This window comes from Streptomyces sp. NPDC008079, assembly GCF_042957385.1.
Taxonomy (GTDB): Bacteria; Actinomycetota; Actinomycetes; order Streptomycetales; family Streptomycetaceae; genus Actinacidiphila.
Window position 1 is genome coordinate 57672 of record NZ_JBIBIC010000017.1, and the last position, 113210, is coordinate 170881.

Genomic DNA, 113210 nt, shown 5'->3' on the forward strand with positions numbered 1-113210 from the left:
TCGTCACCCTCGGCGAGCTGACCCGCGCCGAGATCATGGACCACCTCACCGCGAACATCGAGCCGGACCTGCTGGCGCTGGACCGCTCCACCCCGAGCAGGCTCTACGAGCTGGCCCAGCGCATGCCGACCAACCCCGGCGCGCTCCAGGCGATCGACGTACGGGCCGAGTTCGGCCGCCTGTTCGGCAGCCCCGACGAACCGGTCCTGCCGCTGTACGAGTGGGCCACCGCCAAGGGCGACCGGGGCCTTGCCGGTTACGTCTGGGGCGGCAGCGTGTGGCTGATGGCGGCCGGTTACGGCCAGGGCGCGCACCTGTGGGACGCGGCCGGGAGCGCGGGCCCGGGCGTACCGCTGGAGGGCGGTCCCGACGCCGTGCAGACGCTCACCGTCTTCCCCGACGCCAACGGCCGTCCGCAGGCCGCCGTCGCGGGGATCGGCGGCGCCGTCTCCCTCTGGGACCTCCTTGCGGGCACACGGACGCGCACCCTCGTCGCCGGCCCGTCGTCCGGGGCGCACCTCCTGACGACCTTCACCGACGCGGACGGACGGCTCGTCCTGGTCACGGCGGGCCCTGACGTCGCCCTGCGCTGCTGGGACCCCGGAACCGGCACCGAATTCGCCTCGGCCCTCACCCCCCTGGTGGGCCGCGTCCGCGCCCTCACCTTCTTCACCGGCCCCGGCGCACGGCCGCTCTGCCTCCACGTGACCGGGGACCACCCGCCGGAGAACCGCACCGTCCACGTCAGGGACGCCGCCAGCGGCGAGGAGGTCGACAGCGACCTGCCCGCACGGCTCGGACAGGTGGACGCGCTCACCACCGTCCACGTCCACGGCCGGCCCGACCTGGTCGCGGCGATCGACGCCGAGGGCACGGTCACGCTCTGGGACACCGCGTCCGCTCAGCCGGTCGGCACCGTCGCCACCGGGGACACCAGCCGTGTGGTGGCCGTCGCCGCCTTCAACGGCACCTACGGCAGGCCCCTGTTGGCCACGGCCTCGTCCTTCGGCCGCGCGCGGATCTGGGACGTGGCGTCGGTGACGGCGGGTTTCACGGCGCGGGAGGCGGCCGACGCCGGTCCGTTCTCTCCGGTGCTTCCCCTCAGCCCCGACCTGCTGCTCACTCTGTGGCTGCTGGACTTCCTCGACACCGGCGACGGCGTCACAGGAGCCACGGTGTCCGCGCTGTGGGCGTCGTGGCCGGAGGGACGCGGTCCGTCCTCCGAACTCCCCGTCGACACCGCACGGTTGGTGGAAGGCAATCTGGCCGAGGCCGACGGGACGGCGCTGCGACTGACCGAGTCGGCCCGTACCGCCGTGCGGGCCCGGGTGACCCGCCAGGACGCCGCGCGCTTCCGGCGCGCGCTGGTCGGGACCCTGTCCCGCTTCTACCCGGAGCCGACCCCCGATCCCGCGACCTGGACCGCGTACGAAAGTGGGCCGCCGTTCGGCGAGTTGGTCGGGCGGGTCATGGATACCCGCGAGGACCAGGTGCTCCCCACCACCGACCCCATCCTCACGCTGCTCGTGAACTGGAGCCGGTATCAGCTGCTGCACGGCTCCGCGGCGGAGGCCGAACGGCTGGCCCTGATCGCGCTGGGCGACGACAGGCCCCTGTCGAGGTCGCTGTTCATCCCCAACGAGCGCCAGAGTTGGCGGATCATCTCCCTGCGGGCACGGATGGCGCGCGGCCTGGTGCGGCAGGCGCTGGAGCGCTGCACCGAGATCGAGGCGGCTCCCGGCGCCGGGCGCGGTTCGCCTTCCGCGAAGGAGGAGGCTGCGCTGGCAAGAGCCGAACTCGCGCTGTGGTGTGGCTCGTTGGATTCGGCGAAGGAGGAATACCTGAGGCTGGAGCCGACGGTGTCTCAGCGTGGTCGGCGCCTTGTCGGCCAGGGTCTCCTGAGGCACGGGTTCGTGACCGGCGACCTCAGCCGGGCGTCCCGGTCGTACGGCCGGTCGGCGGAGCCGTCGTCCTGGGGAGGTCGCAGGGACGACATGACGGCGGAACTCCTCGACAGCTGCCGGGACTCGTTCCTCGACGCCTCGATCGCGGCCGCCAGGGACGACGTGTCATCGTCCGCCATCGGTGCCGCTGTGCCGCTGGCCGAGGAGGCACTCCTGCGGTTGCGCCTCGGCGCCGCCGACAGCGGCACCGAGGCCGACCTCGCGTCTCTGGCCACGGCCGCGACACGCGAGCACTTCGATCTGTACCTGGCCCTCACCGAATTGCTCGCGACAAGCCTCGCGCAGTACGCGTCCGGCTCGCAGTGGGCCGAGCGGGAACCGTACAGCGACGACCGGTGGTATCCGGCCATCACCCGGGCCCAACGGCACATCGATGCGATGCGGCCCTTCGTGGAGCGCGCGAACGTCGAACGGCCGCATCTCTACGCGCGGTTCAGGACGGCGGAGGGCCATGTGCTGCTGGCGGCCGGGGACGTCCAGGCGGCGGCGGTCCAACTGCTGCGCGCGCGCGACGCCACCGTGGACGTCTACGGCTCCCGGTGCCCGCTGCTGCCGCGCCTGGAACTGCTGCTGGCCCGCGCCCGTGAACTGGCGGGTGACCGGTCGCGGGCCGAGGGGCACCTGTCCGCCGCCGAGTCGCTGCTGGACAGCCTCTTCGCCGACCGCCCGCACCAGGACCGGGTGACCGCGCTGCGGGCCAAGTCCCTGCTGGCGAGGCGGCGTTCGGACGCGCGGGACGCCGAGCGGCAGGCGCAGAGCATGGCCGCGCGGCTGCTGGCCGACAACCGGCGGGGCTGACCGCGGGTCAGCGCCTCACGGCCCGGTCTTCAGCGCCAGCCACAGCTCCATCCGCACGTCCGGGTCGTCCAGCGAGCGGCCCAGGATTTCCTCGACGCGCCGCATGCGGTAGCGGAGCGTGTGGCGGTGGACGCCCAGGTCGGCGGCGGCGGCGTCCCATTGGCCGTGGTGGGAGAGCCAGGCGTGCAGGGAGGCGACGAGGTCGCCGCGGGAGGTGGCGTCGTGGTCGCGCAGTGGCCGCAGCAGACCTTCGGAGAAGGCGCGGACGGCGTCGTCGGCGAGGAGGGGCAGGACGGAGCCCGCGCCGACCTCGCCGTGCTCGACGAGGTTGCGGCCGCGGCGCAGGGCGACGGCGAGGGCGCGTTCGGCCTGGCGGTGGGCCTCGGGGACCTCGGCGGGGAGTACGGGCGCGGACAGTCCCGCGGCCAGCGCGTCCTCGGCCTCGGCGAGGTCGGCGGCGGTGGACAGGGCCATGGACTCCTCGGCGGCGAGCACGATCAGCCGGGGGCCCTCGCGGACGGCGAGGAGGGCGTCGCCGGAGCGGGAGGCGACGGCCTCGGCGCGTTCGCCGAGGAGGGTGACGGCGTCGGCGCCCGCGGTGGCGTGGGCCTCGGCCGGTTCGGCGATGAGCACGCGGACCGGGTGGTCGAGGAGGGTGCCGTAGAGCTTGCCCGCGACGCTGCGGGCGTGGCCGGGCTCCCCGGCGAGCAGCATCCGCAACAGGGCCGCGGCCAGGCGCTGTTCGGCGTCCTGGAGGGTGCGGGACTGTTCGAGGGAGAGGGTGAGCAGGGCGACGGCGGCGTGGACGACGTAGCGCGCGGCGGTGTCGAGGCGTTCCTCGGTGCCGACGGCGAGGAAGCCGCGGGGGCGGCGGCCGGTGCCCAGCGACTGGAGTTCGACGCGGTCCTCGCTGCCCGCGGGTCCCGCGACGGCGGCGCTGGCCGGGGCGGGGGTGTCGCGCAGCCGGTCGATCTCGCCCGCGAGCCGGGCCGCCCTGCGGCCCGCCCAGTCGGGGGCCGCGGCCAGGACGGCGCCTGAGGCGTCGTAGAGCGCGGCCCAGCCGTCGAGGTGCTGGGCGAGGCGGCTGAGGAGCGCGGCGGTGCCGTCGGGGGCGAGGGCGGCGCGGGTCAGTTCGCGCTGGGCCTCGAAGCCCGCCGTGACGGCCTTGTACTGGTCGGCGGCGACGGCCGCGGAGACGGCTTTGCTGATGGCGATGAACGGGGTCTTGCGCGGTACCTCGAACAGCGGCAGCCGGGCGGTCTCCGCCGCGGCCACCAGGGCGGGGGGCACGGCGTCGTGGCCGACCCCGACGCCGAAGCCGAGGCCGACGACTCCGGCCGCCGCCAGCCGCGTCACGTACGCGCGTATGTGCTCCGCGTCGTCCACGGGCAGTTTCAGGCCGGTGGTGAGCAGCAGTTCGCCGCCCTCCAGGTACGGTCCCGGGTCGTCCAGCTCGCTGGTGTGGACCCAGCGCACTTCGGTGTCCCCCAGCCGGTCGCCTCCGGCGAGGACGGTGAGCTTGAGGACCGAGTGGTGGGCGAGGGACGCGAGCGTGAGGGGCATAGGTGCCTGGTACGGGAGAAGGCCGATTTTTGGCCGACCGGGAGCGGTCGCCACCCCCAATTGTGCCGCACCGTCCAGCACTGCCCTGACGCCAGCCGCCAATACCGGACACGCACGCCCCTCCGCCGCCCGACCCGACCGGACACGCACGCCCCGCCGCCGCCCGACCCGACCAGGCCCGCACGCCCTGCCAGCGCCACCGGCGCCCGGCCCGCACGCCCTGCCAGCGCCACCGGCGCCCGGCCCGCACGCCCTCGGCGCTACCCCCGCAGGTCCACCAGGACCGGCGGGGCGCTCTCCCCCGCGGTGGTCGTGAGCGAGACGACGGCCTGCCCGGCGGGCACGGTGTGGGCGAGGTCGGAGGCCGACCAGCGTTCGCGCTCGACCTCGCGGACGGTGACGGCGTCGGCGGTGACGACCCGGCCGGTGATCATCCGGCGTGCCACGCGGTTGACGCGCTGCGCCATGCCGCCCGATTGGTCGGCGCGGGTGACCTCGCGGGTCTCCACCCGCGTGGTGCCCCAGGACTCGGCGAAGAACTTGCCGTCCCACGGCGTGACCCCGGCCAGGGACATCCGGCAGCCCGCGGCGGCGACGAGCGGGCCGCGCAGGTGCTCGGGCACGTCGGCCAGGGTGCGCAGGCCGAGGACCATGCCCGCCGTGGTGGACGGCAGGGCCGCCAGCGCGCGGACGGTCTCCGCGGTGACGGCCTGGCCGATGTCGTCGACGATCAGGCAGACGAAGCGGGTCCAGGTGCGCTGGGCGCGGACGGCGGCGGTGAACTGGGCGAGCAGCAGCCGGACGAGGATCCGGGAGGCTTCGGCGTGGCCGCGTTCGGGCAGTTCGATCCGCACCCGGATGGGGTGGACGAGCGCTTCCATCGAGAACGGCCGGGCCCGGTCGGGGGCGCCGAAGGACCCGGCGAAGGCGGGCCGGTCGAGCAGCGCGATCCGGTTGGCGAGGTCGCCGCCGATGTCCCCGGTGCGGGCGGACTGCCGCTGCCTGGCGTCGAGTTCGCGCAGCAGCGCGGGCGCGCCCGCCGCGTCCACGGCGCGGCGCAGGTCCTCGTACGCCTCGGGGGCGCCGTCCAGCAGTTCGCGGAGCACCGGCACCGGGGGGAAACGGCCGTGCGCGGCGGCGTAGGGGCCGAGGAGCTGGCCGAGGGCGGCGACGGCGCGGCGCTGTTCGGCCTCGGGGCCGTCGACGAGGGCTTCGGCGAGCAGCCAGGCGGCCATGTCGGGGTCGGTGGTGCCGCCGTACAGGTCGAGGCTGTAGCGGGAGGCCGGGTCGCCGGGCGCGATGACGACGTCGTACGCCTCGTGCGGTCCGAGGTCGGTGTCCGCGCCGGCCACGACGACCACGGCGGCGGTGCCGGTGAGCGCCTGGAGGCAGAGCGACTCGGCCGCCGGGCGCATGACGCGGCGGGTCCTGTCGGCGCCGGGCGGGCCGACGACGAGCAGTCCCGTACCGAGCAGTGCGGGGTCGAGGGCCATGCCGGAGCCGCGGTACTGGAAGCCGTTGCGGTCGTCCTCGACGCCGCGGCCGATCCTGACCTGGCCGCCGAGCAGGTCGTGCGGGGCGGTGCGGGCGGGCAGGTCGCGCTCGCCCGACGGGTGGAGGCAGGCGCCGCCGCCGAGGCGCCGGACCTCGTCGGTGAACGCCAGGACCTCGCGGGGGCGCTGCCGGGTCTCGTCCCACGCGTGCCGGACGCGGACGCAGTCCACGTCGTTCATCCGGCCCAGGCCCACGTCCCGCGCCAGCCGGTCGGCCGCGTCGGAGCGCCCGGCCGCGCGCAGTTCCGGCCAGTCCGCGGGGGTCTCCCCGAAGGGGTCGGTGCCGGTGCGGGTGTACGAGGGGGCGGCGGGGCGCGTTCCCGCGGTGTCGTCGGGCTGCCAGCCGGGGATGCCGAACCAGCCGCCGAATGTGGCGCAGGGCCAGGCGATCAGCGCGGCGACGAGGGCGTAGATGGCGTAGGTGACCGCGGCGGCCCGGTTGGGGTTGCCGCCACCGCTTATCCACGAGTACGGGAAGAGGTCGAGCACCGTGTCGAGGAGGGGCACGTAGCCCGTCCAGCTCAGTTGCCACACCAGGGCGCCCGCGGCGAGCGCGAACCAGCCGCGGCGCGCGGGGGTGTTCAGGAAGCGGCGGGCCGCCTCGCCCCAGTTGCCGAGCCTGCCGGTGATCCAGACGATCACGGCGGCCGACAGCACGCTGTAGAGGTTCTGGGTGAAGACCTCGGGGCGGGACTGGTGGCCGCTGAAGGACCAGCTGTGCGGGGTCAGGATCTTGAGCGGGAACTGCCACCAGGGCAGGAAGCCGTTGTTGCGCAGGGACCAGATGAGGATTCCGGCGAGGAGGGCGAGTGCGGCGCGGCCGAGGACGCGGCCGTCGGGGACCCGGTCGGCTTCGTTGGGCACGTGTCCGTAGGCGTACACGCCGGGCGCGTCGGAGATCCGCGGGGTGCGCAGCCAGCGCTCGGTCTCGGACATCGGCGGTGCCTGTTTGGGCACGGGGGGCGCGGCGGCCGGGCGCGCCGGTGTCCCGGCGGGCCGGGGCGGCACCTCGGGCCGGTGGCCGTACCCGTGCGCGCCCTCGTGATCCATGGCATCCATGGTGCGTGCCCCTCGCCCCTCGTCGCCGACGATGCGCTCAATGTAGTCGAGCGGCTACCGCCGTAAAAGGATCTTGCCGGTGGCGGGCGGTGGCACGCCGCGGCGCGCGCACTGGCCGTTACGGCGAATCGTCGGTGGGCAGTGTTACCTATCGGCGTATGCGGGCGGGCCGGGACGCGGCCTAGCCTGCGGGAAGAGCTGAAAAGTCCGAAGAGATCCGAAGAGACACCGCACAGACACCGCCGCCCGGCTTGAGGAGAGCACCCGCCATGACCGCACTTCCGCAGGAACGCAAGCTGGTCACCAGCATTCCCGGCCCCAAGTCGCAGGAGCTGTCGGCGCGCAAGAGCGCCGCGGTCGCGAACGGGGTGGGGGTGACGCTGCCGGTGTACGTGACGCGCGCCGGGGGCGGCGTGGTGGAGGACGTGGACGGGAACCGGCTGATCGACTTCGGCTCCGGGATCGCGGTCACGTCGGTGGGCAACAGCGCGGAGGCCGTGGTGCGGCGGGCCACGGCGCAGCTCGCCGACTTCACGCACACCTGCTTCATGGTGACGCCGTACGAGGGGTACGTGGAGGTCGCCGAGGCGCTGAACGAGCTGACGCCCGGCAGCCACGCGAAGAAGACGGCGCTGTTCAACTCGGGCGCGGAGGCGGTGGAGAACGCGGTGAAGATCGCGCGTTCGTACACCAAGCGCCCGGCGGTCGTGGTGTTCGACCACGGCTATCACGGCCGGACGAATCTGACGATGGCGCTGACCGCGAAGAACATGCCGTACAAGGAGGGCTTCGGGCCGTTCGCGCCCGAGGTGTACCGGGTGCCGCTGGCGTACGGCTTCCGGTGGCTGACCGGGCCGGAGCACGCGGCGGAGGAGGCGGCGGCGCAGGCGATCGACATGATCACCAAGCAGATCGGCGCGGAGCACGTGGCGGCGATCGTGATCGAGCCGATCGCGGGCGAGGGCGGCTTCATCGAGCCCGCCAAGGGCTTCCTGCCGCGGATCGCGCAGTTCGCGAAGGACAACGGGATCGTGTTCGTCGCGGACGAGATCCAGACCGGCTTCTGCCGTACCGGTCAGTGGTTCGCGTGCGAGGACGAGGGCGTGGTGCCGGATCTGATCACGACGGCGAAGGGCATCGCGGGCGGTCTGCCGCTGGCGGCGGTGACCGGGCGCGCGGGGATCATGGACGCGGCGCACGCGGGCGGCCTCGGCGGCACCTACGGCGGCAACCCGGTGGCGTGCGCGGCGGCCCTGGGCGCGATCGAGACGATGAAGGAGCTGGACCTCGCGGCGAAGGCGCGGCGGATCGGCGAGGTGATGAAGGCGCGGCTGACCGCGCTCCAGGAGAAGTTCCCGGCGATCGGCGAGGTCCGCGGGCGCGGCGCGATGATCGCGGTGGAACTGGTCGAGCCGGGCACCACGACCCCGGACGCGGCGCTGACCGGCGCGATCGCCCGCGCGTGTCACAGTGCGGGCCTGGTTGTCCTCACTTGTGGCACCTACGGCAACGTGTTGCGTTTCCTCCCGCCGCTGGTTATCGGGGAGGATCTGCTCAACGAGGGCCTCGACATCATCGAGGGGGCCTTCGCCGGGGTGTGACCGGCGGTAAGGAATGGGGGGACGTGAAGAACGTGTGCGGGCCTGATGGCGGAGGGGTGATCCCTGGCCTTGTGGCCCTCCCGGTGACGTACGGTCTGAGCAGAACACCCCGCTCGGGGCGGTCTCCGAAGGAGATCACCACGGGCGACACCGCGCCGGTGTATCCCCAACACCGGCTCAGCAGTGCCCTCGCGCACGACACCGCCGGGACCGTAGGCCCCGGCACTCCTCGCCGATCGGTCGGCCGTTCGTCCCACACCCCCCGGGACGAGCGGCACGGCGGTCGCCCTGGCCGCCCCGGAACTCTCCCCCCTGTTCCGGGGCGGCTGACTTTTCTCCTGCTGCTGAGCGCCGTCGGCGCCGCCCTGTTCTCCCTGCTCACCTGGCAGGTCGAGACCGGCGGGCGGCTGGTCGGCCGCGACTGGACCGTACTCGGCTGGTTCCGGCGGGCGTCCGCCGCGCATCCGGGCGTGCACGGCACCGCGCAGGTCGTGAGCGACTTCGGCAACATCGAGGTGGCGGTACCGGTCCTGCTCGTCGCGGTCGTGGCCGCCGCGGTGCTCGGGCGGCGGGCGGCCGTCGTCCGCTGGTGGCTGCCGCCGCTGGCCGCCTGCGTGGCCATGGCGCTGCTGCCGGTCGTCGTCGACACGGTCAAGTCCGCGGTGCACCGGCCAGCGCCCGGCCGCCTCCTGCCCCGGCTCGACGGCTACGGCTACTTCCCCTCCGGTCACGCCGCGACCTCCGCCGTCGCGTACGGCCTGGCCCTGCTGCTCCTGCTGCCGTACGTGCGCCGCCCCGCGGCCAGGACCGCGCTGACCGCTTTCACCCTCGCCCTCCAGGCGGCCGTGGGCGTCGCCCTGGTGTGGTGCGACTACCACTGGCCGCTGGACGTGCTGGCGAGCTGGTTCCTGACGGTCACGCTGGTGGCGTGGGTGGCGGCGGCCGGGCTGTTCAGCCACGCGCCGGAAGCCGGCGAACCGGACGCCGACGGTTCGAGCGCCGACCGTCCGGGCGTCGGCGGACCGGACGCCGACGGTCCGGACGCCGACGGACAGACGGTCAGCTATTCGTCGGGAAGCCCAGATTGATGCCCCCGTGCGAAGGGTCGAGCCAGCGCTGCGTGACGGCCTTGCCGCGGGTGAAGAAGCGGACCCCGTCCTCGCCGTAGGCGTGGGTGTCGCCGAAGAGCGAGGACTTCCAGCCGCCGAAGGAGTAGTACGCGACCGGCACCGGGATCGGCACGTTGATGCCGACCATGCCGACCTCGACCTCGTGCTGGAAGCGCCGCGCGGCGCCGCCGTCGTTGGTGAACAACGCGGTCCCGTTGCCGTACGGGTTGGCGTTGATCAGCGCCAGGCCCTCCTCGTACGAGGAGACGCGGACGACGGAGAGCACCGGGCCGAAGATCTCGTCGTCGTAGACGGACATGCCGGGCGTGACGCGGTCGAAGAGGGTGGGGCCGAGCCAGAAGCCGTCGGCGGTCTCCGCGCCCGAGATGGGGTGCTTGCGGCCGTCGACGGCCAGTTCCGCGCCGTCCGCGACGCCGGAGTCCAGATACGCGGTCACCTTGTCGCGGTGCACGCCGGTGACCAGCGGGCCCATCTCGGAACTGGCGGCGCAGCCGGGTCCCACGGTCAGACCCGCGACGCGCTGCTTGATCCGCTCGACCAGGCCGTCGCCGACCGGGTCGACGGCGACCAGCACGGAGACCGCCATGCAGCGTTCGCCCGCGGCGCCGAAGCCCGCGTTGACGGCGGCGTCGGCGGCCAGGTCCAGGTCCGCGTCGGGCAGCACCAGCATGTGGTTCTTGGCGCCGCCGAGGGCCTGGACGCGCTTGCCGTGCCGAGTGCCGGTCTCGTACACGTAGCGGGCGATGGGGGTGGAGCCGACGAAGGAGACGGCCTTGATGTCGGGGTGTTCCAGCAGGCGGTCGACGGCGGGCTTGTCGCCGTGCACGACGTTGAAGACGCCGTCGGGCAGGCCCGCCTCCTGCCAGAGCCCGGCCATGAAGTTGGCGGCGGAGGGGTCCTTCTCCGACGGCTTGACGACGACGGTGTTGCCCGCGGCGATGGCCAGCGGGAAGAACCACATCGGCACCATGGCGGGGAAGTTGAACGGCGAGATGATCGCGACCGGGCCGAGCGGCTGGCGGATCGAGTAGACGTCGATGCCGGTGGACGCCTGCTCGGTGAAGCCGCCCTTGATCAGTTGCGGGATGCCGCACGCGTACTCCACGACCTCGATGCCGCGGGCGACCTCGCCGAGGGCGTCGGAGTGCACCTTGCCGTGCTCGGCGACGATGATCGAGGCCAGTTCGTCGCGGCGGGCGTTGAGCAGTTCACGGAAGGCGAAGAGGACGCCGGTGCGCTTGGCGATCGAAGTGTGCCGCCACTGCTGGAACGCGTCGAGGGCGGCGTCGACCGCCGCGTCCACGACGTCGGCGGACGCGAGGTCCACCTGCCCGGTGATCGCGCCGGTCGCCGGGTCGTACACGTCTGCGTGCCGTTCCGCGCCGCCGGTCCAGCCCTTGCCTGCGATCCAGTGGGTGATGTGCTTGGTCGTCACGGGCTGACCCTTCCGTCGTTGTCTCATGTCAGTCTCCCCAGGCCGGGGAGGTGGTCACAAGCACCGCGCGGTGGGCTCGCTCCGCGGTGCGTCCTTCAGCCGCCGCCCGCGATCTGGGCGGCGGCCTCGTGCATGGCCAGTTCGAGCAGCACCGGGTCGGTGAGGTGCCCGCTGCCGTCCGGCGGCACCAGCCACCGCACCCCGCCGGTCGCCCGGCCCGGATACGGCACGACGATCCAGGTGCCGCGGCCCGCCGTCCGTACGCCGGTGGCCAGCCAGCGCGCCGCCGTGCCCGGCGGTACGAAGAACCCCATCCGGGAGTCGCCGAAGTCGGCGAGCACCGGGCCCGGCCGCTCCACGAGCCGGGTCAGGACGTCCAGGGTGGGGTAGCCGAGATCCCCGGTGAGGATCAGGACGTCCCACAGTTTCCCGGCGGGCAGCAGCGTGACCCCGAGGGGGTTGCGCTCCCACTCCCACCGGCAGCTCACCGGATCCACCGCCACCGACACCAGCCACTCGACCGCGCTTTTCGCACCGGTGCTGACCATGACCGGCTCCTCCGTCTCTTCCGCCCGACGACCGCTGTGGACGGTCGCTGTCATGGAAGAGAGCGGGTTGGGGGCCGATCATTACGCGGGTTTCGCTACTCATTGGTAGTGAAGTGGCTCACGCCGTATGCCGGTTGTGCGCCGGGGGATCACCGCGGGTCCCCGCCGGGCGGCCCCAGGGCCTGTCCGGCGGATCAGGCCCTAGCTGTCGAAGCCGAGCCCGGCGCGGTCCATCGCCTTCAGCCACAGATTGCGCCGCCCTCCCGACCGGTCGGCGCGGGCCAGCGACCACTGGGTGATGCCGATCCCGACGGTGGCCAGCGGCTCCGGCGGGAACGGCAGCGGCTTTTTGCGGACCATCTCCAGGCGGGTCCGCTCGGTCTCCTCCCCCGCCAGCAGGTCCAGCATCACGTCGGCGCCGAAGCGGGTGGCGCCCACGCCCAGCCCGGTGTACCCGGCCGCGTAGGCGACCCGGCCGCCGTACGCGGTGCCGAAGAAGGCGGAGAAGCGCGAGCAGGTGTCGATCGCGCCGCCCCAGGCGTGGGTGAAGCGGACGTCCTCCAACTGCGGGAAGCAGGTGCGGAAGTGCTCCGCCAGCTTCAGGAAGGTCTCGGGCCGCTGGTCGTACTCCGCGCGCATCCGGCCGCCGCGCGGATAGACCGCGTCGTAGCCGCCCCACAGGATGCGGTTGTCCGCGCTGAGCCGGAAGTAGTGGAAGTGGTTCGCGCTGTCGCTCAGTCCCTGGCGGCCCTGCCAGCCGATCGCCACGAGCCGCTGTTCGGTCAGCGGCTCCGTCATCAGCGCGTAGTCGTAGACCGGCACGGTGTACGGGCGGGCCCGGCGGACCAGTGACGGGAAGACGTTGGTGCCGAGCGCCACCTGGCGGGCGGTCACCCTGCCGTACGGGGTGCGCACCCCCAGCGCCGTGCCATAGCCGGCCAGGTCGCGGGCCGGGGTGCGCTCGTAGATCCGTACGCCCGCGTCGGCGGCGGCGCGGGCCAGGCCCCAGGCGAGCTTGGCGGGGTGCAGCATGGCGACGCCGCGCCGGTTGTACAGGCCGCCGAGGAAGGTGGGCGAGTCGACTTCGGCGCGGACCTGGTCGCGGTCCAGCAGTTCCGCGTCCAGGCCGTGCTCGGCGCCTTCCTGGGCGGCCTCGCGCAGTTCGTCGTACTGGTGCGGCTCGGTGGCCACGTCGATCTCGCCGGTCCGCTCGAAGTCGCAGTCCAGGCCGTAGCGGGCGACGGCCTCCTCGATGGCGTCGAGATTGCGGTCGCCCAGCCGCTGGAGCGCGTCGAATTCGTCGGGCCAGCGGGCGAGTCCGTTGGCGGCGCCGTGGGTGAGGCTCGCGGCGCAGAAGCCGCCGTTGCGCCCGGAGGCGGCCCACCCGATCCTGTCCCCCTCGACCAGCACCACGTCCCGCTGCGGATCGCGCTCCTTGGCCAGCAGCGCGGTCCACAGCCCGCTGTAGCCGCCCCCGACCACCAGCAGGTCGCAGCTGTCGTGGCCGGTGAGCGCGGGGTGCGCCTGCGGCCTGCCGGGGTCGTCCAGCCAGTACGGTCGGGGCTCGGCCTCGGCGAGCGAGCGGGCTGCGTCCATGGTTCTCACACCTTCGTGATGCGCGGGTCTGCGTCGGGAACACGGGGGCGGTACGGGTCAGGTGCGCGCCCTCCTGCGGCTGCTGCCGAGAAGCTGCCCGGCCAGTACGAGCAGCACCGCGATGACGAACATCGCCGTACCGATCACATTGACCTGGACGGGTGTGCCGCGCTGCGCGGAGCCCCACACGAACATCGGGAAGGTGACGGTGTTGCCCGCGTTGAAGCTGGTGATGATGTAGTCGTCGAAGGAGAGCGCGAAGGACAGCAGGGCGCCCGCCGCGATACCGGGCGCGGCCAGCGGCAGCGTGATCCGCAGGAACGTCTGCGTCGGGGTGGCGTAGAGATCCTGCGCGGCCTGCTCCAGACGGGGGTCCATGCTCATCACGCGGGCCTTGACGGCGACGACGACGAAGCTCAGGCAGAACATGATGTGCGCGATGAGGATGGTCCAGAAGCCGAACTGGATGCGCATGTTGAGGAAGAGGGTGCCCAGCGAGGCGCCCATCACGACCTCGGGCATTGCCATCGGCAGGAAGATCAGCATGTTGGTGGTGGCGCGACCCCTGAAGCGGTAGCGGGCCAGCGCGAAGGCGGTCATCGTGCCGAGCACGGTGGCGCCGATGGTCGAGTAGACGGCCAGCTTCAGGCTGAGCGTGAGGGAGTCGCACATGCCCGCGACGTCGCAGGGGTGCTGCCAGGCGTCGGTGGAGAACCGCGTCCAGGTGTAGTTGTAGCGGCCGTTGGGCTTGTTGAAGGAGAAGAGCAGCACCACGAGGTTGGGCACGATCAGGTACGTCAGGGTGAGCACCCCGGCGATCACCACGAGGTTCTTGCGCAGCCAGCGGATCGGACGCATCAGACCAGTTCCTCCGTTCCCGCGCGGCGGACGTAGACCATGACGATCGCCAGGATGACCGCCATGAGGATGAACGACAGGGCGGCGGCCGTCGGGTAGTCCAGCACCCGCAGGAACTGCGACTGGATGACGCTGCCGATCATCTTCTGGTTGGTGGAGCCCAGCAACTCGGCGTTGATGTAGTCGCCGGAGGCCGGGATGAAGGTGAGCAGGGTGCCGGCCACCACGCCCGGCATGGACAGCGGGAAGGTCACCTTGCGGAAGGTGGTGAACGGGGTCGCGTACAGGTCGCCCGCCGCCTCGTGCAGCTTGCCGTCGACCCGCTCCAGGGACGTGTAGAGCGGCAGGATCATGAACGGCAGGAAGTTGTACGTGAGGCCGCAGACCACCGCCAGCGGGGTGGCCATCACCCGGTTGCCCTCGGTGATGCCGAGCGCGGACGTGACGTCCAGCAGGTGGATGTGGTTCAGGAACGACACCAGCGGGCTCTGGTCGGCGAGGATCGTCTCCCACGCCAGGGTGCGGATCAGGAAGCTGGTGAAGAAGGGCGCGATCACCAGGATCAGCACCAGATTGCGCCAGCGTCCGGCCCGGAAGGCGATGGTGTACGCCAGCGGGTAGCCGATGCCCAGGCACAGCACGGTGGCGATGCCGGAGTAGACCAGCGACTTCACGAACTGCGGCCAGTACTCGTGGAAGGCGTCCCAGTACGTGGCGAAGTGCCAGGTCACCTTGAAGCCGTCGTCGAGCGAGCCGGTCTGCACCGAGGTCGACGCCTGGTAGACCATCGGGGCCACGAAGAAGACCAGCAGCCAGGCGACGCCCGCGAGCAGCAGCAGATACGGGATGCGCCGCCGTCTGCGGGCGGCCCTCTTCAGGGCGGCGGGCAGCGGGGCCGCCTCGGCCGGCGCCGGCGGCCCGGTGACGGGCGCGGTCGCTGCGCTCATGCGGCGGCCTCCCCCTCGTCGGTGTCGGTACCGGCGTCGATGTCCTGGTCGGCGTCGAGGCCGAAGGTGTGCTCGGGGTTCCAGTGCAGGACGACGGGCGCGCCGGGCACCAGGCGGCCGTCGCGTTCCACGTTGGGCACGAAGACCTCCAGCTCCGGGCAGACCGGGCTGTCGATGACGTACTGCGTGGAGACGCCGATGAAGCTGGAGTCGACGATCCGGCCGCGCACCCGGTTGCGACTCTCGGCTATCTCGTGCTCGTCGTCGCTGTGCGCCAGGGTGATCTTCTCGGGGCGGACCCCGGCCAGCACCCGGCCGCCGGTCGTCACGTCGACGCGACATCGGGCGGCGGGCAGGGTGAGCTTCTGTCCGGCGGCGGTGAGCTGGAGTTCGCCGCCGCTGACGCCGGTCACCTCGGTCTCGATGAGGTTGGAGGTGCCGAGGAAGTTGGCGACGAAGGTGGAGGCGGGGTTCTCGTAGAGGTCGGCGGGCGCGCCCATCTGCTCGACGCGTCCGGCGTTCATCACCGCGACGGTGTCGGCCATCGTCATCGCCTCCTCCTGGTCGTGGGTGACGTGGATGAAGGTGATGCCCACCTCGGTCTGGATGCGCTTGAGTTCGAGCTGCATCTGGCGGCGCAGCTTGAGGTCGAGCGCGCCGAGCGGTTCGTCGAGCAGCAGCACCTGCGGCTGGTTGATCAGCGCGCGGGCCACGGCGACGCGCTGCTGCTGGCCGCCGGAGAGCTGGTGCGGCTTGCGGCGGGCGAGCGCGCCGAGCTGGACGAGGTCCAGCATGTCGCCGACCTGCTTCTTGACGGATTTGATGCCGCGGCGGCGCAGTCCGAAGGCGACGTTCTCGTAGACGTCGAGGTGCGGGAAGAGCGCGTAGTTCTGGAAGACGGTGTTGACCGGGCGCTTGTACGGCGGCAGGGCGGTGACGTCCTGGCCGCCGAGGCGTACGGAGCCGGAGGAGGGGTCCTCCAGGCCCGCGATCATGCGCAAGGTGGTGGTCTTGCCGCATCCGGAGGCGCCGAGCAGAGCGAAGAAGGAACCGGCGGGCACGGCGAGGTCCAGCGGGTGGACGGCGGTGAAGGAGCCGTAGGTCTTGCTGATCCCGGTGAGGCTGACGGCGTCGTCGGCCGGGGTCTTGGGGGTCGTCATGAGGTGTCCCGGAAGTCGTCGGGGAGTGCGGGCTGCTGGAGCGCCGGTCAGGCGCCGGTGAGCTTGGAGAACTTCGCCTCGTACCGGGTGTCCTCGTCCTCGCTGAGCGAGCGGAAGGCGTGCGACGTGGCGTTCATCTGGGCGTTCGGGATGATCAGCGGGTTGGTGGCGAGCGACGGATCGATCTTGGCCAGTTCCTCGCGGACGCCCATCACCGGTGACACATAGGTGGTGTAGGCGGCCAGTTCGGCTGCGATCCGCGGCTGGTAGTACCAGTCGATCAGCCGCTCGGCGTTGGTCTTGTGCCGCGCCTTGGCGGGGATCAGCAGATTGTCCGTGGAGGTCATGTAACCGGCGGCCGGGAAGGAGTACTCGATGTTCGGGTCGTCGAGCCTGAGCTGCACCAGGTCACCGGCCCAGGCGATACAGGCGGCGATGTCGCCCTTGCTGAGGCCGTCGGTGTACTCGCCGCCGGTGAACTTGCGGATCTGCCCCTTGTCCACCGCGCCCTGGATGCGGTTGAGCGCGGCGTCGTACTCGTCGTCGGTGACGGTCTCCGGCTTCTTGCCCATGTCGAGCAGCGTCATCCCGACGGTGTCGCGCATCTCGGAGAGCATGGCGGCCTTGCCCTTGAGCGCGGGGTCGTCCAGCAGTTGCGACACCGAGGTGACCTTGCGGCCCTTGGTGACCTTCTTGTTGTAGGCGATGCAGGTGGGGATGCCGGCCCAGGGGTAGGAGTAGGCGCGGCCGGGGTCCCAGTCGGGGCTGCGGAAGCGCTGTTCCAGGTTGGCGAAGGCGTGCGGCAGGTTCGAGGGGTCGAGCTTCTGGACCCAGCCGAGCCGGATCATCCGGCCCGCGAGCCAGTCGGTGAGCACCATCAGGTCGCGGCCGGTGTCCTGGCCCGCGGACAGTTGCGGCTTGATCTTGCCGAAGAACTCGACGTTGTCGTTGATGTCCTCGGTGTAGTCGACCTTGATGCCGGTGGCCTTGGTGAACTGGTCGAGGCTCGGGCGGTGCTTGCCGTCGTCGGTGACGTCGATGTACTGGTCCCAGTTGGAGAAGTTCACGACCTTCTCCTGCGCCGAGTGGTCGGTCGACGCCGTGGTGTCGCCCTTGCGGCCCGCGGCCGGGATGCCGCATGCCGTCAGTCCCGCCGTGGCGACGGTGCCCAGCCCCGCGGCGCGCAGCAGCGTCCGGCGGCCGAGGGCGCCGCGCCCGCCGGTCATGCTGCGGAGTATCGCCGCGCGCACCGGCGGGGACAGGGTCTCGTACTGCTCCATGGGTGGTGCCCTTCCGCTATCGGTCTCCGAAGACGGTGCGGTGCCAGTCCTTGCGCGCCACCGCGGTGTTGTCGAACATCACGTGCTTGACCTGCGTGTACTCCTCGAAGGAGTACGTGGACATGTCCTTGCCGAAGCCCGAGGACTTCGCTCCGCCGTGCGGCATCTCGCTGACGATCGGGATGTGGTCGTTGATCCAGACGCAGCCCGCGGTGATCTCCCGCGCGGCCCGCCCGGCCCGGTAGACATCGCGGGTCCAGGCGGAGGCGGCCAGGCCGTACGGGGTGTCGTTGGCGTACGCCAGGCCCTGATCGTCGCTGTCGAACGGCAGCACCGCCAGTACCGGGCCGAAGATCTCCTGCTGGACGGCCTCGCTGTGCTGCGGCGCGCCGGTGAGCAGCGTGGGCCGGTAGTACGCGCCCGCCGCGAGCCCGCCGCCGGGCGCCGCGCCGCCGGTGACGACGGTGGCGTACGTACGGGCCCGCTCGACGACGGCCGCGACGCGGTCGCGGTGCGCGAAGGAGATGAGGGGGCCGAGGTCGGTGGCCGGGTCGGCGGGGTCGCCGAGCCGTACGGTGGCCATCAGGTCGGCGACGGCGGTCACGAAGGCGTCGTACAGCGGGCGCTGGACGTAGGCGCGGGTGGCGGCGGTGCAGTCCTGGCCGCTGTTGATCAGGGCGGCGGCGACCGCGCCGTGCACGGCCGCGTCGAGGTCGGCGTCGTCGAAGACCACGAAGGGGGCCTTGCCGCCGAGTTCGAGGTGCAGGCGCTTGACGGTGCCCGCGGTGAGCCGGGCGATCCGGGTGCCGACGGCGGTGGAGCCGGTGAAGGACGTCATGGCGACGTCGGGGTGGGTGACCAGGTGTTCGCCCGCGCCCTGCCCCGTGCCGGTGACGATGTTGAGCACGCCGTCCGGGATTCCGGCCTCGGTGGCGGCCTCGGCGAACATCAGGGCGGTCAGCGGGGTCAGCTCCGACGGCTTGAGCACGATGGTGTTGCCCGCCGCGACCGCCGGGAGGATCTTCCACCCGGCCATCTGGAGCGGGTAGTTCCAGGGGGCGACGGAACCGATGACGCCGACCGGCTCGCGGCGCACGTACGAGGTGTGGTCCGGGCTGTACTCGCCTGCCGCCTTGCCCTCCAGGTGGCGGGCGGCCCCGGCGAAGAACGCGGCGTTGTCCACGGTGCCCGGCACGTCGAATTCGGTGCTGAGCTTGATCGGCTTGCCGCACTGGAGGGTTTCGGCGCGGGCCAGTTCGTCGGCGCGCGCGTCGAGGGCGGCGGACAGCCGGTGCAGCGCGGCGGAGCGCTCGCCGGGCGCGGTGGCCGCCCAGCCGGGCAGCGCGGCCTTCGCGGCGGCGACGGCGGCGTCCACGTCGGCGGGTCCCGCGGTGGCGTACGTCCACACCGTGCGGCCCGTCGCCGGGTCCACGACGGAGTGCGTGTCGCCGCTGCCGCCGGTTCGCGGGCGGCCGTCGATGTACTGGGCTCCGCCCGCGAACCGTTTCGCCACGTCCGTCACGTGGTCCATCACGTTCTCCTCGCCTCCGCGCCCACTCCTGGCGGCGTGGCCAAACTCTGGATTGATCGCCGATCCTGGCAGAGGAGCTGTCCTTCAACAAGTGATTCCGTTGTTGCCTTTTGGTTACGCGACGAATTCTGTGTGAATCCGGCCGTCGCGGCGATCCCCGGCGGCGTGACCGGGGGACGTCAGGGGGCCATGGTGCGACGTCGGCCGTCCCCGCCCGCCGTCACGGCGTCCCCGCCCGCCGTCACGGCGTCGCCGCCCGCCGTCCCAGCGCCGTTTCCCGGTGCCGTTTACGATGAACCGCACCGATCGGACCCCTGGGAGGACCCCGCATGCCCGACACCGCGCCCGGCTTCGGCTCCGGCCTCGACACCTTCATCGCCGGACTTCCGAAAGCCGAGTTGCATGTCCACCACGTCGGGTCCGCGTCACCGCGGATCGTCGCGGAACTGGCCGCCCGGCACCCGGACTCCGCGGTCCCCGCCGACCCCGCGGCCCTCGCCGACTTCTTCACCTTCAAGGACTTCGCGCACTTCATCCAGGTCTACCTGTCGGTGGTCGACCTGATCAGGGACGCCGAGGACGTACGGCTGCTCACCTTCGAGGTGGCCAGGGACATGGCGCGGCAGAACATCCGCTACGCGGAGCTGACCGTCACCCCGTTCAGCTCGACCCGGCGGGGCATCCACGAGCAGGCGTTCATGGAGGCCATCGAGGACGCGCGCAAGGCCGCGGAGTCCGAGCTGGGCGTGACCCTGCGCTGGTGCTTCGACATCCCCGGCGAGGCGGGCCTTGAGTCCGCCGAGCAGACCACGCACCTGGCGCTCGACCTGCGCCCCGAGGGCCTGGTCTCCTTCGGTCTGGGCGGCCCGGAACTGGGCGTGCCGAGGCCGCAGTTCAAGCCGTACTTCGACCGGGCGCGCGCCGCCGGTCTGCACAGCGTGCCGCACGCGGGCGAGACGACGGGCCCCGAGACGATCTGGGACGCGATCAACGAACTGGGTGCGGAGCGCATCGGCCACGGCACCAGCGCGGTACGCGACCGGCGGCTGCTCGATCACCTCGCGGAGCAGCGCATCCCGCTGGAGGTCTGCCCCACCTCCAACATCGCCACCCGCGCGGTCACCGAGATCGACCAGCACCCGATCAGGGAGATGATCGACGCGGGCGTGCTGGTGACGGTCAACAGCGACGACCCGCCGATGTTCGGCACCGACCTCAACACCGAGTACGCGGTCGCCGCCCGGCTGCTGGAGCTGGACCACACCGGGGTCGCGGCGCTCGCCAAGAACGCCGTCGAGGTCTCCTTCCTCGACCCGGCGGGCAAGCGGGCGCTGGCCGCCGAGATCGACGCGTACACGGCGGCGTGGCGGTGACCGTCGCGGTCTCCCACCGGGGCGACCCGTACCACGAGCGCGAGAACACCCTGCCCTCCGTGCGGTCGGCGCTGCTCAAGGGCGCGGGCGCGGTGGAGGTCGACGTGAAGCTGACCGCCGACGGCGTGCCCGTGCTGCTGCACGACGAGACGCTGGAGCGGCTGTGGAAGGTGCCGGAGGCGGTCGGCGACCTGTCGCTGAACGACGTCGTGGACCTCACCGACGGCCGTGTGCCCACCCTGGCGGACACCTTCGCCGAGTTGCTGCGGCACCCCGGCGGCGGCCGGATGATGCTGGACCTGACCTCGGTCGGCCAGGTGAAGGCGACCATGGCCGCGGTGGCGGAGGCGGGCGTCGGCGACCGCGTCTACTACTGCGGCGGGCTCGGCGCGATGCTGACGGTGCGCGACCTGGACGCGTCGGCGGAGATCGCCATGACGTGGACGACGGTGGCCCCGCCGCCGCGCTCGCTGCTGGACGAGCTGAAGCCGCGGTGGATCAATCTGCGCTTCGGGCTGATCGACGCCACGACCGTGCGGTGGGCCGCGGACAACGGGCTGCTGGTCGGCGCGTGGACGGCGGACTGGCAGCGCAACATGACCCGGCTGCTCGACTTGGGCGTGGACGCGATCACCACGAACCGGCTGGACGCCTTGCAGCGGCTGCTGCGGCGCCGCGCCTGACCGCCCCTCCCCCGCGGGCCCGCCCGCGGGGGAGGCCGGACGGCCGGCTCAGCCGTCCAGCGAGGTCATCACGTGCTTGATCCGCGTGTAGTCCTCGAAGCCGTAGCCCGACAGGTCCTTGCCGTAGCCGGACCGCTTGAAGCCGCCGTGCGGCATCTCGGCGACCAGCGGGATGTGGGTGTTGATCCACACGCAGCCGAAGTCCAGCCGCTTGGACATCCGCATGGCGCGCCCGTGGTCCTTGGTCCACACCGAGGAGGCCAGCGCGTAGTCCACGCCGTTGGCCCAGGCGACGGCCTGCTCCTCGTCGGTGAAGGACTGGACGGTGATGACGGGGCCGAAGACCTCGCGCTGGATGATCTCGTCGTCCTGCCGCAGCCCGGACACGACGGTCGGCGCGTAGAAGTAGCCGCGCTCGCCGACCCGGTGGCCGCCGGTCTCGACCTTGGCGTGCGCGGGCAGCCGCTCGATGAAGCCGCTGACCTGGGCGAGCTGGTTGGCGTTGTTCAGCGGCCCGTACAGCACGTCCTCGTCGTCCGGCAGGCCGGTCCTGGTCTCGGCGGCGGCCTTGGCGAGGGCCGCGGTGAACTCCGCGTGGATCGACTCCTGGACCAGGACGCGGGTGGCCGCGGTGCAGTCCTGCCCGGCGTTGAAGAATCCGGCGACGGCGATGTCCTCGACGGCCTTGGCGATGTCGGTGTCCTCGAAGACCACGACGGGGGCCTTGCCGCCCAGTTCGAGGTGGACCCGCTTGACGTCCTTGGCGGCCGATCCGGCGACCTCGATGCCCGCGCGTACCGAACCGGTGATGGAGGCCATCGCGGGCACCGGGTGCTCGACCATCGCCCGGCCGGTGTCCCGGTCGCCGCAGACGACGTTGAAGACGCCCTTGGGGAGGATGCCGCCGAGGATCTCGGCGAGCAGCACGGTGGAGGCGGGCGTGGTGTCGGACGGCTTGAGGACGACGGTGTTGCCCGCCGCGATGGCCGGGGCGAACTTCCACACGGCCATCATCATCGGGTAGTTCCAGGGCGCGACCTGCGCGCAGACGCCGACCGGCTCGCGCCGCACGATGGACGTCATGCCCTCCATGTACTCACCGGCCGAGCGGCCTTCGAGCATGCGCGCGGCGCCCGCGAAGAAGCGGATCTGGTCCACCATCGGCGGGATTTCCTCGCTGGCGGTCAGTCCGATCGGCTTGCCGGTGTTCTCGCTCTCCACCGCGATAAGCTCATCGGCGCGCGCCTCGATCGCGTCGGCGATCTTCAGCAGCGCCTTCTGCCGCTCCGACGGGGTGGCGTCGCGCCACGCGGGGAAGGCGGCCGCCGCGGCGGCCATCGCCGCGTCCACGTCGGCCGCGCCGGACAGCGGCGCGGTGGCGTACGCGTCGCCGGTCACCGGGCTGACCACCTCGGTGGTCCGGCCGTCCGCGGCGTCGCGGAACTCTCCGTCGATGTAATTGCGCAGAGTACGGAGATCGGTCACGGCGCTTGCTCCCTGGTCGTACGAGTCCGGTGTCCACGGGCTGAGACGTTCCCCAGCTTAGCCGCAGGACTGCCGTATTCGACACACCCATCCCCCCTCAACAACCGATTCGGTACCACAGAGGGCCGTCGGCGACGATTTTCATCGTGAAGGGCTTGCGCGACCGTCGACCTCTCCTGCACAGTGGGGCGCGTGGCCACTCGGGACAAGAACGGCGGAGCGCCGTCGATAGACGCGGTGTCGAACGCGATCATCGAACAGCTCCAGCAGGACGGACGCCGTCCGTACGCGACGATCGGCAAGGCCGTGGGCCTGTCCGAGGCGGCGGTGCGGCAGCGCGTACAGAAGCTGCTCGACCAGGGCGTCATGCAGATCGTCGCCGTCACCGACCCGCTCACCGTGGGCTTCCGGCGGCAGGCGATGGTCGGCATCAACGTGGACGGCGACATCGACCCGGTCGCCGAGACCCTGACCGCGCTGGACGAGGTCGACTACGTCGTCATCACCGCCGGTTCCTTCGACCTGATGGTGGAGATCGTCTGCGAGGACGACGACCACCTGCTGGACCTGGTGAACAAGCGGATCCGGGCACTGCCCGGCGTCCGCTCCACCGAGACCTTCGTCTACCTCAAGCTGCGGAAGCAGACCTACACCTGGGGAACCAGATAGCCATGACCTCCACGAACCCCGCACCGTCCGCGACTGCCTCGGACTCCTCCAGGACCGCCCACGACCACCTGTGGATGCACTTCACCCGCATGTCGTCGTACGAGAACGCCCCCGTGCCGACCATCGTGCGCGGCGAGGGCACGTACATCTACGACGCCCACGGCAAGCGGTACATCGACGGTCTGTCGGGGCTCTTCGTGGTCAACGCCGGGCACGGCAGGCACGAGCTGGCCGAGACCGCGTACAAGCAGGCCCAGGAGCTGGCCTTCTTCCCGATCTGGAGCTACGCGCACCCCAAGGCGATCGAACTGGCCGAGCGGCTCGCGCACTACGCGCCCGGCGACCTCAACAAGGTCTTCTTCACCACCGGCGGCGGCGAGGCCGTCGAGACGGCCTGGAAGCTCGCGAAGCAGTATCACAAGCTGACCGGCAACCACACCAAGTACAAGGTGATCTCACGGGCGGTCGCCTACCACGGCACCCCGCAGGGCGCCCTGTCGATCACCGGGCTGCCCGCCCTGAAGGCCCCTTTCGAGCCGCTGGTCCCCGGCGCGCGCAAGGTGCCCAACACGAACATCTACCGCGCCCCGATCCACGGTGACGACCCCGAGGCGTTCGGCCGCTGGGCCGCCGACCAGATCGAGCAGCAGATCCTCTTCGAGGGCCCCGACACCGTCGCCGCCGTCTTCCTGGAGCCGGTGCAGAACGCGGGCGGCTGCTTCCCGCCGCCCCCCGGATACTTCCGGCGCGTCCGCGAGATCTGCGACCAGTACGACGTCCTGCTCGTCTCCGACGAGGTCATCTGCGCCTTCGGGCGGCTCGGCACGATGTTCGCCTGCGACAAGTTCGACTTCGTGCCCGACATGATCACCTGCGCCAAGGGCATGACCTCCGGGTACTCCCCCATCGGCGCCTGCATCATCTCCGACCGGCTCGCCGAGCCCTTCTACAAGGGCAACAACACCTTCCTCCACGGGTACACCTTCGGCGGCCACCCCGTCTCGGCCGCCGTCGGCATCGCCAACCTCGACATCTTCGAGCGCGAGGGCCTCAACCAGCACGTCCTGGACAACGAGGGCGCGTTCTTCGACACCCTCAAGAAGCTCAACGACCTGCCCATAGTGGGCGACGTCCGCGGCAACGGCTTCTTCTACGGCATCGAACTCGTCAAGGACAAGGCCACCAAGGAGACCTTCACCGACGAGGAGACCGAGCGCGTCCTGTACGGCTTCCTCTCCAAGGAGCTGTACGCCGCCGGCCTCTACTGCCGCGCCGACGACCGCGGCGACCCCGTCGTCCAGCTCGCCCCGCCGCTCACCTCCGACCAGTCCCTCTTCAACGACATCGAGGCCATCCTGCGCGGCGTCCTGACCGAGGCGTGGACCAAGCTCTGACGCTTCCAGCGCGCTCCCGCGGCGTGAGACGCCATCGCCGTGCTTCTTTTGGGGGCGCGGGGAACTGGGGCACCCGCCTGCGTCAGGCAGGCGTCGGGGGCTTGTCACCCGGACGGGCGGCTCGCGGGGGACGTACGCCGTGCCTGCGGGCCGCGGGGGCTGACGGCGCCTAACCTCCCCGGAGGGGATTGGTTCGCGAACCGCGGAGGTAACGGCATGGTGGCCCCGCCGGACAATGACGTGTTGTGGGCCCGTTCGCTGCGCCACGCGCACGACGGGTCCCCCGCGCTGCTGGGTGTGTCGCTGGGCGTACGGCAGGGCGAGATCCTGGCCGTCGTGGGTCCGCGGGGCGCGGGCAAGTCGACGCTGCTGCGCTGCCTGTCGGGGCAGTTGGTGCCGGACGAGGGCGAGGTGTGGTTCAACAGCGCCCCGGTCCACACCCTCCCCGAGACGGCCAGGGACGAGCTGCGCAGGGACCGCTTCGGCTGGGTCGGCAGCACCTCGCAACTGCTGCCCGAGCTGACGGCCTGGGAGAACGCGGCGCTGCCGCTGCTGCTGCGCGGCACCAAGTACCGCGCGGCCAGGGCCGCGGCGCAGGAGTGGCTTGACCGGCTCGACATCGGGGCCGCCGCCCGCAAGCGCCCGGCCGAACTCCTCCAGGCCGAGCGGCAGCGGATCGCGGTGGCCCGCGCCCTGGTCACCACCCCGGAGATCGTCTTCGCCGACGACCCGGGCGCGCCGCTGCACCGTCCCGACCGCGCCCTGGTGATGCGGACCCTCACCAGCGCGGCCCGCTCGCACGGCATCACCGTCGTGCTCAGCGCCTGCGACCACGACATCGCGCCCTTCGCGGACCGCGTGATCCCGCTGCTCGACGGCCGGGTCAACGCCGCGATGCCCGCGCAGGAGCGGGATTCCGAGCCGACCGCGACGACGACGCGGGCCGCGTCCGTATGACCTCGACTGTCCACACCGCCCGGGCCCTTACGGGTGCCCGCTTCGGCGGGGCCGGTGCCGTGGCCATGGCCCGTGCGGGGCGGCGGCCCGTGTCGGAAGGGAGCCGGGCGTGCTGAGTTTTCGTGTCGTACGCGGGGCGCGGTACACCGCGCTGGTGCGGTGGGTGCTGGTCGCCGCCGCGTCGGCGGCCACCGGGCTGCTGCTGCTGGCCGCGCTGGGATACGCCCTCGGGCACCCGCACCGGCCGGCCGACGCCGCCGCGCGGCTGGCGTGGTGCGCGCTGCCGGTCGTGGTGACCGTGCAGTTCGCGGTCGCCGCGGGGCGGGCGGTGCCCGCGCGGTGGCCGCGTCCCGGACTGGCCGCGGTGGGCCTCGGCCGGGTCGGCGTGGCCCTGCTCGCCGCGTCGGCGACCGCCCTGACCTGCGCGGTCGGCAGCGCGGTGGCCCTGCTGGCGTTTCTGCACCTGCGCGGTGACCTGACGGGCGCGCTGCCCTTCCACGGCGCCGCCTCCGACCTCCTCGGCGGCGGTGAACAGGTGCCGCTCGCAGGCACGTTGACGCTGCTCGCGCTGGTCCCGGTGAGCGCCGCCGTCATCGGCGCGGCCCAGTTGTGGCCACCGCGCACCGTCTCCACCGCGCCCGCCCCCGCGACCCGCAAGGTCTCCGCGGCCGATCCGCCCGGCGGCCTGCCCTGGGGCGTCGCCCTGATCGCCGTCGGGCTCGCCGCCGAGGTGGCCGCGCCGCACGGCCACGAGGTGCCGCTGCCCGGCGGTCTCGGCTCCATCGCGCCGCTCGCGCTCGGCGGCTGGGTCGTCGCCACCGCGGGCATGGTCCTCGCGGGTCCCGGCCTCGTGCACGCCTGCGGACGGCTGCTCGCCGCCTTCCGCCCCGGCGCGCTCCGGCTGCTGGCCGGACGCGCCCTCCAGGAGGAGGCCGGTGCGATCGGCCGCCCGCTCGGCGCCCTGTGCGCCACCGCCGCCGCGGCCCTGGCCGCGTACGACCTGCACCGCGGCGGCGCCCGCCCCTTCGGCCCCCTCACCGCCCTGGCCGGTGTCCTGATCGTGGTGTGCGTGCTGGCCACCGCGGGCACCGCGCTGCTGGAGGCCCGGCGCGGCCGGGAGCCCGCGATGGCCGCCCTGCGCCAGGTCGGCGCCTCCCCCGCGCTCCTGCGCGGCGCGGTCGCGCTGCGGGCGGGCGTCCTGCTGGCCGCCGCCGTCCCCCTCACGGCCCTGGTCGCCGTACTCACCACCGTCCCGCCGGGCCGGTGAGCCGCACCGAGGACTATCGTTCAGACGTGCCCGCCGACATCCCGCCCGCTGCGCCCGACATTCCCCCAACTCCCGGACGGGACAGGGAAGTTGAGTCGCTGGCCGAATTCGACCAGGTCGCCCTGAGCGGTTCCTTCGCCGGATACCGCGTACAGGCCGTCGACCTGACCGACCGTACGTTCGCGCTCCTCGTCACCGACACCTCGCAGGCCGTCTTCCTCGGCTGCCCGATGGAACCGCAGGCCCTCGCCCATGTGCGCGCGGGCGGCGCGCTGGTCTTCCCGCCCGTCCCCGACCTGCCCTTCGACCCGTACCGGGGCGCGCTCTACAGCCCCGACGAGCTGTACGCGGGCCTCGACGAGGACGGTTACGAGCGGACGCCGGACGCCCGTACGCACGCCTGGGCGCGCTCCGCCGCGGCGGAGGGCGACATACTCGCCTCGATGCTGCGCTCGATCCACGACGACGCCGTGTCCGACGCCCTCGACGAGCGCCTGCGCGGCCTCAGCGTGGTCGGCGTCATGGGCGGCCACGCCATGGAGCGCGGCTCCGACGCCTACGCGGGCGCCGCACGGCTCGGCCGCGACCTCGCCAGGGCCGGGCACACCGTCGCCACCGGCGGCGGCCCCGGCGCGATGGAGGCCGCCAACTTCGGCGCCTACGCCGCGCCCTACGACGACCTGATGCTCCGCAAGGCCCTCGCCGTCCTGGCCGGCGTCCCGTCCTTCGCGCCCTCCGTCGGCGACTGGGCCCGTACCGCCTTCGAGGTACGCGACCGCTGGCCGGACGGCGGCCCCTCCTACGGGCTGCCCACCTGGTTCTACGGCCACGAGCCGCCGAACGCCTTCGCCTCCGGCATCGCCAAGTTCTTCGCCAACGCGACCCGCGAGGACGGGTTGCTCTCGCGCTGCACCGGCGGGGTCGTCTTCCTCCCCGGCGCCGCCGGGACCGTCCAGGAGATCTTCGACGCCGCCACCCCCGACTACTACTCCTCCCGAGGGGTTCCCGTTCCCCTCGTCCTCGTCGACCGCGTCCACTGGACCACCACTCTCCCCGCCTGGCCCCTCCTGACCGCCCTCGCCTCCGGCCGCCCCATGTCCCCCCTCCTCGCCCTCGTCGACTCCGTCGCGGAAGTCCCCGCCGCCCTGTCCAAGCTGGCCACCCCCTAGAACGGCTCTCTGACCGAGACGGTCAGCCGATCTTCTTCCCCAACGGGGCGGATCGGTTGTCGTCGGACCACCGGCCGGTGGCGGGTTGCTCGCGCGGTTCCCCGCGCCCCTGAAGGACCGGCCCTAGGGGCGGTGGGGGGCCTCCGCGAGGAGGACGACCTCTTCGGGGGCGAAGGTCACGGCGACCTCGGCACCGACCTCGGGTGCCGCCCGCCAAGGGCACCCGGCTTCGAGGCGCGGCCCCGCCTCCGGCGCCAGGACGAGCGTGATGTGGTCACCACGAAACGTGCGGGCGACGACAGTGCAGCGAAGCCCGGACCCGGGTCCGGTGAGGCGCACCCCGGCGGGCCGGATGAGCAGGTGGCAGGGCCCCTGCGGGGTGCCGGAGGGTACCGGCACCTTCCCCCAGGGCGTATCGGCGACGCCACCCCCGACGCTGGCGTCCACGATGTTGTCGAAGCCGAGGAAGCGGGCCACGAAGGGCGACACCGGCCGCTGCCAGACCTCCAACGGCGTACCGGACTGCGCGATGCGCCCGTCGCGCATCACCACGACCCGGTCCGCGAGGGCGAACGCCTCGCTCTGGTCGTGCGTGACGGCCAGGACCGTCGTCCCCAGGCGACGGAAGAGTTCGCGCAGTTCCACGACGAGCCGTTCGCGCAGCGCCCGGTCGAGCTGTCCCAGCGGCTCGTCGAGCATGAGCAGCCGCGGCTCGGGGGCGAGGGCGCGGGCCAGGGCGACCCGCTGCTGCTCCCCGCCGGAGAGCGTGGCGACGCCGCGCCCGCCCGCGCCGGGCAGCCCGACGAGGTCGAGCAGTTCGCGCACCCGCTCCTCGCGCCGCTCGCGCGGCACCTTGTGCATGCGCGGCCCGAAGGCGACGTTGCCGCCGACGTCGCGCTGCGGAAAGAGCTGGTGGTCCTGGAACATCAGGCCGACGCCGCGCCGGTGCGCGGGAACGCCCGCCTGGTCGGCGCCGTCGAGCAGCACCCGTCCGCCGTCCAGCGGCTGGAGTCCGGCGACGGCCCGCAGCAGCGTGGACTTGCCGCTGCCGCTGGGCCCGAGCACGCACACCGTCTCGTGCGCGGCCACCTCCAGCGTGACGGCGTCCAGCGCGGCCCGCGCGCCGAACCGTACGGTCGCGTCCTCGACTCGCAGCAGCGTCATCAGAACTCCCCGGGTGAGGGGTCGGCGCCCCGGCCGCGCGGGCGCAGATTCTCCAGCACCAACAGCGACGCGGCGCAGACCAGCATGAGGATGGTGCTCAGTGCCATGGCCTGGCCGTACGTGGACGGGCCCGCGCGGCCGAGCAGGCGGGCGACGGCGACCGGGAGGGTGGGGCTGTCGGGGCGGGCGATGAAGACGGTGGCGCCGAATTCGCCGAGCGACACGGCGAAGGCGAAGCCCGCGGCGACGGCCAGTGCCCGTCCGACGAGCGGGAGTTCGACCTCGCGCCAGACCCGTAGCGGTGACGCGCCGAGCACCGCTGCGGCCTCCCGCAGCCGGTCGTCCACGGCGCGCAGCACCGGCAGCATGACGCGTACGACGAACGGCACACCGACCAGCGCCTGGGCGAGCGGCACCAGGATCCAGGAGGACCGCAGGTCGAGCGGCGGCTTGTCGAGGGTGATCAGGAAGCCGAAGCCGACGGTGACGGCGGAGGTGCCGAGCGGCAGCATCAGCAGCGCGTCGAAGCCGCGGACCAGCCGTCCCGCCCTGCGGACCAGGGCCGCGGCGGCAAGCCCGCCGACCGTCAAGGCGATGACGGTGGCGACGGCGGCGTACCGCAGCGAATTCCAGACCGTCTCCAGCGGGGCGACGGTGAAGGTGCCGCCGCTCCGACCCGAGCCGACGGAGCCGAGCGAGCGGTAGAAGGCGAAGCCGTAGCCGTCCGGGCCGTCCAGCGAGCGGGCGACGAGCACGCCCAGCGGCAGCAGGATCAGCAGCGCGATGACGGCGAGCACTCCGGCGAGCAGCGTCCGCTCCCCCCTGCCGCGCGGCCGGTGCGCGGTGGTGGCCGCGTCGACCAGCCGCAGCGTGGACTCCCGGCGGCGTACGGTCCAGGCGTGCACGGCGAGGATCGCGGCGACGGCGGCGAATTGCAGCAGGGTCAGCACGGCGGCGGTCGGCAGGTCGAGGAGTTCCGCGGTCTGCCGGTAGATCTCCACTTCGAGGGTGGAGTACAGCGGGCCGCCGAGGATCTGGATCACGCCGAAGGAGGTGAAGGTGAACAGGAACACCATGAGCCCGGCGGCGGCCACCGAGGGGCCGAGCGCGGGCAGCGTGACCCGCCGCCAGGCGGCGAGCCGGCTCGCGCCGAGCATCCGCGCGGCCTCTTCCTGGCGCGGGTCGAGCTGCGCCCACAGGCCGCCGACGGTGCGGACGACCACCGCGTAGTTGAAGAAGACGTGCGCGATGAGGATCGCCCACACGGTGGTGTCCAGGCGGACGCCCCACAGCGAGTCGGTGAAGCCGCCGCGGCCGAGCAGCGCGAGGAAGGCCGAACCGGCGACCACGGTCGGCAGCACGAAGGGCACGGTGACGACGGCCCGCAGCAGCCGCTTGCCGGGGAAGTCGAGCCGCGCGAAGACGTACGCGCCGGGCAGGGCGACGGCCAGGGTCAGCGCGGTGGACGCGGCGGCCTGCCAGCAGGTGAACCACAGCACGTGCCGGATGGAGCCGTCGCCGAGGACGTCGCCGATCCGGCCGAGCTGCCACCGGCCGCCCTGGTGCAGGCCGCGGCCGACGATGGAGACCACGGGGTAGGCGAAGAACACCCCGAAGAAGGCGGCGGGCACGGCCATCAGGGCGAGCCGGATCGCGGTGCCGCGACCGGGTACGAGCGACCGGACCCTGCCGCGTACCGCCGATGCCGTGCCGGTCGTGTCCGACGTATCGGCGTGGCCCGACGTATCGGCCGCGTCCGTCTTTTCGGCCCGGGGCGTCACTTGAGGACGATCGACGACCATGCCTTGACCCACTCGTCGCGCTTGGCGGCGATCTTGTCGGGCGCCAGCGTCTTCGGGTCGGTGATCTTCGCGCCGTATTTGGTGAACACCTCGGGCTCGGTGGCGTCCTTGCGCACCGGGTCGACGTACATCTGGAGGGGCATGTCCTCCTGGAACGTCCTGCTCAGCAGGAAGTCGATCAGCGCCTGGCCGCCCGCGGTGTTCTTCGCGCCGTGCAGCAGCCCGGCGAATTCGATCTGGCGGAAGCAGGTGCCGGTGGAGACCCCGGTCGGGGACTGGGCGGGCGCGGGGGTGACGCCCACGACCTCGGCGGGCGGGCTGGACGCGTACGACACGACCAGCGGCTTGTCGCCCTTGGCCTTCTTGCCTGCCGAGGAACCGGAGAAGCGGTCGTTGTACGCCTGCTCCCAACCGTCCACGACCTCGACGCCGTTGGCCTTGAGCTGCTTCCAGTACGACTGCCAGTCGGAGTCCCCGTAGGCGGCGGCGCTGCCGAGCAGGAAGGCCAGACCGGGCGAGGACGTCGCGGCGTTCTCGGTGACCAGCAGGTTCTTGTACTCCGGCTTGACCAGGTCCGCGAAGGTGACGGGCGGGGCCAGCTTGTGCGCGGTGAAGTACGCCCGGTCGTAGTTGACGCAGACGTCACCGGAGTCGATGGGCGTCACCCGGTGCTTGGCCGCGTCGAGTTGGAGGTCGGCGGGCACCTGGTCGAGGCCCTTGGCCGCGTACGGGGTGAACAGGCCGTTGTCGAGCGCGCGGGACAGCAGCGTGTTGTCGACGCCGAAGAAGACATCGCCCTGCGGGTGGTCCTTGGTGAGGATCGCCTGGTTGACGGCCGCGCCCGCGTCTCCGCCGCGCAGCACCTTGACCGTGTAGCCGGTCTCCTTGGTGAAGTCCTTGAGCACGGCGTCGGACGCCGCGAAGGAGTCGTGGCTGACCAGCGTCACGGTCTTGGACGTGCTGCCGCCGCTGGTCTTGGTGCCGCCCGAGTCGCTGCCGCACGCGGCGAGCGCGGTGGCGCCGACCGTGGCCAGGACGAGCGCGCCGATGGCACGCCGACGGATGGTGTTCATCTGTGCAGACTCCCTACGCCGGTATGACCCGGATCAGGTCCGAGGGTCTGCGGTCTCGTGGGCCGCACTCTCAGCGCCGTCTCAGGCGCTCCCCTGTCGGAATGTTCACTTGTACGTACTTGTGTGATTGCACGTGCACGATAGCAGCAGGTGCGAAAGGGCTGGTCAGCGCCGGGCCCCTAACGCGCCCGGCGCCTCAGCGCTCCGAGGCCGCGAGCTGGCCGCACGCGCCGTCGATCTCCTGGCCGCGGGTGTCCCGTACGGTCACGGGCACGCCGTGGGACTCGAGCGCGGCGACGAACGCCCGCTCGTCCTCCGGCCGGGAGGCCGTCCACTTGGAGCCGGGCGTGGGGTTGAGCGGGATCAGATTGACGTGCACCCGGTGGTTCTTCAGCATCCGGCCGAGCCGGTCCGCGCGCCACGCCTGGTCGTTGATGTCCCGGATCAGCGCGTACTCGATGGAGATCCGGCGGCCGGAGACCTCGGCGTAGTGCCACGCCGCGTCCAGCACCTCGCGGACCTTCCAGCGGGTGTTGACCGGCACCAGAGTGTCGCGCAGCTCGTCGTCCGGCGCGTGCAGCGAGACCGCGAGGCGGCACTTCAGCCCCTCGTCGGCGAACCGGTAGATCGCCGGGACCAGGCCGACCGTGGAGACGGTGATGCCGCGCTGCGACAGGCCGAGGCCGTCCGGCTCGGGGTCGGTGAGGCGGCGGATCGCGCCGATCACGCGCTTGTAGTTGGCCAGCGGCTCGCCCATCCCCATGAAGACGATGTTCGACAGCCGCGCGGGCCCCCCGGGCACCTCGCCGTCGCGCAGGCTCTTCATGCCCGCGACGATCTGGTGCACGATCTCGGCGGTGGACAGATTCCGGTCGAGACCGGCCTGCCCGGTCGCGCAGAACGGGCAGTTCATGCCGCAGCCTGCCTGCGAGGAGATGCACATCGTGACCCGGTCCGGGTACCGCATCAGCACCGACTCGACGAGCGTCCCGTCGAACAGCTTCCACAGCGTCTTACGGGTGTCCCCCTCGTCGCACGACGCGTGCCGCACCACCGTCATCAGCTCCGGCAGCAGGTCCTCCGCCAGCTTCCCCCGCGCCGCGGCCGGAATGTCCGTCCACGCCGCCGGATCGTCGGCGTACCGCGCGAAGTAGTGCTGCGACAGTTGCTTCGCCCGGAACGGCTTCTCCCCGAGCGCGGCCACCGCCTCCCGCCGCTCGACGGGAGTGAGGTCGGCAAGGTGCCGCGGCGGCTTCTTGGCCCCACGCGGCGCGGCAAAAGTGAGTTCTCCGGGTACAGGCATGATCTGACAAGTGTCGCAGATCGAAATGGGTCGGCCGGTCGCCCGCTGGTCCGGGGCTGTCGCTCGGGCGGCGGGCCGTCGGGGGGTCAGCCGGTGCCGACGAAGACGGCCAGGAGGAGCCAGACGACGGGGGCGGTGGGGAGCAGGGAGTCGAGGCGGTCCATGATGCCGCCGTGGCCCGGCAGGAGGGTGCCCATGTCCTTGATGCCGAGGTCGCGCTTGATCATGGATTCGCCGAGGTCGCCGAGGGTGGCGCTGACGGCGGCGGCGAGGCCGAGGAGGAGGCCCTGCCACCAGCGGCCGTCGTCGATGACGTACTGCATGAGCAGGGCGCCCGCGACCATGGCGAAGGAGATCGCGCCGAGCAGGCCCTCGCGGGTCTTGCCGGGGCTGATGCGGGGCGCGAGCTTGTGCTTGCCGAAGCGCCAGCCGACGGCGTAGGCGCCGGTGTCGCTGATCACGGTGAGCAGCAGGAAGACCAGGACGCGGCGCGGGCCGTCGTCGGCGGCGAGCATCATGACCACGAAGGTGGCCAGGAAGGGCACGTAGAAGGCGGCGAAGACGCCGGCGGTGACGTCGCGCAGGTAGTTCTCGGGCGGCTCCGTCATGCGCCACACGAGGATGGCGAGCGCGGTGAGGGCCATCGCCACCCAGGCGCCGTCCGCGCCGCGCAGATACCCGGCGATGATCATCGCCGTACCGCCGGCCGCGATCGGGATCAGCGGGGCGCGGATGCCCTTGCGCTCCGCCAGCCGCGAGGTCAGCTCCCAGACGCCGACGGCGGCGGCGACGACCACGACGCCGACGAACACCGCCTTCACGATGAAGAGCGAGGCGACGATGACCGCGCCGAGGCCGAGGCCGACCCCTATCGCCGCGCGCAGATTCCGCCCTGCGGACTTCTTCGCGGGGGGCTGCGGCGGCGGTGTCGGCTCCGGGGCGGTTGGCATAGGAGGAGTCTTCCTGCCGCGCCCGGAATCGGGTGCGGAACCCGCCGGATAGATGATCGTGTCATCCGCAATCGAGCCGTCGGCCGCGCCGTTGGTGACCGTGTCCTCGGGCGCTCCCCAGTGACCGGCGCGTGGCGAAGCGCCCCAGGAAGAGTCGTTCACTGAGCTTCGCCTCGCGTCGTCGTGTGTCGGCCGGGAAGGGCTGAGGGCGGGATCGTGCATACGGTCGTACTGCCGGTGTCCGGACGGGCGTCAGGAACGGTGCCAGGACGGGCGTGTCCGGACGGGCGTGTCCGGACGGGCGTGTCCGGACGGACTGAGATGTCCGGGGCGGTGTTTCCGGGGCGGGCCCGGGGGCCCGGCCCGGTCAGACCTCCAGCAGCTCGGCTTCCTTGTGCTTGAGCAGCTCGTCGACCTGGGCGACGTACTTCGACGTCGTGTCGTCCAGCTCCTTCTCCGCGCGGCGCACCTCGTCCTCGCCCGACTCGCCGTCCTTGACGAGCTTGTCGAGGGTCTCCTTGGCCTTGCGGCGGACGCTGCGGATCGAGATCTTGGCGTCCTCGCCCTTGGTCTTGGCGACCTTGATGTACTCCCGGCGCCGCTCCTCGGTGAGCTGCGGGAACGCCACCCGGATGATCCGGCCGTCGTTGCTCGGGTTGACGCCGAGGTCGGAGTTGCGGATCGCCTCCTCGATGTTGCGCAGACTGCTGCTGTCGAAGGGGGTAATCACCGCCATCCGCGGCTCGGGCACCGCGAACGAGGCGAGCTGGTTGATCGGGGTGGGCGCGCCGTAGTACTCGGCCACGATCTTGTTGAACATCGCGGGGTGCGCCCGGCCGGTACGGATCGCCGCGAAGTCCTCCTTGGCGACGACGACGGCCTTCTCCATCTTCTCCTCGGCCTCGAGGAGGGTCTCTTCAATCACCATGTGCTCCTGGTATTCAGAAGGCGGAGCCTGACGGTCGGGCCCCTGCGCGCGTCTTTCCTGCACGGTGTCCGACCGGCAGCCTGTTGTCCATCCCCGGACCGGGCGAACCGGGACGTGTCACCACCCGGCGCTCGGGCGGTCATTAAGCCCTGGAGCCCCGGTCGTTGACCAGCGTGCCGATCTTCTCACCCTTCACGGCCCGCGCGATGTTCCCTTCGGCGAGCAGCTCGAAGACGAGGATCGGCAGCTTGTTGTCCTGGCAGAGGGTGATCGCGGTGAGGTCGGCGACCCGCAGGTCGCGGGTGATGACCTCGCCGTACTCCAGGGCGTCGAACTTCACCGCGTCCGGGTTCAGCTTGGGGTCGGAGTCGTAGACCCCGTCGACCCCGTTCTTGCCCATCAGCATGGCCGCCGCGTCAATCTCCAGGGCCCGCTGGGCGGCGGTGGTGTCGGTGGAGAAGTACGGCATGCCCATACCGGCGCCGAAGATGACGACGCGGCCCTTCTCCAGGTGCCGTACGGCCCGCAGCGGGATGTACGGCTCGGCGACCTGGCCCATGGTGATCGCGGTCTGCACGCGGGTCTCGACGCCCTCCTTCTCCAGGAAGTCCTGGAGGGCCAGGCAGTTCATGACCGTGCCGAGCATGCCCATGTAGTCCGAGCGGGCCCGGTCCATGCCGCGCTGCTGGAGTTCGGCGCCGCGGAAGAAGTTGCCGCCGCCGACGACGAGGGCGATCTCGTAGCCGTCCGCGACGACCGCGGCGATCTCGCGGGCGATGGCGTGCACGACGTCGGGATCGACTCCGAGACCGCCTCCCCCGGCGAACGCCTCGCCGGACAGCTTCAGCAGATAGCGGCGGTGGGCGGTGGTGTGGTGGGCCGTATCGGCGCCTTTGTCCATGGAGATCTCCTCGTGCACGTACGAAGGAGGCCATTGCCGCGGGTCCTCGTGGGTTCCCTGTACGGCAATGGCCTCCTCGTCACATCTGCGGCCGGTCGGCGGGCGGCCGACCGCGTACGACCCTAGCCGGGCCGTCGGTCATTCGCTGCTTTCGTGTCCAGCGCGATCAGACGCCGACGCGGAAACGCGCGAAACGCTTCAGCGTGACGCCGGCCTCGTCCAGCACCTTCTGGACGGTCTTCTTGGAGTCCTTCGCGAAGGCCTGCTCCAGGACGACGTTCTCCTTGAAGAAGCCGTTCACCCGGCCCTCGACGATGCGCGCCAGGGCGGCCTCGGGCTTGCCCTCCTCGCGGGCGGTGGCCTCGGCGACGCGACGCTCGTTCTCGACCGTCTCGGCCGGGATCTCGTCGCGGGACAGGGCGGTCGGCGCGAAGGCGGCGATGTGCTGGGCGACGTCCTTGGCGACCTGCGCGTCGGCCTTGTCCAGCTCGACCAGGACGCCGACCTGCGGGGGCAGGTCGGGGCTGGTGCGGTGCAGGTAGGAGGTCACGTAGGTGCCGGAGAACTGGGCGAAGCGGTCGAGCACGATCTTCTCGCCGAGGGTGGCGTTCGCCTCGTCCACGTACGCCTGGACGGTCTGGCCGTCCTTGATCTCGGAGCCGAGCAGCGCCGTGATGTCGGCCGGCTTGCTGGCGGCGACGTGGGCGGCGATGGCGTCGGCCACGGCGACGAACTTGTCGCCCTTGGCGACGAAGTCCGTCTCGCACTTCAGCTCGACGAGGACGCCCTCGGAGTTGTCGGCGGCGATCAGGGAGACGACCGCACCGTTGGAGGCCGAGCGGCCCTCGCGCTTGGTGACGCCCTTCTGGCCCTTGACCCGAAGGATCTCGACGGCCTTGTCCAGGTCGCCTTCGGCCTCCACAAGGGCGTTCTTGCAGTCCATCATGCCCGCGGCGGTCAGCTCGCGGAGCTTCTTGACGTCAGCGGCGGTGAAGTTCGCCATGGGTTTAAGTCTCTTCCCGAATGGTCGGTGGATCTACGGGTGGACGGCGGGGGCATGGGCCCCCGCCGTCGTCACGCGTGGTTCACGTCGTACGCGTCGTACGCGATACGCGTCCTGCTGCTGTGCGGTTGACCGGTGGTGCCGGTGTGCCGTCGGTACGGGTCGGAACAGGCTCAGGCCTGCTCGGACTCGCCCTCCGTGGCGGCCGGGGCGGCGTCGGCCGGAGCCTCGGCGGTCTCGGCGTCGGCCGGGGCGGCGTCGGCCGGAGCCTCGGCCTCGGCGGCGGGCGCCTCGGCAGCGGCGGCGGTCGCGTCGGCGGCGGGCGCCTCGTCGGCCTTCTTCTCGCCCTCGAGCAGGTCACGCTCCCACTCGGCGAGCGGCTCGGCGACGCCTTCGGCCTTCTTGTCACCGGTGGCGGCACCGGAGCGGGCGATGAGGCCCTCGGCGACGGCGTCGGCGATCACACGGGTGAGCAGCGTGACGGAACGGATCGCGTCGTCGTTGCCCGGGATCTTGTAGTCGACCTCGTCGGGGTCGCAGTTGGTGTCGAGGATCGCGACGACCGGGATGCGGAGCTTGCGCGCCTCACCGACGGCGATGTGCTCCTTCTTGGTGTCGACGATCCAGACGGCGCTCGGCACCTTCTGCATCTCGCGGATGCCGCCGAGGGTCTTCTCCAGCTTGTCCTTCTCGCGGGAGAGGACCAGCAGCTCCTTCTTCGTGAGGCCGGACGCGGCCACGTCGTCGAAGTCGATCTCCTCGAGCTCCTTCAGGCGCTGGAGGCGCTTGTAGACGGTCGAGAAGTTGGTGAGCATGCCGCCCAGCCAGCGCTGGTTGACGTAGGGCATGCCGACGCGGGAGGCCTGCTCCGCGATGGCTTCCTGCGCCTGCTTCTTGGTGCCGACGAACATGATGGAGCCGCCGTGCGCGACGGTCTCCTTGACGAACTCGTAGGCGCGGTCGATGTACGACAGCGACTGGAGCAGGTCGATGATGTAGATGCCATTGCGCTCGGTGAAGATGAAGCGCTTCATCTTCGGGTTCCAGCGACGGGTCTGGTGCCCGAAGTGGACGCCGCTCTCCAGCAGCTCCCGCATCGTGACGACGGCCATGGCCGTACTCCTTGAGGTACTCGGTTATCGCGACCGCCGGACGGCGGTCGCGCCTGACGTCCCGACGCGCCGTGCCACGAGGGACCGAGGGGCGCGGCCACCGTCCCGATGAGAGGAGTGGGTGGCGGGGCGTGCGAAGTCGACCCGGTGACCCGGATCGCCAGAGAAAGTGTACGGGACCGGTGGAGTGCCGGGCGACACCCGAGTTATCCACAGGCCAGGACCATGATCATCTTTCGCCGCCCGGATCCGGGATGCTCGTGCCATGGCACTTCACATGTGGTTGACGGTGGTGATGACGGCTCTGCTGACGGCCCTCCCCGGCGGCACGGGGACGGCGGGCGGCGCCGGTACGGCGAGCGGCACGGGGACGGCTGGCGGCGCGGGGTGCGCGGGCGCCGGCTCGGACGCGCGCTGCTGGCCCGTGACAGGGCCGGAAGTACGGGGGCGGCCGGCGGTGCTGCGCGCCTTCGAGCCGCCCGCGACGCCCTATGCCGCGGGACACCGCGGGGTCGACTTACGCGCGGGGCCGGGGAGCGTGGTGCGGGCGGCGGCTCCCGGCGAGGTGACCTTCGCGGGGAAGGTGGCGGGCACCGATGTCGTCGTGCTGCGGCTCGACCGGCCGGACGCGAGCCTGCGCGTCACCTATGAGCCGGTACGGGGGACGGTCGCGGTCGGCACCCGGCTCGCCGCGGGCGGGCCGCTGGGAGTGGTGACCGACTCCGCCGTCCACCGCTCACCCGGTTGCCTCCACTGGGGCCTCCTGCGGGGTGACGTCTACCTCGACCCGTTGACCCTGCTGCCGCCGTGGCTGCTGCGCGCGGGGCCCTCCCGGCTGCTGCCGGTGTTCGGCGCGGCGGCGGACGGGACGGAACGGAAAGCGGAGGCGGCAGCCCGGGTCAGGGGCGGCCGGTCACCCCGTGCAGCGCCATCGTGACGGCCGACTCGGTGATGTGGACGGGGTCTTCTGCGGCGCCGAGTTCGATCCGGCGGACCGCGGCGTCGACCACGCCTTGCAGGAGCATAGCGGTCAGGCGGGGCTCGGCGTGGCCGAGGGCCGCGAGGGCGGCGCCGACCATCGTGACCAGGCCGCCGTGGGCGGCGCGGATCTTCTCGCGGGCGCCCGCGTCCAGTTCACCGGCGGAGATCGCGACGACGGCGCGGTGGCGGCGGTCGCCGACCAGCGCGAGCTGGCTGCGTACGTAGGCCTCGATCTGACCCTCGGCGGTGTCGGCGGCCTGCATGGCGGCCTCGACCTCGGCGGCCCAGACGGGGAAGTCCACGGCGCACAGCTCTTCGACCACCGCGGCGCGGGAGCGGAAGTACTCGTAGACCGAGGAGCGCGCCAGTCCGGTGCGCTCGGCCAGGGCGGGGAAGGTCAGCGCCTCCGTGCCGCCCTCGGACAGCAGCGAACGCGCGGCGTCCAGCAGGGCCTGGCGCTGCATCGTCCGGTGTTCGGCCACCGAGGCCGCTCGAATCCTGGGCATCCCACCACTGTAGACACTGTGCCGCGCCTGTCACCGCCCGACGTCGGCCAGCTTTGCCCGTAGTTGGAGGACGGACTTGGTGTGGATCTGGCTGACCCTGCTTTCGGTGACGCCGAGTACCTGGCCGATCTCGGCGAGTGTCAGGCCCTCGTAGTAGTAGAGGGTGACGACGGTCTTCTCGCGTTCGGGAAGGGTGTTGACCGCGCGGGCGAGCAGTCGGCGCAGCTCACGGTCCTCGGCGACCTCGACGGGGTTGTCGGCGCCGGTGTCCTCCAGGGTGTCGACGAGGCTGAGCCGGTCGCCGCCCTCGCCGCCCGCGTGCAGGAGGTCCTCCAGCGCGACGACGTTGGCCAGGGACAGCGCGCTGAACACCGCGTGCAGGTCTTCGATCCCGACGCCCATCTCCGCCGCCACCTCGGGCTCGCTCGGAGTGCGGCGCAGCTTGGCCTCAAGGGTGGCGTAGGCGCGTTCGACGGCGCGCGCCTTCTGCCGGACGGAGCGCGGGATCCAGTCGAGCGCGCGCAGTTCGTCGATCATGGCGCCGCGGATACGGGTGATCGCGTAGGTCTCGAATTTGATCGCGCGTTCCGGGTCGAACTTCTCGATCGCGTCGATGAGTCCGAACACCCCGGAGGAGACGAAGTCGGCCTGCTCGACGTTGGCCGGGAGCCCGACGCTGACCCGGCCCGCCACGTACTTCACCAGCGGCGAGTAGTGCAGGATCAACTGCTCCCGCAGCCGGGCGTCCCCCGTGGACTTATAGGTCCGCCACAGTTCGTCGAGCGACGTGGGGGCGGCTGGCCGAGGGGAGGTGCGGGGGGCGGTCGCCGCCGTCGCCCGCTCGGACCCGGGGGTGTACTGGGGCATGTGCCGTTTTGAGCCGTTCTGCCGAGACGTGGGCGGGAAATCGAGCCTCCGCGAGCGTAGCGTGACCATAGTGTCGCTTATTGCTACATCATCCGTATGGGACATGCGCAGATACGTTCCTCTACCGGTGCGCGCTCACCGGACCGGCTATACCGCCCGGTACGGGCCCCGCGCGGGAGCCCCTCGGGTCATCATGGTGGGCCGCCGGGCCGCCCACGGCCGGTCCTACGATCGTCCCAGGTCACGGCGGTTTCCTGTCACCTGATGGTGTGTCGATGGCGTCAACCCTCCCGACGCGGCGCGCCGTCGTGCGCGGTACGGACCAACTTCCACCGCCCGTCGTCGCGTTCGACGAAGCCGAGGGCCTGCAATTCGTAGAGCCGTCTCAGCGTGTCGTCGCTGGTGGACCCCACGGCGAGGGCGATCTCCTCTTCGCGGGCGTCCCCTTGACCGGGGAGCGCTTCCAGTACGCGGGCCGCCGCCGGGTCGAGCAGATCGCGCGGCAGTACGGGTCCGCGGCGGGCCGGTGCGAGGTCGGCGCCGATCTCCCCCACCATCTCGATGACTTCGGCCGCGTCGGTCACCACCACGGCGTCCCCGCGCAGCAGTTCGTGCACCCCTTCCGACAGACCGCTCGTGCAGGGCCCCGGCACCCCCATCGTCACCCGCCCCAACTGGGCGGCCCGCCGCGCGGTGACCAGGGAACCGCTGCGGTAGCGCGCCTCGACCACCACCGTGCCGCGGGTCAGGGCGGCGATCACCCGGTTCCGCAGCACGAATCTGCTGCGGGTGGGGTGGTCGCCCGGCGGCAGTTCGCCGACGAGCAGGCCGCGTTCGGCGATCTCGCCGATCAACTGGGCGTTGCCCGGCGGGTACGGCACATCGACGCCGCTGGCCACCACGCCGATGGTGGCGCCGCCCGCCCGCAGCGCACCCCGGTGCACCACACCATCCACCCCGTAGGCGGCTCCCGAGACCACCACCCAGCCCGCCCGTGCCAGTCCCCCGCCGAGCCGCGCCGCCATGTGGGCGCCGTAGTCGGTGCAGGCCCGTGCGCCGACCACGGCCACCGAGCGCAGTGCCCACAGCCGTAGCGACGGCTGCCCGCGTACCCACAGGCCATACGGGCGCTGCGGCCCGAGGTCGTCCAACTGCCCCGGCCAGTCGGCGTCCTCGGGGCAGACGAACCGTCCTCCGGCCCGGCGTGCGGCCTCCAGATCCCCCTCGGGGTCGGCCCGAACCGACCGCGTCCGGTATCCGTCGGTCCGGCGCGGACCGGCTCCGGGCAGTGCCTCCCCCTCCCGTAGCGCGCGCAGCACCTCTTCGGCTCCCCTCTCCCGCAGCGCCCGCCCCACCACCTCGTCCCCGGGGTCGGCGATCCGCGTGATCGCCACCCGCGCCAACCGCTCCGCCTCCGGCACGGCAGCCGCCAAGGCAGGTACCGCCAAAGCGGGCACCGCCAGCGTCGGTGGACCGGCCCCACCGGCCGCGGCGCCGACCTGAGAGCCATCGGCGGCCTGCGAACCCCGGACCCTCCCTGCGCCAACCTCGGCGGCCGATCCGGTGGCCGTCTCCTCCCCCGGCGGCCCGGCCCCATCGGGGCCCGGCGACCCCCTCCGCCGCCGCATCACACACCCCCCGCTACGGGCACCCCGCGGCTGACACCGGTCCTGAGGTGGAGCGCCTGGAAGACGTCGTCGACATCGGGGCGGTCGTGGCCCGCGAGGTCGGCGAGGGACCAGGCGACGCGCAGGACGCGGTCGAGGCCGCGGGCGGTGAGCAGGCCGCGTTCCATGTCGCGCTCGGCGGGGTGCAGGGCGCCGGGGGCGACGTGCCAGCGGGTGCGCATCTCGTGGCCGGGGATCTCGCTGTTCAGCTTCCAGGGGGTGTCCCGGTAGCGGGTCGCGGCACGCTCGCGGGCGGCGACGACCCGGGCGGCGACGGTGGCGGTGGATTCGCCGGGGCCCTGGCCGAGGAGGTCGGATCTGCTGACGGATTCCACTTCGACGCGCAGGTCGACGCGGTCCAGCAGCGGCCCCGAAAGCCTGCCCTGGTAGCGGCGGACGGCGGTGGGCGAGCAGTCGCAGCCCTCGCCCAGCATCGAGTAGCGCCCGCAGGGGCAGGGGTTGGCGGCGAGCACCAGCATGAAGCGGGCAGGGAGCCGCATCACGCCCGCCGCGCGGGCGACCACGACATGGCCCGATTCGAGCGGTTGCCGCAGCGCCTCCAGCGCCCGCACACTGAATTCCGGAGCCTCGTCCAAAAAGAGAACCCCGCGATGGGCGAGCGAGACCGCGCCCGGTCGGGGCAGTCCGCTGCCGCCGCCGACCAGCGAGGGCATGGTGGCCGAGTGGTGCGGCGCGCAGTACGGCGGGGCGTCGACCATGGGCCGTCCTGGCGGGAGGATGCCCGCCACCGAGTGGACGGCGGTGACCTCCAGGGACTCCTGGCGGGTGAGCGGCGGCAGGATGCCGGGCAGCCGCTCGGCGAGCATCGTCTTGCCCGCGCCCGGCGGGCCCTTCAGATACAGATGGTGTCCGCCGGCGGCGGCGACCTCCAGCGCGGTGCGGGCGGTCCGCTGTCCGGCGACGTCGGCCAGGTCGGGGCCGTGCCCGGTGAGCGAGTCGTCACCGAGGCTGCCGGCCAGACCGGTCCCGACGCCGCCGCCCGGCACGGTCAGCCCGGCCAGTATCGGGTCGGGGCGGCCGTCCGCCCGCGCCGGGTCCTGGTCCTCCTCGGGGGCCAGCTCGTCGTTGAGGAGGGCGACGAGCTGCCGCAGGGTGCGGATACCGAAGACGGAGACGCCGGGGACCAGGGATGCCTCGGCCGTGGTGCGCTCCGGCACCACGACATGCCGGTATCCGGCGTCGGCCGCCGCCAGGACGGCGGGCAGCACCCCGCGGACCGGGCGGACCCGTCCGTCGAGTCCCAGTTCGCCGATCATCATGAGGTCGGCGATGGATCCGGGGGCGATGCGGTCGTTGGCGGCGAGGATCGCACACGCCACGGCGAGATCGAACCCCGAACCGCCCTTGGGCACCGAGGCCGGGCTGAGGCCGACGGTGAGCTTCTTCTGCGGCCAGACCTCGCCGCTGTTCACGATCGCGGCGCGCACCCGGTCGCGGCTCTCGGTGAGGCTCTTGTCGGGCAGTCCGACCAGGGCGAAGGCCGCCACGCCGGGTTCGAGGTCGGCCTGGACCTCGACCACGACGCCTTCGACGCCGATCAGCGCGACCGAGCACGTACGGGCGAAGCCCATCACGCCACCCCCCGCACATGCTCGACGCGGGCCGCGCCGCGGGCGGGCAGCAGGATGCCGACCAGGTCGATTCTCACGCCGCCCGGTGGCGCGCCGCCGTGTTCCGCCGCCCAGCGGTCGGCGAGCGACCGCAGCCGGTGGATCTGCCGCGGCCCGAGCGCCGCCATGGGGTGCTGGAAGCCGCCGTCACGGCGGGTCTTCACCTCGCACACCACCAGGGCGTCCCCCTCGGACGCCAGAATGTCGATCTCCCCGTCGCGCCCGCACCGCCAATTCCGGTCGAGCACGGTCAGTCCCGCGTCCTCCAGCCTGCGGGCCGCCAGCCCCTCGCCGTACCGCCCCAGCGCACCTCGTGCGTTCATGCGTACCACCTCCGTCACTCACTGTGACAGAGTTCGACCGCCGAAGATGATCTTGGTCCCAGCCTGTGGATAACTCCCCGCGACCCCGCACCGTGGCCCGCGCCGCGCCCATGCACCGGGGCCCGCGCCGCGACCCCGCACCGCGCCCCGCGCCTGGGCCCGCGCCAGCACCCGGCCCGCGCCCCACCAAGAGCGCACCGGCACCCCCGAAGGCCCCCTCAAAAGGGCCTCAGCTTCAACTATTGAAGCCCGACTCGTCCGACGGCAGATCCAGATCCGCCTTGTTCAGCTCCTCGATGTTCACGTCCTTGAACGTGAGGACACGGACCTGCTTGACGAAGCGGGCGGGCCTGTACATGTCCCAGACCCAGGCGTCGGCCATCGAGACCTCGAAGAAGACCTCACCCTGGACCGAGTGCACCTGCATCTCGTAGTCGTTGGTGAGGTAGAAGCGCCGCTCGGTCTCGATCACGTACTTGAACAGGCCAACGACATCGCGGTACTCCCGGTAGAGCTTCAGCTCCATCTCGGTCTCGTACTTTTCGAGGTCCTCGGCGCTCATGGCATGTTCCCCTTCAGCCGTACGTGCCCCCCATTGTGCGTCAGTCGCGCTCCGTCCCCAGGGGGATCGGGGATTGCGGGGGGCCTTCGCCGAGCAGCGTACGCAGCAGCTCAGCGAGTCTGATGGGGTACACCGTCTCACGAGTGCGCAAAAGTTCCTCGCAGGTCCACCAGCGCAACGACGAGACACTTCTGCGTTCCAGGTCCGTCTGGCCGCTGGTGTCGACGTCGACGGTGTCGGTACGGCCCAGGTGGTACCACTCGTCCTGCTCCCAGCGCCGCCCGTCGAAGCTGAAGGAGCTGGTCCGCTCCCACAGCACCGGGCCGAGCCGTACATCGGTGATGCCGGTCTCCTCGGCGAGCTCGCGCAGCGCCGTCTCCTCCAGGCTCTCACCGCCCTCGACCCCGCCGCCCGGCGTGAACCACGAGCCCACCGCCGGATCGGCCGGATCGACGCCGTTCAGCAGCAGGATCCGGTCCGCCGGGTCGAGCAGCACCACACGGGCGACGCGCCGACGCACCACGGTCACCTGCGCCGCCTCAGCAGCCCGGCCACCGGTCCGTACGCCGCGCCGCCGAGAATCAGCACGGCGCCCACGACCACCATGACGACGATCCAGCGCAGCGGCCCCTCGGCGGACGTACCGCCGCCCGGCACGGCCTTGAAGGCGGTCGTGGGCGACAGCGTCCCCATCCGCCCCATGGGCCACACCGTGCCGTCCACGCGGCCCTTGACGGCGCTCACGGGGACCGCGCCGTGCTGGGCGTCGCTGAGGCGGATACGGGAGTCCTGGGAGACCGCGCGGTTGTCACCGAGCAGGAAGAGCGAGCCGCGCGGCACCGTGGTGCTGAACTTCGTCACGGAGGCGGGAACGCCGGGAAGGCCCGACCCACCGGGCGCGGCAGAGGCGTCGGAGCCGTCGAGATAGCCCTCTTCGTCGACCGCCGTGCCGTTCACCGTGAGGCGGCTCTGGGTGTCGCAGCACTTGACGACGTCGCCGCCGACGCCGACGACCCGCTTGACCTCGGGCAGGTCGCCCCAGAGCTTGTCCTGGAAGACCACCACGTCGCCGCGGCGCACATCGGAGCCGGAGACCTTCTGGGCCAGCACCCGGTCGCCCGGCTGCACGGTCGGCTGCATGGAATTGGTGGGCACTGTGTACGGCCGGTACTCGACCGCTCCCCAGGCGAAGCCGCCGAGGAACAGGGCACAGCCAAGAGCGATGGCCAGCCCGGACACCGTACGTCCGAACCGGCCCTCGCCCTTGCGTATCGCACTGCTGCTGCTCATGGACCGGAACCCTACCCGGCGGTACGCCCCGGACCGTAGGCCCGGACGCCCGTCGGTGCTCGATCGGGCGCCCGCCGCCGCGGGCCGGGTACGTCCGTCAGTCCTCTTCCGTCTCCGGAGTGACCGGCGGCTGTGCGCGCAGCAGCTTGCGGCGGCGCATCAGCACCAGCGGCGCGGCACCGAGGAGGCCCACCGCGGCCGGGCCCGCGGTGCCCGCCGCGTTGATGCCCGGCTGGCTGAAGGTGCTGGGGATGGAGAGCCAGTCCCAGCGGTTGACCGGCCAGGCCACCGTCACGGCGCGGCCGACGACCTCGTTGTCGGACACGGTGCCGCCGCCGGGCAGCGTCATGTGGTACCGGGAGTCGAGGGAGTCCTGGCGGTGGTCGCCCATGACCCAGATCCGGCCCTTGGGCACGGTGACCTTGAACGGCCGGTCGGGGGTGCAGGGGGTGTTGCCCGCGAAGACGTACGGCTCGTCCAGCGCCTTGCCGTTGACCTTCACCGGTCCCGTGCCGTTGCACTCGACCGTGTCACCGCCGACGCCGATGACCCGCTTGATCAGGTCCTTCTCCTCGGCGGACGGCATCAGGCCGATGAAGCTGAGGCCCTTTTGCACGCCCCTGGTCACCGCGTTGCCGCTGGCGGGCGGATTCTCGCCGAGCCAGCCGCCCGGGTCGTGGAAGACGACGACCTCACCGCGGCTCGGCTTGGAGCCGAACCAGGGGGTGAGCTTGTCGACCAGGACGCGGTCGCCGCGCTCCAGCGTGTGCTGCATGGAGTCGGACGGGATGGAGAACGCCTGCACCAGGAAGGTCTTGATCAGCAGCGCCAGGACCAGCGCGATGCCGATCAGGAGCGGCAGTTCCTTCCAGAACGACCGGTTCTTGCTCGCGGAGCCGCCCGAGGAGTGGGACGGCGGCTCGTCACCCGAGCCGGGGTCCCCGGGACCGCCGGGGCCCTGGGGGCGGTCAGCGGGACCGCCCGCCGCGGGGTCCCGCGGGTCCGTGCCGTCCGCCGGCCCCGCGGGGGCCTCCGGAGCCTGGCCGGGAACCTGACCCGCATCGGCGTGGCTGCCGGGGTACGACCCGCCGCCCGGGTACTGCCCGCCGCCGTACTCCGTACTGTCCGCGGGCTCGGGGACTCGGCCATCGGCCTCCGACTTGTCGACAGACGGCACCGTGACATCCCCTTTTTCGGGCTCGCCGGATCCAGACCGTGCGCCGACCACCAGGTCCCCCACATCCACTCCTCACTCCAGTCCGCCGCCTGCCCCGTTTCCGGCGCAGGCCCGCCACTCCCATAACGAGCGGGAGTTCCGCAGGAGTCGGTGTCTGGCTCGTTCCTTGGCCGTTGTTGGCCTGGGCCACCCTAGCCGTCCCGGCTGTGGCCGCGGTCGCCGCCACCTGCGCGTCGGGGACGGACGCGAACGTGCCGGGTTCCTTCAGTCGCTCCCAGTGACCGAACGGCCAGGCGATGACGAAGGCCCTTCCCACCACCAGATTCAGCGGAATCGTGCCGCCTCCGGGCTTGTCCGTGTGGTAGCGCGAGTCGGCCGAATCCGACCGGTGGTCGCCCATCACCCACAGCCTGCCCTGGGGTACGTGCACGGTGAATTTCATCATTGAGGGTGGATTACCGGCGTAAAGATACGGCTCGCTGAGGGGCACGCCGTTGACGGTGATGCGCCCGTCGGCGTCGCAGCACTTCACGGTGTCGCCGCCGACGCCGATGACCCGCTTGATCAGGTCCTGCTCGTCGGCGGACGGCAGCAGGCCGATGTAGGTGAAGAACTGCTTCACCTGCTTGATCACCACGGGGTCGGGCTTCTTCTGCTCCTCGGGCGGCAGCCAGCCGCCGGGGTCCTTGAAGACCACGACGTCACCGCGGTGCGGCTCGGCGCCGAACCACGGGGTGAGCTTGTCGACCAGCACCCGGTCGCCGATCTTGATGGTCTGCTCCATCGACCCGGACGGGATGACGAACGCCTGGAGCAGGAACGTCTTGAGCACCAGCGCGATCAGCAGGGCCACCATGACCAGCAGCGGCACCTCCCTGGCGAGCGAGCGGCGGCGCTTGCGCTTGACCTTGCGGGCCAGTTTGCGGCGCTCGATACGGGTGCTGCCGCCGCCCGGCGGTCCGCCGTACGCGCCGTCGCCCGCGCCGCTTCCCGGGGCGCCGCCCGTGCCGGAGCCCGCCGCGCCCGTCACCGGGGCGGCGCGGTGGTGGCCGTAGCGGGGCCGCCCGCGGTTACCCATGGTGACCCGCGGCGGGTGCGGGGACGGCGGCGAAGGTCGCGGGGCGGTTGAGCCGGGTCCAGTGGCCGAACGGCCAGCCGATCCACTCGGCGCGGCCGATGACCTTGCCGAGCGGTACGGTGCCGCCGCCCGGTTCCCCGAGGTGGTCCCGTGAGTCGCGGGAGTCGTTGCGGTGGTCGCCCATCACCCACAGCCTTCCGTCCGGCACCACGATGTCGAAAGGTACCCGCGAGGGCGCGTCGCCGGGGAAGAGGTAGCCCTCGTCCAGCGGGCGGCCGTTGACCAGCAGCCTGCCCTGCTTGTCGCAGCAGGTGACGCGGTCGCCGCCGATGCCGATGACGCGCTTCACGTAGTCCGTCCCACCCTGCTGAGTGAACGATCCGTCGCCGTCGAAGACGATCACGTCCCCGCGCCGCGGATGGCCGCCGAAACGGTACGCAAGCTTGTTGACCAGCACCCGGTCGCCGACCCGCAGCGTGTTCTCCATGGAGCCGCTGGGCACTTGGAAGGGCTGCACGACATACGTGCTCACCAGCAGCAGCGCGACGACGCAGCCGACCGCGAGCAGCACCGTACGCCGCCACTCCGCCCACCAGCGCGGCACGGCCTCGCGCACGAGGACCCGCATCGGGGACCGGGATCCGGGACCCGCCGCATCGCGTCCTGACACGACGAAACGCGACCGCTCCTCCGTATCCGCCTCGTCGGCGGGAGAGGAACGGTCGCGTTCCGGAAGTGTCGCTTCGCTGTCCATCGAGGCCAGAGCTTATCCGGCCTTCCCATGGATCAGTTGTCGCGCTTCTCCTTGATCTTCGCGGCCTTGCCGCGCAGCTCACGGAGGTAGTACAGCTTCGCGCGACGGACGTCACCGCGGGTGACGACCTCGATCTTCTCGACGATCGGGGTGTGCACGGGGAACGTGCGCTCGACGCCGACGGAGAAGCTGACCTTGCGGACCGTGAAGGTCTCGCTGATGCCCGCGCCCTGGCGGCGGATGACAACACCCTTGAACTGCTGCACACGGGAGCGGTTGCCCTCGATGACGCGCACGTGGACGTTGACGGTGTCGCCGGGGCGGAAGGCCGGGACGTCGGTGCGCAGCGAGGCGCTGTTGACGCTGTCGATCAGGTTGGGCATGAGATTCTGCTTCCTCGCCGATGCCACAGGTCATCGACGGAATGTCGCGATGCGGATTTGCCAAAAAATGGGGTGCCGCCGCGTCGGACGGACGTCGTTCCCCCTGTGGCAGGGGCGCGCGCCGGACGGACAGCAGCGGCTCATTCTTCCACGGCCTCCGGGCTGGGCCCAAATCGGCCGTCGGGGCCGGGGCCCCAGCCGAGGATGGAGAGCATCTCGCGGTCCTTCTTGTCGAAGGCCGCGGGGTCGCAACGCTCCACCAGGTCGGGCCGGTTGGCGACGGTACGGCGCAGCGCCTCGTCCCGCCGCCAGCGCGCGACCTTGCCGTGGTGGCCGCTGAGCAGCACGTCGGGGATGCCACGCCCGCGCCACTGCGGCGGCTTGGTGTAGGCCGGGCCCTCCAGCAGATTGGCCATCGGTCCCGGCGCGAAGGAGTCGTCGCGGTGCGACTCGGCGTTGCCGAGGACGCCGGGCAGCAGCCGGGCCACCGCCTCGGTGATCACCAGGACCGCCGCCTCGCCGCCGGCCAGCACGTAGTCGCCGATGGAGACCTCGTGGACCGGCAGCCGGGTCGCGTACTCGTCGGTGACGCGGGTGTCGATGCCCTCGTAGCGGGCGGGTGTGAAGATCAGCCAGGGGCTGGCGGAGAGTTCGACGGCGAGCGCCTGGCTGAAGGGCCGGCCGCTGGGAGTGGGGACGACGAGCGCGGGGCGGCGGGCGCCCGCCTCGTAGCCGTCGGCGAGGGTCTGGTCGAGCGCCTCGCCCCAGGGGCCGGTCTTCATGACCATGCCGGGTCCGCCGCCGTACGGGGTGTCGTCCACCGTGTTGTGCCGGTCGTACGCCCACCCGCGCAGGTCGTGCACCCGCACGTCGAGCCGCCCGCTCGCCCGCGCCTTGCCGACCAGCGAGACGTTCAGCGGCTCCAGGTACTCGGGGAAGATCGTGACGACGTCGATCCGCATGTCACACGCCGTCCGCGTCGTCGCCGGACGTGGCGTCGGCATCCGTGGCGCCGTCATCCGTGGCGTCGCCGGACGTGGCGCCGCCCGCGCCCTCGCCGGACGTCGCCACTTCCGCGTCGGCCTCGTCCAGCAGCCCCGGCGGCGGGTCGATCACCGCGCGCTGCTCCTCCAGGTCGATCTCCGGCACGATCTCGCCGACGAACGGGATGAGCACCTCGGTGCCGTCAGGCCGCCGGACGATCAGCAGGTCCTGGTACGGGAGATGGCTGATCTCGGCGATCCGGCCGACCTCGCGGCCGTCGACCGTCACCACGTCGAGGTCGATGAGCTGATGGTCGTAGAACTCCTCGGGGTCCTCCGGCGTCTGCTCCGGGTCGACCTCGGCGATCAGCAGCGTATTGCGCAGCGCTTCGGCGGCGGTGCGGTCGGCGATGCCCTCGAAGCGCAGCATCAGCCGGCCGCTGTGCACGCGTCCGGTGGCGATGGTCAGCGGGCCCGTGGCGGCCGGGTCGGTGGCGAGGACGGCCCCGGGCGCGAGCCGCAACTCCGGCTCGTCGGTCCGCACCTCGACGCTGACCTCGCCCTTGATGCCGTGGGCGCGGCCGATCCTGCCGACTACCAACTGCATGTACGGCTCACTCTCCGACTCCGGAACAGGGATGAAAAGGGTACGAACGCGGCGCGGGCCGGGAGCGGCGACTGCCACCCCCGGCCCGCGCCGGTGTTCTCTGTGTCGGCCCGCTCAGCGAACCTGGTCCACGTCGACGAGGTCGACACGGACACCACGGCCGCCGAGGGCGCCCACGACGGTACGCAGCGCGCGGGCGGTACGGCCGTTGCGGCCGATCACCTTGCCGAGGTCGTCGGGATGCACCCGGACCTCGAGCACGCTGCCGCGACGCAGGGTGCGCATACCCACGTGCACATCGTCAGGATTGTCGACGATGCCCTTCACGAGGTGCTCAAGGGCCTCCTCGAGCATGCTCAGGCCTCGGTCGACTCGGCCGCGGCCGGAGCCTCGGCGGTGTCATCGGCCTTCTTCTCGGACTTCTCGGACTTCTTCGCCTTCGGGGTGATCGCCTCACCCTTGGGCTCGTCCGCGCTGTCCTTGGCGGCGGCCTCGAAGAGGGCGCGCTTGTCGGCCTTCGGCTCGGCGACGAGCAGCGGTGCCGGGGCGTCGAGGCCCTTGTACTTCTGCCAGTCGCCGGTGAGCTTCAGGATGGCGAGCACGGGCTCGGTCGGCTGGGCGCCGACGGAGAGCCAGTACTGCGCGCGGTCCGAGTCGACCTCGATGCGCGAGGGGTTCTGCACCGGGTGGTACAGGCCGATCTCCTCGATGGCCCGGCCGTCACGGCGGGTACGGGAGTCGGCGACGACGATGCGGTAGTGAGGCGAACGGATCTTGCCCAGACGCTTCAGCTTGATCTTGACTGCCACGGGAGTGGGTTCTCCTGGAATTGACGTGTTTGGGCACGGCGGACTTCCACGTGGGGTTGTGGGAGTCGTCGCGCCCGGTGGACGCGTCAGCCGAAGGAGAGAGGGTTCCTGCACGGCTGTCGAGTTCTCGACTGGACATTCTGCCACACTCAGCCGACCCCGACGACCTCCGGGATCCGGAACGGCTGCCCGCAGGCCCCGCACATGATGGGCGCCTGGGCCAGCACCGACGGGACGACCCGGACATTGCGCCCGCAGTCGCACACGGCCTTGACCCGTACCCCGCCGCCCGACGAGCCGTGCCTGGCGGCCGGCCCGCGGAAGGAGCGTGCGGTGTCGGCGGTGGTGGCCACGGTGTGCGCCTTGAGGGCGCGCTGCAGCCGGTCGATGGTGACCCGGTAACGCTTCCGGGTGTCCGGGCGCATCACCACGAGGGAGAAGCCGCTGCTCGGGTGCGGCTCCTCCGCGTGATCGAGGCCCATTTCGTCGGCGATGGCCAGGAATCGGCGGTTGTGGTAGCGGCCGGCACGCGAGGTGTCACGGATTCCGCGGGCAGCGGCGATCCCGTGCACGGCCTCGTGCAGCAGCCTTTCGAAGGAGAGCTCGTTGCCGCAGGCGGACGACGACTCTCCGATCAGGGACTCGGGCGCGGCCAGGTCGGGCAGCTCGGGATGGTGCCGTTGAATATCGGCCCAGGCGACTGCCAGCTCGGCGGCGAGAACAGGTGGTGTCGTGCTCACGCCGTGACAACGAGCCGGGCGCTCCCGGTGTTCCGATACCGGGCTACCGTAAATAATTTGCACTGATCGGTCAGTTCCGGATGATGCGCATGACGAAGGGCGGGTGTGCAGGTCTGTGGAGAACCCGCGCACCCGCCCCATCGACGGACGATTCACATATAACGCACGCCGCTTTTCGGTCAGCGGACGCGAGCGGCCTCAGTAGGCGCGCGCGACGATCGCCAGCGTGCCCGGAGTGTCGTCGGCGTCCGGCACCGAACCGTCGGGCGCGACCAGGCAGCGTACGGAAACGCCCTGCTCAGCCAGCTTGGCCTCGCCCTCGGGACCGAGGTCGGCCCAGGGGATGCGGGCCCAGCCGGTGGCGGCGGCCTCGGCGGCCTCCTCGATCGTCGTGACGTCCACGGTGCGGGACGTCCGGCGCTCGCGGGACTCGCGCAGCAGCGTCGCCTGGTCCTCTTCGAGCACCTTGGGCAGCAGGTCGGCCAGGGTGTCGATCGCGACCGGCTCCTTGCCGCCGGGAATCCGGCGGGCCAGCATCGCGGTGCCCGCCTCCAGGTCGCGCGGCCCGATCTCGACGCGGACGGGCACGCCCTTCAGCTCCCAGTCGACCGCGCGGCGGCCGAAGGGGGTGTCGGTGCGGTCGTCCACGTGCACGCGCAGCCCGGCCGCGCGCAGCGTCTCGCCGATCTCCCGCACCTTGGCGACGACCGCCTCGTCGCCCTTGATCGCCAGCACCACGACCTGGGTCTGCGCGAGCCTCGGCGGCACCCGCAGCCCGTTGTCGTCGCCGTGCGTCATCACCAGGGCGCCGATCATCCGCGTCGTGCTGCCCCAGGACGTCTGCCAGACGTGCTCCTGCGTGCCGTCCTTCGACAGATACTGCGTGTGGAACGCCTTGGCGAAGTTCTGCCCCAGTTCGTGGCTGGTGCCGAGCTGGAGCGCCTTGCCGTCACCCATCATCCCTTCCAGGGTGAGGGTGTTGATCGCGCCCGCGAACCGCTCCTTGGCGGTCTTGCGGCCGAGGACGACGTCCATCGCCAGCACGTTCTCCATGAAGTCCGCGTAGACGTCCTTCTGGATCCGGGCGGCGTAGGCGCGCGCGTCCTCGTACGTGGCATGGGCGGTGTGGCCCTCCTGCCAGAGGAATTCGGTGGTGCGCAGGAACAGCCGCGGGCGCAGCTCCCAACGGACCACGTTCGCCCACTGGTTGATCAGCAGCGGCAGGTCGCGGTAGCTCTGCACCCACTTGGAGAAGTACTCGTTGATGATCGTCTCGGACGTGGGCCGGACGACGATCGGCTCTTCCAGCTCCTTGCCGCCGGCGTGCGTCACGACCGCGAGCTCGGGCGCGAAGCCCTCGACGTGCTCGGCCTCGCGCGTCAGGTACGACTGCGGGATGAAGAGCGGGAAGTACGCGTTCTGCGCGCCCGCTTCCTTGATCCGCGCGTCCATGTCCTGCTGCATCCGCTCCCACAGGCCGTAGCCGTAAGGCCGGATGACCATGGTGCCGCGCACCGGGCCGTTGTCGGCCAACTCGGCCTTGCTGATCAGGTCCTGGTACCAGCGCGGGAAATCGTCCGCCTGGGGGGTGAGAACGGGAGCCTTTGCCATGACGCAGATGTTACGGCCCCGCCCGCCCCGAGCGTGAATCGGTCCGGTCGGCCCCGGGACCGGTGCGGCGCCTGGGCGGGTAGTTCCAAAAATGGGCACTCCGGACCCTGGACGGCGTCGGGATTCAGCAGTTGTCTGGCTTTCGGGGACGCAAGCGGCAGGTACGGCACCACGGGGGCAAAACGACGGCGCACATCTGATTGGGGCGGTCGATGGCTTCTACGCTCTATCGCGGAACCAGGTCCGACGCGGAGAGCAGGGCGCGGGACTGGGCGGAGATCCAGGAACGGATGCTCGTCCCGCTGTACGAGAGCGTGTACGACCGGCTGGAGGTCGGCGCGGACACCCGGTTACTGGGCCTCGGCTGCGGCGCGGGGCTCGCGCTGCTGCTGGCGGCGGACCGGGGCGCGGCCGTCACCGGCTTCGAGACGGACGAGCAGCGGCTGGCGCTGGCCCGCGAGCGGCTGCTTCCCGCGCATCCCTGGGGCGGACCGGCGCGCGCCCGGGGCAGGACGCGGCTGACGGCGGGTGTTCCGCACCGGCTCACCGGCGGCTTCGACCTGGTCACGGCCTTCGACCCGGCGGCTCCGGCGGCCGAGTTGCTGCCGTCGCTGTGCGCCGCCGCGGCCACGGCGGACCCGGACACCGCGATCGTCCTGGCGGGCTGGGGTCCGCCCGAGCGGTGCGCGACCTCGCGGGTCCTGCGGGTGGCGACCCGGCTGGCGGAGCCGCGCGGGCCCGCCGCCCGGGAGGTACGGCTCAGCGGCCGGGACGACCTGGAGAATCTGGCGCTCGCCGCGGGGCTGCGCCCTGACGGCTCGGGGCGGGTGTCCTGCCCCTTCGGCTACCCGGATCTGCCGAGCGCGGTGCGCGGTCTGCTCTCCACCGGGCTCTTCGACGCGGCGGTCGAGGCCACCGACCGGCAGCAGGTCGACAAGGAGATCGCCGAGGCGCTGCACCCGTACCGGCGGCCGGACGGCTCGGTGCGGATGGAGAACGTCTTCCGGTATCTGATCGTCCGCACGCCGGACGCGGGTGATCCCGGCGGAGACCGGCCCGGCGGGCAGGCCGCGCGGAGGCGGGCGTAGGCGGGCGTAGGCGGGCGTAGGTAAAATCTTGCCCCGCTCCGATAACGGGTCCGCGTCCGAACCCGCGCCGGCGTCGTATACGAAGCGGCGCACGCGGTCCGGCCGGCCCACCCGCCGAAACCGCGCGGGGCCATAGGAATCCGGTGGTCCGCGGGTATCCGGTGGCTCGCGCAGAACCAGGCGGTCCGCGGAAATTCAGTGGCCCGCCCCGCCGCGCGTCGGACAGGGTCGGCGGCATGCCCGACACTCCCCCGCCGCTCCCGGCCGCCGCCCCGACCACCGTCCGCCTGACGAAGGCCGGCCGCGAGAAGCGCCGCTATCCCGCGACCGTGCTGCACGACGACGGCGTACGCGTGACCGTACGCGCCGACTGGGCGGCGCCCGCGGCCAGGGACTTCGGCTTCGTCCGCTTCGAGCCCGGCGACGTGTTCACCGAGACCTACTGGCGCGACCGCTGGTACGCCGTGAAGGAGGTGCGCGACGGGCGCGGCTGCCTCAAGGGCTGGTACTGCGACATCGCCAGGCCCGCGCTCGTGGCCGCCGACGGCCTCACCGTCGAGGATCTGGACCTCGACCTGTGGGTGTCCGCCGACGGCACGGCCGTACTGCGCCTGGACGAGGACGAGTTCGCGGCGAGCGGCCTGCCGGGCACCGACCCCGAGGCCGCGGGGCGGGCCGTCCGCGCGCTGGACGAACTGGAGGCGCTGGCACGGGCCGGAGGGCTGCGCGGGCTGCTGGCCTGAGCGCCGGGCCCTGCGACCGCACCCCCGCGGATACGGATACGGGTACGCGTACGGCGGCCGGTCGTCAGTCGGACGGCAGGCCCGGCCACTCCTCGGCGGTGAGCGCGAACCGCTCGTGGTCGCGCCACGCGTCGTTGATGAAGAGCATGCGCGGCGAGAAGCCCTCGTGGCGGAAACCGAGCCGCTTGGCCATCGCGACCGAACGGCTGTTGTCCGGCTGGACGTTGATCTCCAGGCGGTGCAGCCCGAGCCCGTTCGGATAGCTGGTGAAGCAGCGGTCCACCACCAGCCGCAGCCCCTCGCTCATCCGGCCGGTGCCGTTGTACGGCAGGTAACTGTCGTAGCCCAGCGCGGCGTTGCGGAAGCGGGCCCGCACGATGTTGGCGACATTGCACTTGCCGACCAGGCCGCCGTCCTCGTCGTTGAAGATGAGGAAGGTCCGCAGCTCGCCGCCCTGCTGCCGCAGCAGCTCGTGGAAGCCGTCCGGGTCCACCGGATTCCACGGTCTGAGGTGTTCCGCCGAGCGCAGCACCGCCGCGCGGTGGGCTTCGGCGTCTGCGGGCCTGGGCTCTCGAATGGAAACGCGCATGCGCCCATCATCGCCTCCCGTACGGCGTGCGCGCCTGCGGGATGCGCACGCCGCCGGGTCCCGTCACCGGGCTCAGCCCATGAACTTCTTGAACTCGTCGGGCAGTTCGAAGTTCTCGCCGCCCGGGGGCAGACCGAACGGGCTGTCGCCCTCCTGCCCCTGGCCCTGCTGCTCGCGGCGGGCGGCGGCAGCCGCGGCCTCCGCCTTGCGCTTCATCGGGTTGCCCGACTGCCGCTTGCCCTTGGCCTGCTTCTGCTGCTTCTTCTGCCGCCCCGGACCGCCGCCCATGCCGGGCATCCCCGGCATTCCGGGCATACCGCCGCCCTGGGCCATCCGCGACATCATCTTGCGCGCCTCGAAGAACCGCTCCACCAGGCCCTTGACCGCGCTGACCTCGACGCCGGAGCCCTTGGCGATACGGGCGCGGCGCGAGCCGTTGATGATGTGCGGGTCCTGCCGCTCGCCGGGCGTCATCGACTTGATGATCGCGGCGGTGCGGTCGACGTCCTTCTCGTCCAGATTGTTGATCTGGTCCTTGATCTGGCCCATGCCCGGCAGCATGCCGAGCAGCTTGGAGATGGAGCCCATCTTGCGGACCTGCTCCATCTGGGCCAGGAAGTCGTCGAGCGTGAAGTCCTTGCCGCCCTTGCTGCTCTGCAGCTTGGCGGCCATCTTCTCGGCCTCGGCCTGGCTGAAGGTCTGCTCGGCCTTCTCGATCAGCGACAGCATGTCGCCCATGCCCAGGATCCGGGAGGCCATCCGGTCCGGGTGGAACGCGTCGAAGTCGTCCAGCTTCTCGCCGTTCGACGCGAACATGATCTGCTTGCCGGTGACGTGCGCGATCGACAGCGCGGCGCCGCCTCGGGCGTCGCCGTCCAGCTTGGACAGCACCACGCCGTCGAAGCCGACGCCGTCGCGGAACGCCTCCGCGGTGTTGACCGCGTCCTGGCCGATCATCGCGTCGACGACGAAGAGGATCTCGTCGGGGCGTACGGCGTCGCGGATGTCCGCGGCCTGCCGCATCAGCTCCTCGTCGACACCGAGGCGGCCCGCGGTGTCGATCACGACGATGTCGTACTGCTGGGTCTTCGCGAACTCGATGGAGTCCCCGGCGACCTTGACGGGGTCGCCCACCCCGTTGCCCGGCTCGGGCGCGTAGACGGCGACGCCCGCGCGCTCGGCGACGACGCTGAGCTGGTTGACGGCGTTGGGGCGCTGGAGGTCGCAGGCGACCAGCAGCGGGGTGTGTCCCTGGCCCTGGAGCCACTTGCCGAGCTTTCCTGCGAGCGTCGTCTTACCGGCGCCCTGGAGGCCCGCGAGCATGATCACGGTCGGCGGCTGCTTGGCGAACCTCAGGCGGCGGGTCTCGCCGCCGAGGATGCCGACCAGTTCCTCGTTGACGATCTTGACGATCTGCTGCGCGGGATTGAGCGCCTTGGAGACCTCCGCGCCCAGGGCGCGCTCCTTGACGTTCGCGATGAAGGAGCGCACCGCGGGGAGGGCGACGTCGGCTTCGAGCAGCGCGATCCGGATCTCGCGCGCGGTGGCATCGATATCCGCCTCGGACAGACGGCCTTTGCCCCGGAGGTTTTTGAAGGTTGCTGCAAGGCGGTCGGAGAGGGTATCGAACACGTCGGTCGTGGATCCTCGCGTCGGGGGTGGGCGGTGGTCGTCCTCAAGGGTACTTGGCCGACCCCCGTTCGGTTCGCCCCGGATTCATTGTCGCCGCCGCGACCGCGATTCATCGCCGCCGCCGCGACCGCCCCGTCACCGCAGCGCCTTCTCGACCTGGCGGGCCACCTCGGCCGCGCGGGAGGGCGGCAGCGGCTCGCCGTCCTTGCCGACGACGTAGAAGGCGTCGACCGCGTTGGCGCCCAGGGTGGAGATGCGCGCGGAGCGGACGGTGACGGCGGTGGCGGTCAGGGCCAGGCCGATGCGGTGCAGCAGGCCGGGGGCGTCGTGGGCGCGGACTTCGAGGACGGTGGCGGTCTGCGAGGTGCCGCCGGGGGCGACGCTGACGCGGGGCGGCGGCGGGGTGATGCCGCGCCGCCGCGGATAGGCGGCCTCCCGCTCGGCGAGCCTGGCCTCGATGTCCAGGGTGCCCTCGACGGCGCGGGCGAGGTCGGCGCGGAGCCTGGCGGCCTCGGGCAGCGCGCCGTACTCGGCGGAGACCCGCCAGGTCAGCAGCGCGATCGGGCCCTCGCCGAGGGGGTCGACGGCGCGCAGGTCGGCGGCCCTGACGGTGAGCCGGTGCAGGGCGAGGACGCCCGCGGCCTGGGCGACCAGGCCGGGCCGGTCGGGGACGGCGAGGACGAGTTCCACGCCCAGCGCCTCGTCCTGGGCGTCGCCCTCGGCCTCGGGCTCGGTGTGGGCGTGCAGCGCCAGCACCGGGCCGCCGGTCCGGGCGGCCTCGATGACCAGGCGTTCCTCCTCGGCGGTGGGCTCGCGGTCGGCGACCTGCGGCAGCGCGCCGCTGTCGAGCGCCCCGGCGACCCGGTCGACCAGGTCGGCCAGGAGCGAGGCCCGCCAGGTGCTCCAGGCGGCGGGCCCGGTGGCCAGCGCGTCGGCCTCGGTGAGGGCGGCGAGCAGTTCCAGCGTGGAGGTGTCCCGTACGGTCTCGGCGACCGACCGGATGGTCTCGGGGTCGTCGAGGTCGCGGCGGGTCGCGGTGTCGATGAGCAGCAGGTGGTGGCGGACCAGCAGGGCGAGGGTGTCGACGTCGGCCTCGTGGAAGCCGATCCGGGTGGCGACGTCGCGGGCGATGACCTCGCCCGCCTCGCTGTGGTCGCCGGGCCAGCCCTTGCCGATGTCGTGCAGCAGCGCGGCGGTCAGCAGCAGGTCGGGGCGGCCGACGCGGCGGGTCAGCTCTGCGGCCTGCACGGCGGTCTCCACCAGGTGCCGGTCGACGGTGAAGCGGTGTACGGCGTTGCGCTGCGGGCGGCAGCGGACCCGCTCCCAGTCGGGCAGGAGCCGGGTGATCAGCCCTTCGGCCTCCAGCGCCTCCCAGACCTGGACGGTGGACTCACCGGCGCCCAGCAGCGTCACGAGCTGTTCGCGGGCCTCCCCCGGCCACGGCACGGGCAGCGGCTTGGCCGACGCGGCGAGCCTGCGGACGGCGTGCAGCGACAGCGGCAGCCCGGCCTGGGCCGCGGCCGCCGCGGCGCGCAGCGCCAGGACGGGGTCGCGGTCCGGTCTGGCGGCCAGCGCCAGCACGGCCTCGCCCTCCTGCTCCACGACGCCGTCGGCCAGCGGTACGCGCTCGGGGGTGTGGACGGCGGCGGGGGTCGTACGGCCGCGGCCGAGCAGTCCGCGGCGGCGGGGGCGCTGCTGGCGTGAGCGCAGGACGCGGCCGACCTCGCGCCAGGTGACGTCGGAGGCGTACGCGATCCGCCGGGCGGCCTCGTAGACCTGGCGCAGCAGCGCGTCGGCGTCGAGCAGGCCGAGCGCGTCGGCGACCTGGTCCTGCTCCTGGAGGGCGAGCCGGTCGGTGGCGCGGCCGGTGGCCAGGTGCAGGGCGTCGCGGGCGTCCAGCAGGGTGGTGCGGGCCTCTTCGAGGCCCTCGCGGGGCGCGTCGGCGAGCCAGGAGGCGGCGACGGCCCGCAGGGCGGTGGCGTCGCGCAGGCCGCCGCGGGCCTCCTTGAGGTCGGGTTCCAGCAGGTACGACAGCTCGCCCTGGCGTTCGGCGCGCTCCTGGCACATCTCGTGCAGCGCGGGCAGCCGCTTGGGGGCCTGATTGCGCCAGTCGGCCAGGACGCTGCTGCGCAGGGCCGCGGTGAGCGCGGAGTCGCCCGCGATGTGCCGGGCGTCGAGCAGGCCGAGCTGGACCTTGAGGTCCTCCCCCGCGGTCTGCCGGGCCTCCGCCGGGGTGCGTACGGAGTGGTCCAGGGCCAGGCCGAGGTCCCAGACCGGGTACCAGATGCGGTCGGCGAGGGCCGCGACGGTCTTCTGCGAGTCGTGCAGCAGCACCAGGTCGAGGTCGCTGCGCGGTGACAGCTCGCCGCGCCCGTAGCCGCCGACGGCCAGCAGGGCGAAGCCTGTGGTGCCGGTGGCCGCCGCGGCCTCGGTGGCGAGCTGCGCGAGCCACTGGTCGGTGAGGGCGGCCAGGGCCGCACGGCGCGGCGGCCCGGACCGCGCCTCCTCGTTGAGGAGACGCAGCCGGGCCGCCGCGTAACTGCTGTCCTGCGCTTCGACGCTGTCGGTCACTCGTTCTCCACGCTGGGGGCCAATGGTGTGGTCCTGGTGCCCCTCCCGGCGAACACCGCCGGTCACGGCACTAAAGCGCGTCGGGGCCGCGCTCGCCGGTGCGGACCCTGACGGCCGTGTCGACCGGCAGACTCCACACCTTGCCGTCACCGATCTTGCCGGTTCTGGCCGCTTTCACGATCACTTCGATGAGCTGTTCGGCGTCCGCGTCCTCCGCCAGTACCTCTATGCGGATCTTCGGCACCAGGTCGACGGTGTACTCCGCGCCCCGGTAGACCTCGGTGTGTCCACGCTGCCGACCGTAGCCGCTGGCCTCGGTGACCGTGAGGCCGTGGACGCCGAACGCCTGGAGTGCTTCCTTGATCTCGTCGAGCCGGTGGGGCTTCACGACGGCGGTGATGAGCTTCACGCGTCCACCTTCTTGCTGGAGGCGTCCGCCTCGCTGTTCGCACCGGGCACGGGGACGGAGGACCGGCCGCCGACACCCGCGAAGTCGTACGCGGTCTCGGCGTGCAGGACCTGGTCGACGCCGGTGACCTCTTCGTCGTCGGTGACCCGGAAGCCCATGGTGACATCGATGAGCTTGGCGAGGATCGCGGCGCACACCAGGGAGTAGCCGAGGACCGCGCCGACACCGATGAACTGGAGGCCGAGCTGGTGCCAGCCGCCCCCGTAGAAGACGCCCTTGGCGGTCTGGCCGACGCCGCCGGTGGCGAAGAAGCCGATGAGCAGGGAGCCGACGATGCCGCCGACCATGTGGACGCCGACGACGTCGAGCGAGTCGTCGTAGTTGAAGCGGTACTTCAGGCCGACGGCCGCGGCGCAGGCGACACCGGCGATCAGACCGACGGCGATGGCGCCGAGCGGGGAGACCGAGCCGCAGGCCGGGGTGATGGCGACCAGACCGGAGACCGCGCCGGACGCGGCGCCCAGGGTGGTGAAGGAGCCGTGCCTGATCCGCTCGTAGATCAGCCAGCCGAGCATCGCGGCGGCGGTGGCGACCTGGGTGTTGGTGAAGGCCACGGCGGCGACGCCGTCGGAGCCGAGCCAGGAGCCCGCGTTGAAGCCGAACCAGCCGAACCACAGCAGGCCGCAGCCGAGCATGACCAGCGGGAGGCTGTGCGGGCGCATCGGGTCCTTCTTGAACCCGTTGCGCTTGCCGATCACGAGGATGACTCCGAGGGCCGCGGCGCCGGCGTTGATGTGCACCGCGGTACCACCGGCGAAGTCGATGACACCCTTCTTGAACAGCCAGCCGTCGGAGGCCCACACCCAGTGCGCGACCGGGAAGTAGACGACCGTGGCCCACAGGGTGATGAACAGCGCCCAGGCGGTGAACTTGACGCGGTCGGCGAGGGCGCCGCTGATCAGCGCCGGGGTGATGATCGCGAACATGAGCTGGAAGACGGCGAAGACATAGACCGGGATGCCGTATCCGGGCCAGAGCTCCGAGATACCGATACCGCGCATGCCCAGCCAGTCGGTGCCGCCCATGAAGCCGCTACCGCTGTCGAAGGCGAAACTGAATCCGTACAGCGTCCAGAGAATGGTGATGATGCCCAGACTGATAAAACTCATCATCAACATGTTCAGGGCGCTCTTGACGCGCACCATGCCGCCGTAGAAGAAGGCGAGACCTGGGGTCATCACCATCACTAGGGCGGCGCTGATCAGCATGAACGCCGTACTTCCGGTATCGAGCTTGGGCGCATCCGCGGCCAGCGTGATGATGGCTGGTGCCATCGGCGTCTCCTCGTCATCCGAACGGCCCGTGCGGGCGGTGCAAGGGTTGGGCCGGTTTTCGCCAAGAGATTCGCTCAGGCGGGTTTCCGACGATGCCGCACGGTGTTTCGGCGCCGTGACGAAGAAGTCGCGCGTGTTACGTGAAGGTGAACCGGCCGTACGTGACCGGAAGGCTGTATACGCGTGTGACGTGGGATGGGATACGAAGCGGATACGGACCGGCCACGAGTCGGGGAAGCCGGTCGGATACCCGTCGGTATACGGGACGGCCGGGACAGGCGTGACAGTAATGCCGCGTTACGCGGAGGGCCGAGTCTCAGCGGACGCCTCGACGTTTACGCGGACGCGTTGACGTTTACGGACGCGTTGACGTTCACGCGGACGCGGCGACTTCCGGGAGCTCCGCCGAGAGCCGGTCGGAGAGCGCGACGACCTCGGCGACATCGCCGTAGTCGCGTACCGCGGACTGGGTGGTCTTGCGGATACGGGTGTTGACGCGCTCGGAGCGGACCCGCTTGGCGACGGTGATGGCGTGCTCGGTGAAGTGCGCGGCCTGCTCGGGGTTCTGCTGGAGCAGGTGCACGGTGGCCATGCCCACCAGATTGAGCGCGTACGCGCGTTGGTGCACCGGGTCGTCGCTGAACAGCTCGACGGCGCGCTCCATGACGGGGTGCGCGAGGGAGGCGTACGTGGGGCTGCGGCCCGCGATGTAGGCGAGGTCGCGGTAGGAGTGCGCGTTCTCCGCGTTCAGTTCGGCCTCGTTGAAGAAGCTGATCCAGGACGGGTCCTCGGCCGGGCGGGAGTCGCTCCAGGTGTCCTCGGCCATCCGGACGGCGCGGTGGCACTTGTTGACCTGGCCCATGTTGGCGTACGCGCGGGCCTCCAGCGAGTGCAGCATCGCCTGGGTGGTGGCGGTGGCCGAATCCCGACTGCCGTACTGCGCGAGGTGGATGAGCTCCAGGGCGTCGTCCGGCCGGTCTAGGTGGATCATCTGACGGCTCATCGAGGACAGGATGAAGGCGCCGAGCGGCCGGTCGCCCGCTTCCTTGGCCGCGTGCAGCGCGAGGACCAGGTACTTCTGGGCGGTGGGCTGGAGTCCGACGTCGTAGCTCATCCATCCGGCGAGCGCGGCGAGGTCGGCGGTGATCCGGTACAGCCTGCGGGCCACGGCCTCGGGCTGCGGTTCCTGGAGTAGGTCGGTGACCTCGTGGAGCTGGCCGACGACGGCTTTGCGGCGCAGGCCGCCACCGCACTGATTGTCCCACTCGCGGAACATCACGGTGGTGGACTCCAGGAGCTGCAACTCCTGTTCCGACAGCCGCGAGGGGCGTCCCGCGGTGTCGCGGGGCGCGGTGAGCAGCGGGCCGTCGGCCCCCGCGGGGCCCTGCGGGCCGCCCGCGGCGGAGCCGGTGGGCACCAGCCAGCGCTGCATGGGCTCGATGAGCGCGGGGCCCGCGGACAGCGCGAGCGAGGCGCCGAGGAAGCCGCGGCGGCCGAGCATCAGGTCGCTGCGGGAGAACTCGTTGATCAACTGGACGGTCTGCGGGCCCGCCCACGGCAGGTCGACGTCGCCGCCCGCGGCGGGCTGGTGCGCGGAGCGCAGCCCCAGGTCCTCGACGGGCACCACGCAGCCGAAGCGCTCGGAGAACAGCTCGGACAGGATGCGCGGGATGGGCTCGCGGGGCTGCTCGCCGTCGAGCCAGCGGCGCACGCGTGAGGTGTCGGTGCTGACGTGGTGGGCGCCCAACTGGCGTGCCCTGCGGTTCACCTGACGGGCCAGCTCGCCCTTGGACCAGCCGCTGCGCACGAACCAGGAGGTCAACTGCGCGTTGGGCTGCTTCTCTTGTGTGCCGCCCACGGTCAAGCCCCCATCCGAACTAGCTCAACCCTTTGGATACCAGGGCTGGTTGAGTCCTGTCGACACCGCACGCACCGCCGTAGGCATGCCTGCGGCACAACCGAGCAGGCGTGCGGACGGCCCTCGTCGGCCTACGAACCGAAAGTAATCCTACGATCACCCGTCCGCGACCGTTGTTGCGGAAACGCCACCATTCGCCACCCCTTCGAATGAACTCGACTATGGCGACAGGCGATTCACTTGACACATGCCGGTCGGACGAGGTCAGGCGGGTGCGTAACCATCGGGCGCGGCGATCCGTTGGAGGTGTCATGGTGTTCACGATCGGCAGCATGCGGGAGATCCGGCAGCAGCGGACCGGAGGGCGGTCAGGGGTTCGGCCCGGCGCGCGCCGGCGAACGCGCGCCGCCGTGTGCACCACTGTCGCGGAGTACACGGGGTTGTGCGGCTGGGCCGTGGTGCCCGGTGCGCGGGCCTCGCGCGGCGGCGGTTCGTGCTCGTGCGGCGCGGACGACTGCAAGGAGCCGGGCGCGCATCCGCTGCCCTTCGCCGACGAGATCCCTGCGGGCACCACGCTTGAGCGGGCCGCCCATGCCTGGTCACAGGTGCCGGGGGCCGCGGTGCTGCTGCCCGCGGGGCGGACCTTCGACGTGCTCGACGTGGCCGAGGCGTCCGGGCGCCGGGCGCTGGTACGGCTGGAGCGGATGGGACTGCGGCTCGGTCCGGTCCTGCTGACGCCGACGGGGCGCGCGCAGTTCTTCGTCGCGCCGGGCGCCGCCGCCGAGCTGCCGCACCTGCTCTACCGGATGGGCTGGGACGACGCGCGCCTCGACCTGCGCTGCCTGGGCCCCGGCGACCATGTGACGGCTCCCCCGTCCGACCTCGGCGGCCACGGCCCGGTCCGCTGGCTGCGCGAGCCGGTCCTCGACTCGGCCGCCCAGCCCCCCGAGGCCCGCCTGCTGCTCGGCACTCTGGCGTACGTCAGCCACCGCGACAGCGCCTTCGCCTGAGCCCTGCCGTCCCGCTCGGCGCTTGCCGCTCGCTCCTCGCCGCCTGCCGCCTGCCGCCTGCCGCCTGCCGCCTGCCGTACACAACCAGGTACGAGTAAGGGACGCCCACCTGGGTGAGCGCCCCTTACCGCAGCCGTACGACGGGCCCTAGTCCCCGATGAGCGCGTCCACGAAGGCGCCCGGCTCGAACGGGGCCAGGTCGTCGGCGCCCTCGCCGAGGCCGATGAGCTTGACCGGGACGCCCAGCTCCCGCTGGACGGCGACGACGATGCCGCCCTTGGCGGTGCCGTCGAGCTTGGTGAGGACGATGCCGGTGATGTCGACGACCTCGGCGAAGACGCGGGCCTGGACGAGGCCGTTCTGGCCGGTGGTGGCGTCGAGGACGAGCAGCACCTCGTCGACCGGGCCGTGCTTCTCCACGACGCGCTTGACCTTGCCCAGCTCGTCCATCAGGCCGGTCTTGGTGTGCAGGCGGCCCGCGGTGTCGATGAGCACCGCGTCGGCGCCCTCGGCGATGCCTTCCTTGACCGCGTCGAAGGCGATGGAGGCGGGGTCGCCGCCCTCGGGGCCGCGTACCGTACGCGCCCCGACGCGCTCGCCCCAGGTCTGGAGCTGGTCGGCGGCGGCGGCGCGGAAGGTGTCGGCCGCGCCGAGCACGACGCTGTGGCCGTCGGCGACCAGCACGCGGGCGAGCTTGCCCGTGGTGGTGGTCTTGCCGGTGCCGTTGACGCCGACGACCATCAGGACGGCCGGGGACGTCTCGTGGCTCTCGGTGTGCAGGGTGCGGTCCAGCTCCGGGTCGAGGAGCGTGATCAGCTCCTCGCGGAGCAGCCCGCGCAGCTCGTCCGGGGTCCGGGTGCCCAGCACCCGCACGCGGGTACGCAGCCGCTCCACCAGTTCCTGGGTGGGCGCGACGCCGACGTCCGCGGTGAGCAGGATCTCCTCGATCTCCTCCCACGTGTCCTCGTCGAGGCGTTCGCGGGAGAGCAGCGTGAGCAGCCCCTTGCCCAGCGAGTTCTGCGAGCGCGACAGGCGTGAGCGCAGCCGGACGAGACGTCCCGCCGTGGGCTCCGGCTGTTCGAGCACCGGCGCCTGGGGGACCTGCACCTCCTCCACGGCGTCGGGCGCGGCGGTCGCGCCGGGCAGGGCGACCTCTTCGATGGTCCTGCGGGGCTCCTCCCGCGGGGCCTCGGCCTCGTCACCGACGTGCGGTTCCGCGGGAGGCGCGGTGACGGACGGGCTGCTCGGCGGCGTCGGCGGGAGCTGCCGCTTCTTGCGGCGGCTGCCGACGACCAGTCCACCGGCGCCGAGGATCACGACCAGGGCGATGACTACGGCAAGGACGACGATTTCCATGGTTTCTTTCGGAGCCTTTCACCAGGTCAGGGCGTGTGCATGCTAGCCCACCGACGCTCGGGACCACCGAGGCGTCACGGCTCGGTCAGGCACACGCGCACGTCAACCGTACGGGAAACCCCCCGCCCGCCCAGGACCCGCGCCCGTATCCGCGCCGCGCGGGCGGTGCGCGGGCGGCGAGCGGGCGGCGGACCGCGGCCTTCCCAGCCCGCCCCAGCCGTCCCCGGACCGTCGCGGCCCTGTGAATCTGACGCCACGTCAGCTAATCTCCGGTCGCCCGCATCCGGCGAAGGGGGCCGTCCGCCATGACCGTGACCGTCGTGCGCATGAATCTGATCGATCCGGGGGCCGAGCCGAAGGCACTCGGCGCACGGTACCGGGCGGCCCTGGAGATGGCCAGGTACGCCGACGAGCACGGCGTCACCACCGTGCAGACCGAGGAGCACCACGGCGCGGAGAACAACTGGCTCTCGGCGCCGCTGGCCTTCGCGGGAGCCGTGCTCGGCGCCACCAGCCGGATCTCGGTGACGGTGTCCGCGCTGATCGGGCCGCTGCACGACCCGCTGCGGCTGGCGGAGGACCTGGCCGTACTGGACCTGGTCAGCGGCGGGCGGCTGGTCACGGTGGCCGGGATCGGCTACCGCCCGGAGGAGTACGCGGCCTTCGGCCAGGACTGGCACCGGCGCGGCGCCCTCCAGGACGAGGTGCTCGACACGCTGATCGCGGCCTGGACCGGCGAGCCATTCGACTACCGCGGCCGGACCGTACGCGTCACGCCCCGTCCGTACTCCCGGCCGCATCCGCCGCTGCTGATCGGCGGCAGCTCACGGGCCGCGGCCCGCAGGGCGGCCCGGCTCGGCCTGCCGTTCTTCCCCAGCGCGCACCTGCCGGAGCTGGCGGCGTACTACGAGGAGCGGCTGGCCGCGTACGGCACGGAGGGCTGGTGTCTGATGCCCCCTGCCGACGTGCCGCTGCTGCACATCGCGGAGGACCCGGACCGGGCCTGGGCCGAGTACGGCGGGCACCTGCTGCACGAGGCGCGTACCTACGCGTCCTGGCAGTCGGGCGACATCCACTCGGCGGTCCGCTCGGCCGCGTCGGGAGTGGCGGAGCTGCGCGCGGAGGGCGTCTACCGGATCGTCACACCGGCGCAGTGCGTCGCCCTCGCCGAGGCGGGCGGTGACCAGGCGAGCCTGGTGCTGCACCCGCTGTGCGGGGGCATGCCCGTCGACGAGGGCTGGCGGAGCCTGCGGCTGCTCGCGGAGCAGGTGCTCCCCAAGCTCGCCGCGTAGCCTCCGGGGCCCGCGGCCCGGCACCCGGCACCCGGCACCCGGCACCCGGCACCCGGCACCCGGCACCCGGCACCCGGCACCCGGCGAGCTTGGCGCCCGGCTATCCCATCTCCTCCAGCGTCTTGCCCTTCGTCTCCTTCACGAACACCAGCACGAACGGGATGGAGAGCGTCGCGAAGCACGCGTAGATGACGTACGTGCCCGACAGATTCCAGTCCGCCAGGCTCGGGAAGCTCGCGGTGATGGCCCAGTTGGCGATCCACTGCGCGGAGGCGGCGACGCCGAGGGCCGCGGCCCGGATCTTGTTGGGGAACATCTCGCCGAGGAAGACCCAGACGATGACGCCCCACGACAGGGCGAAGAAGAGCACGAAGCAGTGAGCGGCGATCAGGGCGACCGTGCCCTCGGTGTTCGGCAGGGTGGCACCGGACTTGGACGAGAAGGCCCACGCCTCCAGGGCGAGCGCGACGGCCATGCCGGTGGAGCCGATCAGCGCCAGCGGCTTGCGGCCGATCCGGTCCACGAAGATCATCGCGATCACCGTGCCGATGATGTTCACGATCGACGTGGTGAAGGAGTAGAAGAACGAGCTGCTGGGGTTGATGCCGACCGACTGCCAGAGCGTGGACGAGTAGTAGAAGGCCACGTTGATGCCGACGAGCTGCTGGAAGACCGACAGGCCGATACCGATCCAGACGATCGGCAGGAAACCGCCGCGGGAGCCGAGCAGGTCCTTGAAGGTCGACTTGTGCTCGCGCCGCATGGCGGTCTCGATCTCGGCGACACGGGCGTCCAGGTCGGTGTCCGAGCCCTCGACATCGGCGAGTACGGCCTTGGCGTCCTGCTCGCGCCCCACGGAGATCAGGAAGCGCGGCGACTCGGGGATCGCGAACGACAGCAGCCCGTAGACCACCGCGGGGATGACCATCACACCGAGCATGACCTGCCACGCCTCCAGGCCGACGATGTGGCCGCGCTGGTCGCCGTGGGCGCCCTTGAGGATGGCGTAGTTGACGAGCTGCGAGACCGCGATGCCGAGCACGATGGCGGCCTGCTGGAACGAGGCGAGCCTGCCGCGGTAGGCGGGCGGCGAGACCTCGGCGATGTAGGCCGGGCCGATGACCGAGGCCATGCCGATCGCGAAGCCGCCGATGATCCGCCACAGGGCCAGGTCCCACAGCGCGAAGGGCAGTGCCGAGCCGACGGCGCTGACGGTGAACATCACCGCGGCGATCTGCATGCAGCGGATACGGCCGATCCGGTCGGCGATCCGGCCCGCGGTCGCGGCGCCGATGGCACAGCCGATCAGGGCGATGGCGATGACCTGGGCGAGCGTACCGGAGCCGATGTTGTACTTGTCACGGATGGCCTCGACGGCGCCGTTGATGACGGAGCTGTCGTAGCCGAAGAGAAAGCCGCCCATGGCGGCGGCGGCCGTGATGAAGATGATGTGGCCGATGTGCTCCGGCAGCGGGTTGTGATCTGCCGAGGCGGAGGCTCGTGCGGTGCTGGTCAAGATGGCTCCTCGGGCTCGGCGGTGAGCCCTCACATGAGGGTCTGGATCTTCGAGTGTCAGCCGACGCGTCGGTCACCACCACTCGGGAACCGGGCCTGACCCGGAGCCCTACGCGGCCGGCTGCTTGCCGTTCCGCAGCCGCTGGCTGATCACCTTGGAGACACCGTCGCCCTGCATCGATACGCCGTACAGGGCATCGGCGACCTCCATCGTCCGCTTCTGGTGCGTGATCACGATGAGCTGCGAGCTCTCCTGAAGCTCCTCCATGATCCGGATGAGCCGCTGGAGATTGGTGTCGTCCAGCGCGGCCTCGACCTCGTCCATCACATAGAACGGACTCGGCCGTGCCTTGAAGATCGACACCAGCATCGCCACCGCGGTCAGCGAGCGCTCACCGCCCGACAGGAGCGACAACCGCTTGACCTTCTTCCCGGGCGGACGCGCCTCAACCTCCACACCTGTGGTCAGCATGTTGTCCGGGTCGGTGAGCAGCAGCCGACCCTCCCCACCTGGGAAAAGCCGCGAGAAGACGCCCTCGAACTCGCGGGCGGTGTCATGGAAGGCGGCGGTGAAGACCTGCTCCACCCGCTCGTCCACGTCCTTGATCACCTGGAGCAGGTCGGCCCGCGTCCTGCGCAGGTCCTCCAGCTGCTCGGTGAGGAATTTGTGCCGCTCCTCCAGCGCCGCGAACTCCTCAAGCGCCAGCGGGTTGACCTTGCCGAGCTGCGCGTACGCCTTCTCCGCCGCCTTCAGCCGCTTCTCCTGCTCGGGGCGGTGGTACGGGCGCGGCTGGTTGCGCGGGTCCTCCGGGTCCTCGGGCAGGATCTCGCCCTCGGCGGGCGGCGACGGCGGCACGAGCTGGTCGGGGCCGTACTCCGCGACGAGCCCCGCGGGCTCCATGCCGTGCTCCTCCAGCGCCTTGGCCTCCAGCTGCTCGATCCGCATGCGCTTCTCCGCGCCCAGCACCTCGCCCTTGTGGACGTCGCCGGTCAGCCGGTCCAGCTCGCTCTTCAGGTCCCGGCCGCGCCGCCGCTCCTGGCCCAGCTCCGCCTCGCGCTCCGCCCTCGCCTGCTCGGCGGCGGCCCGCTCCTCCTCGGCGCGGCCCAGCGAGATCTGGACGCAGTCCAGCAGCGCCCGGGCGCCCTCCACCACGGCCGCCGCGACCGACGCCTCGTAGGCGAGCCGGGCCCTGCGCTGCTGGGCGCGGGCCCGGGTCTCGCGCTCGGCGCGCGCCGCCCGGTCCAGGCCGTCGGCCCGGCCCGCCAGGCCCTTGACCCGCTCCTCGTGCGTACGGACCTGGAGCCGCGCCTCCATCTCGGTCTGCCGGGCGTTCGCGCCGTCGGCGGACAGCCGGTCCCGTACGGAGGTGTCCGGCTCCTCCTCGCCGGGCTCCTCCTCGGCCTCGCTCAGCCGGTACGACAGCTCCTCGAACTCCTCGCGGGCCGCCGCCAGCGCCTCCTCGGAGCGGCCCACGGCCGCGGCGGCCCGGTCCGCCTCCCCCGCCGCCGCCCTGGCCTGGCCGCCGAACCGGCCCAGCTGCTGCGCGACCGACGACTTCTCCTTCTCCGCCGCGCGGCGCAGCTGCGTCAGCGCCTCGACCTCGCGCGTCGCCACCGCCCGGCGCTCCTTGGCGTCCTGCTGCTCGGCCGCCAGCGCCGCACAGCGCGCGTCGAGCTGTTCCAGCTCGGCCGTCGCCTCGTCCACCTGCGCCTGCACTTCCAGCAGGCTGGGCGCCTTCGCCGAGCCGCCCTGCGCGAGATGCGCGGACAGCACATCGCCCTCCGCGGTCACCGCGGTCAGCTCGGGACGCCGCCCGACCAGCGCCTCGGCCTCCTCCAGCGACTCCACGACGACGATCCCGTCCAACAGCCGCCGCACCGCGGGCAGCAGCTCCCCGTCCGCGGCGACCAGCTCCACGGCCCACCGCGCCTGCCCGGGCAGCCCTGCGGCCTCCGGCCTCGGACCCGGCACACCGGCGCCCGCCGTCGCCGCCGGAAGGCGACCCCCGTCACCGGACCCGGCGGAGCCGCCGCCCGCCTGCCCCGGCAGCGCGGCACGCCGCCCGCCCGCTTCGGCCGCGTCCGGCCCCGGGTCGCCGGAAACGCCCGCGTCTGCCGGGCCCGGGCCCGACCCGCCGGACCCCGCGCCGCCCCCGGAAACACCCCCGCTCGCGAGGCCCTGACCGTCCCCGTCGGCCGCGTCGCGGGCGGCCTCCGTCGGCGGGCGGTGGTCGCGGGCGACGACGGGCTCGGCGGCCGGGGCCGCGAGGAGGAGGGCCGCGCGGCCCGCGTCCTCTTTGCGGAGCAGGCGCAGCGCGTCCGCGGCGGCGGAGGGGCCGGTGACCGCGACGGCGTCGGCGGCGGCGCCGAGCGCGGCGGCGAGCGGGATCTCGTAGCCGGGGGTGACGCGGAGCAGCGTGGCGGCCGAGCCCAGGATGCCGGGCAGGGCGTCGCGCCCCTCGCCCGCGCTGAGCAGCGCGCCGGTGCCGTCCTTGCGGCGGAGCGACGGCGCGAGCGCGTCCCGGCGGGCGGCGACGGCGGCCCGGCGGCGCTCCGCCGCGGTGGCGGCCTCGCGCGCGGCGCTGAACGCCTCCTCCGCCGCGGCCTGTTCGCGGCGCGCGGCCTGGAACCGCTCCTCCAGCTCCGAGTCGTCGGCGTCCAGGCCGTCGACCTGCGCGCGCAGTTCCTCGTACTCGCCCTGCGCGGACTCCGCCCGGTCGCGGGCCTCGTCGCGGGCGGCGGCGAGGCGGCCGATCTCGGCCTCGGCGGAGGCGGCCTTGGAGCGGGCGGCGTTGACCTGGGCGTGCAGCCGGGCCAGGCCCTCACGGCGGTCGGCGATGGCGCGGGCGGCGGTCCTGAGCCGGGCCTCCTCCTCGGCGAGCCGGCGCTCCAGCTCGGCGCGGTGGTCGACGGTGTCGTCCAGGGCGCGCTGGGCCGCGTCCAGCGCCTCGGACAGCTCGGCCTCCTGCTCGCGGATGCGGGCGGCCTCGCGTTCCATGTCCTCCGGGTCCCGGCCGCGCCGCTCCTCGGCGGGCTGGGACGTGGCGTGCCGGTGCCGCTGCTCGGCGAGGCCGATCGTGCCGCGTACGCGTTCGGCGAGCTGGGACAGCGCGTACCAGGTGGCCTGCGCGTCGGTCAGCCGCGGCGACAGGGCGCGTACCTGCTCCTCCAGGCGGGCCTCGCGCTGGACGGCGGCGGCCAGTTCCGTCTCGACGGCGTCGCGGCGCTCCTTGAGCGCGGCCTCGTCGGCGACCTCGGCGCTCAGCGCCTCCCGCAGCGTGACCAGGTCGTCGGCGAGCAGCCGCAGCCGGGCGTCGCGCAGGTCGGCCTGGATGACGGCGGCGCGGCGGGCGACCTGGGCCTGGCGGCCGAGCGGTTTGAGCTGGCGGCGCAGCTCACCGGTGAGGTCCGTCACACGGGCGAGATTGGCCTGCATCGCGTCCAGTTTCCGCAGCGCCTTCTCCTTGCGCTTGCGGTGCTTGAGCACACCCGCGGCCTCCTCGATGAAGGCGCGGCGGCCCATCGGGTCGGCGTGCAGTACGGAGTCGAGCTGGCCCTGGCCGACGATGACGTGCATCTCGCGGCCGATACCGGAGTCGGACAGAAGTTCCTGGATGTCCAGCAGGCGGCAGGTGTCGCCGTTGAGCTGGTACTCGCTGCCGCCGTTGCGGAACATGATCCGCGTGATGGTGACCTCGGCGTACTCGATCGGCAGGACGCCGTCGCTGTTGTCGATGGTCAGGGACACCTCGGCGCGGCCCAGCGGGGGGCGGCCCGTGGTGCCGGCGAAGATGACGTCCTCCATCTTGCCGCCGCGCAGCGACTTGGCCCCCTGCTCCCCCATGACCCAGGACAGCGCGTCGACCACATTGGACTTGCCGGACCCGTTGGGGCCGACGACGCAGGTGATTCCGGGTTCGAAGCGCAGGGTCGTCGCCGAGGCGAACGACTTGAAACCGCGCAGCGTGAGGCTCTTGAGATGCACGCCGGTCGACTCTACTAGCCGTCCTCGGTTTCACCGAGGAAGGCGCAGGGCACATCATGCGTTAAGAAGCGAACGTCCAGGCGGGGAGCGGGTGGGGAGCAGGGCGAGGGGACAGCGCGCGGAATGACGAAAGGGACGCCGAAGCGTCCCTCGCGGATTCTGCAGATTCTCAGGCGGTGTCCGGGGACACCTGTCCGGGCCGGGGACCGGTTCAGGCGAGCACGGGCTCCGCGCGAGATACGTCGATGCTGCTGAGCAGCGACTCTTCGTGCGATGCGACAGTCAGAGCGTCGTTCTCGGCCTGCATCCGGACAAGCTCGGATTCCAGATCCTGAACGCGCTGCTGGAGCCTTCGCATCTCGGCGAGAAGTCGCGGGTCGGGACCGCCGACGTAACCGAGAAGCGCCTTTGCCATGATGGATGGTCCTCCACGCTGAGTGACCGACCGAATGCGGTTTGGGTCGTGGGTGAGGGTTGCTCGCCCGCGCAGGGTGAGTGCCGTGACCGCCGCTGAACAATCCTGGAGCCACGATGCGCGGGGCTTCCAGAGTCTCACCAAATAACGGGACGGTCAACACGATCACAGCCCAGTCGTCGGGTCCGCCTCAGAAAACACGGCGCTGACGGCGCCGCGGGCTGCCCGCGTGGCATAGGGATCATGCTCGATGGGGGCAGCCTGACACGGCGATCGTCGTATGGCAACCAAATTGCTCAGCGGATCTCGAAACCTTCGTATCCGCCCCGCGGCCGGCCCCAGATCTCGGTCACTCCGTCGACCCGTCCGGGCGTGTCCCCGCGGCGCAGCCACTCCAGCAGCCGCTCGCACTGTTCGCGCGTGCCCTCGGCCACGACCTGGACCCGGCCGTCGCCCAGATTGCCCGCGTAGCCGACGAGGCCGCCCAGTTCCAGGGCGGTGGCCCGGGTCCACCACCGGAAGCCGACGCCCTGGACGCGGCCGCGCACCCACGCGGTGAGCCGGACATCTTCGTTCATGTCCGCACGCTATCCCGCCAGTTGGATCAGCAGCACATCGGCGGGCGGCGTCATTCGCTACAGTCACCCGACAACGGGGTCACCCGTTCGGGTTAATCCGCCGAATCGGGCCGCCAGAACCGAGCCGACCAGAGGAGCGCGAAGGATGGGCCGTCACAGCCGTCATGCGCAACCGGCAGCGCCGGAGACGGGACCCCGCTCGCACCGCGGGCGCCGTAAGCACCACCCGGTCCGTACCGGACTGCTCGCCACCTCGGCCGCGATGGCCGTGGGCGCGGTCGCCGCGTCCTCCGGCATGCTCAGCGGCCTCACCGCCGGCCTCGACTACCGCCAGGGCGACGCGGGCCACACGCAGGCCGACGGCCCGGCGGACCCGTCGCGCGACGGCAGCGACATGCCCTCGCCGCTGGGCGACAGCACGGCGCCGACCCCCGGGCAGACCACCGGCTCCCCCGGCACCCCGTCCTCCGGTACGCCGTCGAAGCCGGGCACGATGCGGTCGAACACGGCGACGCCGTCCCGTACGGCCACCAGCCCGGCCGCCGCCCCCACGCCGACCCGTACGACGGCCGCGCCCACCACCCCGGTGCCGACCACCACCGCGGCCCGCACCCAGCCGCCCACGACCGCCGCCCCGGCCTCCGCCGACGCCGTCACGGCGGCCCGCGCGGCGATCCTCTCCCTGGTCAACACCCAGCGGGCGAGCGCGGGCTGCTCGCCGCTCACCGCCAGTTCCTCCCTCGACGGCCTCGCGCAGGCGTTCAGCGAGGACATGGCCGCCCGCGGCTTCTTCGACCACACCGACCCCGACGGCAAGACCCCGTGGGACCGCGCCAAAGCCCTGGGCATCACCAACCTCGGCGGCGAGAACATCGCCCGCGGCCAGGCCACCGCCCAGGCCGTCATGGACGCCTGGATGAACAGCCCCGGCCACCGCGCCAACATCCTCAACTGCGACTACAAGACCCTCGGCGTCGGCATCCACTACGGCAGCGGCGGCCCCTGGTGGACCCAGGACTTCGGCTTCTGAGGCCGCTGGAGCCGTCGCGGCCTGTGGAGCCGTGGGAGCCGCTGGAGCCGGAGCCGCCCTGGCCAGGGCGCTAACCGGCGGATCGCGCACCCCTGGAGTGCGCGCTGTGCGGGGGTACGCTGGCCGTATGACAGACAGCGACCGGACGGCGGAGTGCGCCGGGGCCACCGTGAAGGACGACGGCAGGCTCGCCTTCGACGTCTTCGCGCGCTCCTGCCCGTCGCGCGGGACGCTGGAGCACGTCACCGGGCGGTGGGGCGGCCTGACGCTGGGCGCGCTCTACGAGGACACGCTGCGGTTCAACGCGCTGCGCCGCCGCGTGGACGGGGTCAGCGAGAAGATGCTGTCGCAGACGCTGCACGCGCTGGAGCGCGACGGCCTGGTCGTCAGGGACGCGCGGCCGACGAATCCGCCGCACGTCGAATACCGGCTCACCCCGCTCGGCCGGGACACCGCCGCGCGCCTGCTGTCACTGATCGCGCTGGTCGAGGGCCGGATGCCGGAGGTGCTGGCCGCGCGCGAACGCTACGACGCGGAGCGCGGCACCGGCTGACAGCGCGGGCAGAAGTAGCTCGACCTGTTCATCCACGGCCGGCGCCTGATCGGTGTGCCGCAGCGGCGGCACGGCTCGTCCTCACGGCCGTACGCGTCCAGCGACCGGTCGAAGTAGCCCGATTCACCGTTCACATTGACGTACAGGCTGTCGAAGCTGGTGCCGCCCGCGGCGAGCGCGTCGCCCATCACCTCGCGGATGTGCGTGACCAGCTCCGCCGTACGCGGCCTGGTCATCGACGCCGTCGGCCGCTCGTAGTGCAGCCGCGTGCGCCACAGCGCCTCGTCGGCGTAGATGTTGCCGACCCCGCTGATCAGCGACTGGTCGAGCAGCGCCCGCTTGATCGTGGTGCGCTTGCGGCGCAGCGCCGTGTGGAAGGCGTCCTCGTCGAAGGCGTCGTCCAGCGGGTCGCGCGCGATGTGCGCCAGGACCGCCGGGAGGCCGTCCGCCGCGCCCGGCACCGCCTCGTGCACGGACAGCCCGCCGAAGGTGCGCTGGTCGACGAAGCGCAGTTCGGTGCCGAGGGTGTCCTGGAAACGGATACGGATCCGCAGGTGGGTCTCGGCCGCCGCGGTTTGCGGCTGCACCAGGAGCTGACCGCTCATCCCCAGGTGGGCCATGAGCGACAGGTCCTCGGTGACCGGCAGCCACAGATACTTGCCCCTGCGGTGCGCCTCGCCCATCGCCGCGCCCTTGAGCCGCGCCGCGAAGTCCTCGGGCCCGGCCACGTGCCGCCGTACGGCCCGCGGATGGAAAACGGTGGCCGTCTCGACGGTGCGGCCCGAGACCCAGCGCGAGAGTCCGCGCCGGACGACCTCCACCTCCGGCAGCTCCGGCATGACATCCCCTCATGGTCCACGCGGGTGCGTGTGCCCCTGCCACGGGCGCGGGGAACCGCGCGACAGGCCCCCCACGGCCGGTGGTCGGGAGACGACCGGTCTGCCCCGCCGGGGCCGGTGGTGACCTGCGGCCGCGTCGCGGCCGATCGCGCGGTTCCCGCGCCCCTTCGGGGCTCAGCTCGCCGCTGAGGCGGCGGCTTCGCGGATGGAGCGCCAGGCGGACTCCGCCGCCTGCTGCTCGGCTTCCTTCTTGCTGCGGCCGGTGCCGGTGCCGTACTCGACGCCACTGACGCGGGCGGCAGCCGTGAAGGTCTTCTCGTGGTCGGGTCCTGACTCGGTGACCACGTACTCGGGAACGCCGAGCCCTTCGGCTGCGGTGAGTTCCTGGAGGCTGGTCTTCCAGTCCAGTCCCGCACCGAGGTTGGAGGACTGCTCGATGAGCGGGTCGAAGAGCCGGTGCACCAGCTCGGAGGCCGCTTCGAGCCCCTGGTCGAGATAGACCGCGCCGATGACGGCTTCCAGGGTGTCCGCGAGGATGGATGCCTTGTCCCGGCCGCCGGTGCCCTCTTCGCCCCGGCCCAGGCGGATGAACGCGCCGAGGTCGAGCCCGCGGCTCACGCCCGCCAGGGCACGCGAGTTGACCACCGCGGCCCGCAGCTTGGCCAGTTGGCCCTCGGGCAGGTCGGGGTGGGTGCGGTAGAGGGTGTCGGTGACCACCAGGCCGAGCACGGAGTCCCCGAGGAACTCCAGCCGCTCGTTGGTGGGCAGCCCGCCGTTCTCGTACGCGTACGAGCGGTGGGTCAGCGCACGCACCAGAAGGGCGGGCTCGAGGGTGTACCCGAGCCGCCCTTCCAGAAGCGTGGGGGACGAGGCTTTGTCCGCCGTGGCCGACTGTGGCGCTGAGGCGTCTGACATGGAGCCTGTCACCTGCCGATCAGACGTCGATGACCTGACGGCGGTTGTACGTGCCGCAGCTCGGGCACGCGATGTGCTGGAGCTTCGGCTCGTGGCAGCGCTCGCACGCCACCAGGCTCACGGGCGCAGCCTTCCACTGCGAACGGCGGTGGCGCGTGTTGCTGCGCGACATCTTCCGCTTCGGAACAGCCACGGCTACTTCTCCTGGTTCTCGTCGGCACCATGGTCGGTACCGAAACTCTGGTTGAGATCCTTCAAGGCCGCCCACCGGATGTCGGTGACCTCGTGGTGGTGGTCCGGGTCGTCCGCGAGGCGAACTCCGCATTCGGAGCACAGCCCTTCGCAGTCCTCCCGGCACACCGGCTGCAACGGCAGTGCGAGCACCACCGCGTCGCGCAGTACGGGTTCGAGGTCGAAGAGATCGTCCTCGAGTTCCAGCGCGTCCTCGTCCTCGGCGTCGTCACCGGCTTCGTCCTTGCGGGCGGTCCTGGTGTCGGCGTCGGGGTAGGAGAACATCTCCTGGAATTCCGCGTCCAGCTCACGCTCGACGGGTTCCAGACACCTTACGCACTCCCCCGTGACCGGCGCATGGGCGGTGCCGGTGACCAGCACACCCTCCATGACCGACTCCAGGCGGAGCTCCAGCTCGACCGTGGCGCCCTCCGGCACCCCGATGACATCGACGAGGCCGAGGTCCTTGGGGGCCGGCACCGAGCGGGAGACCTTCCTCATCGCACCAGGACGCCGGCCCAGCTCGTGTGTGTCGAACACGAGTGGGTTGCGGTGGTCGAGGCGGGTGTTCAGGGCTTCCTGCTTTCATCGGTACGGCCTGCCCCGCGGCCCTCGCGGGCGACCCTTGCGGGCGGGCAGGCCAAAGCGCCGGGAATTCACACGGCTGGAAGTGACAGGATACTGGACCACCCCGCCCGCACCCAAACGGAGCCTGTCCGGGGCCGCCGGCAGGCTCCCGCGGGCGTCCTCAGCGGCCCTGCTCCAGCTCTCTCAGCCGGTTGAGGTCGATCAGTCCGGTGTCGAAGAAGCTGGTCTCGTCCAGCGCCGCGGGCTGCTGCCCCTGCGGCTGCTGCTGCGGATAGCCCTGCTGCTGGTACGGGATCTGCTGGTCGTACTGCTGCTGGTCGTAGCCGTAGCCGGCCGCGTCCTGCTGGTACGCGGGCTGCTGCTGGCCGTACGGGTCCTGGGCCTGGGTGCCGTAGTCGACGTAGGCGCCGGAGTCGGCGGCGGCCTGCTGGTACTCGGGCCGGTAGCCGCCGTCGCCCTGGTAACCGCCCTGCTGGTACGCGGTGTCCTGCTGCGAATAGCCGTAGCCGGGAGCCGCCGCGGCGGCGGCCTGCTGCGGGGCCGGGTCGTAGCCGTACTGCGCCAGGTCGGCCTGCTCGGGGGCGGTGGGCGCGGCCAGGCCCGCCATGTAGTCGGCGTCGCTCTGCCGCTGCCCGCCGTGCTCGCCGTCGCCGTCCGCGGCGTCCTGCGCGGCCATCTGCGCGGCGAGGTCGTCGATCGGATTGTGGCCGGTGAGCTTCAGGCGCCCGCGGCCGACGGCCTCCAGGGTCTTGCTCAGGACGGCCTCGAAGGCGCCCAGCTTGGCGTCCACGTACTCGTCGGCGCGGCGGCGCAGGGTCTCCGGGTCGGCGCTGCGCTCGGGGGCGTCCGCGTCCTCCTCGGCCTGGTCGTAACCCTGGTCGTAGCCGTTGGGGTCGTGGCCGAGCAGCTTCTCCCGGCCGCGGTCGACCGAGCCGATGGTCTTGGTGAGGACCACTTCGAAGTTGGCGAGCTTGCTGTCGACGTAGTCGTCGGCCTCGGCGCGGATCTCGGCGGCCTCGCGGCGCGCCTCGGCGACGATCCGCTCCGCCTCGTCCTGCGACTGGCGGGCCACCTGGGTGTCGGAGACCAGCGATCCGCGTTCGGCGTGGGCCGATTCGATGATCCGCTGGGCTTCGGCTCGGGCCTCCCCGACCATCGTCTCCCGGTCGCCGAGCAGTGCCTGCGCCTGGGAGAGGGAGTCGGGAAGCGCGGCGGCGACCTCGTCGAGCATGGCGAGCAGCTCGGCACGGTTCACCACGCAGGAGGCCGACATCGGCATCGACCGGGCGTTAGCCACGGTGGCCGCGATCTCATCGAGCTTCTTCTGGACGTCCACGGGGGAGAGCCTAGCGCTGTCGGAGTTTGGGCTTGAGCGCGTCGAGGACGACGGACGGCACCAAGTGGGAGATGTCGCCGCCCCATTGGGCGACTTCCTTGACCAGACTCGAGGACAGGAAGCTGTAGGCGGGGTTGGTGGGGACGAAGAGGGTCTCGACACCGGTGAGGCCGATGTTCATCTGGGCCATCTGCAACTCGTAGTCGAAGTCGCTGACCGCGCGCAGGCCCTTCACGATGGCCGGGATCTCGCGCTGCTTGCAGAAGTCCACCAGCAGGCCGTGGAACGACTCGACCTTGACGTTGCCCAGGTCGCCCGTGACCTCCTCGATCAGCGCGATGCGCTCCTCGATGGTGAACAGGCCCTGCTTGGACTGGTTGATCATCACGGCGACGTACACGGTGTCGTACAGCCGTGAGGCGCGGGCGATGATGTCGAGGTGTCCGTTGGTGATGGGGTCGAAGGACCCCGGACAGACGGCGCGGCGCAAGAGTGGTTCCTCGCTCTCCGTACGGCGGGTGCTACGGCTCATGGTGCGGGTTCATGTCGACTCCGCGGGCTCATGACCCGGCGGTGACCCGGGCGGCGCGACCGTACCAAAGCGTCGCTTCGCCGTACCGCCGGGACCGCAGGCCCGTGAAACCCGGGGGCCAGCCGAATTCGCCGCCCCGGGTCCTGCGCTCCACGGTGACCAGCGCTTCCTCCGTCAGCCAGTCATTGGCCAGGAGTGTGAGCAGGATCTCCCGCAGTTCGCCGTCCTCGACGTCGTACGGCGGGTCGAGGAAGACCACGTCGTACGGCCGCGGCGCCGGTCCCGCGACGATCTTCTCCGCGCGTCCCGAGCGCACCTCGGCGCCGGGCAGTTTCAGCGCCGCCACGTTCTCCCTGATCACCCGAGCCGCCCGCGGCTCGGCCTCGGCCAGCAGGACGTGTTCGGCGCCGCGCGAGAGCGCTTCGAGGCCGACCGCGCCGGAGCCCGCGTAGAGGTCGAGCACCCTGGCCCCCTCCAGCGTGCCGCGCAGCGACTGAAGGGTGGAGAACAGCCCCTCCTTGGCGCGGTCGGACGTCGGCCTGGTGCCGTCGCCCGGCGGTACGGCGAGGCGCCGCCCCCCGGCGGCGCCGGCGATCACGCGGGTCATGGAACTCACTTCCGGTGCGGGGACCTGGTCCGACGCGCCCCACGATACGGGCCCCGGCCCGGCTACCCCTTTTCCAGATACTCCTCGCGGTCCGCGTCCAGCAGGCTGTCCAGGGCGCTGCGGAGATCGGGGTGCGCGGTGAGTTCGGGATCGGCGGTCACGACCGCGGTGGCCTCCTCGCGGGCGGCCTCGATGACGTCGCGGTCGTCCATGACGGTGAGCACCCGCAGCGAGGAGCGGCTGCCGGACTGGGCCTGGCCGAGGACGTCGCCCTCGCGGCGCTGCTGGAGGTCGATCTCGGAGAGTTCGAAGCCGTCCAGCGTCCCGGCCACCGCGTCCAGGCGCATTCGGGCCGGGGTCGCCTCGGGCGCCTCGGAGACCAGCAGGCACAGGCCGGGCGCGGAGCCGCGGCCGACCCGGCCGCGCAGCTGGTGGAGTTGCGAGACGCCGAAGCGGTCGGCGTCCATGATCACCATGGCGGTGGCGTTCGGCACGTTCACCCCGACCTCGATGACCGTGGTGGCGACCAGGACGTCCACCTCGCCCGCGGTGAAGCGGCGCATCACGTCGTCCTTGGCGTCCGGCTGCATCCGGCCGTGCAGCACCTCGACGCGCAGCCCGCGCAGGGCTCCTTGGGCGATCTGCTCGGCGACGTCCAGCACCGCCAGCGGCGGCCTGCGCTCGTCGTCGTCGGGCCCCGGCTCCTTGTCCTTCTTGGCCGCCTTGGCCTTGCCGCTCCCCTTGCCCTCCTCCTCGTCGCCGATCCGCGGGCACACCACGTACGCCTGGTGGCCGCCCTCGACCTCCTCCCGTACCCGCTCCCAGGCCCGGCTGAGGAAGTGCGGCTTCTCGGCCGCCGGTACGACATGGGTGGCGATCGGCGAGCGCCCGGCGGGCAGTTGGTCCAGTACGGACGTCTCCAGGTCGCCGAAGACCGTCATGGCGACGGTCCGCGGGATCGGGGTGGCCGTCATCACCAGCAGGTGCGGCGGCTGGGCGGCCTTGGCGCGCAGCGCGTCCCGCTGCTCCACGCCGAAGCGGTGCTGTTCGTCGACCACGACCAGGCCCAGGTCGTGGAACTTCACCTTGTCCTCGATCAGCGCGTGCGTGCCGATCACGATCCCGGCCTCGCCCGTCACCAGGTCGAGCAGCGCCTGCCGCCGCGCGGGCGTCCCCATGGAACCGGTCAGCAGCACGACCTTCGTCCCGAGGTCCGAGCCGCCCAGCATGCCCGAGGACTCGGCCAGTTCGCCCATCATCTCGGTGACGGAGCGGTGGTGCTGCTGGGCCAGCACCTCGGTCGGCGCGAGCATCGCCGCCTGGCCGCCCGCGTCCACCACCCCGAGCATCGCCCGCAGCGCCACCATCGTCTTGCCCGAGCCGACCTCGCCCTGGAGCAGCCGGTGCATCGGGTGCTCGGCCGCCAGGTCCTCGAAGATCTCGCCCGACACCCTCCGCTGGCCGTCGGTCAGTGTGAACGGCAGCTTCGCGTCGAACGCCGTCAGCAGCCCGTCCCGGCCCGGCCGGCGCGGCACCGCGGGCAGCGCGGAGTCCGCCGCCCTGCGGCGGGCCAGCGCCACCTGGAGCACGAACGCCTCGTCCCACTTCAGCCGGTCCCTGGCCGCCGCGATGTCCGCCTTCGTCCGCGGCCGGTGGATCCGCTCCAGCGCCTCCGGCAGCGGCGCGAGCCCGCGCGCCTCGCGCAGCGCCGCGGGCAGCGGCTCCCCCACGCCCTCCCAGCCGATCGCCGTCAGCGAGTTGAGCGCGGTGTCCACCGCCTGCCCGATCCGCCACGAGGTGATCTGCTTGCACGCCGGATACAGCGGGATCAGCCGGTTCGCGAACGCGTCCAGCGCGTCCTTCTCCGCCCCCTCGTCCGCGTCCAGCAACTGGTAGTCCGGGTGGGCCAGTTGGCGCGTCCGGTTGAAGACCGAGACCTTCCCCGAGAACATCCCGCGCCGCCCCGGGATCAGCCGGTGGGCGTGCGCGTGCGCCGCCTTGCTGAAGAACACCAAGGTCAGCGAACCGCTGCCGTCGGTCACCACGACTTCGAGCCGCACCCCGGACCCGCGGCCGTACGTCCGCTTGTCCGCCTTCGCGATCTGCGCCACCACCGTGACGTACTCGTCCACCGGCAGATCCGCCAGCCGCGTCAGCTCCCCGCGCTCGGCGTACCGGCGCGGATAGTGATGCAGCAGGTCACCGGCGGTGTGCAGCCCGAGGTGGTCGGCGAGCACCTTCGCGGTACGGTCACCGACGATTTTCCGCAGCGGATCGTCCATGGGGTTCGACATCGGGATCTATCTTGGCGCACCCCACCGACAAATCCCCCTCGGGCAGGTCCGCGCGGCGGTCCGCGGGAGGGGCGGGTTACTCGACGCCCACCAGCAGGGGGCAGGTGCCCTGGCCGCCCTCGTAGGTCACGGTGTCCACCGCCAGGTGGGCCTCGCGGACGTGGGACTCGATGTGGGCGGTGAGGTCGGCGGGGGCGTCGGGTCCCGGGATGAGGGTGACGAGTTCGCCGCCGGCGGCGAGCATGCGGTCCAGGACGGCGGTGGCGGTACCGGCGAGCGTGGTGCCGATGACGGAGACGTCGCCGTCGATGAGGCCGAGGATGTCGCCGGCCTGGCAGATGCCGGCCGAGGTCCAGGAGCGGTGCTCGGCGACGGCGAGTTCGGCGTAGCGGGTGGCTCCGGCGGCGGAGGTCATGGCGACGACGTCCTCGTCGAAGCGCCGGGAGGGCTCGTGGACGGCGAGGGCGGCCAGGCCCTGGACGGCGGAGCGGGTGGGGATGAGGGCGACCCGGACGCCGTCGGCGCGGGCCTGTTCCGCGGCGGCGCCCGCCGCGTGCCGCAGGTCGCGGTCGTTGGGCAGCAGGACGACCTCAAGGGCGTGGGCGCGGCGGATGGCGGCGGCGATCTCGCCGCTGGCGGGCTGTTCGCCGGGGCGGACGGCGACGACGGTGGCCCCGGCGCGGGCGCACAGTTCCGACAGGCCGTCGCCGCGGACGACGGCGACGACGGCGCGGTGCGCGGGTTCGGTGCGCGGCCTGGTCTGGTCGGCGAAGTGGGTGACGCGGATGCGGTACGGGCGGCCGGCCTCGATGCCCGCCTCGATGGCGGCGCCGACGTCGTCCACGTGGACGTGCACGTGGAAGAGCCCGTCGCCGCCGACGACGACGAGGGAGTCGCCGAGCGCGTCGAGCCGGGCCCGCAGCAGGGTGACGGCGGAGTCGGCGGCCTCCAGCAGGAAGATCACCTCGAAGGCGGGGCCGTCGGGGACCGCGTCGTCGGGGCACAGGTCCTCGTCCTCGACCGGGACGGTGTGCCCGGCGCGGAAGTCCGTTCCGGCCAGGGGCTGTTCGGGGGCGTCGCCGGTCACGGCGTCGGCCAGCGCGCCGAGCACGGCGACCAGGCCGAGGCCGCCCGCGTCGACCACTCCCGCGCGGCGCAGCACGCCGAGCTGTCCCGGGGTGGCGGCCAGCGCGGCGCGCGCTCCGGCGTACGCGGCCCGTACGACCTCGTCGACGCCGCCCGTGGCGGCCTCCGCGGCGTCGGCCGCGCCGACGGCCACCGTGAGCATCGTGCCCTCGACCGGCCGGGCGACCGCGTCGTACGCCGATTCCGCGGCGATCCGCAGGGCCCGCCGCAGTTCGGCGGCCCCGATCCGTTCAGGGGCGTCGGCGGGCGAGGCGACCGCCTCGTTCATGCCGCGCAGGAGCTGGGCGAGGATCGTGCCGGAATTGCCGCGGGCGCCGATGAGGGCGCCGTGCGACATGGCGCGGAGCACGTCGGGGAGGGTGGGCCGGGTCGCGGGGGCGGCGGCCGTCGCGTGCGCGTCGAAGACCGCTTCCACGGCCTGCGCGGCGGACTCGAACGTCAGGTACAGATTGGTGCCGGTGTCCCCGTCCGCGACGGGATAGACGTTGATCGCGTCGATCTCCTCGCGGGCCCTGCCCAGTGCCTGGAGCGAGAGGCGGCACCAGGCGAGCACCGCGGAAGCGTCGAGCGAGGGCGGCAACAGGTCCTCCTGCGGAACACCGGGATATCGGGAACTGCCAGGTGAGCCTAGGCCCTTTCGGGGCGGTCGGGAGCGGGCCGGGCGGCGACGGGGCCGCCCGTGACCGCACGGAAACGGCCTGGTGGTGACCCCGGTCACGGGGGCGGGCGTCCGGATCTGGGCACCCGCGGACCATGGTAGTTTCGTTGTACGGGAGCGGTCGTTGTATGCTGCTCCGGTTGCCTGGGGCTCTCTCAGGCTTTTCATCGTAAGTGCATCTGAAGTCTTTGGAGTGACCCGTGGCTGCCAACTGCGACGTCTGCGGCAAGGGGCCGGGCTTCGGCAACAGCATCTCCCACTCGCACCGCCGTACCCCGCGTCGTTGGAACCCCAACATCCAGCGCGTGCGTGCAGTGGTCGGGCGGACGCCGAAGCGCCTCAATGTCTGCACCTCGTGCATCAAGGCCGGTAAGGTCTCGCGCTGACGCGTCGTCGTACATCACGTCGTAGCAGCGCAGCCTTAGCGGCTACTCGAATGCCGGTCCACCTCAGGGTGGGCCGGTTTTCTTGCGTTGTACGGGTGCCCGTGCGGCTCGGGTGACGGCTCAGCGCGTGCGCCAGCCGTGGTCGACGGGGCCGGTCCCGGCGCCGAGCGGGAAGCCCGCCGCGATGGCGCCGGTCACGTACGTCTTCGCCCGTCCGACGGCGTCCGGCACGTCGCGGCCGAGGGCGAGGTGGCAGGCGATCGCGCTGGCCAGGGTGCAGCCCGTCCCGTGGGTGTGCCGGTTGTCGAGCCGCGGGGCGCGGTACCAGTGCTCGGCGGCGCCGTCGGTGAGCAGGTCGACGGCCTCGGCCGAGCGGCTGTCGGCGAGGTGGCCGCCCTTGACCAGGACCCAGCGCGGCCCGTGGGCGAGTACGGCGTCGGCGGCGGCCCGCATGCCGGCCTCGTCGTGCACGGTACGACCGGTGAGCTGGGTGACCTCGTCCAGGTTGGGGGTGGCGACGGTGGCGAGCGGCAGCAGCCGGGTGCGTACGGTCTCGACGGCTTCCTCGGCGAGCAGCGCGTCGCCGTGCTTGGAGATCCCGACCGGGTCGACGACGACGGGGACGCGGCCGTCCAGAGCGGCGAGGAGACCGGCGACGGTCTCGGTGAGGGCCGCCGAGGAGAGCATGCCGGTCTTGACCGCCGCCACCCCGATGTCGCCGACGACGGCGTGGAACTGGGCGCGTACGGCCGCCTCCGGCAGGTCCCAGACGCCGTGCACGCCCAGCGAATTCTGCGCGGTGACGGCGGTGAGCACGCTCATGCCGTGCACGCCGAGGGCGAGCATCGTCTTGAGGTCGGCCTGGATGCCCGCGCCGCCGCCGGAGTCGGATCCGGCGACGGTGAGCACCCGGGCGGGGGCGGCCCGCACAGGCGCGGGGCGCGGGAGGCCGGGGTCTGGGACGGCGGGGTTCGGGAGGCCGGGGTGCGGGAGGGTCACTCCTCGTCCCCGAAGTGGTCCCAGCCGCCCGCCTTGTCCCAGGGCGCGCCGTCCACGGTGACCTGCGGGGTGCGGCCCCCGGGGGCGCTGACGGCGCCGATGACCCGCCAGCGGGCGGGCAGCTTCACATCGCGGGGGAAGGCGGCGACGATCGCGTGGTCCTCGCCGCCGGTGAGCACCCAGTGCAGCGGGTCGACGCCCACGGCCTGCCCGATGTCGGACATCTGGGCGGGTACGTCGATGTCGGCGGAGCGCAGGTCGATGTCGACGCCGCTGGCGGCGGCGATGTGGCCGAGGTCGGCGACCAGGCCGTCGCTGACGTCGGTCATGGCGGTGGCGCCGAGTTCGGCCGCCGCGGGGCCCGCGTGGTACGGCGGTTCCGGGCGGCGGTGGGCCTCCACGAAGGCGCGCGGGGAGCGGAAGCCGCGGGAGAGCACGGCGAGTCCGGCGGCGGACCAGCCGAGCCAGCCGGTGACGGCGATGATGTCGCCCGCGCGGGCACCCGATCGGGTGATGGCCTCGCGGCTGCGGAGGTCGCCGAGCGCGGTGACGGCCACCGTGATGGTGTCGCCGCGTACGACGTCGCCGCCGACCACGGCCGCTCCCGCGACCTGGCACTCATCGCGGATGCCGTCCATCAGTTCGACGGCCCAGGTGGCGGGGAGTTCGGCGGGGACGACGAGGCCGAGCAGCACGGCGGTGGGGAAGGCGCCCATGGCGGCGATGTCGGCGAGGTTCTGAGCGGCGGCCTTGCGGCCCACGTCGTAGGCGGTGGACCAGTCGCGGCGGAAGTGGCGGCCCTCGATGAGGACGTCCGTGGTGGCGACCACCCGGCGGTCGGGCGCGGCGACCACGGCCGCGTCGTCACCCGGTCCGATTTTCACCGCGGGTGTGGTGGTGAGCCGGGAGGTCAACTCCCTGATGAGCCCGAACTCGCCCAACTCGCCCACAGTCCCCTTCATCCCAACGTCCCCTCGAGTCGCGGCCTGAGCCGGTTCTGCTGCGTGTTTCCCGTCAATACGGGCGTGAGACCCGTCAATACGGGGGTCAGGTACCGCGCGGGTCTCCCCGCTGTGCGCGACGACGCGATAACGTGGCGTCCCCCTTCCCACATGATCCTCGAAGCCGCCCTGGAGGTTCCGTGGTACAGGCGTACATCCTGATCCAGACCGAGGTCGGCAAAGCCTCGGCAGTAGCGGAGGTGATCTCCAAGATCGAAGGAGTCATTCAGGCCGAGGACGTCACCGGTCCTTATGACGTCATCGTCAGGGCCCAAGCAGACACGGTCGATGATCTCGGCCGCATGGTGGTCGCCAAAGTCCAGCAGGCGGACGGCATCACTCGAACGTTGACCTGCCCCGTCGTCCATATCTAGCCCCCACTATGCTCACCGGTGATGCTGTATCGCCGAGTTGTACTGACCGCCGTGTCCGCCGTCGCGTGCCTTTCTGCGGCGGCGGTCTACGCGTTCACGTCCGGTACGGACGAAGCGATCGCCGTACCGGTTCCTGACGCACGTGTCGCCGGATACTGTCACGCGCTGTACGGCGATCTGCCCGCGAAGGTCGACGGTCTCTCCCGGCATGATCTCAAGCCGGAATCGGAGCTGACAGCCGGGTGGGGCAATCCACCGATCGTGTTGCGCTGCGGTGTCCCGCGCCCGGAGATCCTCAAGGACCCGAACGCCAGCGGTGTGACGGTCGACGGTGTGGGCTGGGTGATCGAGCAGGAGTCCGGCGGGATCTTCCGGCTCACCACGACCTTGCGCAAGGCGTATGTCGAGGTGACGCTGCCCAAGAAGTTCGCCAGCGATCTCGGTCCGCTGACCGACCTCGCCGACGCGGTGAAGAAGACGGTCCCCGAGGGGGTCTGACCCCCTCGGGGTTCGGCTGTCCGTCCGAAGGCCGCGCGAAGGCGCGGCCCCGGCGGGCTAGCGCAGGCCGGTCGAGCGGCGCAGCGCCGCCTGGATGAGCAGGTCGACCAGTTGCCGGTAGTCGACGCCCGTCTCCTGCCACATCCGCGGGTACATCGAGATCGGGGTGAAGCCCGGCATCGTGTTGATCTCGTTGATGACGAACTCCCCGCTGTCCAGCAGGAAGAAGTCGGCGCGGACCAGGCCCTCGCAGGACGCGGCCTCGAACGCCTCGACGGCGAGCCGCCGTACCTCGGCGGTCTGCTCTTCGGTGAGCGGCGCAGGAACGATTCCCTCGGCGGAGTCGATGTACTTCGCCTCGAAGTCGTAGAACGCGTGGCTGGTGACCGGCGGGATCTCGGCCGGTACGGAGGCGCGCGGGCCGTCCTCGAACTCCAGGACGCCGCATTCGATCTCGCGTCCGCGCAGCAGCGCCTCGACGATGACCTTGGGGTCGTGCCGCCTGGCCTCGGTGATGGCCGCGTCGAGCCCTTCCGGGCCTTCGACCTTGGTGATGCCGAAGGACGATCCGGCGCGGGCGGGCTTCACGAACAGCGGCCAGCCGTGCTCGGCGGCGAAGTCGGTGACCTTGCGGCGTACGGCGTCGCTGTCGCGTTCCCATTCGCGGGGGCGGATGACGGTGTAGGGGCCGACGGCCAGGCCGAAGGAGGTGAAGACGCGCTTCATGTACTCCTTGTCCATGCCGACGGCGGAGGCGAGCACGCCCGCGCCGACGTACGGGACGCCGGAGAGTTCGAGCAGGCCCTGGAGGGTGCCGTCCTCGCCGTACGGGCCGTGCAGCATGGGGAAGACGACGTCGACCTCGCCGAGCGCCTTCGGGACGGCGCCCGCTTCGGTGTAGACGACCTCGCGGTTGGCCGGGTCGACCGGGAGCATGACGGCGCCCTCGTGGTCGGTGACCTGTTCGACGGTCGGCATCCGGCGGTCGGCGATGGCCATCCGCTCGGGGGCGTCCGCGGTCAGTGCCCAGCGGCCCTCGGTGGTGATGCCGATGGGCAGGACGTCGTACTTGTCGCGGTCGATGGCGCTGAGCACGCTGGCCGCGGTGACCACCGAGACGCCGTGCTCGGAGCTGCGTCCGCCGAAGACGACCGCGACCCGCGGCTTGCGCGGGTAGTTCTCGCTCGCGTGGCCTACCACGCGCCGGTCCGCGTACGGGTCCGCGGGCCGGTCCGGGCCGGATTCGCGCCGGTCAGGGCTCTGGGAGCTGTCGTGGGATGCAAGGTTGCTCATGTCGCGATGACCCTACCGTTCCGGCTTGGCGGAGCGTGACATCAACTCCTGTACGGCCACGACGGGCGGTTTCCCGTTGTGCACGATGTCGACCACGGTGTCCGTCAGCGGCATGTCGACGCCGTGCCTGCGGGCCAGATCGGCCACGGACTCGCAGGACTTGACGCCCTCGGCCGTCTGGCTGGTGACGGCGATGGTCTCGGCCAGGGTCATGCCGCGGCCGAGGTTCATGCCGAAGGTGTGGTTGCGCGACAGCGGTGAGGAGCAGGTGGCGACCAGGTCGCCCATGCCCGCGAGGCCGGCGAAGGTGTGCGCGTCGGCGCCCATCGCCATGCCGAGCCTGGTGGTCTCGGCCAGGCCGCGGGTGATCAGGGACGCCTTGGTGTTGTCGCCCAGGCCCATGCCGTCGGCGATGCCGACCGCGAGGCCGATGACGTTCTTGACGGCGCCGCCCAGTTCGACGCCGACGACGTCGGTGTTGGTGTACGGGCGGAAGTAGCCGGTGTGGCAGGCGGCCTGGAAGCGGCGGGCGACGGCTTCGTCGCGGCTGGCGACGACGGCGGCGGCGGGCTGCCTGGCGGCGATCTCCGGGGCGAGGTTGGGGCCCGACAGGACGGCGACGCGGTCGGGTCCTGCCTTGGCGACCTCCTCGATCACCTCGCTCATCAGCTTGGCGGTGCCCAGTTCGACGCCCTTCATCAGGCTGACCAGGACCGCGTCGGGGCGCAGCAGCGGTGCCCAGTCGGCGAGGTTGGCGCGCAGCGTCTGGGACGGGACGCACAGGATGACGAATTCGGCGTCGGCGGCGGCTTCCGCGGGGTCCGCGGTGGCGGTGACGGCGGCGGGCAGTTCGAGGTCGGGGAGGTATTCGGGGTTCCTGCGGTCGGCGTTGATCGCCGCGGTCAGCTCGGGGCGGCGGCCCCAGAGCGCCACCTCGCACCCGGCGTCGGCGAGGACCATCGAGAAGGCGGTGCCCCAGGAGCCGGTGCCGTAGACGGCGCAGCGGACCGTCATGCGCCCTCCCGTGCCTTGCGCGGGTCGTAGAGACCGGCGGGCGCGGGTTCCTGGCGTACCTCGGCGAGGAGCGCGGTGACCGCGAGCATGATGGTCTCGGTGACGGCGCGCAGCACGTCGGGGGTGGGGTCCTGGCCGTAGAACGCGGTCAGGTCGACGGGTTCGCCCGCGAGCACCCGCAGCGTCTTGCGCGGCAGCAGGCGTACGCGCTTGCTCTTGGCGTACGGCGGCACGGCCTCGTTGGCGCCCCACTGGGCGACGGGGATCACGGGCGCCTTGGTGAGCAGCGCGACGCGGGCGACGCCGGTCTTGGAGACCATCGGCCACATGTCGGGGTCACGGGTGAGGGTGCCTTCGGGGTAGAAGGCGACGCACTCGCCGGAGTTGATGGCGTCGACGGCGGCGCGGAAGGCGTTCGCGGCGTCGGTGGTCTCGCGGAAGACGGGGATCTGGCCGGTGCCGCGCAGCATCGTGCCGACGAAGAAGGGCTTGAAGAGCCCCGCCTTGGCCAGGAAGCGGGGGACGCGGCCGGTGTTGTACTGGAAATGCGCGTACGACAGCGGGTCCAGGTACGAGTTGTGGTTCACCGCCGTGATGAAACCGCCGTCGGCCGGAATGTGCTCCATTCCGTGCCAGTCCCGCTTGAACAGCACAATGAGCGGCGGTTTCGCGATGACGGCCGCCAGGCGGTACCAGAAACCGATTCTGCGGCGGGACACCAGGACTCCTCTTCGTTGCTGTGACGCTGCGCTCGTAGAGGCTCGCGCAGCACCACCCGTGCGGCAGCCGCACAAGTCTGCGGCTATGGACACGTTAACGCCAGGGCCCGGCGGCCCGTGGGGCGCCTGGGGAAGGCCGCACAATGGTGCGGTGGCGATAGATGTGACCTGGAAGTGGTCCCTTGTCGTGCCGCTGAAGCCGCTGGCCGTGGCCAAGAGCCGGTTGGCCACGGCGGCCGGTGCGGTACGGCCCGCGCTGGCCCTGGCGTTCGCGCTGGACACGGTCGCGGCGGCGCTGGCCTGCGCCGAGGTGGCCGACGTGACCGTGGTCACGGACGACGAGCGGGCCGGGGCGGAGCTGGCCGCCCTGGGTGCCTTCGTGGTGCCCGACGCCCCGGCGGCGGGGCTGAACGCCGCGCTGCGGTACGGGGCGGACCGGGTGCGGGCCCGCGATCCGTACGCGGCGGTCGCGGCGCTGAACGGCGATCTCCCGGCCTTGCGGCCCGCTGAGCTGGCGTGGGTGCTCCGGGAGGCCGCGGGCGGCCAGGAGCGGGCTTTTCTGGCCGACGCGGCCGGTGTGGGGACAACCTTGCTCGCCGCTCCGCGCGGTTCGGCCCTCTCCCCCGCCTTCGGCGGCGCCTCCCGCGCCCGCCACCTTGCCACCGGGGCCCGCGAGATCGCCCTGCGGCGGGTGCCGTCGGTGCGGCAGGACGTGGACACCGGCGACGACCTGCGCGCGGCCCTGGCCCTGGGCGTCGGCGAGCGTACGGCGCTGGCCGCCGCCGGGCTGCTGATCGCGGACTGAACCACCGGCCGGGCCGGGCACCCGTGCCGTGACCGGCGGTCTCCCCCGGGCCGGGCACTAGGCTGCGGCCCATGCAGGCAACCGCGTTCACCTACGACCCCGAGACCCGCGGCGGCAGCGTGCTCCTCGACGACGGGACGCCGCTGCCCTTCGACGCCGCCGCCTTCGACGCGGGCGGCCTGCGCCTCCTGCGCCCCGGCCAGCGCGTCCGCATCCGCACCGACGGCTCCGCCGACACCCGCCGGGTGGTCTTCATCACCCTCCAGACCTTCCCGGACCCTGCGGCGTAGCGAAGCTCCCTGACGCAGGGCGGTTCGCCGGTAGCCGGCGAGCCAAAGGCGGCGCCGGTGTCGAAAGCGACGATGAGCAGGGAGCGAGGAACGAGCGACCGTCGAAGAGGAGCGTCGACACCGGGTCTAAGCCGCCCATGGGAGCGCCCCCGGACGGAGTCCGGGGGAGAGAAGGCGGCCAAAAAAACGAGCGCGGGCCGGGCTCCCCTGGGGGAACCCGGCCCGTCGCGGTCCGTGGGACGGACTACTACCTGGTGGCGCTCCGCTTGGCGGCGGTCTTGCGGGCGGTCGCGCGCTTGGCCGGGGCCTTCTTCGCGGCGACCTTCTTGGCCGGGGCCTTCTTGGCCGCCGCCTTCTTGGCGGTGGTCTTCTTCGCCGTGGCCTTCTTGGCGGTGGTCTTCTTGGCCGCCGTGGTCTTGGCCGCGGCGGTCTTCTTGGCGGCGGAGGCCTTCTTCGCGACCGTCTTCTTGGCCGCGGTGACCTTCTTGGCCGCCGCCTTCTTGGTGGTGGTCCTCGTGGTAGTGGAAGCGCCGCCGCTGAGGCTGCCCTTGGGCGCCTTCTTCACCGCGACGTCGTTCTTCGGGAGCTTCTTGGTGCCGCTGACCAGGTCCTTGAAGCCCTGACCCGCGCGGAACCGCGGCACCGAGGTCTTCTTGACCCGGACCCGCTCCCCGGTCTGGGGATTGCGGGCGTAACGGGCCGGACGCTCCACCTTCTCGAACGAACCGAAACCGGTGACCGAGACCCGGTCGCCCGAGACCGTCGCACGGACGATCGCGTCGAGAACCGCGTCAACCGCGTCCGCGGCGGCCTGGCGGCCGCCTACCTTGTCGGCAATCGCTTCTACGAGCTGCGCCTTGTTCACGTCTTCCCCTTCGGAAACTTGCCCGGCGAATGAGTGCGGGCTTTTTCGCACGCTAGGCGGATATATACCGCAAATCAAATACGAAACGGGCGAATCACCCTTGTGCCGCAACGAACTCGGTGCTCTACGGGATCAGCGATCCGGGATTCCGAGGTCGTCCAACTCAGCCGTTAACACGTCCAGGCGCCGTGCCGCGTCGGCGAGATCGTGCTTCGCCACAGCGGTCACCGCGAGCAGCCGGCGACTCAACTCCCGCCGTGTCCCATCAGGGACTTCGGGATTCGCGACGCGCAGATGCGCCTGCTTCAGACGCGCGGCGAGAACCCCGTAGAGCTGGAGTTGGCCGTCGCGTTCCATGCGTCGATTGTGCCATCTGCGGCGAGTTGTCGGGAGCGACAGGGCCAACCGGGTGTTCCGGGCCGTTTTCCGGACACTCCTGGACCGCCCGGACGGACCCTCCTGGGCCGCCCCCACGGGCACTTCGGGACCGGCCCAGACATCGCCCGGACACGCAGAAGCGCCCTCTGCGGACGGGCAGAGGGCGCTTCTTGGGGCCGAACAGGGCCGAACGGGTCGGTCAGACCTGCACGGTGCTCGGCTTGAAGGACGGGCGGCCGGCTTCGAACGCCGAGATGTCGGCCTCGTTGGCGAGGGTCAGACTGATGTCGTCCAGCCCTTCCAGCAGCCGCCAGCGGGCGTTGTCGTCCAGCTCGAACGCCTCGGTCAGCGACACACCGGGGCCCTCGGCGCGCACCTCGCGGGCCACCAGGTCGACGGTGATCTCGGCCTGCGGGTCGGCCTCGACCAGCTTCCAGAGCGATTCCACCGTCTCCTGCGGCAATACGACCGTGAGCAGGCCGTTCTTCAGCGAATTGCCGCGGAAGATGTCCGCGAAGCGGGACGAGATCACGGTCTTGAAGCCGTAGTTCTGCAAGGCCCAGACCGCGTGTTCGCGCGACGAACCGGTGCCGAAGTCGGGTCCGGCGACGAGCACGGTGGCGCCCTGCCGCTCGGGGGCGTTGAGGACGAAATTCTCGTCCTTGCGCCAGGCTTCGAACAGCCCGTCCTCGAATCCGTTGCGCGTGACCTTCTTCAGCCAGTGCGCGGGGATGATCTGGTCGGTGTCCACATTGCCGCGGCGCAGCGGTACGGCCCGGCCGGTGTGCGTGGTGAAGGCTTCCATGGGGGCTCAGACCTCCGTCAGGACAGGGGCGTCGGACAGGTCGGCGGGCGAGGCGAGGTGGCCGAGCACCGCGGTGGCGGCGGCCACCTGCGGCGAGACCAGGTGCGTACGGCCGCCCTTGCCCTGCCGTCCCTCGAAGTTGCGGTTCGAGGTGGACGCGGAGCGCTCGCCGGGGGCGAGTTGGTCCGGGTTCATACCCAGGCACATCGAGCAACCCGCGTGCCGCCATTCGGCGCCGGCGGCGGTGAACACCTTGTCCAGGCCCTCCTCGACGGCCTGCAACGCGACCCGTACGGAGCCCGGCACGACCAGCATGCGGACGCCGTCGGCCACCTTGCGGCCCTCGACGACCGACGCGGCGGCCCGCAGGTCCTCGATCCGGCCGTTGGTGCAGGAGCCGACGAAGACGGTGTCCACGGCGACCTCGCGCAGCGGCTGGCCCGCGGACAGGCCCATGTACTCCAGCGCCTTCTCGGCGGAGAGCCGGTCGCCGGGGTCGGCGAAGGACGCCGGGTCCGGCACGGCCGCGCTCAGCGGCGCGCCCTGGCCGGGGTTGGTGCCCCAGGTGACGAACGGCGCCAGGGTGGCGGCGTCGATCCGCACCTCGTGGTCGAAGACCGCGTCGTCGTCGGTGCGCAGCGTCTTCCAGTACGCCACCGCCGCGTCCCAGTCCGCGCCCTTGGGGGCGTGCACGCGCCCTTCCAGGTAGTCGAACGTGGTCTGGTCGGGGGCGATCATGCCGGCCCGCGCGCCCGCCTCGATCGACATGTTGCAGACGGTCATCCGCGATTCCATCGACAGCTTCTCGATGGCGGAGCCGCGGTATTCGATGACATAACCCTGGCCGCCGCCGGTGCCGATCTGCGTGATCACGGCGAGGATCAGGTCCTTGGCGGTGACGCCGGGGGGCAGTTCGCCGTCCACGGTGATCGCCATCGTCTTGAACGGCGCGAGCGGCAGCGTCTGGGTGGCCAGCACGTGCTCGACCTGGGAGGTGCCGATGCCGAACGCCAGCGCGCCGAAGGCGCCGTGCGTGGAGGTGTGCGAGTCGCCGCAGACCACGGTGGTGCCCGGCTGGGTCAGCCCGAGCTGCGGGCCCACCACGTGGACGACGCCCTGCTCGACGTCGCCCAGCGGGTGCAGCCGTACGCCGAACTCCGCGCAGTTCTTGCGCAGCGTTTCGAGCTGGGTGCGGGAGACCGGGTCCGCGATGGGCTTGTCGATGTCGAGGGTGGGGGTGTTGTGGTCCTCGGTGGCGATGGTGAGGTCGGTACGCCGCACCGGTCGGCCGTTCATCCGCAGCCCGTCGAACGCCTGGGGGCTGGTCACCTCGTGGAGCAGGTGAAGATCGATGAAGAGCAGATCGGGCTCGCCCTCGACGCGGCGGACGACATGGTCGTCCCAGACTTTTTCCGCGAGTGTCCTACCCATCGCTGTCCCTCCGGCCCGCACCCTCGCGGGCCAACTCGTGTGTGGTGCACGTGTATGCCGGACGCCGTCGGTTCCCCTGGTGTCTCCGCGGGAGCACGGCGGTCCTGCCCTGTGCCCCCAGCCTGACGGCTTCCCCGGAAAATTGAGCTTGCGTTTCACAGTGTGAGACGCGAATATCGTTGCATGGACAATTCTAGCGGCGTCGGCGTTCTCGACAAGGCGGCTCTGGTGCTCAGCGCACTGGAGTCGGGACCGGCCACCCTGGCCGGCCTCGTCGGCGCCACGGGCCTGGCCCGCCCCACCGCGCACCGCCTGGCGGTCGCGCTCGAACACCACCGCATGGTGGCCCGCGACATGCAGGGCCGTTTCATCCTGGGACCGCGGCTGTCGGAGCTGGCCGCCGCCGCGGGCGAGGACCGGCTGCTGGCGACGGCGGGCCCGGTCCTGACCCACCTGCGGGACGTCACGGGAGAAAGTGCCCAGCTCTACCGCCGTCAGGGCGACATGCGCATCTGCGTGGCCGCGGCGGAGCGCCTTTCCGGCCTGCGGGACACCGTGCCGGTCGGCTCCACGCTCCCGATGAAGGCCGGGTCCGCCGCGCAGGTCCTGATGGCCTGGGAGGAGCCCGAGCGGCTGCACCGCGGCCTCCAGGGCGCGCGCTTCACCGCCACCGCGCTGTCGGGCGTACGCCGCCGCGGCTGGTCGCAGTCGATCGGCGAGCGGGAGCCCGGTGTCGCCTCGGTGTCGGCGCCCGTCCGCGGCCCCTCCAACCGCGTGGTCGCCGCCGTCTCCGTCTCGGGACCGATCGAGCGGCTGACCCGGCACCCGGGGCGGATGCACGCGCAGGCCGTCATCGACGCCGCGGCCCGGCTGAGCGAGGCGCTGCGCCGCAGCGGCTGAACCGTCCTCGGCAGGGGCCGCCGGTGCGCGAACGCCCCTGCCCGGTACGGCGGTTGGACCGCGGGAGAGGACGACGGCCGGGAACGGCGGCCGGAAACGAAAAAGGCCCCCACCTGAGTGAGGACCTCGGCCGTACCGTTACTTCTCTGCTTGCGTACCCCCGACCGGATTCGAACCGGCGCTACCGCCTTGAGAGGGCGGCGTGCTAGGCCGCTACACAACGGGGGCCCTAGCGATCCTGCATCATGACCAACGGGTGCGACCCAGGTGATCACGCGGGAAGGATCTGTACCCCCGACCGGATTCGAACCGGCGCTACCGCCTTGAGAGGGCGGCGTGCTAGGCCGCTACACAACGGGGGCTCGCACTGCAATGCACTGAACTATGCGCTGGGGTACCAGGACTCGAACCTAGAACAACTGAACCAGAATCAGCCGTGTTGCCAATTACACCATACCCCATCAAAACGCAACCCCTTGCGGGATTGTGCTTGTATCACGCCCCCCTGCCGGACCTTTCGGCCCTCTCGGGCGGCGCAGGAAGAACATTACCCGATGCGGGACACCGCTCCAAAACGAGTATCGCCGCGCAGCAGGTCAGCAAGCTCGGCGAGACCGGTGATGCGGGTGAGGTCGGGACGGGAGCCGAGGTCGTGGCGGTCCAGCCAGATGCCGACCAGGCCCGCGTCGGCCGCGCCGCGGGCGTCGATGTCCGGCTCGTTGCCCACGTACGCGACCTCGTGCGGCTCCAGGGACAGCGCCTCGCAGGCCGCGTGGAAGGCCGCGGCGGCGGGCTTGGAGACCCCCAGCTCCGCGGCGCACAGCAGCACCTCGAAGCGGTCCCGTACGCCCAGCGCGCGCAGCTTGCGGTCCTGTACGACGAAGGCGGAGTTGGACAGCACCGCGTGCCGGTAGTGGGGGGTGAGGCCGTCCAGGGCGGGTACGGCGTCGGGGAAGAGGGACCAGGCGGCCTCGTAGTGCGTGCGGTGGCGGTCGAACCACTCCTCGGCCTCCGCGTCCGTCAGCGGCAGCCCCAGGAAGTCGCGCACGCGGTCCCTGCGCTGCGCCTCGAAGTCGCACTCCCCCGCCGAGAACCGCGCCCAGTGGAGCTCGGTCAGCTCGGCCCAGCGCAGCACGGCGGCCTCCACGCTCCCGCACCCGTCCGGCAGTCCCTCGACGGCCAGATGGGCCCGCAGGCCGACGCGGTCGGCGCTCGCGTAGTCGAAGATCGTGTCGTCGATGTCCCAGAGAACCGCTCGTATCGGCATAACGCCCAGGGTACGAAGCGGGTCAGCTCCGCGCGACGACCTTGTTGGTCAGGGTGCCGATGCCCTCGACGGTCACGGAGACCTCGTCCCCCGGCCGGATCGGGCCGACGCCCGCGGGGGTGCCGGTGAGCAGCACGTCACCGGGGAGCAGCGTCATCGCCTCGGTGATGTTGACGATCAGGTCCTCGATCGAGTTGATCATCTGCGCGGTGCGGCCCGCCTGGCGCAGCTCGCCGTTGACCGTCGCGGTGATGGCGAGGTCGGAGGGGTCGAGGTCGGTCTCGATCCAGGGGCCGAGCGGGCAGGAGGAGTCGAAGCCCTTGGCGCGCGCCCACTGCTTCTCGGTCCGCTGGGTGTCGCGGGCCGTCACGTCGTTGGCGCAGGTGTAGCCGAGGATGACGTCGCGGACCCGCTCGCGCGGCACCTCGCGGCACAACCGGCTGATGACGACGGCCAGTTCGGCCTCGTGGTGCACCTCCTGCGAGAAGGAGGGGTACACGATCGGGTCGCCGTGGCCGATCACGGAGGTGGAAGGCTTGAAGAAGGCCCAGGGCGCCGTCGGCACCTCGTGGCCCAACTCCTTCGCGTGGTCCGCGTAGTTGCGGCCGATGGCGACGACCTTGTTCGGCAGCACGGGCGGCAGCAGCCGCACCTTGTCGAGCGGGACCCGCGTACCGGACAGCTCGAAGTCCGCGAAGGGGATGCCCTTCATGATGTTGATGACGAGGCCGTCGTGGTCGGCTGTTACGCCGTCGCCTTCGCCGCCGTCGGTGCCTTCGGCCGCTTCGACAGCCCCAAAGGCGACATTGCCGTCGATCGAGAACCTCGCGATACGCATGGGCCCAGCTTAGTGGCCGGGCCCATACGCGCCGATCAGGCGGTGGGCAGCTCGTGCAGGACGGTGCGGCGCGGGTTCGCGGTGACCTGCGGCAGGGGCTCGGCGACGGCCTGCTCGGCGGTCGTGGCGGCTTCGGTGTCCGACGCGGCGGGGACCCCGAGTTCAGCGGCGTCCTTGAGGTGCGCGAGGGTGGTGCGGCGCGGGTTCGCGATCGGACGGAACAGCATGGTGGTCTTCATCGGCCGTGTGGACCTCGGTGACTCGGGGCGCCCGCAGGGCGCGGGTTGACAGAAAACCGCGATGTGTAAAGCACCAGGCTAGTGCGGCCCTTTCCCGGAACAACGTGGCCCAGACATGCACCAGGCTGTGATTTTGCTCACTAAGTGAGTCGCAAAGCAGGCATTGCGCGCATCCGACCGGCAGACTCAAACCGGTCAAGTCCCACACAGTCGTACGATTCAGCTGTCATCGACCCGGCTGGGACAGCGAGTGACTCGTGCGAACAGGGGGGTGCTAGGTCCGGAATCCCCCGCTTTCACCACATCAAATGTCAACACTCAGTGCTTGGCCCGACGCGACGAGTAACGGATTCCAACAGGTCGGCTACGGCCCTTGTTGGGAGATCCAGCACTGTGCTGGAATTCCCCGGACCGCCGCATCACATCGAGCCGGCGCGCAGGGGGCGCGTTCGAGCACCGAGCGGTGGTGAAGGGCATCAATCGGCCTCCTCGCAACCCGGGGCGGCCTGAGCCCCCATGACTCGACACCGTCCTGTCCGCTTCATCGCGGGGGACGCCTGGTCCAGAGGTTGCGACGCTAGTGCAGGGACGTTTCAAGAGGGACAGCGGCGCTGCGGGCGACCCGGAGCAGCAGCCCGGCGGGACCGGCAACGGCCCGACACCGCAGCAGGCGGGTGACTCGGCGAGCACTGCGCCGGGCACGACGGCTGCCACCGGACGACCGAGCACGCCCAGCGGCATCGAGGCGGGCAAGATCACCGGTCTCGCGGGCAAGCCGGGGCCCCGAATAGCCATGCGCAACTGGCGCATCAGCACCAGACTCGTCTCCCTGCTCGCCCTCCCGGTGGTCACGGCCACCGTCCTGGGCGGCATGCGCATCAACAGCTCGCTGGACAACATCAACCAGCTCGAGCACATGAAGACGCTGACCGACATCACCGAGCACGCGACGCAGCTCGCCGCCGCGCTCCAGGAGGAACGGGACAGCTCGGCCGGACCGCTGTCGTCCGGCGACAAGACCAACGACGCGGTGGAGGCCTCCCGGCAGGCCACCGACCGCGAGTACAAGCAGTATCTGAACGCCAGCGACAACGTCTCCGAGCGCGACCCGGTCTTCTCCGGCGTCCGCGCCACCCTGCTGGCGATCGGCACGCAGCTCGCCAACCTGGCGGAGATCCGCGACGAGGCGTACACCTCGACCTCCACCATCTCGCAGACGGTCTCGCAGTACGACGACCTGGTGCAGTCCCTGCTCTCGCTGTCCCAGGACATGGCGCAGGCGACCAACAACCCCGAGATGATCCAGAGCACCCGCGCGCTGGCCGCCTTCTCCTCCGCCAAGGAGTACGAGTCGATCCAGCGCGCGGTGATCAGCGCCGCGCTGGCCACCGGCGGCAAGCTGAACGCCAACGACTACCAGTCGGTGAAGTACGGCGCCGCGAACGAGGACACCGCGCTCACCCGGTTCCAGAAGATCTACGGACCCAAGAGCGCGGCGCTGCTGACCCCGATCGAGGGCGGCAACCTCACGATCAGCGCGCACGACACCACGCGCCAGCGCATCGCCGCCTCGCAGAACGCGATCACCAAGATCGACAGCTCGTACCTCGACTGGGACGACGCGGCCAAGACCAAGATCCAGGCGATGAGCCAGATCGAGCGGTCGCTGCTCAACGAGATGCAGCAGAAGGCCCTCAAGCTGCAGAGCGAGGCCAAGCAGTCCGCGCTGATCTCCGGCGCGATCATCCTGCTGGTCCTCGGCGTCGCCGTGGTCGGCGCCTTCATCGTGGCCCGCTCGATGATCCGGTCGCTGCGCAGGCTCCAGCAGACCGCCAACGACGTGGCCCAGAAGCGGCTGCCCGAGCTCGTCAAACAGCTCTCCGAGACCGACCCGCAGGACGTCGACACCTCGGTCGAGTCGATCGGCATCAACAGCCGCGACGAGATCGGCCAGGTGGCGCGGGCCTTCGACGAGGTCCACAGCGAGGCCGTACGACTCGCCGCCGAGCAGGCCCTCCTGCGAGGGAACGTCAACGCGATGTTCACCAACCTCTCGCGCCGCAGCCAGGGCCTCATCCAGCGTCAGCTCTCGCTCATCTCCGAACTGGAGTCCCGCGAGGCCGACCCGGACCAGCTCTCCTCGCTCTTCAAGCTCGACCACCTCGCGACCCGCATGCGCCGTAACGGTGAGAATCTGCTGGTCCTCGCCGGTGAGGAGCCGGGCCGCCGGTGGACCCGACCGGTCCCGCTGGTCGACGTGCTGCGCGCCGCCGCGTCCGAGGTGGAGCAGTACGAGCGGATCGAACTGACGTCGGTACCGTCGGCCGAGGTCACCGGCCGTATCGTCAACGACCTCGTCCACCTGCTCGCCGAGCTGCTGGAGAACGCGACGTCGTTCTCCTCGCCGCAGACCAAGGTGAAGGTCACCGGTCACTCGCTGCCGGACGGCCGGGTGCTGATCGAGATCCACGACACCGGTATCGGCCTGTCGCCCGAGGACCTCGCGGACATCAACGAGCGGCTGGCGAACCCGCCGACGGTGGACGTCTCCGTCTCCCGCCGCATGGGTCTGTTCGTGGTCGGCCGCCTGTCGCTGCGGCACGGCATCCGGATCCAGCTCCGCCCGTCCGACTCCGGCGGTACGACCGCGCTGGTCATGCTGCCCGTGGACGTCACGCAGGGCGGCCGTAACCCCAAGAACATCGGCCAGATGGGCGGCGGGCGCCCCGCGGGCGCTCCCCCGGCCGCCGCGGGCTCCGGCATCGCCGGCGCGTTCGGCAACTCGCCCAACTCCGGGCCGGTCAACCGGCCGCCGCAGCGCACCCCGGTCGCGGGCGGCCAGCAGCGTCCGGCGCTGAGCCCCGGAGCGGGCCGTCCCGGCGGTCCCCCGCAGCAGGGCGGCACGCCGCGCTGGGCGCAGGACCAGAACGGCGGCCAGCAGGGCTTCCCCGACGACCGCGGTCTCCAGGACACCCCGCGCGGCCACGAGGACGTCGAGGCGGCCTCCGCCTTCGACGCTCCCGGACAGGGCCCGCGCGGCGACTTCCAGCAGCCCGGTGGCGCCTTCGGCCGTCCCCCCGGCGGCGGTCAGGACTTCGGCCAGGGCGGTCAGGGCGGTCAGCAGGGCGGCCAGAACTTCGGCGGCCGGCAGGGCGGTCAGCAGAGCGGTCAGCAGAGCGGTCAGCAGCAGCCGGGCCAGTTCCCGCCGCCGCAGCCGCAGAGCACCGGCCCCTCCGGCTTCCGTTCCGACGTGTTCGGCGGTCGCTCGGGCCCCGCGCCGCGGCAGAACGGCCCCGCTGACACCGCGCAGTTCCCGCCGGTCCGCGACGACGACTTCGCACCGACCGGCCAGGGCAACCAGGGCCAGGGCGGCCAGGGTCACGGCAACCAGGGCAACCAGGGCAACCAGGGCGGCGGTCGCGGCACCAGCGACACCGGGCAGTTCCCGGTGCAGGGCGGCCCCAACCCGGGCCTGCCGCAGCGCGGCGCCCGCAGCCCCGAAGAGACGTACAGCACGGGTCAGTTCGCGATGCCCGGCCAGCCGCAGGGCGGCCAGGGCCAGGGCGGTCCCGGCGACACGGCGCAGTTCCCGGCCGTGCAGGCCGACGGCACCGGCGAGTTCCGGATGCCCGGCCAGCAGCCGCAGGCCCGTCCGGGCCAGGGCGGTCAGCAGGGACAGGGCGGTCAGCCCGGTCAGCAGCAGGGCTTCCCCGGCAACAACCAGTACCAGGGCCCGCCCCCCAGCGGCCCGCGCCCCGACGCCTTCCCCGGCCAGGGTCTGCCGCAGCGCGGCGGCCCCCAGCAGGGCAACGGCGGCCAGGGCTACGACCAGAACCAGCAGCAGTACCAGGACCCGTACGGGACCGGGCAGTTCCCCGTGCAGCCGCAGCAGCCGCAGCAGGGCAACACCGGTCAGTACCCGGTCCAGCAGCCGATGCAGAGCCCGCAGCAGCCCCAGGCGCCGCAGCCTCAGCAGCAGCAGCCCCAGCAGCCCGCCGAGCCGATGGCGCTGCCCCCGGCCCCGACCCGCGGGGACGAGCCGACGCCGATCTTCTCGTCGATCGAGTCGGACTGGTTCCGCACCGGCCAGGCCGAGCGGATGCAGCAGATCCACGTGGAGCAGAGCGCGCGCGGCCAGGAGGCCCCGCCGGTCCGCCCGGTGGGCCGTACGGCTCCGCCCGCGGCCCCGCAGCGGTTCCGCCCGCAGCGCCCCGGCACGACGGCGCCCGGTGTCGCCAATGGCAACGGAAACGGCAACGGCGGCAACGGCGGGAACAGCGGGAACGGCAACGGGAACGGCGTCCAGCGCCCCGGCGGCGGTCAGCAGCAGCCCGTACAGGCGCCGCCCGCCTCCGTGCCCGCTTCGGCGCAGTACCAGGGCCAGGCTCCCGCCGCTCCGGTGGCGCAGCCGCTGCCCAGGGAGACCCCGAACTGGCGGACCTCGCCCAACGACGCGCTGCGTCAGCGGGCCGAGCAGATCCGCGAACCTTCGGCCGGCGGGGTCACTCCGTCGGGGCTGCCGCGCCGGGTGCCGAGGGCCAACCTCGTCGCCGGTGGCGCGGCGCCGCAGCAAGCGCCGCAGGGCGGCCCGCAGATCTCGCGGGCGCCCGACGACGTACGCGGACGTCTGACCAACCTCCGCCGTGGTATCCAGCAGGGCCGCGAGGCCGGGGGCAACACCGACGGCCGTGGTTTCGGTACGAATCAGGAGCGTTAGTTGAGTGCGATGAGCCAGGCGGCACAGAACCTGAACTGGTTGATCACCAACTTCGTGGACAACACCCCCGGGGTGTCCCACACGGTGGTGGTCTCCGCCGACGGCCTGCTGCTCGCGATGTCCGACGGATTCCCCCGCGACCGCGCCGACCAGCTCGCCGCCGTCGCCTCCGGGCTGACCTCCCTCACGGCCGGGGCGTCCCGGATCTTCGAGGGCGGCGCGGTCAACCAGACCGTGGTGGAGATGGAGCGCGGCTTCCTCTTCATCATGTCGGTCTCCGAGGGTTCCTCCATCGCCGTGCTGGCGCACCCCGAGTGCGACATCGGCCTGGTCGGCTACGAAATGGCCCTGCTCGTCGACCGAGCGGGCACCGTCCTCACCCCGGATCTCCGTGCAGAGCTCCAGGGCAGCCTCATGCACTGAACCATCCGTCTCCCCCCATGTTTTTCCGTACTTCCCGCACCGCGACAGCACTGCCCGGACACGGAGGACCCTCATGACCCCGCCACCCGCTTCGCCGGGCCCGTACGGCGCGTCCCACCACGCGCCGTACGGGGTGGAAGGCGATCAGCCGCTGGTTCGGCCGTACGCCATGACAGGTGGCCGCACTCGGCCCCGCTACCAGCTCGCCATCGAGGCGCTGGTCAGCACGACCGCCGACCCGGGGCAGTACGCGGGGCTGCTGCCGGAACACCAGCGGATCTGCCATCTCACGCGCGAGATCAAGTCGGTCGCGGAGATCTCCGCTCTGCTCGCCATCCCGCTCGGTGTGGCCAGGATTCTTGTGGCCGACCTCGCCGAGGCCGGCATGGTCGCCATCCATCAGCCGGGCAGCGGCGAGGCGGGCGGCCAGCCTGATGTGACACTGCTTGAGAGGGTGCTCAGTGGACTTCGGAAGCTCTAGGCCGCAGCCGCAGCCGGCGTACGGCGCGCAGCAATCGGTGCGGTCCACCACGTCTGCGAAGATCGTGGTGGCGGGTGGCTTCGGTGTCGGCAAGACCACGTTCGTGGGTGCCGTGTCGGAGATCAACCCGCTGCGCACCGAGGCCGTGATGACCTCGGCCTCGGCCGGGATCGACGACCTGAGCCACGTCCAGGACAAGACCACCACCACGGTGGCCATGGACTTCGGCCGTATCACCCTGGACGACGACCTGATCCTGTACCTGTTCGGGACGCCCGGCCAGGACCGTTTCTGGTTCATGTGGGACGACCTGGTGCGCGGTGCGATCGGCGCCGTGGTGCTGGTGGACACCCGCAGGCTCGCGGACTGTTTCCCGGCCGTCGACTACTTCGAGAACAGCGGCCTGCCGTTCGTCATCGCCCTCAACGGCTTCGACGGACACCAGCCGTACCGTCCGGAGGAGGTGCGCGAGGCCCTCCAGATCGGGCCCGAGGCACCGATCATCACGACCGACGCCCGCCATCGCGGCGAGGCGAAGAGCGCGCTGATCACGCTGGTCGAGCACGCGCTGCTTGCCCGGCTGAAGTAGCGGGCAGGCTCGGAAGAAGGCTCAACAGACAGGCGCCAGCGGCGAGTTGCTGGTGAAAACAAGCCACGGGGACCGGCTGTGTCAGGAGACACGGCCGGTCCCCGTCTTCATAACATTTCGAGAGAGTTTCGGCGGGCGTCGAACACGGCTCGCGCTCAGCCGGTGTCGCAGCGCGTACATCTGTCATATGGTTTGACGGGGGATTTTACTTATGCCCGTTTTATCTTCGCCGTTACTGTGCCGCGTCCCATATGCCGGACGTTTGGCTGGGGCCTACATGACGTGCTGGAATTCGCAGAACCCGAGAGTAGTAACGGCCTTCGTTCGTGCCGTCGCCGAGAGGTTGTTGGTCCAGTGAGGAACACGAGGCGAGCAGAAGCGGGCCCTGCTCAGGGTCCGCGGGGGAACTTCACGCCGCCCCAACGTCCCGGGGGCGCACCCGCCATCTCGGCTCCCGAGCCGCCGGACGACCCGGGCACCCGGCTGAGCATGCGCAACTGGCGGGTCGCGACCCGCCTCAACGTCATCCTGCTGATCCCGGTCCTGGTCGCCCTCGTCTTCGGCGGCTTCCGGGTCAAGAGCTCGGTCGACACCTGGAGCCAGGCCGACGACGCCGTACGTACCGCGAATCTGGTACGCGCCGCCACGACCTACAGTCACGCACTGATCAACGAACGTGATGTCACCGCGGTTCCGCTGCTGGCGGGAAAACGTGACGATCCGGCGGTCTCCACCGCCCGCGCCGCCACCGACGAGGCGGCCCGCGAATTCGACGCCGCCGCGGCCAAGATGCCGAACGAGGCCGGGCTCAAGCGCCGGATGGCCAACTTCAGGACCGTCGAGCCGCAGCTCGCCACGCTCCGCAAGGTCGCGTACACCCGTCAGCTCTCCGGGGTGCAGACCGAGGAGTTCTACGTCAAGATCCAGCACCCGCTGTTGGAACTGGACAATGAGCTGGGTTACGGCACCAGCAATGTCACCGCCTACGGCCGCACCCTCTACGCGGTGTCACTGGCCAAGGCCGCCGAGTCCCTGACCAGGTCGATCGGCACGCACATCCTGGTGCAGAAGCCGGTCTCCGACAAGGAGCTGGCCCTCCAGAAGACCGCGCTGGGCTCGTACCAGTACCTCCAGGGCATCTCGGTCGCGGAGTACAACGGCAGCGGTACGGCCGCGGACGTGCAGCGGCTGAAGGACGCGCAGGCCGCCGCGGAGAAGAAGGGCACCGACCTGATCGGCGAGGCGCAGCGCAAGGCGGAGGCCGCGCACACGGCGTTCGTCGTACCGCCGGACCTGCCGAAGATGGTCACCGAGATCGCCACGCCGGGGAAGACCGTCGCGCAGCTGCGCGCCGAGGGCATCACGCCCGAGTCGTACTTCGCCGCCTCCACGCTCTCCTTCGACGCGTACCACACGGTCGAGAACTCGCTGGCCGACCAGGCCGCCGCCGACGCCTCGACGATCGCGTCGAACGCCAAGCGGGACGCGATCGTGAACTCCGCGATCGTGATCGTGGCGCTGATCCTGGCCTTCATCGTGGCGGGCATGATGGCCCGCTCGATGAGCCGGGCGATGCGGCGGCTGCGCGGCGCGGCCTTCGAGATCGCCGAGACGCGGCTGCCGTCGATGGTCGACCAGCTCTCGCGGACCGACCCGGGCCGGGTGGACACCACCGTGGCGCCGATCCCGATCAACAGCCAGGACGAGATCGGCGAGGTCGCGCGCGCCTTCGACCAGGTGCACCGCGAGGCCGTGCGGCTCGCCGCGGAGCAGGCGCTGCTGCGGGGCAACGTCAACGCGATCTTCACCAACCTCTCGCAGCGCAACCAGGGCCTCATCCAGCGCCAGCTCACCCTGATCACCGAGCTGGAGAACAACGAGGCCGACCCCGACCAGCTCGAGCACCTCTTCCAGATGGACCACCTCGCCACCCGCATGCGCCGCAACGGCGAGAATCTGCTGGTCCTCGCGGGTGAGGAGCCGGGCCGGCAGTGGAATCAGCCGATTCCGCTGGTCGACGTGCTCCGCGCCGCCGCGTCCGAGGTGGAGGCGTACGACCGTATAGAGCTGGTCGGCATCCCGGAGACGGACATCCACGGCAGCGCCGTGACCGACCTGGTGCACCTGCTGGCCGAGCTGCTGGAGAACGCGACGACGTTCTCCTCGCCGCAGACCAAGGTGCGGGTGACCGCGACCCGGCTGCCGGACGGCCGGGTGATGGTGGAGATCCACGACAAGGGCATCGGCCTGACCGCCGAGGACTTCGCCGACATCAACCACAAGCTGGCCGACCCGCCGACGGTCGATGTCGAGATCGCCAAGCGGATGGGCCTGTTCGTGGTCGGGCGGCTGTCCGACCGGCACGGCATCCGGGTGCAGCTCAGGCCGTCGGGCGAGCAGGCGGGTACGACCTCGCTGGTGATGCTGCCCGAGCCGATCACCCACGGCGGTGGCGGCGAGGCCCTGCTGCCGGAGGACGACGAGCGCGACTTCACCGTCTCGCGGATCGTGCCCGAGCAGTCGGTGCAGGACGTCGGCCACATGCCGACCGCGGCCGAGCTGGGCTTCGACGACTCGCGTTACGAGACCGCCGACGGTACGGCGGCGCCGACGCTCGACCCGGTGGGCCGGTCGCTGGTCCGCGAGGAGCGCCGCGCCCAGCTCGAAGCGGCCACGTCGGACCGCCAGGGCGACGAGCCCGGCTTCCCGGAGCAGAACGGTTTCCCCGGACAGGGCGGCTACCCGGAGCAGGCGGAGCAGAACGGCTACCCGGAGCAGGGCCGGCAGGCGCAGCCCGCGTACGACCCGAGCTTCGACCCCGGCTATCAGCAGCAGACCTACGAGCAGGGCTTCCAGTCCGGTTACGAGCAGCAGGGCTACCAGGGGAACGGTTTCCCCGAGAGCGCGCGGGCCTTCGACGACGGCGCGGTGCCGGGGTACGGGCAGGGCGCTCAGCAGGGCTATGACCAGGGCGTCCCGCAGGGCTTCGACCAGGGATTCGACCAGCCCTACGACCCCGCGTACGGCCAGAGCTTCCAGCCGGAGTTCACCGGTTACCAGGCCCCGTCGCAGGAGTGGCCGGTTCCGGAGCCCCCGCAGGAGCCCGAGCCGCGGGCGGACGTAACGGAATCCGCTCCGCCGCTCCCCCAGCGGCCGTCCGAGAGCGTAGGCTCCCCTTCGCTGACGGACGCGGGTTTGCCGCGCCGTGACCGCCAGCGGCCGGAACCACCTCAGGAACAGCCTGCCCAGGAGGCTCCAGAGCCCCGGCAGCACCGGGAACCGGAGCCGACGACCGAATGGCGGTCGACGAATGATGAGAACTGGCACCGGGCCGAGCAGGTCCGCGAGCCCAAGGCGGGCGGGGTCACCCCCTCGGGCCTGCCCCGACGGGTGCCCAAGGCCAATCTGGTCCCGGGTACCGCGGCGCAGACCCCGCAGGGCGGCCCACAGGTCTCCCGCGCCCCCGAGGACGTACGCGGCAGGTTGAGTAACCTGCGGCGTGGCGTCCAGAAGGGACGCACTGCTGGAACTGATACGAACGGACAGGCCACCGAGCACCCATTCGGCGGCCCCCAGAACCAGGAGCGCTAGTTGAGTCCGATGAGCCAGGCGGCACAGAACCTGAACTGGTTGATCACCAACTTCGTGGACAACACCCCCGGGGTGTCCCACACGGTGGTGGTCTCCGCCGACGGCCTGCTGCTCGCGATGTCCGACGGATTCCCCCGCGACCGCGCCGACCAGCTCGCCGCCGTCGCCTCCGGGCTGACGTCGCTCACCGCCGGAGCCTCCCGCATCTTCGAGGGCGGCTCCGTCAACCAGACCGTGGTGGAGATGGAGCGCGGCTTCCTCTTCATCATGTCCGTCTCCGACGGATCCTCGCTGGCCGTACTGGCGCACCCCGAGTGCGACATCGGCCTGGTCGGCTACGAAATGGCCCTGCTCGTCGACCGAGCGGGCACCGTCCTCACCCCGGACCTGCGGGCCGAGCTTCAGGGCAGCCTGCTCAACTAGCTCGAACAGCGTCAACAAAGCGAAGGGCAGCGGTCGTCCGAGTACCAGCCGGGTACTCGGACGGGGGATCGCAGCCGTATCAGGAGGAGGACTCGTGAGCACGTCCCCCGGTGGAGACCCGTACGGCAGCCAGCATCAGCCGCCCCTCAACCCCTACAACTTCCCCTCGGCGCCCTCTCCGGAGCCCGAGCCGCAGTACCGGCAACCGCGTATCCAGCCCTACGCGCCGCCGCAGGGCCCCCGCCACGGCGGCGGCAGCGGCGGTCACGGGGGCGGCGGCAGTTACGGGAACGGCGGTGGGAGCGGCGGCGCGAGCAAGCGGCCCCCCGCCCCTTCCGGGCTCGTCCGCCCTTACGCGATGACCGGCGGCCGTACCAGGCCGCGTTACCAGCTCGCCATAGAGGCGCTGGTCAGTACCACCGCCGACCCCGAGCGACTGCGTGGGCAGTTGCCGGAACACCAGCGGATCTGCCTGCTCTGCCGGGAGATCAAGTCGATCGCGGAGATCTCCGCTCTGCTGACGATTCCGCTCGGTGTGGTCCGGATTCTCGTGGCCGACCTGGCTGAGGCCGGACTGGTCCAGATCCACCAGCCCGGCGGCGACGAGTCCTCGGGCGGACAGCCAGCCGTGACATTGCTTGAAAGGGTGCTCAGTGGACTTCGGAAGCTCTAGCGGGGGCTCCAGCGGGGGCGATACGGTCCGCCGGTCGACCACGTCTGCGAAGATCGTGGTGGCCGGCGGGTTCGGCGTGGGCAAGACCACGTTCGTCGGGGCCGTGTCGGAGATCAATCCGTTGCGCACCGAAGCAGTGATGACGTCCGCGTCGGCCGGGATCGACGATCTGACGCACGCGCCGGACAAGACCACGACGACCGTGGCGATGGACTTCGGCCGCATCACGCTCGACGAGGATCTGATCCTCTATCTGTTCGGGACGCCGGGGCAGGACCGTTTCTGGTTCATGTGGGACGACCTGGTGCGCGGCGCGATCGGCGCGATCGTGCTGGTCGACACGCGGCGCCTGGCGGACTGCTTCCCGGCCGTCGACTACTTCGAGAACAGCGGCCTGCCGTTCGTCATCGCCCTCAACGGCTTCGACGGACACCAGCCGTACGGTCCCGAGGAGGTCCGCGAGGCCCTCCAGATCGGGCCCGAGGCCCCCATCATCACGACGGACGCGCGCAACCGCGGCGACGCCAAGAGCGCGCTCATCACGCTGGTCGAGCACGCCCTGATGGCGCGGCTGCGGTAGGCGCCGGGTCCCCTCTCCCGTAACGGCTTCGGGCCCCACCGCGAAAGCGGTGGGGCCCGAAGCCGTCGTGGGTCGCGCCGGGCGGCCCGTGGAAGGTGCGGCTCAGCCCTGCCAGGAGTGCGGGGCGCGGAAGCCGGGGGTGCGCTCCAGGCGGCGCCAGCCGGCCGTGGAGCGGCGCTTGGGGGTGTCGGCGGCCTCGGGGGCGTCACCGGCGGCGGCACGCGCCAGCAGGATGGCGGTGAGCGCGGCCAGCTCCTCAGGAGCGGCGTGCCCCTTCTCGACGCGCACGAGGGAATCGGCGGGAGTGCTCAAGGTGGTCTCCATGACTACTGGGGCGGGTTGCCGTGCTTGCGCGACGGCAGGTCCGCGTGCTTGGTGCGGAGCATCGCCAGCGAGCTGATCAGCACCGCGCGGGTGTCCGCGGGGTCGATCACGTCGTCGACGAGGCCGCGCTCGGCCGCGTAGTACGGGTGCATCAGCTCGGACTTGTACTCCTTGACCATGCGCGTCCGCATCGCCTCGGGGTCGTCGGCCTCCGCGATCTGGCGGCGGAAGATGACGTTGGCGGCGCCTTCCGCTCCCATCACCGCGATCTCGTTGGTGGGCCAGGCGTAGGTCAGGTCGGCGCCGATGGACTGTGAGTCCATGACGATGTACGCGCCGCCGTACGCCTTGCGCAGGATGATCGAGATGCGCGGCACGGTGGCGTTGCAGTACGCGTACAGCAGCTTCGCGCCGTGCCGGATGATGCCGCCGTGCTCCTGGGAGACGCCGGGCAGGAAGCCCGGCACGTCCAGCAGCGTGACCAGCGGGATGTTGAAGGCGTCGCACATCTGGACGAAGCGGGCGGCCTTCTCGGACGCCTCGATGTCCAGCACACCGGCCAGCGACATCGGCTGGTTGGCGATGATGCCGACCACCTGGCCGTCGAGCCGGGACAGCGCGCAGATGATGTTGGTCGCCCAGCGCTCGTGGATCTCCAGGAACTCGCCCTCGTCGACGATCTCCTCGATGACCTTGCGCATGTCGTAGCCGCGGCTGCCGTCGGCCGGCACCAGGTCGAGCAGGACGTCGCCGCGCCGGTCGGCCGGGTCGTGGCTCTCGACGGCGGGCGGGTTCTCGCGGTTGTTCTGCGGGAGCAGCGAGAGCAGGTAGCGCACCTCTTCGAGGCAGGTCTGCTCGTCGTCGTACGCGAAGTGCGAGACGCCGGAGACCTCGGAGTGGACGTCGGCGCCGCCGAGTCCGTTCTGCGTGATCTTCTCGCCGGTCACGGCCTGGACGACGTCGGGACCGGTGATGAACATCTGCGAGGTCTCGCGGACCATGAACACGAAGTCCGTGAGCGCCGGGCTGTACGCCGCGCCGCCCGCGCACGGGCCGAGCATCACCGAGATCTGCGGGATCACGCCCGACGCCTTGGTGTTGCGCTGGAAGATGCCGCCGTATCCGGCGAGCGCCGAGACGCCCTCCTGGATGCGGGCTCCGGCACCGTCGTTGAGGGAGATCAGGGGCGCGCCGGCCGAGATGGCCATGTCCATGATCTTGTGGATCTTGGTGGCGTGCGCTTCGCCGAGCGCGCCGCCGAAGATCCGGAAGTCGTGGGCGTAGACGAAGACCGTACGGCCGTGGACGGTGCCCCAGCCGGTGATGACGCCGTCGGTGTAGGGCCGCTTGGCTTCGAGACCGAAGCCGACCGCACGGTGCCGCCGCAGCGGTTCCACCTCGCGGAAGCTGTCCTCGTCGAGCAGCAGATCGATCCGCTCGCGGGCGGTGAGCTTGCCCTTGGCCTTCTGGGCCTCGGTCGCCCGCTCGCTCGGCCCGCGACGGACCTGCTCGCGGATGGCGAGCAGATCGGCTACGCGACCGCGGGCGTCGTTCACGTCCGCACGCACCTCTTGCGATGTGGTCATGCCTCGACAGTACGAGCGGGAACCGAATAACGGGCCATCTACTTCGTACAGTGTCCGTCCGCACTTCATGGTGGATCCCAACAGAAGCGCATGCGGGCGGGGCCCCGCCGCCGGTCGGCCGGGCCCCGCTTCTTGTCGCTTTTTGCCCGTCCTTGACGGGCATTCGGGTCAGCGTCCGGCGACGGCCTCGGCCAGGGCGAGGACCCTGCGGGCCTCTTCCACGTGCAGATTCTCGATCATCCTGCCGTCCACGGTGACCACGCCTCGCCCCTGTGACGTGGCCTCTTCGAAGGCTTCGACGATCCGGCGGGACCTGTCGATCTCCTCCTGCGCGGGGGCGAAGATCCGGTTGCACGGTTCGAGCTGCGTGGGGTGGATCAGCGTTTTGCCGT

General features: G+C 71.7%; 103 protein-coding genes, 3 tRNA genes, 1 pseudogene and 1 riboswitch (2 of these 108 cut by a window edge). Of the genes and pseudogenes, 31 read left to right on the forward strand and 76 right to left on the reverse strand.

The features are described 5' to 3' along the window. Positions 1-2762, forward strand: the 3' portion of a protein-coding gene (locus tag ACFZAM_RS28370) for an SAV_2336 N-terminal domain-related protein (protein ID WP_391050324.1). 2389 nt of this gene lie to the left of the window's left edge; only the last 2762 of its 5151 coding nucleotides appear in the window; its start codon lies beyond the left edge, outside the window; it ends in the stop codon at positions 2760-2762. A 15-nt stretch (positions 2763-2777) separates the two neighbouring features. Here the strand turns inward: ACFZAM_RS28370 and ACFZAM_RS28375 are convergent, their stop codons facing one another. Together ACFZAM_RS28375 and ACFZAM_RS28380 are read right to left on the reverse strand one after the other, a co-directional pair. Further along, positions 2778-4325: a PucR family transcriptional regulator ligand-binding domain-containing protein gene (locus ACFZAM_RS28375; RefSeq protein WP_355346565.1), complete on the reverse strand. Its 1548-nt coding sequence runs from the start codon at positions 4323-4325 to the stop codon at positions 2778-2780. Positions 4326-4585: 260 nt separating this feature from the next. After that, positions 4586-6928 carry an ATP/GTP-binding protein gene (locus ACFZAM_RS28380; RefSeq protein WP_391050325.1) on the reverse strand — a complete coding sequence of 781 codons (2343 nt, stop codon included), beginning with the start codon at positions 6926-6928 and terminating at the stop codon, positions 4586-4588. Positions 6929-7206: 278 nt separating this feature from the next. Here ACFZAM_RS28380 and gabT point away from each other — a divergent pair, with 278 nt between their 5' ends. Beyond that, a complete protein-coding gene (gene gabT, locus ACFZAM_RS28385) occupies positions 7207-8538 on the forward strand; it encodes a 4-aminobutyrate--2-oxoglutarate transaminase (RefSeq protein ID WP_391050326.1) in 1332 nt (443 codons plus the stop codon). A 158-nt stretch (positions 8539-8696) separates the two neighbouring features. Then, positions 8697-9626 carry a phosphatase PAP2 family protein gene (locus ACFZAM_RS28390; protein WP_391050327.1) on the forward strand — a complete coding sequence of 310 codons (930 nt, stop codon included), beginning with the start codon at positions 8697-8699 and terminating at the stop codon, positions 9624-9626. Here ACFZAM_RS28390 and ACFZAM_RS28395 read toward each other — a convergent pair. The 8 genes from ACFZAM_RS28395 to ACFZAM_RS28430 form a co-directional block, all read right to left on the reverse strand. Continuing rightward, positions 9598-11130 (reverse strand): CoA-acylating methylmalonate-semialdehyde dehydrogenase, encoded by a 1533-nt coding sequence (locus ACFZAM_RS28395; RefSeq protein ID WP_391050328.1) that lies wholly within the window; start codon positions 11128-11130, stop codon positions 9598-9600. The genes ACFZAM_RS28390 and ACFZAM_RS28395 overlap by 29 nt on opposite strands. 68 nt (positions 11131-11198) lie before the next feature. After that, positions 11199-11651 carry a hypothetical protein gene (locus tag ACFZAM_RS28400; RefSeq protein WP_355346550.1) on the reverse strand — a complete coding sequence of 151 codons (453 nt, stop codon included), beginning with the start codon at positions 11649-11651 and terminating at the stop codon, positions 11199-11201. A 201-nt stretch (positions 11652-11852) separates the two neighbouring features. Continuing rightward, a complete protein-coding gene (locus ACFZAM_RS28405; RefSeq protein ID WP_391050329.1) occupies positions 11853-13247 on the reverse strand; it encodes an FAD-dependent oxidoreductase in 1395 nt (464 codons plus the stop codon). A gap of 57 nt (positions 13248-13304) precedes the next feature. After that, positions 13305-14105, reverse strand: a complete 801-nt coding sequence (locus tag ACFZAM_RS28410) for an ABC transporter permease (RefSeq protein ID WP_188280861.1) — start codon at positions 14103-14105, stop codon at positions 13305-13307. After that, positions 14105-15052 carry an ABC transporter permease gene (locus ACFZAM_RS28415; protein ID WP_355346541.1) on the reverse strand — a complete coding sequence of 316 codons (948 nt, stop codon included), beginning with the start codon at positions 15050-15052 and terminating at the stop codon, positions 14105-14107. The genes ACFZAM_RS28410 and ACFZAM_RS28415 overlap by 1 nt, the downstream gene beginning before the upstream one ends. Then, positions 15049-16212, reverse strand: coding sequence for an ABC transporter ATP-binding protein (locus tag ACFZAM_RS28420; protein WP_188280859.1), 1164 nt, complete (start codon positions 16210-16212; stop codon positions 15049-15051). The genes ACFZAM_RS28415 and ACFZAM_RS28420 overlap by 4 nt, the downstream gene beginning before the upstream one ends. Before the next feature lie 47 nt (positions 16213-16259). Then, positions 16260-17492 (reverse strand): extracellular solute-binding protein, encoded by a 1233-nt coding sequence (locus tag ACFZAM_RS28425; protein WP_391050330.1) that lies wholly within the window; start codon positions 17490-17492, stop codon positions 16260-16262. 16 nt (positions 17493-17508) lie between these two features. Continuing rightward, positions 17509-19023 carry an aminobutyraldehyde dehydrogenase gene (locus ACFZAM_RS28430; RefSeq protein WP_391050331.1) on the reverse strand — a complete coding sequence of 505 codons (1515 nt, stop codon included), beginning with the start codon at positions 19021-19023 and terminating at the stop codon, positions 17509-17511. Between the two features lie 329 nt (positions 19024-19352). On the opposite strand from ACFZAM_RS28430, the gene ACFZAM_RS28435 reads away from it, so the two are divergent. Together ACFZAM_RS28435 and ACFZAM_RS28440 are read left to right on the forward strand one after the other, a co-directional pair. Then, a complete protein-coding gene (locus tag ACFZAM_RS28435; protein ID WP_355346531.1) occupies positions 19353-20396 on the forward strand; it encodes an adenosine deaminase in 1044 nt (347 codons plus the stop codon). After that, entirely contained in the window at positions 20387-21079 is a 693-nt protein-coding gene (locus tag ACFZAM_RS28440) for a glycerophosphodiester phosphodiesterase family protein (protein ID WP_391050332.1), read from the forward strand. Before ACFZAM_RS28435 ends, ACFZAM_RS28440 begins: the two co-directional genes overlap by 10 nt. Before the next feature lie 48 nt (positions 21080-21127). On the opposite strand, the gene ACFZAM_RS28445 is transcribed toward ACFZAM_RS28440, so the two are convergent. Next, positions 21128-22564 carry an aminobutyraldehyde dehydrogenase gene (locus ACFZAM_RS28445; RefSeq protein WP_391050333.1) on the reverse strand — a complete coding sequence of 479 codons (1437 nt, stop codon included), beginning with the start codon at positions 22562-22564 and terminating at the stop codon, positions 21128-21130. Between the two features lie 192 nt (positions 22565-22756). On the opposite strand from ACFZAM_RS28445, the gene ACFZAM_RS28450 reads away from it, so the two are divergent. The 5 genes from ACFZAM_RS28450 (at position 22757) to ACFZAM_RS28470 (ending at position 28020) form a co-directional block, all read left to right on the forward strand. Further along, complete coding sequence (locus tag ACFZAM_RS28450; RefSeq protein ID WP_355346522.1) at positions 22757-23233, forward strand: Lrp/AsnC family transcriptional regulator; 477 nt, start codon at positions 22757-22759, stop codon at positions 23231-23233. A 2-nt stretch (positions 23234-23235) separates the two neighbouring features. Next, positions 23236-24627, forward strand: coding sequence for an aspartate aminotransferase family protein (locus ACFZAM_RS28455; RefSeq protein ID WP_391050334.1), 1392 nt, complete (start codon positions 23236-23238; stop codon positions 24625-24627). Positions 24628-24843: 216 nt separating this feature from the next. Continuing rightward, positions 24844-25584 carry an ATP-binding cassette domain-containing protein gene (locus ACFZAM_RS28460; RefSeq protein ID WP_355346516.1) on the forward strand — a complete coding sequence of 247 codons (741 nt, stop codon included), beginning with the start codon at positions 24844-24846 and terminating at the stop codon, positions 25582-25584. A gap of 109 nt (positions 25585-25693) precedes the next feature. Beyond that, complete coding sequence (locus ACFZAM_RS28465; protein WP_391050335.1) at positions 25694-26851, forward strand: hypothetical protein; 1158 nt, start codon at positions 25694-25696, stop codon at positions 26849-26851. A 26-nt stretch (positions 26852-26877) separates the two neighbouring features. After that, positions 26878-28020, forward strand: coding sequence for an LOG family protein (locus tag ACFZAM_RS28470; protein WP_391050336.1), 1143 nt, complete (start codon positions 26878-26880; stop codon positions 28018-28020). Between the two features lie 123 nt (positions 28021-28143). Here ACFZAM_RS28470 and ACFZAM_RS28475 read toward each other — a convergent pair whose 3' ends face one another. The 9 genes from ACFZAM_RS28475 to rpsB form a co-directional block, all read right to left on the reverse strand. Further along, complete coding sequence (locus tag ACFZAM_RS28475; protein ID WP_391050337.1) at positions 28144-29184, reverse strand: ATP-binding cassette domain-containing protein; 1041 nt, start codon at positions 29182-29184, stop codon at positions 28144-28146. Next, entirely contained in the window at positions 29184-30821 is a 1638-nt protein-coding gene (locus tag ACFZAM_RS28480; protein ID WP_391050381.1) for an ABC transporter permease subunit, read from the reverse strand. The genes ACFZAM_RS28475 and ACFZAM_RS28480 overlap by 1 nt, the downstream gene beginning before the upstream one ends. Before the next feature lie 140 nt (positions 30822-30961). Next, the gene (locus tag ACFZAM_RS28485) at positions 30962-32059 is read right to left on the reverse strand and encodes a thiamine ABC transporter substrate-binding protein (protein ID WP_391050338.1); all 1098 of its coding nucleotides are present in this window, start codon (positions 32057-32059) and stop codon (positions 30962-30964) included. Then, positions 32053-32164: riboswitch (TPP riboswitch) on the reverse strand. (Overlaps the previous gene by 7 nt.) A gap of 91 nt (positions 32165-32255) precedes the next feature. Continuing rightward, positions 32256-33362, reverse strand: coding sequence for a 23S rRNA (adenine(2503)-C(2))-methyltransferase RlmN (gene rlmN / locus ACFZAM_RS28490; RefSeq protein WP_391050339.1), 1107 nt, complete (start codon positions 33360-33362; stop codon positions 32256-32258). An 86-nt stretch (positions 33363-33448) separates the two neighbouring features. Beyond that, positions 33449-34474, reverse strand: a complete 1026-nt coding sequence (locus ACFZAM_RS28495) for a phosphatidate cytidylyltransferase (protein WP_355346498.1) — start codon at positions 34472-34474, stop codon at positions 33449-33451. Between the two features lie 205 nt (positions 34475-34679). Next, on the reverse strand, positions 34680-35237 hold the full coding sequence (gene frr, locus ACFZAM_RS28500) for a ribosome recycling factor (protein WP_188281238.1): 558 nt from the start codon (positions 35235-35237) through the stop codon (positions 34680-34682). A gap of 145 nt (positions 35238-35382) precedes the next feature. Beyond that, a complete protein-coding gene (gene pyrH, locus ACFZAM_RS28505) occupies positions 35383-36141 on the reverse strand; it encodes a UMP kinase (RefSeq protein WP_355346495.1) in 759 nt (252 codons plus the stop codon). Positions 36142-36307: 166 nt separating this feature from the next. Then, a complete protein-coding gene (tsf, locus tag ACFZAM_RS28510) occupies positions 36308-37144 on the reverse strand; it encodes a translation elongation factor Ts (RefSeq protein WP_391050340.1) in 837 nt (278 codons plus the stop codon). A 173-nt stretch (positions 37145-37317) separates the two neighbouring features. Further along, positions 37318-38256: a 30S ribosomal protein S2 gene (gene rpsB / locus ACFZAM_RS28515; protein ID WP_391050341.1), complete on the reverse strand. Its 939-nt coding sequence runs from the start codon at positions 38254-38256 to the stop codon at positions 37318-37320. A 265-nt stretch (positions 38257-38521) separates the two neighbouring features. Here rpsB and ACFZAM_RS28520 point away from each other — a divergent pair, with 265 nt between their 5' ends. Beyond that, the gene (locus tag ACFZAM_RS28520; protein ID WP_391050342.1) at positions 38522-39193 is read left to right on the forward strand and encodes a peptidoglycan DD-metalloendopeptidase family protein; all 672 of its coding nucleotides are present in this window, start codon (positions 38522-38524) and stop codon (positions 39191-39193) included. On the opposite strand, the gene ACFZAM_RS28525 is transcribed toward ACFZAM_RS28520, so the two are convergent. The 18 genes and pseudogenes from ACFZAM_RS28525 to proS all read right to left on the reverse strand — a co-directional run bounded on the left by ACFZAM_RS28525 (position 39156) and on the right by proS (position 54225). Beyond that, positions 39156-39743, reverse strand: a complete 588-nt coding sequence (locus tag ACFZAM_RS28525; RefSeq protein ID WP_355346483.1) for a helix-turn-helix domain-containing protein — start codon at positions 39741-39743, stop codon at positions 39156-39158. The two genes, ACFZAM_RS28520 and ACFZAM_RS28525, sit on opposite strands and share 38 nt — an antisense overlap. A 30-nt stretch (positions 39744-39773) precedes the next feature. After that, positions 39774-40610: an RNA polymerase sigma factor WhiG gene (whiG, locus tag ACFZAM_RS28530; protein ID WP_355346480.1), complete on the reverse strand. Its 837-nt coding sequence runs from the start codon at positions 40608-40610 to the stop codon at positions 39774-39776. Positions 40611-40891: 281 nt separating this feature from the next. After that, positions 40892-42238 carry a DNA-processing protein DprA gene (gene dprA / locus ACFZAM_RS28535; RefSeq protein ID WP_391050343.1) on the reverse strand — a complete coding sequence of 449 codons (1347 nt, stop codon included), beginning with the start codon at positions 42236-42238 and terminating at the stop codon, positions 40892-40894. Continuing rightward, complete coding sequence (locus ACFZAM_RS28540; RefSeq protein WP_391050344.1) at positions 42238-43869, reverse strand: ATP-binding protein; 1632 nt, start codon at positions 43867-43869, stop codon at positions 42238-42240. The genes dprA and ACFZAM_RS28540 overlap by 1 nt, the downstream gene beginning before the upstream one ends. Next, positions 43869-44343 (reverse strand): annotated as a pseudogene (locus ACFZAM_RS28545) (YraN family protein). Before ACFZAM_RS28545 ends, ACFZAM_RS28540 begins: the two are co-directional and overlap by 1 nt. Before the next feature lie 123 nt (positions 44344-44466). Next, on the reverse strand, positions 44467-44793 hold the full coding sequence (locus tag ACFZAM_RS28550; protein WP_188281213.1) for a DUF2469 domain-containing protein: 327 nt from the start codon (positions 44791-44793) through the stop codon (positions 44467-44469). A gap of 40 nt (positions 44794-44833) precedes the next feature. Continuing rightward, positions 44834-45313 carry an NUDIX hydrolase gene (locus ACFZAM_RS28555; protein WP_355346595.1) on the reverse strand — a complete coding sequence of 160 codons (480 nt, stop codon included), beginning with the start codon at positions 45311-45313 and terminating at the stop codon, positions 44834-44836. A gap of 5 nt (positions 45314-45318) precedes the next feature. After that, a complete protein-coding gene (gene lepB / locus ACFZAM_RS28560) occupies positions 45319-46083 on the reverse strand; it encodes a signal peptidase I (protein WP_355346404.1) in 765 nt (254 codons plus the stop codon). Positions 46084-46180: 97 nt separating this feature from the next. Next, positions 46181-46945 (reverse strand): signal peptidase I, encoded by a 765-nt coding sequence (lepB, locus tag ACFZAM_RS28565; RefSeq protein WP_391050382.1) that lies wholly within the window; start codon positions 46943-46945, stop codon positions 46181-46183. Positions 46946-47051: 106 nt separating this feature from the next. Next, positions 47052-48338, reverse strand: a complete 1287-nt coding sequence (gene lepB / locus ACFZAM_RS28570; RefSeq protein WP_391050345.1) for a signal peptidase I — start codon at positions 48336-48338, stop codon at positions 47052-47054. Continuing rightward, positions 48331-49092 (reverse strand): signal peptidase I, encoded by a 762-nt coding sequence (gene lepB, locus ACFZAM_RS28575; protein ID WP_391050346.1) that lies wholly within the window; start codon positions 49090-49092, stop codon positions 48331-48333. Before lepB (ACFZAM_RS28575) ends, lepB (ACFZAM_RS28570) begins: the two co-directional genes overlap by 8 nt. Positions 49093-49124: 32 nt before the next feature. Further along, positions 49125-49475 (reverse strand): 50S ribosomal protein L19, encoded by a 351-nt coding sequence (rplS, locus tag ACFZAM_RS28580; RefSeq protein ID WP_093716565.1) that lies wholly within the window; start codon positions 49473-49475, stop codon positions 49125-49127. 140 nt (positions 49476-49615) lie between these two features. Further along, a complete protein-coding gene (gene trmD, locus ACFZAM_RS28585) occupies positions 49616-50437 on the reverse strand; it encodes a tRNA (guanosine(37)-N1)-methyltransferase TrmD (protein WP_391050347.1) in 822 nt (273 codons plus the stop codon). Position 50438: 1 nt separating this feature from the next. After that, positions 50439-51065 (reverse strand): ribosome maturation factor RimM, encoded by a 627-nt coding sequence (rimM, locus tag ACFZAM_RS28590; protein WP_391050348.1) that lies wholly within the window; start codon positions 51063-51065, stop codon positions 50439-50441. A 114-nt stretch (positions 51066-51179) separates the two neighbouring features. After that, positions 51180-51419 carry an RNA-binding protein gene (locus ACFZAM_RS28595; RefSeq protein WP_355346386.1) on the reverse strand — a complete coding sequence of 80 codons (240 nt, stop codon included), beginning with the start codon at positions 51417-51419 and terminating at the stop codon, positions 51180-51182. A 2-nt stretch (positions 51420-51421) separates the two neighbouring features. After that, entirely contained in the window at positions 51422-51874 is a 453-nt protein-coding gene (gene rpsP, locus ACFZAM_RS28600; protein ID WP_355346383.1) for a 30S ribosomal protein S16, read from the reverse strand. A 149-nt stretch (positions 51875-52023) separates the two neighbouring features. Next, positions 52024-52614: a hypothetical protein gene (locus ACFZAM_RS28605; protein WP_188281222.1), complete on the reverse strand. Its 591-nt coding sequence runs from the start codon at positions 52612-52614 to the stop codon at positions 52024-52026. 198 nt (positions 52615-52812) lie between these two features. After that, positions 52813-54225 carry a proline--tRNA ligase gene (gene proS / locus ACFZAM_RS28610; RefSeq protein ID WP_355346380.1) on the reverse strand — a complete coding sequence of 471 codons (1413 nt, stop codon included), beginning with the start codon at positions 54223-54225 and terminating at the stop codon, positions 52813-52815. A gap of 212 nt (positions 54226-54437) precedes the next feature. Here proS and ACFZAM_RS28615 point away from each other — a divergent pair, with 212 nt between their 5' ends. Then, entirely contained in the window at positions 54438-55313 is an 876-nt protein-coding gene (locus ACFZAM_RS28615; protein ID WP_355346377.1) for an SAM-dependent methyltransferase, read from the forward strand. Positions 55314-55549: 236 nt separating this feature from the next. Continuing rightward, positions 55550-56056, forward strand: coding sequence for a DUF402 domain-containing protein (locus ACFZAM_RS28620; protein ID WP_391050349.1), 507 nt, complete (start codon positions 55550-55552; stop codon positions 56054-56056). Positions 56057-56120: 64 nt separating this feature from the next. Here the strand turns inward: ACFZAM_RS28620 and ACFZAM_RS28625 are convergent, their stop codons facing one another. The 6 genes from ACFZAM_RS28625 to ACFZAM_RS28650 all read right to left on the reverse strand — a co-directional run bounded on the left by ACFZAM_RS28625 (position 56121) and on the right by ACFZAM_RS28650 (position 64449). Beyond that, positions 56121-56645 carry a GNAT family protein gene (locus ACFZAM_RS28625; protein ID WP_355346371.1) on the reverse strand — a complete coding sequence of 175 codons (525 nt, stop codon included), beginning with the start codon at positions 56643-56645 and terminating at the stop codon, positions 56121-56123. A gap of 72 nt (positions 56646-56717) precedes the next feature. Next, on the reverse strand, positions 56718-58277 hold the full coding sequence (ffh, locus tag ACFZAM_RS28630; RefSeq protein ID WP_391050350.1) for a signal recognition particle protein: 1560 nt from the start codon (positions 58275-58277) through the stop codon (positions 56718-56720). Between the two features lie 135 nt (positions 58278-58412). Beyond that, positions 58413-60848: a [protein-PII] uridylyltransferase gene (locus ACFZAM_RS28635; RefSeq protein WP_391050351.1), complete on the reverse strand. Its 2436-nt coding sequence runs from the start codon at positions 60846-60848 to the stop codon at positions 58413-58415. A 70-nt stretch (positions 60849-60918) separates the two neighbouring features. Beyond that, entirely contained in the window at positions 60919-61257 is a 339-nt protein-coding gene (locus tag ACFZAM_RS28640; RefSeq protein ID WP_355346362.1) for a P-II family nitrogen regulator, read from the reverse strand. After that, positions 61254-62591: an ammonium transporter gene (locus ACFZAM_RS28645; protein ID WP_391050352.1), complete on the reverse strand. Its 1338-nt coding sequence runs from the start codon at positions 62589-62591 to the stop codon at positions 61254-61256. Before ACFZAM_RS28645 ends, ACFZAM_RS28640 begins: the two co-directional genes overlap by 4 nt. A gap of 373 nt (positions 62592-62964) precedes the next feature. Beyond that, positions 62965-64449 (reverse strand): hypothetical protein, encoded by a 1485-nt coding sequence (locus ACFZAM_RS28650; RefSeq protein WP_391050353.1) that lies wholly within the window; start codon positions 64447-64449, stop codon positions 62965-62967. A gap of 311 nt (positions 64450-64760) precedes the next feature. Here ACFZAM_RS28650 and ACFZAM_RS28655 point away from each other — a divergent pair, with 311 nt between their 5' ends. Then, complete coding sequence (locus tag ACFZAM_RS28655; RefSeq protein WP_391050354.1) at positions 64761-65459, forward strand: bifunctional DNA primase/polymerase; 699 nt, start codon at positions 64761-64763, stop codon at positions 65457-65459. A gap of 147 nt (positions 65460-65606) precedes the next feature. Here the strand turns inward: ACFZAM_RS28655 and ftsY are convergent, their stop codons facing one another. Further along, positions 65607-66815 (reverse strand): signal recognition particle-docking protein FtsY, encoded by a 1209-nt coding sequence (ftsY, locus tag ACFZAM_RS28660; RefSeq protein ID WP_391050355.1) that lies wholly within the window; start codon positions 66813-66815, stop codon positions 65607-65609. Between the two features lie 305 nt (positions 66816-67120). Between ftsY and ACFZAM_RS28665 the strand changes: the two genes are divergently transcribed. Beyond that, positions 67121-68107 carry an LLM class flavin-dependent oxidoreductase gene (locus ACFZAM_RS28665; RefSeq protein ID WP_188281234.1) on the forward strand — a complete coding sequence of 329 codons (987 nt, stop codon included), beginning with the start codon at positions 67121-67123 and terminating at the stop codon, positions 68105-68107. A gap of 100 nt (positions 68108-68207) precedes the next feature. Here ACFZAM_RS28665 and ACFZAM_RS28670 read toward each other — a convergent pair whose 3' ends face one another. From ACFZAM_RS28670 to ACFZAM_RS28685, 4 genes are all read right to left on the reverse strand, one after another. Then, on the reverse strand, positions 68208-69623 hold the full coding sequence (locus ACFZAM_RS28670; RefSeq protein ID WP_355346347.1) for a sugar porter family MFS transporter: 1416 nt from the start codon (positions 69621-69623) through the stop codon (positions 68208-68210). A gap of 108 nt (positions 69624-69731) precedes the next feature. Continuing rightward, positions 69732-73607, reverse strand: coding sequence for an AAA family ATPase (locus ACFZAM_RS28675; protein WP_391050356.1), 3876 nt, complete (start codon positions 73605-73607; stop codon positions 69732-69734). A 211-nt stretch (positions 73608-73818) separates the two neighbouring features. After that, the gene (locus ACFZAM_RS28680) at positions 73819-74022 is read right to left on the reverse strand and encodes a hypothetical protein (RefSeq protein ID WP_188281861.1); all 204 of its coding nucleotides are present in this window, start codon (positions 74020-74022) and stop codon (positions 73819-73821) included. Between the two features lie 296 nt (positions 74023-74318). After that, complete coding sequence (locus tag ACFZAM_RS28685) at positions 74319-74600, reverse strand: acylphosphatase (protein WP_355349478.1); 282 nt, start codon at positions 74598-74600, stop codon at positions 74319-74321. Between the two features lie 145 nt (positions 74601-74745). Between ACFZAM_RS28685 and ACFZAM_RS28690 the strand changes: the two genes are divergently transcribed. Further along, positions 74746-75630 carry a CAP domain-containing protein gene (locus tag ACFZAM_RS28690; protein WP_391050357.1) on the forward strand — a complete coding sequence of 295 codons (885 nt, stop codon included), beginning with the start codon at positions 74746-74748 and terminating at the stop codon, positions 75628-75630. Between the two features lie 127 nt (positions 75631-75757). Next, the gene (locus ACFZAM_RS28695) at positions 75758-76183 is read left to right on the forward strand and encodes a winged helix-turn-helix transcriptional regulator (RefSeq protein WP_391050358.1); all 426 of its coding nucleotides are present in this window, start codon (positions 75758-75760) and stop codon (positions 76181-76183) included. Here ACFZAM_RS28695 and mutM read toward each other — a convergent pair. From mutM to ACFZAM_RS28740, 9 genes are all read right to left on the reverse strand, one after another. Further along, entirely contained in the window at positions 76156-77022 is an 867-nt protein-coding gene (gene mutM, locus ACFZAM_RS28700; RefSeq protein ID WP_355349468.1) for a bifunctional DNA-formamidopyrimidine glycosylase/DNA-(apurinic or apyrimidinic site) lyase, read from the reverse strand. The genes ACFZAM_RS28695 and mutM overlap by 28 nt on opposite strands. 174 nt (positions 77023-77196) lie before the next feature. Beyond that, positions 77197-77937, reverse strand: coding sequence for a ribonuclease III (rnc, locus tag ACFZAM_RS28705; protein WP_188281856.1), 741 nt, complete (start codon positions 77935-77937; stop codon positions 77197-77199). Positions 77938-77956: 19 nt separating this feature from the next. Beyond that, positions 77957-78130: a 50S ribosomal protein L32 gene (rpmF, locus tag ACFZAM_RS28710; protein WP_188281855.1), complete on the reverse strand. Its 174-nt coding sequence runs from the start codon at positions 78128-78130 to the stop codon at positions 77957-77959. 2 nt (positions 78131-78132) lie between these two features. Continuing rightward, a complete protein-coding gene (locus ACFZAM_RS28715; RefSeq protein WP_355349491.1) occupies positions 78133-78741 on the reverse strand; it encodes a YceD family protein in 609 nt (202 codons plus the stop codon). A 175-nt stretch (positions 78742-78916) separates the two neighbouring features. Beyond that, positions 78917-80092: a cell division initiation protein gene (locus ACFZAM_RS28720; RefSeq protein WP_391050359.1), complete on the reverse strand. Its 1176-nt coding sequence runs from the start codon at positions 80090-80092 to the stop codon at positions 78917-78919. Between the two features lie 10 nt (positions 80093-80102). Continuing rightward, positions 80103-80582, reverse strand: a complete 480-nt coding sequence (gene coaD / locus ACFZAM_RS28725; protein WP_355349488.1) for a pantetheine-phosphate adenylyltransferase — start codon at positions 80580-80582, stop codon at positions 80103-80105. Between the two features lie 70 nt (positions 80583-80652). Continuing rightward, entirely contained in the window at positions 80653-81231 is a 579-nt protein-coding gene (gene rsmD, locus ACFZAM_RS28730; protein ID WP_355349461.1) for a 16S rRNA (guanine(966)-N(2))-methyltransferase RsmD, read from the reverse strand. 62 nt (positions 81232-81293) lie between these two features. Then, on the reverse strand, positions 81294-83525 hold the full coding sequence (recG, locus tag ACFZAM_RS28735; RefSeq protein ID WP_391050360.1) for an ATP-dependent DNA helicase RecG: 2232 nt from the start codon (positions 83523-83525) through the stop codon (positions 81294-81296). A gap of 76 nt (positions 83526-83601) precedes the next feature. After that, positions 83602-85251, reverse strand: coding sequence for a DAK2 domain-containing protein (locus ACFZAM_RS28740; protein WP_355349455.1), 1650 nt, complete (start codon positions 85249-85251; stop codon positions 83602-83604). A 278-nt stretch (positions 85252-85529) separates the two neighbouring features. Here ACFZAM_RS28740 and rpmB point away from each other — a divergent pair, with 278 nt between their 5' ends. Beyond that, positions 85530-85715, forward strand: a complete 186-nt coding sequence (gene rpmB / locus ACFZAM_RS28745; protein WP_028426177.1) for a 50S ribosomal protein L28 — start codon at positions 85530-85532, stop codon at positions 85713-85715. 120 nt (positions 85716-85835) lie between these two features. Here the strand turns inward: rpmB and thiD are convergent, their stop codons facing one another. Continuing rightward, positions 85836-86624 (reverse strand): bifunctional hydroxymethylpyrimidine kinase/phosphomethylpyrimidine kinase, encoded by a 789-nt coding sequence (thiD, locus tag ACFZAM_RS28750; protein ID WP_391050383.1) that lies wholly within the window; start codon positions 86622-86624, stop codon positions 85836-85838. An 86-nt stretch (positions 86625-86710) separates the two neighbouring features. Further along, the gene (locus ACFZAM_RS28755) at positions 86711-87676 is read right to left on the reverse strand and encodes a thiamine-phosphate kinase (RefSeq protein WP_391050361.1); all 966 of its coding nucleotides are present in this window, start codon (positions 87674-87676) and stop codon (positions 86711-86713) included. 179 nt (positions 87677-87855) lie between these two features. Between ACFZAM_RS28755 and ACFZAM_RS28760 the strand changes: the two genes are divergently transcribed. Both ACFZAM_RS28760 and ACFZAM_RS28765 read left to right on the forward strand, forming a co-directional pair. Beyond that, complete coding sequence (locus tag ACFZAM_RS28760) at positions 87856-88089, forward strand: Lrp/AsnC family transcriptional regulator (RefSeq protein WP_188284985.1); 234 nt, start codon at positions 87856-87858, stop codon at positions 88087-88089. A 21-nt stretch (positions 88090-88110) separates the two neighbouring features. After that, complete coding sequence (locus ACFZAM_RS28765; protein ID WP_391050362.1) at positions 88111-88587, forward strand: DUF3515 family protein; 477 nt, start codon at positions 88111-88113, stop codon at positions 88585-88587. 57 nt (positions 88588-88644) lie between these two features. On the opposite strand, the gene ACFZAM_RS28770 is transcribed toward ACFZAM_RS28765, so the two are convergent. From ACFZAM_RS28770 to ACFZAM_RS28780, 3 genes are read right to left on the reverse strand one after another with little or no spacing between them, the layout of a single operon-like run. Beyond that, the gene (locus ACFZAM_RS28770) at positions 88645-89880 is read right to left on the reverse strand and encodes a D-alanine--D-alanine ligase (RefSeq protein WP_391050363.1); all 1236 of its coding nucleotides are present in this window, start codon (positions 89878-89880) and stop codon (positions 88645-88647) included. 12 nt (positions 89881-89892) lie between these two features. Beyond that, a complete protein-coding gene (locus ACFZAM_RS28775) occupies positions 89893-90894 on the reverse strand; it encodes an NAD(P)H-dependent glycerol-3-phosphate dehydrogenase (protein WP_355349442.1) in 1002 nt (333 codons plus the stop codon). Continuing rightward, a complete protein-coding gene (locus tag ACFZAM_RS28780) occupies positions 90891-91613 on the reverse strand; it encodes a lysophospholipid acyltransferase family protein (RefSeq protein ID WP_355349439.1) in 723 nt (240 codons plus the stop codon). Before ACFZAM_RS28780 ends, ACFZAM_RS28775 begins: the two co-directional genes overlap by 4 nt. A 151-nt stretch (positions 91614-91764) precedes the next feature. Between ACFZAM_RS28780 and cofC the strand changes: the two genes are divergently transcribed. Then, positions 91765-92418: a 2-phospho-L-lactate guanylyltransferase gene (cofC, locus tag ACFZAM_RS28785; protein WP_355349436.1), complete on the forward strand. Its 654-nt coding sequence runs from the start codon at positions 91765-91767 to the stop codon at positions 92416-92418. 71 nt (positions 92419-92489) lie between these two features. After that, positions 92490-92708 carry a hypothetical protein gene (locus tag ACFZAM_RS28790; RefSeq protein ID WP_391050364.1) on the forward strand — a complete coding sequence of 73 codons (219 nt, stop codon included), beginning with the start codon at positions 92490-92492 and terminating at the stop codon, positions 92706-92708. Between the two features lie 247 nt (positions 92709-92955). Here ACFZAM_RS28790 and ACFZAM_RS28795 read toward each other — a convergent pair whose 3' ends face one another. The 4 genes from ACFZAM_RS28795 to leuC all read right to left on the reverse strand — a co-directional run bounded on the left by ACFZAM_RS28795 (position 92956) and on the right by leuC (position 96187). Then, positions 92956-93573: an HU family DNA-binding protein gene (locus ACFZAM_RS28795; protein ID WP_355349430.1), complete on the reverse strand. Its 618-nt coding sequence runs from the start codon at positions 93571-93573 to the stop codon at positions 92956-92958. A 132-nt stretch (positions 93574-93705) separates the two neighbouring features. Next, positions 93706-93930 carry a hypothetical protein gene (locus tag ACFZAM_RS28800; RefSeq protein ID WP_188284977.1) on the reverse strand — a complete coding sequence of 75 codons (225 nt, stop codon included), beginning with the start codon at positions 93928-93930 and terminating at the stop codon, positions 93706-93708. Between the two features lie 220 nt (positions 93931-94150). After that, positions 94151-94756 carry a 3-isopropylmalate dehydratase small subunit gene (leuD, locus tag ACFZAM_RS28805; protein ID WP_355349427.1) on the reverse strand — a complete coding sequence of 202 codons (606 nt, stop codon included), beginning with the start codon at positions 94754-94756 and terminating at the stop codon, positions 94151-94153. Between the two features lie 6 nt (positions 94757-94762). Next, complete coding sequence (gene leuC / locus ACFZAM_RS28810; protein WP_355349424.1) at positions 94763-96187, reverse strand: 3-isopropylmalate dehydratase large subunit; 1425 nt, start codon at positions 96185-96187, stop codon at positions 94763-94765. Between the two features lie 183 nt (positions 96188-96370). On the opposite strand from leuC, the gene ndgR reads away from it, so the two are divergent. Then, positions 96371-97087 carry an IclR family transcriptional regulator NdgR gene (ndgR, locus tag ACFZAM_RS28815; protein ID WP_188284974.1) on the forward strand — a complete coding sequence of 239 codons (717 nt, stop codon included), beginning with the start codon at positions 96371-96373 and terminating at the stop codon, positions 97085-97087. Positions 97088-97242: 155 nt separating this feature from the next. Here ndgR and ACFZAM_RS28820 read toward each other — a convergent pair. The 6 genes from ACFZAM_RS28820 to ACFZAM_RS28845 all read right to left on the reverse strand — a co-directional run bounded on the left by ACFZAM_RS28820 (position 97243) and on the right by ACFZAM_RS28845 (position 99431). Continuing rightward, positions 97243-97315, reverse strand: a tRNA-Glu gene (locus ACFZAM_RS28820). A 61-nt stretch (positions 97316-97376) separates the two neighbouring features. Then, a tRNA-Glu gene (locus ACFZAM_RS28825) sits at positions 97377-97449 on the reverse strand. A gap of 27 nt (positions 97450-97476) precedes the next feature. Continuing rightward, positions 97477-97548 (reverse strand) — tRNA-Gln (locus tag ACFZAM_RS28830). Between the two features lie 86 nt (positions 97549-97634). Beyond that, positions 97635-98354 carry an HAD-IA family hydrolase gene (locus ACFZAM_RS28835; RefSeq protein WP_391050365.1) on the reverse strand — a complete coding sequence of 240 codons (720 nt, stop codon included), beginning with the start codon at positions 98352-98354 and terminating at the stop codon, positions 97635-97637. A 22-nt stretch (positions 98355-98376) separates the two neighbouring features. After that, the gene (locus ACFZAM_RS28840; RefSeq protein ID WP_391050366.1) at positions 98377-99192 is read right to left on the reverse strand and encodes a fumarylacetoacetate hydrolase family protein; all 816 of its coding nucleotides are present in this window, start codon (positions 99190-99192) and stop codon (positions 98377-98379) included. 35 nt (positions 99193-99227) lie between these two features. Continuing rightward, complete coding sequence (locus ACFZAM_RS28845) at positions 99228-99431, reverse strand: hypothetical protein (protein ID WP_188284971.1); 204 nt, start codon at positions 99429-99431, stop codon at positions 99228-99230. 580 nt (positions 99432-100011) lie between these two features. Between ACFZAM_RS28845 and ACFZAM_RS28850 the strand changes: the two genes are divergently transcribed. From ACFZAM_RS28850 to ACFZAM_RS28885, 8 genes are all read left to right on the forward strand, one after another. Continuing rightward, entirely contained in the window at positions 100012-104148 is a 4137-nt protein-coding gene (locus ACFZAM_RS28850) for a nitrate- and nitrite sensing domain-containing protein (RefSeq protein ID WP_391050367.1), read from the forward strand. A 9-nt stretch (positions 104149-104157) separates the two neighbouring features. Further along, positions 104158-104571, forward strand: coding sequence for a roadblock/LC7 domain-containing protein (locus tag ACFZAM_RS28855; protein WP_317452960.1), 414 nt, complete (start codon positions 104158-104160; stop codon positions 104569-104571). A gap of 73 nt (positions 104572-104644) precedes the next feature. Next, on the forward strand, positions 104645-105052 hold the full coding sequence (locus ACFZAM_RS28860) for a DUF742 domain-containing protein (protein ID WP_093717892.1): 408 nt from the start codon (positions 104645-104647) through the stop codon (positions 105050-105052). Then, positions 105033-105641: an ATP/GTP-binding protein gene (locus tag ACFZAM_RS28865; RefSeq protein ID WP_391050368.1), complete on the forward strand. Its 609-nt coding sequence runs from the start codon at positions 105033-105035 to the stop codon at positions 105639-105641. The genes ACFZAM_RS28860 and ACFZAM_RS28865 overlap by 20 nt, the downstream gene beginning before the upstream one ends. 489 nt (positions 105642-106130) lie before the next feature. Beyond that, on the forward strand, positions 106131-109232 hold the full coding sequence (locus tag ACFZAM_RS28870; protein WP_391050369.1) for a nitrate- and nitrite sensing domain-containing protein: 3102 nt from the start codon (positions 106131-106133) through the stop codon (positions 109230-109232). A gap of 9 nt (positions 109233-109241) precedes the next feature. Next, positions 109242-109655: a roadblock/LC7 domain-containing protein gene (locus ACFZAM_RS28875; RefSeq protein WP_033173109.1), complete on the forward strand. Its 414-nt coding sequence runs from the start codon at positions 109242-109244 to the stop codon at positions 109653-109655. Positions 109656-109749: 94 nt separating this feature from the next. Further along, positions 109750-110328, forward strand: coding sequence for a DUF742 domain-containing protein (locus ACFZAM_RS28880; RefSeq protein WP_391050370.1), 579 nt, complete (start codon positions 109750-109752; stop codon positions 110326-110328). Next, positions 110309-110908: an ATP/GTP-binding protein gene (locus tag ACFZAM_RS28885; RefSeq protein ID WP_355349403.1), complete on the forward strand. Its 600-nt coding sequence runs from the start codon at positions 110309-110311 to the stop codon at positions 110906-110908. Before ACFZAM_RS28880 ends, ACFZAM_RS28885 begins: the two co-directional genes overlap by 20 nt. A gap of 102 nt (positions 110909-111010) precedes the next feature. On the opposite strand, the gene ACFZAM_RS28890 is transcribed toward ACFZAM_RS28885, so the two are convergent. From ACFZAM_RS28890 to ACFZAM_RS28900, 3 genes are all read right to left on the reverse strand, one after another. After that, a complete protein-coding gene (locus tag ACFZAM_RS28890) occupies positions 111011-111220 on the reverse strand; it encodes an acyl-CoA carboxylase epsilon subunit (RefSeq protein ID WP_391050371.1) in 210 nt (69 codons plus the stop codon). Positions 111221-111234: 14 nt separating this feature from the next. Then, positions 111235-112818, reverse strand: coding sequence for a carboxyl transferase domain-containing protein (locus ACFZAM_RS28895; RefSeq protein WP_391050372.1), 1584 nt, complete (start codon positions 112816-112818; stop codon positions 111235-111237). A gap of 168 nt (positions 112819-112986) precedes the next feature. After that, a protein-coding gene (locus ACFZAM_RS28900; protein ID WP_355349394.1) for a CoA ester lyase crosses the window boundary here: on the reverse strand, positions 112987-113210 show its 3' end. Its footprint extends 646 nt past the window's final position; 224 of the gene's 870 nt are visible here — the last part of the coding sequence; its start codon lies off the right edge, out of view; the stop codon is at positions 112987-112989.

What these genes read in the sequence shown, in the direction of transcription:
- ACFZAM_RS28485 (WP_391050338.1), bottom strand. Translation starts at nt 32,059, where the DNA reads ATGAACACCATCCGTCGGCGTGCCATCGGCGCGCTCGTCCTGGCCACG.
- lepB (WP_391050345.1), bottom strand. Translation starts at nt 48,338, where the DNA reads ATGGGTAACCGCGGGCGGCCCCGCTACGGCCACCACCGCGCCGCCCCG.
- ACFZAM_RS28620 (WP_391050349.1), top strand. Translation starts at nt 55,550, where the DNA reads ATGCCCGACACTCCCCCGCCGCTCCCGGCCGCCGCCCCGACCACCGTC.
- ACFZAM_RS28550 (WP_188281213.1), bottom strand. Translation starts at nt 44,793, where the DNA reads ATGAGCGCCGAGGACCTCGAAAAGTACGAGACCGAGATGGAGCTGAAG.
- ACFZAM_RS28625 (WP_355346371.1), bottom strand. Translation starts at nt 56,645, where the DNA reads ATGCGCGTTTCCATTCGAGAGCCCAGGCCCGCAGACGCCGAAGCCCAC.
- ACFZAM_RS28835 (WP_391050365.1), bottom strand. Translation starts at nt 98,354, where the DNA reads ATGCCGATACGAGCGGTTCTCTGGGACATCGACGACACGATCTTCGAC.
- lepB (WP_355346404.1), bottom strand. Translation starts at nt 46,083, where the DNA reads ATGAGCAGCAGCAGTGCGATACGCAAGGGCGAGGGCCGGTTCGGACGT.
- ACFZAM_RS28855 (WP_317452960.1), top strand. Translation starts at nt 104,158, where the DNA reads ATGAGCCAGGCGGCACAGAACCTGAACTGGTTGATCACCAACTTCGTG.
- ACFZAM_RS28595 (WP_355346386.1), bottom strand. Translation starts at nt 51,419, where the DNA reads ATGCTCGAGGAGGCCCTTGAGCACCTCGTGAAGGGCATCGTCGACAAT.
- ACFZAM_RS28655 (WP_391050354.1), top strand. Translation starts at nt 64,761, where the DNA reads ATGGTGTTCACGATCGGCAGCATGCGGGAGATCCGGCAGCAGCGGACC.
- whiG (WP_355346480.1), bottom strand. Translation starts at nt 40,610, where the DNA reads ATGCCCCAGTACACCCCCGGGTCCGAGCGGGCGACGGCGGCGACCGCC.
- recG (WP_391050360.1), bottom strand. Translation starts at nt 83,525, where the DNA reads ATGTCGAACCCCATGGACGATCCGCTGCGGAAAATCGTCGGTGACCGT.
- ACFZAM_RS28540 (WP_391050344.1), bottom strand. Translation starts at nt 43,869, where the DNA reads ATGGGCTTCGCCCGTACGTGCTCGGTCGCGCTGATCGGCGTCGAAGGC.
- ACFZAM_RS28455 (WP_391050334.1), top strand. Translation starts at nt 23,236, where the DNA reads ATGACCTCCACGAACCCCGCACCGTCCGCGACTGCCTCGGACTCCTCC.
- ACFZAM_RS28475 (WP_391050337.1), bottom strand. Translation starts at nt 29,184, where the DNA reads ATGACGCTGCTGCGAGTCGAGGACGCGACCGTACGGTTCGGCGCGCGG.
- ACFZAM_RS28870 (WP_391050369.1), top strand. Translation starts at nt 106,131, where the DNA reads ATGCGCAACTGGCGGGTCGCGACCCGCCTCAACGTCATCCTGCTGATC.
- ACFZAM_RS28435 (WP_355346531.1), top strand. Translation starts at nt 19,353, where the DNA reads ATGCCCGACACCGCGCCCGGCTTCGGCTCCGGCCTCGACACCTTCATC.
- trmD (WP_391050347.1), bottom strand. Translation starts at nt 50,437, where the DNA reads ATGCGGATCGACGTCGTCACGATCTTCCCCGAGTACCTGGAGCCGCTG.
- leuD (WP_355349427.1), bottom strand. Translation starts at nt 94,756, where the DNA reads ATGGAAGCCTTCACCACGCACACCGGCCGGGCCGTACCGCTGCGCCGC.
- ACFZAM_RS28375 (WP_355346565.1), bottom strand. Translation starts at nt 4,325, where the DNA reads ATGCCCCTCACGCTCGCGTCCCTCGCCCACCACTCGGTCCTCAAGCTC.
- mutM (WP_355349468.1), bottom strand. Translation starts at nt 77,022, where the DNA reads ATGCCGGAGCTGCCGGAGGTGGAGGTCGTCCGGCGCGGACTCTCGCGC.
- ACFZAM_RS28775 (WP_355349442.1), bottom strand. Translation starts at nt 90,894, where the DNA reads ATGACGGTCCGCTGCGCCGTCTACGGCACCGGCTCCTGGGGCACCGCC.
- ftsY (WP_391050355.1), bottom strand. Translation starts at nt 66,815, where the DNA reads ATGGAAATCGTCGTCCTTGCCGTAGTCATCGCCCTGGTCGTGATCCTC.
- ACFZAM_RS28420 (WP_188280859.1), bottom strand. Translation starts at nt 16,212, where the DNA reads ATGACGACCCCCAAGACCCCGGCCGACGACGCCGTCAGCCTCACCGGG.
- ACFZAM_RS28840 (WP_391050366.1), bottom strand. Translation starts at nt 99,192, where the DNA reads ATGCGTATCGCGAGGTTCTCGATCGACGGCAATGTCGCCTTTGGGGCT.
- ACFZAM_RS28395 (WP_391050328.1), bottom strand. Translation starts at nt 11,130, where the DNA reads ATGAGACAACGACGGAAGGGTCAGCCCGTGACGACCAAGCACATCACC.
- ACFZAM_RS28770 (WP_391050363.1), bottom strand. Translation starts at nt 89,880, where the DNA reads ATGAGCAACCTTGCATCCCACGACAGCTCCCAGAGCCCTGACCGGCGC.
- ACFZAM_RS28525 (WP_355346483.1), bottom strand. Translation starts at nt 39,743, where the DNA reads ATGCCCAGGATTCGAGCGGCCTCGGTGGCCGAACACCGGACGATGCAG.
- ACFZAM_RS28645 (WP_391050352.1), bottom strand. Translation starts at nt 62,591, where the DNA reads ATGGCACCAGCCATCATCACGCTGGCCGCGGATGCGCCCAAGCTCGAT.
- rpsB (WP_391050341.1), bottom strand. Translation starts at nt 38,256, where the DNA reads ATGGCCGTCGTCACGATGCGGGAGCTGCTGGAGAGCGGCGTCCACTTC.
- ACFZAM_RS28415 (WP_355346541.1), bottom strand. Translation starts at nt 15,052, where the DNA reads ATGAGCGCAGCGACCGCGCCCGTCACCGGGCCGCCGGCGCCGGCCGAG.
- ACFZAM_RS28800 (WP_188284977.1), bottom strand. Translation starts at nt 93,930, where the DNA reads ATGGAACGCGACGGCCAACTCCAGCTCTACGGGGTTCTCGCCGCGCGT.
- ACFZAM_RS28520 (WP_391050342.1), top strand. Translation starts at nt 38,522, where the DNA reads ATGGCACTTCACATGTGGTTGACGGTGGTGATGACGGCTCTGCTGACG.
- rlmN (WP_391050339.1), bottom strand. Translation starts at nt 33,362, where the DNA reads ATGCCTGTACCCGGAGAACTCACTTTTGCCGCGCCGCGTGGGGCCAAG.
- rimM (WP_391050348.1), bottom strand. Translation starts at nt 51,065, where the DNA reads ATGCAGTTGGTAGTCGGCAGGATCGGCCGCGCCCACGGCATCAAGGGC.
- tsf (WP_391050340.1), bottom strand. Translation starts at nt 37,144, where the DNA reads ATGGCGAACTTCACCGCCGCTGACGTCAAGAAGCTCCGCGAGCTGACC.
- ACFZAM_RS28405 (WP_391050329.1), bottom strand. Translation starts at nt 13,247, where the DNA reads ATGGACGCAGCCCGCTCGCTCGCCGAGGCCGAGCCCCGACCGTACTGG.
- ACFZAM_RS28690 (WP_391050357.1), top strand. Translation starts at nt 74,746, where the DNA reads ATGGGCCGTCACAGCCGTCATGCGCAACCGGCAGCGCCGGAGACGGGA.
- gabT (WP_391050326.1), top strand. Translation starts at nt 7,207, where the DNA reads ATGACCGCACTTCCGCAGGAACGCAAGCTGGTCACCAGCATTCCCGGC.
- lepB (WP_391050346.1), bottom strand. Translation starts at nt 49,092, where the DNA reads ATGGACAGCGAAGCGACACTTCCGGAACGCGACCGTTCCTCTCCCGCC.
- proS (WP_355346380.1), bottom strand. Translation starts at nt 54,225, where the DNA reads ATGGCAAAGGCTCCCGTTCTCACCCCCCAGGCGGACGATTTCCCGCGC.
- rplS (WP_093716565.1), bottom strand. Translation starts at nt 49,475, where the DNA reads ATGCCCAACCTGATCGACAGCGTCAACAGCGCCTCGCTGCGCACCGAC.
- ACFZAM_RS28460 (WP_355346516.1), top strand. Translation starts at nt 24,844, where the DNA reads ATGGTGGCCCCGCCGGACAATGACGTGTTGTGGGCCCGTTCGCTGCGC.
- ACFZAM_RS28380 (WP_391050325.1), bottom strand. Translation starts at nt 6,928, where the DNA reads ATGGATCACGAGGGCGCGCACGGGTACGGCCACCGGCCCGAGGTGCCG.
- ACFZAM_RS28410 (WP_188280861.1), bottom strand. Translation starts at nt 14,105, where the DNA reads ATGCGTCCGATCCGCTGGCTGCGCAAGAACCTCGTGGTGATCGCCGGG.
- ACFZAM_RS28425 (WP_391050330.1), bottom strand. Translation starts at nt 17,492, where the DNA reads ATGGAGCAGTACGAGACCCTGTCCCCGCCGGTGCGCGCGGCGATACTC.
- ACFZAM_RS28615 (WP_355346377.1), top strand. Translation starts at nt 54,438, where the DNA reads ATGGCTTCTACGCTCTATCGCGGAACCAGGTCCGACGCGGAGAGCAGG.
- ACFZAM_RS28665 (WP_188281234.1), top strand. Translation starts at nt 67,121, where the DNA reads ATGACCGTGACCGTCGTGCGCATGAATCTGATCGATCCGGGGGCCGAG.
- ndgR (WP_188284974.1), top strand. Translation starts at nt 96,371, where the DNA reads ATGGACAATTCTAGCGGCGTCGGCGTTCTCGACAAGGCGGCTCTGGTG.
- rnc (WP_188281856.1), bottom strand. Translation starts at nt 77,937, where the DNA reads ATGTCAGACGCCTCAGCGCCACAGTCGGCCACGGCGGACAAAGCCTCG.
- pyrH (WP_355346495.1), bottom strand. Translation starts at nt 36,141, where the DNA reads ATGGACAAAGGCGCCGATACGGCCCACCACACCACCGCCCACCGCCGC.
- ACFZAM_RS28765 (WP_391050362.1), top strand. Translation starts at nt 88,111, where the DNA reads ATGCTGTATCGCCGAGTTGTACTGACCGCCGTGTCCGCCGTCGCGTGC.
- ACFZAM_RS28480 (WP_391050381.1), bottom strand. Translation starts at nt 30,821, where the DNA reads ATGGCCGTGCCCGCCGCCTTCTTCGGGGTGTTCTTCGCCTACCCCGTG.
- ACFZAM_RS28860 (WP_093717892.1), top strand. Translation starts at nt 104,645, where the DNA reads ATGACCCCGCCACCCGCTTCGCCGGGCCCGTACGGCGCGTCCCACCAC.
- ACFZAM_RS28680 (WP_188281861.1), bottom strand. Translation starts at nt 74,022, where the DNA reads ATGGCAAAGGCGCTTCTCGGTTACGTCGGCGGTCCCGACCCGCGACTT.
- ACFZAM_RS28695 (WP_391050358.1), top strand. Translation starts at nt 75,758, where the DNA reads ATGACAGACAGCGACCGGACGGCGGAGTGCGCCGGGGCCACCGTGAAG.
- rsmD (WP_355349461.1), bottom strand. Translation starts at nt 81,231, where the DNA reads ATGACCCGCGTGATCGCCGGCGCCGCCGGGGGGCGGCGCCTCGCCGTA.
- ACFZAM_RS28755 (WP_391050361.1), bottom strand. Translation starts at nt 87,676, where the DNA reads ATGAAGGGGACTGTGGGCGAGTTGGGCGAGTTCGGGCTCATCAGGGAG.
- ACFZAM_RS28400 (WP_355346550.1), bottom strand. Translation starts at nt 11,651, where the DNA reads ATGGTCAGCACCGGTGCGAAAAGCGCGGTCGAGTGGCTGGTGTCGGTG.
- ACFZAM_RS28685 (WP_355349478.1), bottom strand. Translation starts at nt 74,600, where the DNA reads ATGAACGAAGATGTCCGGCTCACCGCGTGGGTGCGCGGCCGCGTCCAG.
- ACFZAM_RS28790 (WP_391050364.1), top strand. Translation starts at nt 92,490, where the DNA reads ATGCAGGCAACCGCGTTCACCTACGACCCCGAGACCCGCGGCGGCAGC.
- ACFZAM_RS28845 (WP_188284971.1), bottom strand. Translation starts at nt 99,431, where the DNA reads ATGAAGACCACCATGCTGTTCCGTCCGATCGCGAACCCGCGCCGCACC.
- ACFZAM_RS28875 (WP_033173109.1), top strand. Translation starts at nt 109,242, where the DNA reads ATGAGCCAGGCGGCACAGAACCTGAACTGGTTGATCACCAACTTCGTG.
- ACFZAM_RS28895 (WP_391050372.1), bottom strand. Translation starts at nt 112,818, where the DNA reads ATGACCACATCGCAAGAGGTGCGTGCGGACGTGAACGACGCCCGCGGT.
- leuC (WP_355349424.1), bottom strand. Translation starts at nt 96,187, where the DNA reads ATGGGTAGGACACTCGCGGAAAAAGTCTGGGACGACCATGTCGTCCGC.
- dprA (WP_391050343.1), bottom strand. Translation starts at nt 42,238, where the DNA reads ATGCGGCGGCGGAGGGGGTCGCCGGGCCCCGATGGGGCCGGGCCGCCG.
- ACFZAM_RS28430 (WP_391050331.1), bottom strand. Translation starts at nt 19,023, where the DNA reads ATGGACCACGTGACGGACGTGGCGAAACGGTTCGCGGGCGGAGCCCAG.